The sequence below is a fragment of the Mesorhizobium sp. 01N446 genome (genome assembly GCF_056399285.1).
The window spans coordinates 220,887-330,255 of sequence record NZ_JBFTRA010000007.1 but is presented as its reverse complement, the minus strand read 5'-3'; the positions used below and the strand labels follow the sequence as shown (position 1 = coordinate 330,255).

112 protein-coding genes and 3 pseudogenes (2 of these 115 only partly in view) are annotated in these 109,369 nt (G+C 63.4%); 48 read left to right on the top strand and 67 right to left on the bottom strand.

Annotated features, from left to right (window positions below):
• Nucleotides 1-41: the 5' end (the start) of a S1C family serine protease gene (locus AC1DPX_RS25395; protein WP_477240055.1), read on the bottom strand. The gene continues 832 nt to the left of window position 1, outside the view; only the first 41 of its 873 coding nucleotides appear in the window; its start codon is at nucleotides 39-41; its stop codon lies off the left edge, out of view.
• 168 nt (nucleotides 42-209) lie between these two features.
• On the opposite strand from AC1DPX_RS25395, the gene AC1DPX_RS25390 reads away from it, so the two are divergent.
• On the top strand, nucleotides 210-1,160 hold the full coding sequence (locus AC1DPX_RS25390; RefSeq protein ID WP_477240054.1) for a S1C family serine protease: 951 nt from the start codon (nucleotides 210-212) through the stop codon (nucleotides 1,158-1,160).
• Between the two features lie 3 nt (nucleotides 1,161-1,163).
• On the opposite strand, the gene AC1DPX_RS25385 is transcribed toward AC1DPX_RS25390, so the two are convergent.
• Entirely contained in the window at nucleotides 1,164-1,589 is a 426-nt protein-coding gene (locus tag AC1DPX_RS25385; RefSeq protein WP_477240053.1) for a VOC family protein, read from the bottom strand.
• Between the two features lie 66 nt (nucleotides 1,590-1,655).
• Between AC1DPX_RS25385 and AC1DPX_RS25380 the strand changes: the two genes are divergently transcribed.
• The gene (locus AC1DPX_RS25380; RefSeq protein ID WP_477240052.1) at nucleotides 1,656-2,282 is read left to right on the top strand and encodes a TetR/AcrR family transcriptional regulator; all 627 of its coding nucleotides are present in this window, start codon (nucleotides 1,656-1,658) and stop codon (nucleotides 2,280-2,282) included.
• On the opposite strand, the gene AC1DPX_RS25375 is transcribed toward AC1DPX_RS25380, so the two are convergent.
• The gene (locus AC1DPX_RS25375; protein ID WP_477240051.1) at nucleotides 2,215-3,174 is read right to left on the bottom strand and encodes a LysR family transcriptional regulator; all 960 of its coding nucleotides are present in this window, start codon (nucleotides 3,172-3,174) and stop codon (nucleotides 2,215-2,217) included. The two genes, AC1DPX_RS25380 and AC1DPX_RS25375, sit on opposite strands and share 68 nt — an antisense overlap.
• A gap of 108 nt (nucleotides 3,175-3,282) precedes the next feature.
• Here AC1DPX_RS25375 and AC1DPX_RS25370 point away from each other — a divergent pair, with 108 nt between their 5' ends.
• Nucleotides 3,283-3,915, top strand: coding sequence for an FMN-dependent NADH-azoreductase (locus tag AC1DPX_RS25370; protein WP_477240050.1), 633 nt, complete (start codon nucleotides 3,283-3,285; stop codon nucleotides 3,913-3,915).
• Nucleotides 3,916-3,970: 55 nt separating this feature from the next.
• Here AC1DPX_RS25370 and AC1DPX_RS25365 read toward each other — a convergent pair whose 3' ends face one another.
• Together AC1DPX_RS25365 and AC1DPX_RS25360 are read right to left on the bottom strand one after the other, a co-directional pair.
• On the bottom strand, nucleotides 3,971-4,270 hold the full coding sequence (locus tag AC1DPX_RS25365) for an AzlD family protein (protein ID WP_477240049.1): 300 nt from the start codon (nucleotides 4,268-4,270) through the stop codon (nucleotides 3,971-3,973).
• The gene (locus AC1DPX_RS25360) at nucleotides 4,267-5,007 is read right to left on the bottom strand and encodes an AzlC family ABC transporter permease (RefSeq protein ID WP_202358407.1); all 741 of its coding nucleotides are present in this window, start codon (nucleotides 5,005-5,007) and stop codon (nucleotides 4,267-4,269) included. The genes AC1DPX_RS25365 and AC1DPX_RS25360 overlap by 4 nt, the downstream gene beginning before the upstream one ends.
• Before the next feature lie 172 nt (nucleotides 5,008-5,179).
• Between AC1DPX_RS25360 and AC1DPX_RS25355 the strand changes: the two genes are divergently transcribed.
• On the top strand, nucleotides 5,180-5,638 hold the full coding sequence (locus AC1DPX_RS25355) for an Lrp/AsnC family transcriptional regulator (RefSeq protein ID WP_202358406.1): 459 nt from the start codon (nucleotides 5,180-5,182) through the stop codon (nucleotides 5,636-5,638).
• 37 nt (nucleotides 5,639-5,675) lie between these two features.
• On the opposite strand, the gene AC1DPX_RS25350 is transcribed toward AC1DPX_RS25355, so the two are convergent.
• Nucleotides 5,676-6,512 carry a hypothetical protein gene (locus AC1DPX_RS25350; protein WP_477240048.1) on the bottom strand — a complete coding sequence of 279 codons (837 nt, stop codon included), beginning with the start codon at nucleotides 6,510-6,512 and terminating at the stop codon, nucleotides 5,676-5,678.
• A gap of 246 nt (nucleotides 6,513-6,758) precedes the next feature.
• Here AC1DPX_RS25350 and AC1DPX_RS25345 point away from each other — a divergent pair, with 246 nt between their 5' ends.
• Nucleotides 6,759-7,964, top strand: coding sequence for an MFS transporter (locus tag AC1DPX_RS25345; RefSeq protein WP_477240047.1), 1,206 nt, complete (start codon nucleotides 6,759-6,761; stop codon nucleotides 7,962-7,964).
• Between the two features lie 52 nt (nucleotides 7,965-8,016).
• On the opposite strand, the gene AC1DPX_RS25340 is transcribed toward AC1DPX_RS25345, so the two are convergent.
• Together AC1DPX_RS25340 and AC1DPX_RS25335 are read right to left on the bottom strand one after the other, a co-directional pair.
• Nucleotides 8,017-9,150, bottom strand: a complete 1,134-nt coding sequence (locus AC1DPX_RS25340) for an NAD(P)/FAD-dependent oxidoreductase (RefSeq protein ID WP_477240046.1) — start codon at nucleotides 9,148-9,150, stop codon at nucleotides 8,017-8,019.
• A 37-nt stretch (nucleotides 9,151-9,187) separates the two neighbouring features.
• The gene (locus AC1DPX_RS25335) at nucleotides 9,188-9,856 is read right to left on the bottom strand and encodes a peroxiredoxin (protein WP_477240045.1); all 669 of its coding nucleotides are present in this window, start codon (nucleotides 9,854-9,856) and stop codon (nucleotides 9,188-9,190) included.
• A gap of 135 nt (nucleotides 9,857-9,991) precedes the next feature.
• On the opposite strand from AC1DPX_RS25335, the gene AC1DPX_RS25330 reads away from it, so the two are divergent.
• Nucleotides 9,992-11,719 (top strand): AfsR/SARP family transcriptional regulator, encoded by a 1,728-nt coding sequence (locus tag AC1DPX_RS25330; RefSeq protein ID WP_477240044.1) that lies wholly within the window; start codon nucleotides 9,992-9,994, stop codon nucleotides 11,717-11,719.
• 39 nt (nucleotides 11,720-11,758) lie between these two features.
• Here the strand turns inward: AC1DPX_RS25330 and mocR are convergent, their stop codons facing one another.
• On the bottom strand, nucleotides 11,759-13,210 hold the full coding sequence (gene mocR / locus AC1DPX_RS25325; RefSeq protein ID WP_477240043.1) for a rhizopine catabolism transcriptional regulator MocR: 1,452 nt from the start codon (nucleotides 13,208-13,210) through the stop codon (nucleotides 11,759-11,761).
• A 118-nt stretch (nucleotides 13,211-13,328) separates the two neighbouring features.
• On the opposite strand from mocR, the gene AC1DPX_RS25320 reads away from it, so the two are divergent.
• The 6 genes from AC1DPX_RS25320 to AC1DPX_RS25295 all read left to right on the top strand — a co-directional run bounded on the left by AC1DPX_RS25320 (nucleotide 13,329) and on the right by AC1DPX_RS25295 (nucleotide 18,680).
• The gene (locus AC1DPX_RS25320; RefSeq protein WP_477240042.1) at nucleotides 13,329-14,426 is read left to right on the top strand and encodes a Gfo/Idh/MocA family protein; all 1,098 of its coding nucleotides are present in this window, start codon (nucleotides 13,329-13,331) and stop codon (nucleotides 14,424-14,426) included.
• Nucleotides 14,423-15,322: a myo-inosose-2 dehydratase gene (gene iolE, locus AC1DPX_RS25315; protein ID WP_477240041.1), complete on the top strand. Its 900-nt coding sequence runs from the start codon at nucleotides 14,423-14,425 to the stop codon at nucleotides 15,320-15,322. Before AC1DPX_RS25320 ends, iolE begins: the two co-directional genes overlap by 4 nt.
• A gap of 114 nt (nucleotides 15,323-15,436) precedes the next feature.
• Nucleotides 15,437-16,393 carry a rhizopine catabolism ABC transporter substrate-binding protein gene (locus AC1DPX_RS25310; protein ID WP_477240040.1) on the top strand — a complete coding sequence of 319 codons (957 nt, stop codon included), beginning with the start codon at nucleotides 15,437-15,439 and terminating at the stop codon, nucleotides 16,391-16,393.
• Between the two features lie 50 nt (nucleotides 16,394-16,443).
• Nucleotides 16,444-17,541 carry an ABC transporter permease gene (locus tag AC1DPX_RS25305; protein ID WP_477240039.1) on the top strand — a complete coding sequence of 366 codons (1,098 nt, stop codon included), beginning with the start codon at nucleotides 16,444-16,446 and terminating at the stop codon, nucleotides 17,539-17,541.
• Complete coding sequence (locus AC1DPX_RS25300) at nucleotides 17,541-18,335, top strand: ATP-binding cassette domain-containing protein (protein WP_477240038.1); 795 nt, start codon at nucleotides 17,541-17,543, stop codon at nucleotides 18,333-18,335. Before AC1DPX_RS25305 ends, AC1DPX_RS25300 begins: the two co-directional genes overlap by 1 nt.
• Nucleotides 18,336-18,449: 114 nt before the next feature.
• Entirely contained in the window at nucleotides 18,450-18,680 is a 231-nt protein-coding gene (locus AC1DPX_RS25295) for a hypothetical protein (RefSeq protein WP_202358394.1), read from the top strand.
• A gap of 110 nt (nucleotides 18,681-18,790) precedes the next feature.
• On the opposite strand, the gene AC1DPX_RS25290 is transcribed toward AC1DPX_RS25295, so the two are convergent.
• The 6 genes from AC1DPX_RS25290 to dgoD form a co-directional block, all read right to left on the bottom strand.
• Nucleotides 18,791-19,585, bottom strand: coding sequence for a FadR/GntR family transcriptional regulator (locus AC1DPX_RS25290; RefSeq protein ID WP_477240037.1), 795 nt, complete (start codon nucleotides 19,583-19,585; stop codon nucleotides 18,791-18,793).
• A 2-nt stretch (nucleotides 19,586-19,587) separates the two neighbouring features.
• Entirely contained in the window at nucleotides 19,588-20,589 is a 1,002-nt protein-coding gene (locus AC1DPX_RS25285; RefSeq protein ID WP_477240036.1) for an ABC transporter permease, read from the bottom strand.
• On the bottom strand, nucleotides 20,586-22,109 hold the full coding sequence (locus AC1DPX_RS25280) for a sugar ABC transporter ATP-binding protein (RefSeq protein ID WP_477240035.1): 1,524 nt from the start codon (nucleotides 22,107-22,109) through the stop codon (nucleotides 20,586-20,588). Before AC1DPX_RS25280 ends, AC1DPX_RS25285 begins: the two co-directional genes overlap by 4 nt.
• Before the next feature lie 103 nt (nucleotides 22,110-22,212).
• Entirely contained in the window at nucleotides 22,213-23,196 is a 984-nt protein-coding gene (locus AC1DPX_RS25275) for a substrate-binding domain-containing protein (protein ID WP_477240034.1), read from the bottom strand.
• A 22-nt stretch (nucleotides 23,197-23,218) separates the two neighbouring features.
• Nucleotides 23,219-23,995, bottom strand: coding sequence for an SDR family oxidoreductase (locus tag AC1DPX_RS25270; protein ID WP_477240033.1), 777 nt, complete (start codon nucleotides 23,993-23,995; stop codon nucleotides 23,219-23,221).
• Between the two features lie 5 nt (nucleotides 23,996-24,000).
• Nucleotides 24,001-25,173, bottom strand: a complete 1,173-nt coding sequence (gene dgoD, locus AC1DPX_RS25265) for a galactonate dehydratase (protein WP_477240032.1) — start codon at nucleotides 25,171-25,173, stop codon at nucleotides 24,001-24,003.
• A 329-nt stretch (nucleotides 25,174-25,502) separates the two neighbouring features.
• On the opposite strand from dgoD, the gene AC1DPX_RS25260 reads away from it, so the two are divergent.
• On the top strand, nucleotides 25,503-26,669 hold the full coding sequence (locus tag AC1DPX_RS25260; protein ID WP_477240031.1) for an extracellular catalytic domain type 1 short-chain-length polyhydroxyalkanoate depolymerase: 1,167 nt from the start codon (nucleotides 25,503-25,505) through the stop codon (nucleotides 26,667-26,669).
• A 56-nt stretch (nucleotides 26,670-26,725) separates the two neighbouring features.
• Here the strand turns inward: AC1DPX_RS25260 and AC1DPX_RS25255 are convergent, their stop codons facing one another.
• From AC1DPX_RS25255 to AC1DPX_RS25245, 3 genes are all read right to left on the bottom strand, one after another.
• Nucleotides 26,726-27,328, bottom strand: coding sequence for a general stress protein (locus AC1DPX_RS25255; RefSeq protein WP_202358386.1), 603 nt, complete (start codon nucleotides 27,326-27,328; stop codon nucleotides 26,726-26,728).
• Nucleotides 27,329-27,352: 24 nt separating this feature from the next.
• The gene (locus AC1DPX_RS25250) at nucleotides 27,353-28,102 is read right to left on the bottom strand and encodes a DUF4142 domain-containing protein (protein ID WP_477240030.1); all 750 of its coding nucleotides are present in this window, start codon (nucleotides 28,100-28,102) and stop codon (nucleotides 27,353-27,355) included.
• Between the two features lie 310 nt (nucleotides 28,103-28,412).
• Nucleotides 28,413-29,303 carry an NmrA/HSCARG family protein gene (locus AC1DPX_RS25245; protein ID WP_477240029.1) on the bottom strand — a complete coding sequence of 297 codons (891 nt, stop codon included), beginning with the start codon at nucleotides 29,301-29,303 and terminating at the stop codon, nucleotides 28,413-28,415.
• A gap of 103 nt (nucleotides 29,304-29,406) precedes the next feature.
• On the opposite strand from AC1DPX_RS25245, the gene AC1DPX_RS25240 reads away from it, so the two are divergent.
• Nucleotides 29,407-30,297 carry a LysR family transcriptional regulator gene (locus AC1DPX_RS25240; protein ID WP_477240028.1) on the top strand — a complete coding sequence of 297 codons (891 nt, stop codon included), beginning with the start codon at nucleotides 29,407-29,409 and terminating at the stop codon, nucleotides 30,295-30,297.
• A gap of 76 nt (nucleotides 30,298-30,373) precedes the next feature.
• Here the strand turns inward: AC1DPX_RS25240 and AC1DPX_RS25235 are convergent, their stop codons facing one another.
• Both AC1DPX_RS25235 and AC1DPX_RS25230 read right to left on the bottom strand, forming a co-directional pair.
• A complete protein-coding gene (locus tag AC1DPX_RS25235; protein WP_477240103.1) occupies nucleotides 30,374-30,913 on the bottom strand; it encodes a sigma-70 family RNA polymerase sigma factor in 540 nt (179 codons plus the stop codon).
• A 44-nt stretch (nucleotides 30,914-30,957) separates the two neighbouring features.
• Nucleotides 30,958-31,827 carry a hypothetical protein gene (locus AC1DPX_RS25230; protein WP_477240027.1) on the bottom strand — a complete coding sequence of 290 codons (870 nt, stop codon included), beginning with the start codon at nucleotides 31,825-31,827 and terminating at the stop codon, nucleotides 30,958-30,960.
• Nucleotides 31,828-32,085: 258 nt separating this feature from the next.
• Between AC1DPX_RS25230 and AC1DPX_RS25225 the strand changes: the two genes are divergently transcribed.
• A complete protein-coding gene (locus AC1DPX_RS25225; RefSeq protein ID WP_477240026.1) occupies nucleotides 32,086-32,637 on the top strand; it encodes a sigma-70 family RNA polymerase sigma factor in 552 nt (183 codons plus the stop codon).
• Nucleotides 32,634-33,254: a ChrR family anti-sigma-E factor gene (locus AC1DPX_RS25220; RefSeq protein WP_202358380.1), complete on the top strand. Its 621-nt coding sequence runs from the start codon at nucleotides 32,634-32,636 to the stop codon at nucleotides 33,252-33,254. The genes AC1DPX_RS25225 and AC1DPX_RS25220 overlap by 4 nt, the downstream gene beginning before the upstream one ends.
• Nucleotides 33,255-33,435: 181 nt before the next feature.
• On the opposite strand, the gene AC1DPX_RS25215 is transcribed toward AC1DPX_RS25220, so the two are convergent.
• Nucleotides 33,436-34,866, bottom strand: coding sequence for a cryptochrome/photolyase family protein (locus tag AC1DPX_RS25215; protein WP_477240025.1), 1,431 nt, complete (start codon nucleotides 34,864-34,866; stop codon nucleotides 33,436-33,438).
• Nucleotides 34,867-35,017: 151 nt separating this feature from the next.
• Nucleotides 35,018-37,456 (bottom strand): GcvT family protein, encoded by a 2,439-nt coding sequence (locus AC1DPX_RS25210; RefSeq protein ID WP_477240024.1) that lies wholly within the window; start codon nucleotides 37,454-37,456, stop codon nucleotides 35,018-35,020.
• A 555-nt stretch (nucleotides 37,457-38,011) separates the two neighbouring features.
• On the opposite strand from AC1DPX_RS25210, the gene AC1DPX_RS25205 reads away from it, so the two are divergent.
• The gene (locus tag AC1DPX_RS25205) at nucleotides 38,012-40,975 is read left to right on the top strand and encodes a patatin-like phospholipase family protein (protein ID WP_477240023.1); all 2,964 of its coding nucleotides are present in this window, start codon (nucleotides 38,012-38,014) and stop codon (nucleotides 40,973-40,975) included.
• Nucleotides 40,976-41,004: 29 nt separating this feature from the next.
• On the opposite strand, the pseudogene AC1DPX_RS25200 reads toward AC1DPX_RS25205, so the two are convergent.
• Together AC1DPX_RS25200 and AC1DPX_RS25195 are read right to left on the bottom strand one after the other, a co-directional pair.
• Nucleotides 41,005-41,121 (bottom strand): annotated as a pseudogene (locus AC1DPX_RS25200) (HlyU family transcriptional regulator); the annotation flags it as partial.
• Nucleotides 41,097-42,014 (bottom strand): LysR family transcriptional regulator, encoded by a 918-nt coding sequence (locus tag AC1DPX_RS25195; RefSeq protein WP_274609332.1) that lies wholly within the window; start codon nucleotides 42,012-42,014, stop codon nucleotides 41,097-41,099. The pseudogene AC1DPX_RS25200 and the gene AC1DPX_RS25195, both read right to left, overlap by 25 nt.
• Nucleotides 42,015-42,133: 119 nt before the next feature.
• On the opposite strand from AC1DPX_RS25195, the gene AC1DPX_RS25190 reads away from it, so the two are divergent.
• Together AC1DPX_RS25190 and AC1DPX_RS25185 are read left to right on the top strand one after the other, a co-directional pair.
• Nucleotides 42,134-43,297 carry a serine hydrolase domain-containing protein gene (locus AC1DPX_RS25190; protein WP_477240022.1) on the top strand — a complete coding sequence of 388 codons (1,164 nt, stop codon included), beginning with the start codon at nucleotides 42,134-42,136 and terminating at the stop codon, nucleotides 43,295-43,297.
• A 3-nt stretch (nucleotides 43,298-43,300) separates the two neighbouring features.
• Nucleotides 43,301-44,092 (top strand): SDR family NAD(P)-dependent oxidoreductase, encoded by a 792-nt coding sequence (locus AC1DPX_RS25185; protein WP_477240021.1) that lies wholly within the window; start codon nucleotides 43,301-43,303, stop codon nucleotides 44,090-44,092.
• 44 nt (nucleotides 44,093-44,136) lie between these two features.
• Here the strand turns inward: AC1DPX_RS25185 and AC1DPX_RS25180 are convergent, their stop codons facing one another.
• Complete coding sequence (locus AC1DPX_RS25180; RefSeq protein WP_202358373.1) at nucleotides 44,137-44,427, bottom strand: HlyU family transcriptional regulator; 291 nt, start codon at nucleotides 44,425-44,427, stop codon at nucleotides 44,137-44,139.
• 47 nt (nucleotides 44,428-44,474) lie between these two features.
• Nucleotides 44,475-45,116 carry a TetR/AcrR family transcriptional regulator gene (locus AC1DPX_RS25175; RefSeq protein ID WP_202358372.1) on the bottom strand — a complete coding sequence of 214 codons (642 nt, stop codon included), beginning with the start codon at nucleotides 45,114-45,116 and terminating at the stop codon, nucleotides 44,475-44,477.
• 173 nt (nucleotides 45,117-45,289) lie between these two features.
• On the opposite strand from AC1DPX_RS25175, the gene AC1DPX_RS25170 reads away from it, so the two are divergent.
• Nucleotides 45,290-45,967: a PspA/IM30 family protein gene (locus AC1DPX_RS25170; protein ID WP_202358371.1), complete on the top strand. Its 678-nt coding sequence runs from the start codon at nucleotides 45,290-45,292 to the stop codon at nucleotides 45,965-45,967.
• Between the two features lie 61 nt (nucleotides 45,968-46,028).
• Complete coding sequence (locus AC1DPX_RS25165) at nucleotides 46,029-46,289, top strand: YiaA/YiaB family inner membrane protein (RefSeq protein ID WP_019860476.1); 261 nt, start codon at nucleotides 46,029-46,031, stop codon at nucleotides 46,287-46,289.
• A 70-nt stretch (nucleotides 46,290-46,359) separates the two neighbouring features.
• On the opposite strand, the gene AC1DPX_RS25160 is transcribed toward AC1DPX_RS25165, so the two are convergent.
• The 5 genes from AC1DPX_RS25160 to AC1DPX_RS25140 all read right to left on the bottom strand — a co-directional run bounded on the left by AC1DPX_RS25160 (nucleotide 46,360) and on the right by AC1DPX_RS25140 (nucleotide 49,339).
• Nucleotides 46,360-47,034 carry a PadR family transcriptional regulator gene (locus AC1DPX_RS25160; protein WP_202358370.1) on the bottom strand — a complete coding sequence of 225 codons (675 nt, stop codon included), beginning with the start codon at nucleotides 47,032-47,034 and terminating at the stop codon, nucleotides 46,360-46,362.
• Between the two features lie 148 nt (nucleotides 47,035-47,182).
• A complete protein-coding gene (locus tag AC1DPX_RS25155; RefSeq protein WP_477240020.1) occupies nucleotides 47,183-47,575 on the bottom strand; it encodes a thiol-disulfide oxidoreductase DCC family protein in 393 nt (130 codons plus the stop codon).
• A 13-nt stretch (nucleotides 47,576-47,588) separates the two neighbouring features.
• Entirely contained in the window at nucleotides 47,589-48,647 is a 1,059-nt protein-coding gene (locus tag AC1DPX_RS25150) for a DMT family transporter (protein ID WP_202358368.1), read from the bottom strand.
• 26 nt (nucleotides 48,648-48,673) lie between these two features.
• Nucleotides 48,674-48,937, bottom strand: coding sequence for a putative hemolysin (locus tag AC1DPX_RS25145; protein ID WP_202358367.1), 264 nt, complete (start codon nucleotides 48,935-48,937; stop codon nucleotides 48,674-48,676).
• Nucleotides 48,938-49,045: 108 nt separating this feature from the next.
• Complete coding sequence (locus AC1DPX_RS25140; protein ID WP_202358366.1) at nucleotides 49,046-49,339, bottom strand: GYD domain-containing protein; 294 nt, start codon at nucleotides 49,337-49,339, stop codon at nucleotides 49,046-49,048.
• Nucleotides 49,340-49,577: 238 nt separating this feature from the next.
• On the opposite strand from AC1DPX_RS25140, the gene AC1DPX_RS25135 reads away from it, so the two are divergent.
• On the top strand, nucleotides 49,578-50,633 hold the full coding sequence (locus tag AC1DPX_RS25135) for a TauD/TfdA family dioxygenase (protein ID WP_477240019.1): 1,056 nt from the start codon (nucleotides 49,578-49,580) through the stop codon (nucleotides 50,631-50,633).
• Nucleotides 50,634-50,725: 92 nt separating this feature from the next.
• Here the strand turns inward: AC1DPX_RS25135 and rpoD are convergent, their stop codons facing one another.
• The 4 genes from rpoD to AC1DPX_RS25115 all read right to left on the bottom strand — a co-directional run bounded on the left by rpoD (nucleotide 50,726) and on the right by AC1DPX_RS25115 (nucleotide 55,757).
• Nucleotides 50,726-52,750, bottom strand: a complete 2,025-nt coding sequence (gene rpoD / locus AC1DPX_RS25130) for an RNA polymerase sigma factor RpoD (protein ID WP_019860483.1) — start codon at nucleotides 52,748-52,750, stop codon at nucleotides 50,726-50,728.
• 366 nt (nucleotides 52,751-53,116) lie between these two features.
• Nucleotides 53,117-55,054: a DNA primase gene (gene dnaG / locus AC1DPX_RS25125; RefSeq protein ID WP_477240018.1), complete on the bottom strand. Its 1,938-nt coding sequence runs from the start codon at nucleotides 55,052-55,054 to the stop codon at nucleotides 53,117-53,119.
• A 140-nt stretch (nucleotides 55,055-55,194) separates the two neighbouring features.
• Nucleotides 55,195-55,563 (bottom strand): RcnB family protein, encoded by a 369-nt coding sequence (locus AC1DPX_RS25120; RefSeq protein ID WP_477240017.1) that lies wholly within the window; start codon nucleotides 55,561-55,563, stop codon nucleotides 55,195-55,197.
• A complete protein-coding gene (locus AC1DPX_RS25115; protein WP_477240016.1) occupies nucleotides 55,560-55,757 on the bottom strand; it encodes a hypothetical protein in 198 nt (65 codons plus the stop codon). The genes AC1DPX_RS25120 and AC1DPX_RS25115 overlap by 4 nt, the downstream gene beginning before the upstream one ends.
• 193 nt (nucleotides 55,758-55,950) lie before the next feature.
• Between AC1DPX_RS25115 and AC1DPX_RS25110 the strand changes: the two genes are divergently transcribed.
• From AC1DPX_RS25110 to AC1DPX_RS25100, 3 genes are all read left to right on the top strand, one after another.
• Nucleotides 55,951-57,615, top strand: a complete 1,665-nt coding sequence (locus AC1DPX_RS25110; protein ID WP_202358361.1) for a Na/Pi cotransporter family protein — start codon at nucleotides 55,951-55,953, stop codon at nucleotides 57,613-57,615.
• Between the two features lie 130 nt (nucleotides 57,616-57,745).
• Entirely contained in the window at nucleotides 57,746-57,955 is a 210-nt protein-coding gene (locus AC1DPX_RS25105) for a DUF2061 domain-containing protein (RefSeq protein WP_202358360.1), read from the top strand.
• A gap of 148 nt (nucleotides 57,956-58,103) precedes the next feature.
• Complete coding sequence (locus AC1DPX_RS25100; protein WP_477240015.1) at nucleotides 58,104-59,288, top strand: MFS transporter; 1,185 nt, start codon at nucleotides 58,104-58,106, stop codon at nucleotides 59,286-59,288.
• Between the two features lie 14 nt (nucleotides 59,289-59,302).
• Here AC1DPX_RS25100 and AC1DPX_RS25095 read toward each other — a convergent pair whose 3' ends face one another.
• Nucleotides 59,303-61,540 carry a heavy metal translocating P-type ATPase gene (locus AC1DPX_RS25095; protein ID WP_477240014.1) on the bottom strand — a complete coding sequence of 746 codons (2,238 nt, stop codon included), beginning with the start codon at nucleotides 61,538-61,540 and terminating at the stop codon, nucleotides 59,303-59,305.
• 112 nt (nucleotides 61,541-61,652) lie between these two features.
• On the opposite strand from AC1DPX_RS25095, the gene AC1DPX_RS25090 reads away from it, so the two are divergent.
• On the top strand, nucleotides 61,653-62,069 hold the full coding sequence (locus tag AC1DPX_RS25090; RefSeq protein ID WP_143973511.1) for a MerR family transcriptional regulator: 417 nt from the start codon (nucleotides 61,653-61,655) through the stop codon (nucleotides 62,067-62,069).
• A gap of 3 nt (nucleotides 62,070-62,072) precedes the next feature.
• Nucleotides 62,073-63,104: a DmpA family aminopeptidase gene (locus AC1DPX_RS25085; RefSeq protein ID WP_477240013.1), complete on the top strand. Its 1,032-nt coding sequence runs from the start codon at nucleotides 62,073-62,075 to the stop codon at nucleotides 63,102-63,104.
• Between the two features lie 6 nt (nucleotides 63,105-63,110).
• Here AC1DPX_RS25085 and AC1DPX_RS25080 read toward each other — a convergent pair whose 3' ends face one another.
• From AC1DPX_RS25080 to AC1DPX_RS25065, 4 genes are all read right to left on the bottom strand, one after another.
• A complete protein-coding gene (locus AC1DPX_RS25080; RefSeq protein ID WP_477240012.1) occupies nucleotides 63,111-63,668 on the bottom strand; it encodes a GNAT family N-acetyltransferase in 558 nt (185 codons plus the stop codon).
• Nucleotides 63,669-63,699: 31 nt separating this feature from the next.
• Nucleotides 63,700-64,410: a DNA helicase gene (locus tag AC1DPX_RS25075; RefSeq protein ID WP_477240011.1), complete on the bottom strand. Its 711-nt coding sequence runs from the start codon at nucleotides 64,408-64,410 to the stop codon at nucleotides 63,700-63,702.
• Between the two features lie 263 nt (nucleotides 64,411-64,673).
• On the bottom strand, nucleotides 64,674-65,417 hold the full coding sequence (locus tag AC1DPX_RS25070) for an SDR family oxidoreductase (protein ID WP_477240010.1): 744 nt from the start codon (nucleotides 65,415-65,417) through the stop codon (nucleotides 64,674-64,676).
• 174 nt (nucleotides 65,418-65,591) lie between these two features.
• Complete coding sequence (locus AC1DPX_RS25065; RefSeq protein WP_477240009.1) at nucleotides 65,592-66,500, bottom strand: AraC family transcriptional regulator; 909 nt, start codon at nucleotides 66,498-66,500, stop codon at nucleotides 65,592-65,594.
• Nucleotides 66,501-66,776: 276 nt separating this feature from the next.
• Between AC1DPX_RS25065 and AC1DPX_RS25060 the strand changes: the two genes are divergently transcribed.
• Nucleotides 66,777-67,775, top strand: a complete 999-nt coding sequence (locus AC1DPX_RS25060) for a hypothetical protein (RefSeq protein ID WP_202358354.1) — start codon at nucleotides 66,777-66,779, stop codon at nucleotides 67,773-67,775.
• A 50-nt stretch (nucleotides 67,776-67,825) separates the two neighbouring features.
• On the opposite strand, the gene AC1DPX_RS25055 is transcribed toward AC1DPX_RS25060, so the two are convergent.
• A complete protein-coding gene (locus tag AC1DPX_RS25055) occupies nucleotides 67,826-68,617 on the bottom strand; it encodes an alpha/beta fold hydrolase (RefSeq protein WP_477240008.1) in 792 nt (263 codons plus the stop codon).
• A gap of 100 nt (nucleotides 68,618-68,717) precedes the next feature.
• On the opposite strand from AC1DPX_RS25055, the gene AC1DPX_RS25050 reads away from it, so the two are divergent.
• Nucleotides 68,718-69,644, top strand: coding sequence for a LysR family transcriptional regulator (locus AC1DPX_RS25050; RefSeq protein WP_202358352.1), 927 nt, complete (start codon nucleotides 68,718-68,720; stop codon nucleotides 69,642-69,644).
• A 111-nt stretch (nucleotides 69,645-69,755) separates the two neighbouring features.
• Entirely contained in the window at nucleotides 69,756-70,079 is a 324-nt protein-coding gene (locus tag AC1DPX_RS25045; protein ID WP_477240007.1) for a hypothetical protein, read from the top strand.
• Here AC1DPX_RS25045 and AC1DPX_RS25040 read toward each other — a convergent pair.
• The 4 genes from AC1DPX_RS25040 to AC1DPX_RS25025 all read right to left on the bottom strand — a co-directional run bounded on the left by AC1DPX_RS25040 (nucleotide 70,013) and on the right by AC1DPX_RS25025 (nucleotide 72,339).
• Nucleotides 70,013-70,720 (bottom strand): GIN domain-containing protein, encoded by a 708-nt coding sequence (locus AC1DPX_RS25040; RefSeq protein ID WP_477240006.1) that lies wholly within the window; start codon nucleotides 70,718-70,720, stop codon nucleotides 70,013-70,015. The genes AC1DPX_RS25045 and AC1DPX_RS25040 overlap by 67 nt on opposite strands.
• Nucleotides 70,721-70,768: 48 nt before the next feature.
• A complete protein-coding gene (locus tag AC1DPX_RS25035; protein WP_477240005.1) occupies nucleotides 70,769-71,335 on the bottom strand; it encodes a DUF1700 domain-containing protein in 567 nt (188 codons plus the stop codon).
• Complete coding sequence (locus AC1DPX_RS25030; RefSeq protein ID WP_123166970.1) at nucleotides 71,332-71,658, bottom strand: PadR family transcriptional regulator; 327 nt, start codon at nucleotides 71,656-71,658, stop codon at nucleotides 71,332-71,334. The genes AC1DPX_RS25035 and AC1DPX_RS25030 overlap by 4 nt, the downstream gene beginning before the upstream one ends.
• A 231-nt stretch (nucleotides 71,659-71,889) precedes the next feature.
• Entirely contained in the window at nucleotides 71,890-72,339 is a 450-nt protein-coding gene (locus AC1DPX_RS25025) for a GatB/YqeY domain-containing protein (protein WP_477240004.1), read from the bottom strand.
• Nucleotides 72,340-72,666: 327 nt separating this feature from the next.
• Between AC1DPX_RS25025 and carA the strand changes: the two genes are divergently transcribed.
• The 3 genes from carA to AC1DPX_RS25010 all read left to right on the top strand — a co-directional run bounded on the left by carA (nucleotide 72,667) and on the right by AC1DPX_RS25010 (nucleotide 74,598).
• On the top strand, nucleotides 72,667-73,884 hold the full coding sequence (carA, locus tag AC1DPX_RS25020) for a glutamine-hydrolyzing carbamoyl-phosphate synthase small subunit (RefSeq protein ID WP_202358348.1): 1,218 nt from the start codon (nucleotides 72,667-72,669) through the stop codon (nucleotides 73,882-73,884).
• 67 nt (nucleotides 73,885-73,951) lie between these two features.
• Nucleotides 73,952-74,203: a type II toxin-antitoxin system RelE family toxin gene (locus AC1DPX_RS25015; RefSeq protein ID WP_202358347.1), complete on the top strand. Its 252-nt coding sequence runs from the start codon at nucleotides 73,952-73,954 to the stop codon at nucleotides 74,201-74,203.
• Between the two features lie 11 nt (nucleotides 74,204-74,214).
• A complete protein-coding gene (locus AC1DPX_RS25010) occupies nucleotides 74,215-74,598 on the top strand; it encodes a helix-turn-helix domain-containing protein (RefSeq protein WP_202358346.1) in 384 nt (127 codons plus the stop codon).
• 7 nt (nucleotides 74,599-74,605) lie between these two features.
• Here AC1DPX_RS25010 and AC1DPX_RS25005 read toward each other — a convergent pair whose 3' ends face one another.
• The 3 genes from AC1DPX_RS25005 to ypfJ all read right to left on the bottom strand — a co-directional run bounded on the left by AC1DPX_RS25005 (nucleotide 74,606) and on the right by ypfJ (nucleotide 77,865).
• Nucleotides 74,606-75,526, bottom strand: coding sequence for an aldo/keto reductase (locus AC1DPX_RS25005; protein ID WP_477240003.1), 921 nt, complete (start codon nucleotides 75,524-75,526; stop codon nucleotides 74,606-74,608).
• Nucleotides 75,523-76,788 (bottom strand): TCR/Tet family MFS transporter, encoded by a 1,266-nt coding sequence (locus tag AC1DPX_RS25000; RefSeq protein WP_477240002.1) that lies wholly within the window; start codon nucleotides 76,786-76,788, stop codon nucleotides 75,523-75,525. Before AC1DPX_RS25000 ends, AC1DPX_RS25005 begins: the two co-directional genes overlap by 4 nt.
• A gap of 156 nt (nucleotides 76,789-76,944) precedes the next feature.
• A complete protein-coding gene (gene ypfJ / locus AC1DPX_RS24995; protein ID WP_477240001.1) occupies nucleotides 76,945-77,865 on the bottom strand; it encodes a KPN_02809 family neutral zinc metallopeptidase in 921 nt (306 codons plus the stop codon).
• Nucleotides 77,866-78,060: 195 nt separating this feature from the next.
• On the opposite strand from ypfJ, the gene AC1DPX_RS24990 reads away from it, so the two are divergent.
• Nucleotides 78,061-80,145: a hypothetical protein gene (locus tag AC1DPX_RS24990; protein ID WP_477240000.1), complete on the top strand. Its 2,085-nt coding sequence runs from the start codon at nucleotides 78,061-78,063 to the stop codon at nucleotides 80,143-80,145.
• A gap of 132 nt (nucleotides 80,146-80,277) precedes the next feature.
• Here the strand turns inward: AC1DPX_RS24990 and AC1DPX_RS24985 are convergent, their stop codons facing one another.
• A complete protein-coding gene (locus AC1DPX_RS24985; protein WP_096449109.1) occupies nucleotides 80,278-80,466 on the bottom strand; it encodes a hypothetical protein in 189 nt (62 codons plus the stop codon).
• 89 nt (nucleotides 80,467-80,555) lie between these two features.
• On the bottom strand, nucleotides 80,556-81,008 hold the full coding sequence (gene mntR / locus AC1DPX_RS24980) for a manganese-binding transcriptional regulator MntR (protein WP_477239999.1): 453 nt from the start codon (nucleotides 81,006-81,008) through the stop codon (nucleotides 80,556-80,558).
• Between the two features lie 232 nt (nucleotides 81,009-81,240).
• Between mntR and AC1DPX_RS24975 the strand changes: the two genes are divergently transcribed.
• The 3 genes from AC1DPX_RS24975 to AC1DPX_RS24965 all read left to right on the top strand — a co-directional run bounded on the left by AC1DPX_RS24975 (nucleotide 81,241) and on the right by AC1DPX_RS24965 (nucleotide 84,270).
• Complete coding sequence (locus AC1DPX_RS24975; RefSeq protein ID WP_477239998.1) at nucleotides 81,241-82,605, top strand: Nramp family divalent metal transporter; 1,365 nt, start codon at nucleotides 81,241-81,243, stop codon at nucleotides 82,603-82,605.
• Between the two features lie 54 nt (nucleotides 82,606-82,659).
• Entirely contained in the window at nucleotides 82,660-83,502 is an 843-nt protein-coding gene (locus AC1DPX_RS24970; RefSeq protein ID WP_477239997.1) for a protein-L-isoaspartate O-methyltransferase family protein, read from the top strand.
• 117 nt (nucleotides 83,503-83,619) lie between these two features.
• Entirely contained in the window at nucleotides 83,620-84,270 is a 651-nt protein-coding gene (locus AC1DPX_RS24965) for a dihydrofolate reductase family protein (RefSeq protein ID WP_477239996.1), read from the top strand.
• A gap of 67 nt (nucleotides 84,271-84,337) precedes the next feature.
• Here AC1DPX_RS24965 and AC1DPX_RS24960 read toward each other — a convergent pair whose 3' ends face one another.
• Complete coding sequence (locus AC1DPX_RS24960) at nucleotides 84,338-85,207, bottom strand: LysR substrate-binding domain-containing protein (protein ID WP_477239995.1); 870 nt, start codon at nucleotides 85,205-85,207, stop codon at nucleotides 84,338-84,340.
• A gap of 95 nt (nucleotides 85,208-85,302) precedes the next feature.
• Here AC1DPX_RS24960 and AC1DPX_RS24955 point away from each other — a divergent pair, with 95 nt between their 5' ends.
• Nucleotides 85,303-85,902, top strand: coding sequence for a LysE family translocator (locus AC1DPX_RS24955; protein WP_477239994.1), 600 nt, complete (start codon nucleotides 85,303-85,305; stop codon nucleotides 85,900-85,902).
• Nucleotides 85,903-86,169: 267 nt separating this feature from the next.
• On the opposite strand, the gene AC1DPX_RS24950 is transcribed toward AC1DPX_RS24955, so the two are convergent.
• Nucleotides 86,170-86,964 (bottom strand): SDR family NAD(P)-dependent oxidoreductase, encoded by a 795-nt coding sequence (locus AC1DPX_RS24950; RefSeq protein ID WP_477239993.1) that lies wholly within the window; start codon nucleotides 86,962-86,964, stop codon nucleotides 86,170-86,172.
• A gap of 206 nt (nucleotides 86,965-87,170) precedes the next feature.
• Between AC1DPX_RS24950 and AC1DPX_RS24945 the strand changes: the two genes are divergently transcribed.
• Nucleotides 87,171-87,626 carry a MarR family winged helix-turn-helix transcriptional regulator gene (locus AC1DPX_RS24945; protein ID WP_477239992.1) on the top strand — a complete coding sequence of 152 codons (456 nt, stop codon included), beginning with the start codon at nucleotides 87,171-87,173 and terminating at the stop codon, nucleotides 87,624-87,626.
• Between the two features lie 84 nt (nucleotides 87,627-87,710).
• Here the strand turns inward: AC1DPX_RS24945 and AC1DPX_RS24940 are convergent, their stop codons facing one another.
• Entirely contained in the window at nucleotides 87,711-88,889 is a 1,179-nt protein-coding gene (locus AC1DPX_RS24940) for an MFS transporter (RefSeq protein WP_477239991.1), read from the bottom strand.
• A gap of 206 nt (nucleotides 88,890-89,095) precedes the next feature.
• Between AC1DPX_RS24940 and AC1DPX_RS24935 the strand changes: the two genes are divergently transcribed.
• The gene (locus tag AC1DPX_RS24935) at nucleotides 89,096-89,452 is read left to right on the top strand and encodes an ArsR/SmtB family transcription factor (RefSeq protein ID WP_184874572.1); all 357 of its coding nucleotides are present in this window, start codon (nucleotides 89,096-89,098) and stop codon (nucleotides 89,450-89,452) included.
• Nucleotides 89,453-89,485: 33 nt separating this feature from the next.
• Here the strand turns inward: AC1DPX_RS24935 and AC1DPX_RS24930 are convergent, their stop codons facing one another.
• Nucleotides 89,486-89,956: a nucleoside deaminase gene (locus tag AC1DPX_RS24930; protein WP_477239990.1), complete on the bottom strand. Its 471-nt coding sequence runs from the start codon at nucleotides 89,954-89,956 to the stop codon at nucleotides 89,486-89,488.
• Between the two features lie 225 nt (nucleotides 89,957-90,181).
• Between AC1DPX_RS24930 and AC1DPX_RS24925 the strand changes: the two genes are divergently transcribed.
• The 3 genes from AC1DPX_RS24925 to carB all read left to right on the top strand — a co-directional run bounded on the left by AC1DPX_RS24925 (nucleotide 90,182) and on the right by carB (nucleotide 95,820).
• Complete coding sequence (locus AC1DPX_RS24925; protein WP_477239989.1) at nucleotides 90,182-90,940, top strand: metallophosphoesterase family protein; 759 nt, start codon at nucleotides 90,182-90,184, stop codon at nucleotides 90,938-90,940.
• A gap of 262 nt (nucleotides 90,941-91,202) precedes the next feature.
• Nucleotides 91,203-92,108 (top strand): SH3 domain-containing protein, encoded by a 906-nt coding sequence (locus AC1DPX_RS24920; protein WP_477240102.1) that lies wholly within the window; start codon nucleotides 91,203-91,205, stop codon nucleotides 92,106-92,108.
• A 208-nt stretch (nucleotides 92,109-92,316) separates the two neighbouring features.
• Nucleotides 92,317-95,820, top strand: coding sequence for a carbamoyl-phosphate synthase large subunit (carB, locus tag AC1DPX_RS24915; protein WP_477239988.1), 3,504 nt, complete (start codon nucleotides 92,317-92,319; stop codon nucleotides 95,818-95,820).
• Between the two features lie 7 nt (nucleotides 95,821-95,827).
• Here the strand turns inward: carB and AC1DPX_RS24910 are convergent, their stop codons facing one another.
• From AC1DPX_RS24910 to AC1DPX_RS24880, 7 genes and pseudogenes are all read right to left on the bottom strand, one after another.
• A complete protein-coding gene (locus AC1DPX_RS24910) occupies nucleotides 95,828-97,483 on the bottom strand; it encodes a hypothetical protein (RefSeq protein ID WP_477239987.1) in 1,656 nt (551 codons plus the stop codon).
• A 59-nt stretch (nucleotides 97,484-97,542) separates the two neighbouring features.
• Nucleotides 97,543-98,331 (bottom strand): hypothetical protein, encoded by a 789-nt coding sequence (locus AC1DPX_RS24905; RefSeq protein ID WP_477239986.1) that lies wholly within the window; start codon nucleotides 98,329-98,331, stop codon nucleotides 97,543-97,545.
• 164 nt (nucleotides 98,332-98,495) lie between these two features.
• A pseudogene (locus tag AC1DPX_RS24900) lies at nucleotides 98,496-98,887 on the bottom strand (RidA family protein).
• Nucleotides 98,888-98,923: 36 nt separating this feature from the next.
• Nucleotides 98,924-99,316 carry a RidA family protein gene (locus AC1DPX_RS24895; protein ID WP_477240101.1) on the bottom strand — a complete coding sequence of 131 codons (393 nt, stop codon included), beginning with the start codon at nucleotides 99,314-99,316 and terminating at the stop codon, nucleotides 98,924-98,926.
• 276 nt (nucleotides 99,317-99,592) lie between these two features.
• A pseudogene (locus tag AC1DPX_RS24890) lies at nucleotides 99,593-100,045 on the bottom strand (cupin domain-containing protein); the annotation flags it as partial.
• A 330-nt stretch (nucleotides 100,046-100,375) separates the two neighbouring features.
• Nucleotides 100,376-101,113 carry a DUF899 family protein gene (locus tag AC1DPX_RS24885; protein WP_477239985.1) on the bottom strand — a complete coding sequence of 246 codons (738 nt, stop codon included), beginning with the start codon at nucleotides 101,111-101,113 and terminating at the stop codon, nucleotides 100,376-100,378.
• A gap of 129 nt (nucleotides 101,114-101,242) precedes the next feature.
• Nucleotides 101,243-101,668, bottom strand: coding sequence for a lysozyme inhibitor LprI family protein (locus AC1DPX_RS24880; RefSeq protein ID WP_477239984.1), 426 nt, complete (start codon nucleotides 101,666-101,668; stop codon nucleotides 101,243-101,245).
• Nucleotides 101,669-101,827: 159 nt separating this feature from the next.
• Here AC1DPX_RS24880 and AC1DPX_RS24875 point away from each other — a divergent pair, with 159 nt between their 5' ends.
• Entirely contained in the window at nucleotides 101,828-102,166 is a 339-nt protein-coding gene (locus AC1DPX_RS24875; protein ID WP_477239983.1) for a hypothetical protein, read from the top strand.
• Nucleotides 102,167-102,187: 21 nt separating this feature from the next.
• Here AC1DPX_RS24875 and AC1DPX_RS24870 read toward each other — a convergent pair whose 3' ends face one another.
• The gene (locus AC1DPX_RS24870; protein WP_477239982.1) at nucleotides 102,188-102,676 is read right to left on the bottom strand and encodes a GNAT family N-acetyltransferase; all 489 of its coding nucleotides are present in this window, start codon (nucleotides 102,674-102,676) and stop codon (nucleotides 102,188-102,190) included.
• A 5-nt stretch (nucleotides 102,677-102,681) separates the two neighbouring features.
• Entirely contained in the window at nucleotides 102,682-103,653 is a 972-nt protein-coding gene (locus AC1DPX_RS24865; RefSeq protein ID WP_477239981.1) for a transglycosylase SLT domain-containing protein, read from the bottom strand.
• 181 nt (nucleotides 103,654-103,834) lie between these two features.
• Here AC1DPX_RS24865 and AC1DPX_RS24860 point away from each other — a divergent pair, with 181 nt between their 5' ends.
• Nucleotides 103,835-104,404 carry a methylated-DNA--[protein]-cysteine S-methyltransferase gene (locus tag AC1DPX_RS24860; RefSeq protein ID WP_477239980.1) on the top strand — a complete coding sequence of 190 codons (570 nt, stop codon included), beginning with the start codon at nucleotides 103,835-103,837 and terminating at the stop codon, nucleotides 104,402-104,404.
• A gap of 21 nt (nucleotides 104,405-104,425) precedes the next feature.
• Here AC1DPX_RS24860 and AC1DPX_RS24855 read toward each other — a convergent pair whose 3' ends face one another.
• The gene (locus AC1DPX_RS24855) at nucleotides 104,426-104,755 is read right to left on the bottom strand and encodes a hypothetical protein (protein WP_477239979.1); all 330 of its coding nucleotides are present in this window, start codon (nucleotides 104,753-104,755) and stop codon (nucleotides 104,426-104,428) included.
• A 273-nt stretch (nucleotides 104,756-105,028) separates the two neighbouring features.
• On the opposite strand from AC1DPX_RS24855, the gene AC1DPX_RS24850 reads away from it, so the two are divergent.
• Together AC1DPX_RS24850 and AC1DPX_RS24845 are read left to right on the top strand one after the other, a co-directional pair.
• Nucleotides 105,029-105,241 carry a cold-shock protein gene (locus AC1DPX_RS24850; protein WP_010910991.1) on the top strand — a complete coding sequence of 71 codons (213 nt, stop codon included), beginning with the start codon at nucleotides 105,029-105,031 and terminating at the stop codon, nucleotides 105,239-105,241.
• 249 nt (nucleotides 105,242-105,490) lie between these two features.
• A complete protein-coding gene (locus tag AC1DPX_RS24845; protein ID WP_477239978.1) occupies nucleotides 105,491-105,691 on the top strand; it encodes a hypothetical protein in 201 nt (66 codons plus the stop codon).
• Nucleotides 105,692-105,844: 153 nt separating this feature from the next.
• Here the strand turns inward: AC1DPX_RS24845 and AC1DPX_RS24840 are convergent, their stop codons facing one another.
• The 3 genes from AC1DPX_RS24840 to AC1DPX_RS24830 form a co-directional block, all read right to left on the bottom strand.
• Nucleotides 105,845-106,453, bottom strand: coding sequence for a glutathione S-transferase family protein (locus tag AC1DPX_RS24840; RefSeq protein WP_477239977.1), 609 nt, complete (start codon nucleotides 106,451-106,453; stop codon nucleotides 105,845-105,847).
• A 422-nt stretch (nucleotides 106,454-106,875) separates the two neighbouring features.
• A complete protein-coding gene (locus AC1DPX_RS24835; protein ID WP_477239976.1) occupies nucleotides 106,876-107,724 on the bottom strand; it encodes an EAL domain-containing protein in 849 nt (282 codons plus the stop codon).
• Nucleotides 107,721-108,611, bottom strand: a complete 891-nt coding sequence (locus AC1DPX_RS24830; protein ID WP_477239975.1) for an EAL domain-containing protein — start codon at nucleotides 108,609-108,611, stop codon at nucleotides 107,721-107,723. Before AC1DPX_RS24830 ends, AC1DPX_RS24835 begins: the two co-directional genes overlap by 4 nt.
• 219 nt (nucleotides 108,612-108,830) lie before the next feature.
• Here AC1DPX_RS24830 and AC1DPX_RS24825 point away from each other — a divergent pair, with 219 nt between their 5' ends.
• Nucleotides 108,831-109,369: the 5' portion of a pyridoxal phosphate-dependent aminotransferase gene (locus AC1DPX_RS24825; RefSeq protein ID WP_477240100.1), read on the top strand. Its footprint extends 664 nt past the window's final position; only the first 539 of its 1,203 coding nucleotides appear in the window; the start codon lies at nucleotides 108,831-108,833; its stop codon lies off the right edge, out of view.

Below are 109,369 nucleotides of genomic sequence, written 5' to 3'. Positions count from 1 at the left end.
GCAACGGCTTGCGAAAACGCATTCAGATTGAAATCACTCATGATGGTCTCCTGGGGTTCGTCATGTCCCAGATATCGCCCGACGGCGCCCCTGGAGGTACTCGCCTGACGGCTAGTTGGCGGTTTGACTGGCCATCTGGTCAGGTCGCGGCGGTTCCGGCCGCTCCGCACATATAGTGACGGATTAGCCTGAAAACACGGAGCCCAGCCATGGCCCTCGCCGCGCACAAATTCGAAACCGATGATACTCTGCTCGACGCCTATTCCATGACGGTGGCGGATGCGGTCGACCGCATCGGTCCGGCCGTCTGCCGCATCGAGCGTATTGGCGGCCAGGGCGGTCATGGTTCCGGCTTCGTCATTGCGCCGGACGGGCTGGTCGTCACCAATTTCCATGTCGTGGGCGACGCCAAAACGGTGCGCGTGTCGATGCCGGACGGCGCCTCAAGCGAAGGCCGCGTGCTCGGCCGCGATCCCGACACCGACATCGCCCTGGTGCGCGCCGACGGCAGTTTTGCCGACGTAGCGCCGCTCGGCGATTCCAAGCGGCTGCGGCGCGGCCAGATCGCTATCGCCATCGGCAATCCGCTCGGCTTCGAATGGACCGTCACCTCAGGCGTCGTCTCGGCGCTCGGCCGCTCGATGCGCGCTTCGACCGGCCGGCTGATCGACGACGTCATCCAGACCGACGCCGCGCTCAACCCAGGCAATTCCGGCGGGCCGCTGGTGTCGTCGGCCGGCGAGGTCATCGGCGTCAACACCGCGATGATCCACGGCGCGCAAGGCATTGCCTTCGCGGTCGCCTCCAACACCGCCAATTTCGTCATCTCGGAGATCATCCGCTTCGGCCGCGTGCGCCGCGCCTTCATCGGCATATCCGCTGATACCACCAACCTGCCGCGCCGCGCGGCACTCTTGTCGCAAGTGTCGACCAGCACCGCCGTGCGCTTGCGCAGCGTCGAAAAGAACGGCCCGGCGGCCAAGGCCGGCCTCAAGGAAGGCGACATCATCGCCGCCATCGACGGGCGTCCGGTGACCGGCGTCGACGACCTCGTGCGCATGCTCGACGCCGAGCGCATCGGCCGCGAGACGCTGTGCACGGTGGTGCGCCGCACCGGCGTCAGCCAGGTGACGGTGACGCCGGCGGCAAGGGCTGGCTGAGGCTCACACCCCCGCCGCGCCCTCCGCATACTGCGCCAAGAATTCCTCGCTCGGCGGGATCGGCTTGATGACATCGATCAGCACGCCGTTGGGATCCCTGGTGATGAAATGGCGCTGGCCGAAGGGCTCGTCGCGCAGCGTTCGCAGCACCGGCAGGCCGGCGGCAAGGATCCGCTCATAGACCGCGTCGGGATCGCGAACCTCGAAATTGATCAGCAGGCCTGACGTGCGCCCCCGCCCCTCCTCAGGGATCGTCTCATGGTCGCCCTGGACGATGCCGAGATTGACGCGTTTGCTGTCCACCGATTGCAGGTGCACATACCAGTCGCTTTCAAACAGCGGCTGGAAGTCGAAATGCTCGACATAGAAGGCCGCCGTGCCGGCGACGTCGCCGGTCATCAGCACCGGATAATAGCTTGATATCTTCATCTTTCTTTCTCCCTGGACATAACATACAGTCTGTATGTAAATCGAATTAACATACAGGCTGCATGTATGCAACAGGAATCAGCGCGCCGCTCCAACCGCGACCGCACCGAGGCGACACGCGCCGATTTGATCGCGGCGGCGCGAAAATTGTTCACCGAGAAATCCTATGCCGAGACCGGCACGCCGGAGATCGTCACCGCGGCCGGCGTGACGCGCGGCGCCCTCTACCACCATTTTGCCGACAAGCAGGCGCTGTTTGCCGCCGTGGTCGAACAGGAGGCGCAGGCGGTGGCGCAGGAGATCGACCGCGCTTCGCCGCCCTCGCTCGAAGCCCGCGATGCGCTGATCGCCGGCTCCGACGCCTATCTCGCCGCCATGCGCGCGCCCGGCCGCACGCGGCTGTTGCTGCTTGATGGCCCCGCCGTGCTTGGCCGCGCCGCCATGGATGCGATCGACAACCGCCACGGCAATCGGTCGCTGCGCGAGGGCCTGGTCGCGGCGATGCGGGCCAACACGATGACGAGATTGCCGGTGGATGCCCTGACGGCGCTGCTTGCCTCCGCCTTCGACCGCGCAGCACTCGCCATCGAGGCCGGCGCCTCGGCGCAGGATTACAGCGCCGTGCTCATGGCGCTGATTGACGGATTGTCTCCAGCTCCTCGTCAGGCACCTCGCCCGGTTCGAACTCGTTGAAGCAGCCGAGCCCGCTTTTGAACCGTTCGATCAGCCAGGCCGCCGCCGGCTTCGGGCTGCTGTCGTTGCGGTGCATGGCAAACAGCGGCGAGCGCGCCTCGCTGAAGGGTTCGAGGTCGAGTTCCACCAGCCGGCCGGTTGCCAGATCGTCAGCGATCAGCCAACGCGGCAGACCACCCCAGCCCAGCCCCTCGCGCATCAGAATATGCTTGGTGCGCATGTCCGTGAGGCGCCAGGTCCGGTAGGCAAAGACACCGAAGTCGCGTCCCTTGGTGCGTTCGGACTGGTCGGTGACGACAAGCTGGGTGTGTTCGCGCACATCCTCGAGCGCCAATGGCTTTGGCAGCAGCGCCAGCGGGTGGCTGGGCGCGGCAGCCAGCACGATCGACATGAAGCCGATGCGCACAAGGTGAACGTCGTGGACCTCGCCTAGCAGCCCGCCTATGCCGAGATCGGCCTGTCCGTTGACGACATGATCCGGGATCAGTCCAAGCGAGCCTATATGCAGGCGAAGCATCACGGTCGGAAACTGCGCCTCGAATGCCTTCAGCACCCGCACCAGCACGGCCGAAGGCAACGACGCATCGACCGACAGCGCCACTTCGGCCTCCAGCCCGTGATGGTGGCCATCGACACGCGAGCGCATGCGCTGTAGCACGCCAATCATGCGCCTTGCATCCTCCAGCATCGCCCGGCCGATCTCGGTGAGTTGCGGCTCGCGCGTGCCCTCGCGTTCGAACAGCTTCAGCCCAAGCTGCGCCTCGAGATTGGCGATGCCGTAGCTGATGACGGATTGCGCCCGGTTGAGCTTGCGGCCAGCGGCCGAGAAACTGCCGGTATCGGCGACGGCGACAAGGATCTGAAGCTGGTCGAGGGTCGGATTGGGCTGCATCACCGTATCTATTTTATAGATGGATCGTATAGAAAATATACCAGTTTATCTGATGGATCGATAGCCCCATATGTGGCGGGACAAATCATTCCACTGGAGAGACCCGCTATGTCCATTCTTCTCGTTACCTCGAGCCCGCGCGGCGCTGCCTCGCACTCAACCCGCATCGCTACCGAATTCGCCGAAAAGCTCGTTGCCGCCGATCCGTCGAACACGCTTGTCGTGCGCGACCTCGTCGCCAACCCGCTGCCGCATATCGATGCCGACTATTCGACCGGCATCTACACACCGGTTGAAGCGCGCACCCCGCGCCAGGCTGAAGTCGTCGGCGTCTCCGACGTCGTGCTCGACGAGTTGTTCGCCGCCGACACGGTGATCCTCGCCACCGGCTTCATCAACTTCAACATCTCCTCCACGCTGAAGTCCTGGGTCGACCACATCGCCCGCTCCGGCAGGAGCTTTGCCTATGGCGAGAACGGCCCCAAGGGCCTCGTCACCGGCAAGAAGGTCTACATCGTGCTTGCTTCGGGCGGCATCTATTCGGAAGGTGCGGCCGTGCAGTTCGATCACGCCGTCCCGTATCTGCGCGGCGTGCTCGGCTTCCTCGGCATGACCGATGTCGACGTCATCCGCATCGAAGGCGTCAGCATGGGCCCTGACGCGGTGACCGCCGCACTCGCCAAGGCGACCGCCAAGGTCGACGCCGTGGTGGCCAGCCAGCAGGTCGCTGCGGCCGCGTAAGGCTTTCCATCATCCGAACTTGAAAGGCAGGCGTTCGCGCCTGCCTTTTTTTCATTTAGCCCATGAAATGCCTGAGCAGGCCGGCCGAAGCGACGCCGATCAGCACGGTCGGCAGCATCGAAAGCCGTGTCGCGGCGATGAAGGTGATGGCCAGCGCCAGAAGGTCGGCTGGATTGCGCGACACGAAGGCCGGCGCGATGACCGAGATCAGCACGCAACCGGGTGCGGCCTCCATCACCGCCGTGGCACGCGCGCTGAGCACGCGGTTGCGCAGCACGACATAGCCGCCGATCCGCGTGAGATAGGTGACGCCGGCCATCAGCACGATGGTGAGAAGGGTTGCCATGTCGATCATGCCTCACCTGCCATCAGCCAGGCGGCAAGCAGCCCCGACATCGCGCCCGCCGCGACATACCAGGCGCCGGGAATGAAGAGATAGACAAGGGCCGCGACAACCAGGCTGACCAGCCAGGGCCGCGCCGCCGCCACGCCTTTCCACATGCCGCGCATCAGCACCAGAAAGACAGCCGGAAACGCCATGTCGAAACCATAGGTCTCGACATGGCCGAGCATCGGGCCAAGCAGCGCGCCCGCCGCAGTGAAGCCCACCCAGGCCAGATACATCGCCAGGGCCGCGCCCATATAGTAGCGCGGGCTGAAGGCAGGGGTGATGCCCGCCGCGGCACGCTGTTTGGCGTCGGCCAGGCCGAGCGCCCAGCTTTCGTCGCACAGGAAGAACAGGGCCGGAAACACCTTGCGCTGCGGCAAATGCCCCAGGAATGGCGCCAGGGCTGCCCCCATCAGGAAGTGACGGCTGTTGACCAGGAAGGTAATGGCGACGATGAGCGCGATGTGCGGCGGCGAGGTCCAAAGCTGGATCGCCGCGAATTCCGAGCCGCCGGCGAAATTCAATCCGGTCATCAGAGGCAGTTCGACAGCGCTGAGACCTTTCTGCGTCGCCTGCGCGCCCAGCACCAGCGCATAGGGAATGGTGCCGAGCAGGACGGGAAGGCACGAGATGACCCCGCGCCGGAACTCCGAACTCGATCCGCCGTCAATCGCCTCGGGCAATGTTGCTTCAGAAACGCTCATGATTTTCCATAGGCTGACCTCGCGGCCACCGCTTCCGGTTAGGCTTCCGATGGTGATGGTGTCGACGCAACCATATAAAGTTGGCCTCGCAATTTGGTTGCGAAGATTGTTGTCTTTGCCATTATTTTGGCATTCAATGCTGCCATTCACCAAAGATATGGAATTCACAGCCATGAAACTCGACGACATCGACAGGCGCATCCTGCGGGCGCTGCAGCGTGACGGCCGCATGGCCAACAATGATCTCGCCAACGAGGTCGGCCTGTCGCCCTCGCCTTGCCTGCGGCGCGTCAAGCTCTTGGAGGAGGCCGGCGTCATCGACCACTATGTCGCCGTGCTCAACCCGGCCAGCATCGGCAAGGGCCTCACCTTCTTCACCCGCATCTGGCTGAAAACGCAGGACGAGGACACGGTCCAGCACTTCGCCACCGAAGTGGCCAAGCTGCCGCAGGTCATGGAATGCTACCTGATGCTCGGCGACTGCGATGCCCTGGTGCGCGTGGTGGCGGCCGACCTCAACGACTATCGCCGCTTCCAGTCTGAGCATCTGAGCCGCATCAAGGGCGTCCAGAACGTCAAGACCGACGTGCCGAGCTGGACGATCAAATACACATCGGAACTGCCGATCTGAGGCCTGTCACAGGCGCCTTGGCGTCGGCCTTCCGCTTTCAGGGCGAACCATTCTCCCGCGAGATGCTCGGGTTAAGCTGGGCGACTGGACCAATCAATGGAGTAGCCCCGGCAAGGGGAGCGGCCCGTGTGCCGAGATAAATCGCAGAGGTGGTTGCCATGCTCGCCAGCGTCGCGAATCCATAGGCAAACGCCAGCCAGCGGTCGGACAGCGCCCAAGCCACGACGGTGAAAAAAGCCGCGAAAGAAAACGACCCGACGATAACGCCACGCAACAGATTGGCGGCTGCCGGCGCGCCCCGCTGATGATGCGTGAACATCGCCAGGACAAGGACGAACACGGGAAACGGCGCCACGAGCCCACTGAGCTGCGGCCCAAGGTACCTGGTCGACATGGTGATCAGGAAGACGAAGCCCGTCGAAACGATCATCCGGGCGGGAAGGTCCCATCTCGGCGCTATCCCGGCAAGCGCTTCCATGTTCACCGGTTTGGTGAGGAAGGACAGAAGCAACAACGTCACCAGAAGCAGCCCGATGGCCTGCGCGAATGTCCAGCTGGCGAGGTTCCATACAAAGGTAGCGAGAAAGAAGGCGCAGACCCCCGCGATCATGCTGACCCAGCAGTTGAAGCGCCTTGCCGCGCGGGCGTAGACGAAGCAGAAAATGCAGGTCGAAACCTGGCCCACCAGATTGCCCACCGCCGCGTGCCGGGCGAACGCCGCACCGTTTTCCAATGCGGTGAAGACCGACACAGGGCCGGTCACCAAGGGTATCCCCATCAGCAGCCCGCCCACCGCCGGCCCGAAACGCCGGCTGAGCAAGGTGAGACAGAGGATAAGGAGCGGCGTGCTGAGAAGCTTGAAGACCAGGATCATGAAACGGATGTCTTGGCCTTGTCCGGCCGCCTTGAAGAGGGATCGCCCCGTCGAATACCGTAGCAAGTCGACCGATGCCACACCGATCGTGACAAATGGCGGCGGAAAGCCGCGTGGCGCGGCCAGGAAAAGGACGCCAGTCCAGACTGGATAAAAAATGCAACCAGATTGTAGGATCGGCTTCGGTGCCGGCGTCCTTCGGACGCAAGCAGCGCCAAGCGCTGCCCTTTGGCATGGGAGATTTGCATGAACCTTTCCTATCGTTGGGTCATCGTCGCGGCAGGCGCGCTGATGTCCTGTGTCGCCATCGGCACGATGTTTTCGCTGGCGATCTTTCTCGAACCGATGGCGATCGACACGCAGTGGTCGCGCGCCGGCATTTCGAGCGCCATGACGCTCAATTTCCTGGTCATGGGCCTCGGCGGCTTCGCCTGGGGCGCCCTGTCCGACCGTTTCGGCGCCCGCATCGTCGTGGCGATCGGTGCCGTGCTGCTCGGCCTGGCGCTGGTGGTGGCAAGCCGCGCCGGCTCGCTGCTGACCTTCCAGATCAGCTATGGCGTGCTCGTCGGGCTTGCCGCCAGCGCCTTCTTCGCGCCGATGATCGCGCTGACGACGGCCTGGTTCGACACCAACCGCAGCCTTGCGGTTTCGCTGGTCTCGGCCGGGATGGGCGTCGCCCCGATGACGATCTCGCCTTTCGCCCGCTGGCTGATCTCGGCCTATGAATGGCGTACCGCCATGTTCGACATCGGCATCATGGCCTGGGTGCTGTTGCTGCCGGCGGTGCTTCTGGTGCGCCAGCCGCCAAAGCCCGCCGTGGCGGGCGGGGTTTCCGCGCCGGTCGCCGAGGGTGACGGCATGAGTGTGGCCCAGGCGCTGCGTTCGCCACAGTTCATCGTGCTGGGGCTGACCTTTTTCGCCTGCTGTGCTGCCCATTCCGGGCCGATCTTCCATATGGTCAGCTACGCCATGCTGTGCGGCGTCGCCCCCATGGCGGCGGTCACGATCTACAGCGTCGAGGGTCTCGCCGGCCTGGGCGGCAGGCTTCTCTACGGCGTGCTGGCCGACCGGCTCGGCGTCAAGCCGGTGCTGATCGCGGGCCTGGCGATCCAGGCGGTCGTCATTGCCGCCTATCTCTCGGTCAGCCAACTCGACCAGTTCTATGTGCTGGCCGTCATCTTCGGCGCCACCTATGGCGGCGTCATGCCGCTCTATGCGGTGCTGGCGCGCGAATATTTCGGCCAGCGCATCCTCGGCACCGTGTTCGGCGCCGCCACCATGCTGTCAAGTCTCGGCATGGCGCTCGGCCCGCTCGCCGGCGGCATGGTGTTCGATGCCTATGCCAGCTACCACTGGCTGTTCATCGGCTCGGCCCTAATCGGCCTGGGTGCCGCGGGCATAGCGATCGCCTTCCCGCCGCTGCCGCGACGGGAAGAATTGCAGGCGGCCTGAAGCCGATGGCGGGCGCTGGTGATAATCCCTCAGCGCCCGCCCTTCTCGAAGGTCAATGCCCGAACCAGCGGGCCTTGCGGCTAGAGCCGAAATTCACCTTGTCGACCCGCAAGGCCTCCGATGGTTCGTAGAAAGCACCGGTGGGTTTTGGGCCGGAGAAGAAATCCACATCCACCCTGGCGATCCGGTTGGCGCCGAACTCGATGTAGCAGGATCCCGCGCCCGGGTTCCTGGCCGTTTGCTCCTCATGGCGCAGCCTGGCGATCAGGTTCGCCGCAACGGTGCGTGCAGCGCCCTCGGCAAAGACGCCCGCCTTCGGCGCGCCCGTATTGGCCAGGTCCCCCAGCGCGTAGACGCCGGGAAAGCGGGTTTCGAGTGTGCGCGGATCGATGGTGACCCAGCCGCCCTCGGTGATGCCGGCTTCGACGACGACATCGGGCGCGCGGTTCCGGGGCACGCCCAGGAACAGATCGCAGGGCAGTTCGCCGCCATTGTCGAGCGTCACAACCTTGCGGCCCTCGTCCACGGAAACCACGCGGGTGCTGGGGATGAAGGTGATGCCGCGCTCGGCGAAGGCGGCCAGGAGCGCCCTCGACGTTTCGGGAGAAGGCGGCACCGGGCTCGACATCGGGTTCACATAGGTGATCTGGCAGTCGCCTCGCACACCCCTCTCGGTCAGGTAGTCATGCAGCATCAAGGCGCATTCGCTGGGCGCGGGCGGGCATTTGTATGGCGCGCCGCAGACACCGATCACGGCATGACCGCGGGTGAAACCGGGCAGCACCTTGGCCATGTGGGCGGCGCCCGGAACCGAGTAGAATTCATTGCGGCCGAGCGTGATGCCGGGTGTGGCCGAGACGTCATAGTCAGCGCCGAGAGCGATCACCAATATGTCCGCCTCGTGCACCCCTTTGTCCGTCGTCACGCGCCGCCGTTCCGGGTCGATGGCGGTGACGGTCTCGCGCTTCATCGTGACGCCGGCCTTGGCGTAGTCGGCGTAGGGCAGCCGCACAGCCGCTTCGGTCGCGCGGCCGAACATCACATCGAGCTTGGCAAAGCCGAACACGAAGGCATCCGACTTGTCGATCAGGGTGACAGCAATGCTGTCACCCAAAGCTTCGGACAAGGACGTGCTGAGTTCGAGCCCGCCGAAACCGGCGCCAAGGATAAGGATACGGGTTTTCATACTGTCACCTCTTGTTGCCGGATGCCTGGAAGAAGGCTCAGGCGTTGCCGTGCGGCTGCGGGACGATGCGGATATAGGGCTTGGGCTGCTTCCAGCCCTCGGGATAGAGCACCTTGGCCTCATCGTTCGAAACCGAGCCCGCGATGATCACGTCATCCCCCTGCCGCCAGTTCACCGGCGTGGCGACGCGATGCTTGGCGGTCAGTTGCATGGAGTCCACCACGCGCAGGATCTCGTCGAAGTTCCGCCCGGTGGTCATCGGATAGGCGATCATCAGCTTGATCTTCTTGTCGGGCCCGATGACGTAGACATGGCGCACCGTCTGGTTGTCGGCCGCCGTACGCCCCTCGGCGTTGTCGCCGGCCGTGGCGGGCAGCATGTCGTAGAGCTTGGCAATGGCCAGCATCGGGTCACCGATCATCGGGAAATTCGGCGCGTGTCCCTGGGTCTCGGCGATGTCGTCAGCCCATCCGGCATGACGCTCGACCGGGTCGACGGAGAGCCCGATGATCTTGACGCCGCGCTTGTCGAACTCGGGCTTCAGCTTGGCCATGTAGCCAAGCTCGGTCGTGCAGACGGGGGTAAAATCCTTGGGATGGGAAAACAGGATGCCCCATGAACTGCCCAGCCAGTCGTGGAAGCTGATTGGGCCATGGGTGGTTTCGGCGGTGAAGTCGGGGGCCATGTCGGCGATACGAAGAGACATTTGATCCTCCTGCGAGAGATGGTTGGAATTGACTACGGGTGCAGACTAGGCAACCTATGTTCCGCCAGCGTTCCCTGCCCCACAGGCGCTTGTGACGGCCGTTTTGGGCGGCAACGGCGGATCGCATGCTGAAGGATGCTTCGAGTGCGCGTTCAGGTTCAATTGCTCGGCGGGTTCAGTGTCGGTGTTGAAGGTCAAGTCATTCCGGCCGCGGCGTGGCGGCGGGACCGTGGCGCGGCACTGGTGAAGCTGCTGGCCGTCACCCGCTCGCATCGCATTCACCGCGAACAGGTGATGGAGGCCTTTTGGCCCGATCTCGATCCGGAGGCGGCCGGAGCGAACCTGCGCAAGGCCATCCACTTCGCCCGCCGTGCCTTGGGTGCGCATGACCTGATCGAGCAGACGGCCGATGTCATCGCCCTTGCCCCGGCGGCCGATCTTGAAATCGACGCTGACGCTTTCGAGGCCTCCGCCAAGCTTGCCTTGCGCGGCGAAGATGCCGCCGCCTGCGAAGCGGCCGCCGATCTCTACACGGGAGACCTGCTGCCGGACGATCCCTATGTCGACTGGTTCGAAACGCCCCGCCAGGCCCTGCGGCAGCGATATGCCGAGGTGCTGCGGGCCGGCAGGCTCTGGCAGCGCCTGATCGCGATGGACCCGGCCGACGAGCAGGCGCAATGCGCCCTGATGCAGTCAGCGCTCGACGCCGGCAACAGGGCCGAAGCAATCAGGCTGTTCAATCAGCTCAGCCAAAGCCTGCGCATCGATCTTGGCGTCGGCCCGGGCGCCGAAACCGTGAAGCTCTACGAAAAGGCGCTGGCCGTGCCCTCTATTGACCCTGTCGGCTTGAGCGACCGCATCCGCGCCTCGCTGGCCTGGGGCCTGCTGCACCTGCAAAGCGGCGACTTCGCCAGGGCCGGACAGGTTGGCCGCGAAACCCGCGAACTGGCGATGGGCGCTGGTTTGGCCCGCGAGGTTGGCGAGGCCAGCGCCCTGATCGGCCTGGTGGCCCACATGCAGGGCCAATGGCGCGAACTGTTCCGCGCGGAGTTTATCGAATGGGTCCGCTCCAAGCCAGCCTTCGTCTCCAACGTTTTTGACGGGCATCTGTGCCTGGCCGAATTCTGCCTTTGCAGTGCCAAGGGCCACCACGACATCGCCGCCTCGGCGCGTGAGCTGCTATCGGTCGCCGAGGGCGCCGGCTCGGTCGCCGGGCGCGGCCTTGCCTCCCTGGTGCTGGGGGAAGCTGCCTTGTTTTCGGGCCAGTTGGCCGAGGCCGAACGCATGTTGACGGAAGCCGAAAAATTCTATGCGCAGGTTGGCGCCATTGCCGGCCGCGTGCTGGCGCTCCAGCGCCTGACCGAACTCGCGCTTGCCCGCCGCCAGAAATGGCAGGCGGGACGGTTGATCCACCGCGCCACCACCCTTGCCCATTCTTCCTGGCTGGCGCCGCATTTGCTGATCAGCCTGAAAGGGCTCGAGGTGCGCGCCGCCACCACCCCCGAGAGGATCGCCGAGACCATTCGCGAAGGTGACCGCATGCTGTCATCGGGCTGCAATTGCCAGCCTTGCTCGATGACCTTCCGTACCGCGGCTGCCGTCGCACAGGCCGAGGCGGGCGAGATCGAGCAGGTCAACCGCCGGCTCGACGAGGCCGAGCGGGTCGCCGGCATGTGGAATGGCGGCCCCTGGGTGGCTGCCGTGTGGGAAGCGCGTGGCGTGCAGCGCCGGGCCGAGCGTAACGAAACCCGGGCCGTCGCGGCGTTCGAGGAAGCAGCCTCGCGCTTCGCCGCGCTCGGCAGGCCGATCGACGAGGTGCGCTGTCGGGCACGGATGGCAGATTCCGGGCTGGCAACAGCTTAAAAAACAAATAGCCCCAGCTTCTTACCTGGGTTTGTTCGCTTACGAAAAATGGCTTTGCAGCACGGTGCGGAACTTCTGCATCGTCTTTTCGGTCGTCTGCGCGTCGGCCGCCGCAAAGCCCATGACGAGGCCGTTCTGCTCCGTGCCGTGACGGTACTGGATCGACAGGGCCGAGACGTTGATGCCGTGCTGGAGCGCCGCCTCGGCAACCGCCCTGTCGCTGCATCCGTCGCGGAAGATGCCGACGACCTGAATGCCGGATTCGGTGGTGTGGAAATCCAGCCATTCTCCCAGATGCCTTTGCGCGCTTTCCAGGAAGAACTGCCGTCGCTCCGCGTAGAGCCGCCGCATGCGCCTGAGATGGCGGGTGAAATGCCCCTCATTCATGAAGTCCGCCAGCGCAGCCTGGGTCAGCAAGGGGGCGAACTGGCCGCTCACGCTCAGCGCCGAGACGATCGTATGATCGATCGCCTTGGGCGCCACCAGGAAGCCCAGCCGCATGGCCGGGAAAAGGATCTTGGCGAAGGTGCCGACATAGACCACGCGGTTCGAGGCGCCGATGCCTTGCAGCGCCGGAATGGGCTGCCCCTGAAAACGGTATTCGCCGTCATAGTCGTCCTCGATGATCCAGGCGCGCCAGCTCTCGGCCATGTGCAGGAGATTGAGCCGCTGCTCCATCGGCATGGTTATGCCGAGCGGGTGATGGCAGGAGGGCGTCACGAAGATCATGCGGGGCACGACATCAGGGGGATCGAGGTCCCAGCCGGCCTTGCTGACGCGCAGCGGCGCCAGCCTCGCGCCGGCCGAGACGAAGGCCGACCCAGCGCCATAATAGCCCGGCTCCTCCATCCATACCGTGTCGCCGTCATCGATCAGCAGCCGGGCCAGGAGATCGAACGCCGACTGCGCGCCGTTGGTCACGACGATCTGTTCGGCGGTGCACTTCACGCCGCGCGAGGCGGTGAGGTAGCGCGCAATCGCCTCGCAAAGCGGCGGATAGCCTTTGACGTGATAGGTGCCGAAAAGATCGATATGAGCGAATTTGGCGCGGCGGCTGAGCAGTTTCGACCAGGTATTGAACGGAAAATTGTCCGGGTCCGGCATGCCGGGATGGAAGGCAAGCATGCCCGGCCGGCCATGGTGATAGGGTTGCGCAAGCATGGTCTGTCCGCGCCGCGACAGTGGATTGGCGTCCTCGACTGACACATCTTCCGCCGCCACCGAGCGGGTCGGCAGGTCCATGACGACCGAGGGCCTGCGCGGCCTTATCGCCAGATAGCCCTCCAGCGCCAGCTGGTCGCAGGCGGCAATCACCGTGTTGCGCCCGACATTCAGGTCCCGCGCCATGACCCGTGTCGACGGCAGCGCATGGCCGCTCGGCAGCACGCGCCGTTCGATCAGGCCGCGCAGCTGGACATAGAGCTGCCGGTGCAGATTGGCGGGGCTGCCGCGATCGAGCGCGATGCCGTCGACGGGAAAGCTGGTCTTCATCTGGTTCCCAAAAATCAATGGAATCTGGTTCTAACAATGGAACCAAAGGCGGCCTACCCTCAAGAAAAAAGCGTTCGGGTTCAGATGGGGCTGGCCGATGCAGTGCATAAGGGTGGGAGTGATCGGGGCGGGCGGCGTCGCCCAGGTCGAGCACATTCCGAACCTGCTCAAGCTGCACCGGCAGTTCAAGATCGTCGGCGTTTACGATCCGTCGCGAAAAGTGCGCGCCTTCGTCGGCGAGGAATTCGGCCTCGAAACATTCTCCGATCTCGACACACTTCTCGCCATGCCGCTTGATGCCGTGGTCATCGCCTCGCCGGATGCGCTGCACCACGAACAAAGCCTCGCCGCCTTCGCCAGGGGCCTGCATGTCTTCTGCGAAAAGCCGCTTTGCTACGGCGCGCAGGACATCGACGAATTGATCGCCGCCAGGGATCGCGCCGGCAAGGTGCTCCAGGTCGGCTACATGAAGCGTTTCGACCCGAGCTACGAGGCGGCGCTGAACATGCTGCCGGGCACGGCGCGCACGCTTCGCTACGTTTCGGTCGAGGTCAACGATCCCGACGCCTGGCCCTTCGTCCGGCACGCCTCCACTTGCCGGGGTGATGACGTCGCGGCGGAATTGATTGCCTCGACCGAAGCCAGGCAGCGCGAGCAGGTCGACCGCGCGGTGCCGGGGCTCCACGATCCCGACGCCTTTCGCGGCTTCGTCGGCGCCTATTGTTCCTCGATCGTGCACGACGTGAACGCTGTCCATGGCTTGCTTGACGCGCTCGGCGTCGCCGATGGTGAAATCGTCGGCGCCTCGCTCTTCGCCAAAGGCGAAGGCGGCCAGGGCGCGGTGCGGCTCCTCGACGGCCAGGCGCTGTGGACCATGGCCCATGTCGCCGTTCCCAGGCTGCCCGATTATCGCGAGCGCATCACGCTCCATTTCGACGACGCCTCGCTCGAGCTGGAATTCCCGTCGCCCTATCTCAACCACCAGCCGACGCGGCTGACCATCCGCACCGGCGACGGCCACACGCTTTCAAGCCGCGACATCCGCTGCGGCTATGAAGAGGCATTCGTCGAGGAGCTGAAAGGTTTCTGGTCGGCGATCGTCGAAGGCGCAGCCGTGCGCAACACCGCCGAGCATGCCCACCGCGACATGACGCTGCTGGCCGGGCTGACCCGCCATCACCTTGCCCAGTCGAAACAATCAGGAGTTCACCCGTGACGGTTCGCATCGGCATCAATCCGATCACCTGGACCAATGATGACGTGCCGGAACTCGGCGGCGACACGCCGCTTGAAGTCTGCCTCAGCGAAACCAGGCAGGCCGGCTATGCCGGCACCGAACTTGGCGGCAAGTTTCCGCGCCGCTCGGCCGAACTGAAGCCGATAATGGACCGCTATGGCCTCGCGGTGATTTCCGGCTGGTATGACGGTCGCTGCGACGAGAACGACCTCGGCGCGGAAATGGATGCGATCACGCCGCATCTCCAGCTTCTGAAGGATATGGGCTCCACCCATGTCGTCTATGCCGACACCTCGCGCGGACGTCACAATGCCATCTGGAGACCGATCTCGCAGCGCCCTGCCCTGAGCGCGGAAGAATGGCCGGCCTATGGCCGCAAGCTGACTGCACTCGCTGAAAGAATGGCGGATTTCGGCGTGCGCATGGCCTTTCACCACCATATGGGAACCATCGTCGAGACCGATGCCGAGGTCGGCCTGTTGATGCGGCACACCGGCGAAGCGGTCGGCCTGCTCTACGACACCGGCCATTCGGTCTTCTCGGGCGGCGACCCGCTGACCCTGATCAAGGCGCAGGTCAAACGCGTCGTGCATGTGCACTGCAAGGACGCGCGCAAAACCGTGCTTGACCACGCGCGCGCCGAGGACAGGAGTTTCATGGGCGCGGTCATGGACGGGATCTTCACCGTGCCCGGCGACGGCTTCATCGACTACCCCGCCATTTTGCGCGTGCTGGCCGACAATGGCTACAGCGGCTGGCTGGTCGTCGAGGCCGAGCAGGATCCGAACAAGGCTAATCCGCTGACCTATGCGACGATGGGATTCCAGAACCTGTCACGCATGGCGAGGCAAGCCGGATTTACCGTCATGGAATGATCGAGGCCACAATTCGGCCTCCAGGGAACCAGTGCTGAGGAATGAAACTGGAATGAAGGGGCAACTGGACTGCCGACCGTAATTGCGGCGGCGGAAAACAAACAGGAGGTTGTTATGTTTTCGCTTGCGAAATTGATAAAGCCGGCGCTCGGTCTGATGGCCGGCTTCACGATGATGGCGGCGGCCACGAGCCTTGCGGCCGCCGACGAAACGCGCGTGGTGTTCGTCACCCACGGCCAGAGCGGCGACCCCTACTGGTCGGTCGTCAAGAACGGCATGGACGATGCCGCCAAGACGCTCGGCGTCAAGGCCGAATATCTGGCGCCGGAAACCTTCGACATGGCCAAGATGGGGCAGATGATCGACGCCATCGCCGCCTCGAAGCCCGACGGGATGGTGGTTTCGATCCCCGACGCGGCCGCCCTCTCGGCCCCGGTCAAGAACGCCATCGCCGCAGGCATCCCGGTGATCGTCATCGATTCCGGCGGCTCGAAGCTCACCCATGATCTTGGCGGCCTGCTGTTCATGGGGCAGGATGAATTCCAGGCGGGCGTCATGGCCGGCGAGCGCATCAAGGCGCTCGGCCTCACCAAGGCGGTCTGCGCCAACCATGAGGTCGGCAATTCCAGCCTCGACGACCGCTGTGCCGGCTTCGCCAAGGGTCTGGGCGTCGACGTTCCGGTGATGAACGGCGTCATCGACCCGACCGAAATGAAGAACCGCGTGATAGCCTACATGACCGCTCATGCCGATACTCAGTTCATCCTCGCCGTCGGCGCCAGCGGCGCCGAGCCGACGCTGGCCGCGCTTGATGAAATGGGCCTGTCGGGCAAGGTCAAGACCGGCACGTTCGATCTTTCGCCCACGATCCTGCAGGCCATCGTCGCCGGCAAGATGGAATGGGGCATCGACGCCCAGCAATATGCCATGGGCTACATCCCGGTCGCGATGTTCGACCTCTGGAAGAAGTACAAGATCATGCCGATCGCCGACTATCCGACCGGCCCCGGCTTCGTCACCAAGGACACCGCCGCCTCGGTTATCGAGCTGTCGAAACAAGGCAAGCGCTAGCACTGGCGGTCGGGGCCCGGCCCCGGCCGCACCATTTGTGGGGTCACGCCATGGTTTCAGAGATTCGCGACGAGCGGGTCCGGTCCGTCTCACGCCTGAGCCGTCTGTTGAGCAGGCCGGAACTTGGCGCGGCCGCCGGCACCGTTCTGGTCTTCGTGTTCTTTGCCATCACGGCGGGAAGCTCAGGACTGTTCAGTGCCAAGGGCATCGTCAACTTCCTCGAAGTCTCGGCCCAGCTTGGCATTCTCGCCGCACCCGTGGCCCTGCTGATGATCGCCGGCGAGTTCGATCTGTCGGTCGGCTCGATGATCGGCTTTGCCGGCATCCTCATCGCCATCCCCGCGGTGTTCTGGGGCTGGCCGATCTGGCTTTCACTGCTGTTCACCTTCGCCGTTTGCGGCGGCATCGGCGCGCTGAACGGGCTTGCCGTCGTCAGGACCGGCCTGCCCTCCTTCATCGTGACGCTCGGCAGCCTGTTCATGCTGCGCGGCCTCACCCTTGGCCTCACGCGCGGCATATCGGGGCGCACCCAAGTGTCGGGCGTGCACGAACTGGCGCAGAACGATCCGCTCAACAGCCTGTTCTCTGGCCAGGTGTTCCCCGGCCTGATCGCCCGGCTTGCCGACATCGGCCTGATCGGCAAGCGAGCGGATGGTCTGCCGTCGATCTCAGGCATTCCGGTGTCGATCGTCTGGTGGATCGTGCTGACACTGGCCTGCACATGGCTGTTGACGCGCAGCCGCTTCGGGAACTGGATTTTTGCCGCCGGCGGCGAAGCCAATGCCGCACGCAATCTCGGCGTGCCGGTGGCACGCACCAAGATCACGCTGTTCGTCATGACGGCGCTCGCCGCCGCCCTGTTCGCGGCGATCCAGGTGCTGGTCACCGGCTCGGCCGACACGCTGCGCGGCACGCAGAAGGAGTTCGAGGCCATCATCGCCGTCGTCATCGGCGGCACGCTGCTCACCGGCGGCTATGGCTCGGCCATCGGCGCCATGTTCGGCGCCCTGATCTTCGGCGTCGTGCAGATGGGCATCTTCTACACCGGCATCGACACCGACTGGTTCAAGCTGTTCATGGGCGCCATGATGGTCATCGCGGTGCTGTTCAACAGCTATGTGCGCAACCGCGCCATGAGGAGCCGGTGATGGCCGAGCCCTATGTCGAACTGAAGTCGGTCAGCAAATATTTCGGCTCGGTCGTGGCGCTGAAGGACGTGTCCTTCGATGTCTGCCCCGGCGAGGTGCATTGCCTGCTCGGCGACAATGGCGCCGGCAAATCGACGCTGATCAAGACGCTGTCGGGTGTCTACACGCCTGACGAAGGCGAAATCCGCGTCCAGGGCAAGCCGACACGGTTTGCCTCGCCCGCCGATACGCGCGACAGCGGCATCGCGACCGTCTACCAGGACCTGGCGCTGGTGCCGCTGATGAGCGTGGCGCGCAACTTCTTCCTCGGGCGCGAGCCGATGCGCAAGTTCGGGCCGATCAGCCAGTTCGACGCCGACTTCGCCAACCGCACCGCCTATGACGAGATGCAGGCGATGGGCATCCAGCTGCGCGACCCCGAACAGCCGGTAGGCACGCTGTCAGGCGGCGAACGCCAATGCCTGGCCATAGCGCGCGCCGTCTATTTCGGCGCCAAGGTGCTGATCCTCGACGAGCCGACATCGGCGCTGGGTGTCCACCAGGCATCCGTGGTGCTGAAGCTCATCGTCCAGTCCAAGGCGCGCGGCATCGGCGTCATCTTCATTTCCCACAACGTCCATCACGCCTACGTCGTCGGCGACCGCTTCACGCTGTTGAAGCGCGGCAGAAGCACCGGCACCTACGCCAAGGGCGAAATCACCCGCGACCAGTTGCTCAACCTGATGGCCGGCGGCAAGGAGCTGGTGGATCTGGAGCAGGAATTGGCCAAATCGGCGAGGAACGGCCCGGTCTAAGGCGCGAGGCTGATCGGATCCCTGTAGCTGACGAGCCTGGCGGGTGCGCATCGGTATCGGCGGAGCCGCGAATCTGTGCTAAGCCGCCGCCCAATCAACCAGAGGACGACAGCTGTGAGCGAACTGACCGTGGCCGAGGCGACCGAGAATATCTATGCATCGCTTCGAGCGGACAATGCCGAGATCGACGCCCATATCGCGGCGCTCAAGGCCGCGCTGACACGAGAGGGGATGAAAGAGGCGGTGTTCGATCCTGCCAAGTTGGCGCAGGGCAACCGCTCGGGCCGCAAGTTGATGCAGGCCTATTTTCGCCAGCGCGGCGTAAGCGTGAAGTTCTCGGATTAGGAGAACCACGCGCGGGCGATCTTCAAGCGCGCCCTTGGGAATCGGGACTGCGCCTTAAGGGATGCGCGCGGCCGAGCATAGTGCGCGACGGTCGTGCCAGCTGATCGCGGCTACGCCTTCCGAGGCGCCTGCTTTGGGATTTGTTGGTGATGGCCCTTGCGGGCGACGGCGAGAAGGTCGTTCGAGGCGATGCCGATCAGCGCTTTCATCTGGTCGTGAGCCTCGTCGGCCCTGCGCATGCGGATGGCCTCCAGCACATCGCCATGGGCGCTGAGCGTCTGCTGATAATTGGCGGTAGCCGATGTGGTCAGTCGGAACGAGAAGCTGAGCGCGGCCGCCAGCATGTTGCCGAGATTGGCGAAAACCGGATTGCGGCTGGCGCGCAGGATGGCGGTATGAAAGCGGACATCGGCATCGAGACAGGCCGCGAGGTCGTCCTGCGGCGCAATGCGCATGGCCTCATAGGCGGCTTCGATCACCGCGAGATCGCCCGAGGTCGCCATCCTGGCCGCAAGCTGGGCGGCGGCCGGCTCGATGACCAGCCGCGCCTCGATCAAGCCGCGGACGAAATCGAGATCGGGCTCGATATCGCGCATCCATTCGAGGACCTGCGCATCGAGCCTGTTCCATTCGCTTGACGCGCGCACACGCGTGCCGGCCCGCTTGCGCGCCTCGATCAGTCCCTTGGCCGAAAGCGTCAGCAGCGCATCGCGAAGCGCCGTGCGGCTGGCGCCGTAGATGACGCACAGTTCGGCCTCAGTCGGCAGCACAGCGTGCTGCGCGTAGGTGCCGGCGAGAATGCGCTGTCCAAGATCGCGTGCGATGCGATCCTTCAGGGACGACGTACTATCCCCGGCAGGAAGGTCCTGCTTGCCTTGATCGATTGCAGCGGTCGCCGCGTCCATCGTCATGTCCTGTTCAAGTGGTACTCGGCAATGACCACAGCAAGGATCAGCAGTGAGCCTTTTGCCAGCAATTGATAGAAGGTTGGCACGGACGTCAGTATCATTCCGTTGTTGAGCACGCCAATGATGGCGACACCGAGCAGCGCGCCGACAATCGTGCCCTTGCCGCCCTGCAAGGCACAGCCACCCAGAACGGCCGCGGTGATAGCCTCGAGTTCCAGGCCCTGGGACCCGGATACGGGCTGGCCGGAACCGGTACGGGCAGCCAGCAGGATCCCGGCCAATCCGGCGGCAACGCCACTCATGATGTAGATGCCGACGCGGTAGCGGTTGATGTTGATGCCGGAGAAGCGGGCGACAACCGGATTGCCGCCGAGCGCATAGATGTTGCGGCCGACAATCGAACGCGCCAGGAAGAGGTGGAATGCGATCGCGGTCAGCACCAGAATCCAGACCAGCAAGGGCAGGCCGAGGATGCGGCCGATGCCGATGAACCGGAACGTGTCGCTGAAGATGGCGATCGACTGGCCGTCCGACATGATGAAGGCGATGCCGCGAAAGATCGCCATGGTGCCGAGCGTGGCAATGACCGCGTTGACCCGCCCATAGGTGATGATGATGCCGTTGACGAGACCGGCAAGACCACCAAGCACCAGGCCGGCAACGATGCCGGCCGCCGGCGACCCGGTCGCCTGGATGGCCATTGCCGTCGAGACCGTGGTCAGGCCGACAGTGGCGCCGACGGCGATATCCAGACCGCCGGCGACGATGACCACGGTCTGGCTCATCGCCAGCACACCGAGAATTGTGACGCCAAGGCCGATGTTGAGCAGGTTCCGGCTGGAGAAGAACACATCGCCGCGCAGCGAACCGAAGATGACGACGAGAATGGCCAGCGCCACCAGAAGGCTGATGTTGTGAACGCCAAGGCGCTCCACAAGGCGCGTGGAAACGCCCCTGGCGTCGGTCTGCGCTTTCGATGCGCGAAGCTCGAGGCTGTTCATTGAATGTGGTCTCCGGGCGATGGTGCGGATTGCGGCATGGCGTGTTTGAGGATCGTCGCTTCGTCTATGTCGGGGCGGGCAAGTTCCGCCGTGATGCGGCCTCCCGCCATGACAAGAACCCTGTCGGCCAGACCGATCAGTTCCGGCATTTCCGAGGAAATCAGGATGATGCCGATGCCGCTTGCGGCGAGTTCATCGATCAGCCGATAGATTTCCGCCTTGGCGCCGATATCGATGCCGCGCGTCGGTTCGTCGAGGATGAGCAGCATCGGCTGCCGGGCAAGCCAGCGCGCCAGGACGACCTTCTGTTGATTGCCGCCCGACAGTTTCGAAACCTGCTCGTCGAGGTTGGGTGCCTTGATCGACATCTTGGCTGCCAGCGGCGAGACGATCTCCAGCGCCTTGCGCCGGTTGAAGAAGCCGAAGCTCGACGTCTTGTCGGGCACGCAAAGTGCTGCGTTGTCGAGAATGCTTCGAAACAGCAGCAGCGCCTCGTGCTTGCGGTCTTCGGGAGCAAAGCCGATGCCCGCGACGATTGCCGCATGCGGACTGTTGGGCAGAACGGGCACGCCATTCATGGCTATTGTGCCGGCGATGCGCCGGTCATAGCCGACAATCGCCTTTGCCAGTTCGGAGCGGCCCGCACCCATGAGCCCGGCGATGCCGAGCACTTCGCCGCGACGAACCCTGAGGCTGACATCGCTGACGCGGTCCGTGGTCAATCCCGTCACATCAAGCAATTGTTCGCCGGACCGCCAGGTCTCGCGGGTGAACAGATCGGCGATGTCGCGGCCGACCATCAGCTTGGCGATGGTCTGCTCGCTGGCGCCGGCGGCCGGCGAATCGTCGACCAGCCTGCCGTCGCGCAAAACGACAATGCGGTCGGCGAGGTCGATGACCTCGTTCAGCCGGTGCGAGATGTAGATGATCGACGTGCCCTTCTCGCGCAGCCGGCGGATGACGGAAAACAGGCGACGCGCTTCATCGTCGGTCAGTGACGAGGTCGGCTCATCGAAGGCGATCAGCCGGCCGCCGGCGCGGATGGCGCGCATGATCTCGATCATCTGGCGTTGCGCCGGGCCGAGCGTGCCGCAGAGTTGGCGTGGCCGCATGTCCTGCTGCATGCCGAAGGTCGCAAGCACCCGGTCGGTCTGCTCCTCCAGTCTGCGCCAGTCGAGCAGCACGCCTGCCAGGCGCGGCAATTCACCGACGAAGATGTTCTCGGCCACCGTCAGGTTCGGCACGATCTCCGGCTCCTGATGGATGACGCGAATTCCGGCCCGGTGGCTGTCGCGCGGTTCGCCGAAAACGATCGGCGTGGAACCGTGCCGCACGGTACCGGTGTCCGGGCCGAACACACCCTCGAGAATGCGCATCATCGTCGATTTGCCGGCCCCGTTCTCGCCAACCAGAGCGAGCACCTCGCCTGGCCGGAAAGCGATCGAGACGTTGTCGAGCGCCTGCACGACGCCGAAGCGTTTCGATATGCCGTCGAGCGAGAAGAAGTCCGATTGCGTCAAGGCTCACTCCCAAGGATCGATCCGTGTTCGGAGGCATGGCAGCCAGCGAACCTGCCGACTGGAAAGCGTCATGCGCCCTGGGGACGCATGATGCGGGTCCGGCTCAGTGGCAGAGCTTGGCCTTGTAGTCCGAGGCAAAATTGCCGGCGGTGATGTATTCCGGGTCGGTGAAGGACTGAACGGGCAGCTTCGTTCCGTCCTTGATCGAGGCCAGCAGGATCTTCACCGCCAGCGCGCCATGGTTTGCCGAATTGAGCCACATCGTACCACGGAATGCCGAGGGCTTTCCCGATCCGAAGGCTTCGCAGGCGCGGCTGCCATCAATGCCGATGCCCATGCCCTGGTCCGCGGCATAGCCGGCGTTTTCCAGCGCCCGCGCCGCACCCAGCACACCGTCATCGTTGCAGGAATAGAAGATCCAGTTGGTGACGCCGGGATTGGCCGTCAATGTGGTGGTCATGACGTCGATGGAGTTGACCATCGTGTTGTCATAGGGGACGCGGAGGATGTTTGCCGGCTTGAAATCGGGCACCGCCTTCAGGAACGCTTCCTCGGCACCCTTGTTGCGCTGCATGCAGGTGTCGGCCTTGCGGTCCTCGATCGAGGCGATACGCACCTCCTTGCCGGCCCAGCCGTCGGCCTTGTAGAGCTTGGCCAGTTCTTCGCCCACCCGCGCACCGATATTGTAGGCATTCATGCCGACATAGGGGACCTGGGTGCCGTCCTGGTAATAGATGTCGTCATCGACCGCCACCAGGGGGATTTTCGCCGCCTTGGCCTTCTCGGCGATGACCGGTCCCAGCGCCTTGTCGGGAACGACGATGGCGATGCCCTTGACGCCGTCGCCGACCATCGTGTCGAAGGTGGTAATGGTCAGATTGGAGTCGAACTGGACGTCTTGCGACACGAAGGTGGCGCCGGCCGCCTCGGCCGCTTTCTTGGCGCCGCCGACTTCGGCGACGAACCATGGGTGCTCGCCCATCTTGTTGATGTAGCCGATCTTGATGTCGTCGGCGCTTGCCGCGCCAGCCATCAGTCCGGCAGCCAGTATCGCCAATGTTGCCAGAGCCTTTGTCGTCGTTTTCATGTGGATCCTCCCTGCTTGGTTGTCAGTCGTGGTAGAGAACCGAGCGTCCGCCATCGATGGTGATCGTCTCGGCATTGATGAACGGCGCTTCGTCCGAAGCGAGGAAAACCGCCGTCATTGCAACTTCGTCCGGCCGGCCAATGCGCTTGGGCGGATGAAGGTCGTAGGCCCGCCGCTTCTCCTCGGCAGGGTCTGGAAACGTGTTCCAATAGGCTTGTGCGATCGGCGTCTCGATGTAGCCGGGGGCGATCGCGTTCACGCGGATGCCGCGCGCCGCATATTCGATGCCGAGCGAGCGGGTCAGGCCGACAAGCGCATGCTTGGCGACCGGATAGGGAAATGTGTGGGGAATGATCTTGAAGGCGTGGCAGCTGGCTATGTTGACGATTGACCCCGAACCCTTCGCCAGCATCGTCGGCAACACCGCCCTGGCGCAGAACCACGCCGCCTCAAGGTCCAGCCTGAGACAGCGGTCCCATTCCTCGTCCGGCATCAGCAAAGGTTCGTAAAAGACGTTGGCGCCGGCATTGTTGACGAGAACGTCGACGCCGCCATAGGCCGCGATCGTCTTCGCCACCATGTCGGACACTGCCGCCGTGTCGGTGACATCGGTTTCGACGAAAAGGGCATCGGCGTCCTTGGCGCGCAATTCGTCGGCGATCGCCTTGCCGGTTGCCGCGTTGCGCTCGGCAATCACGGTCTTTGCCCCCTGCATCGCAAAGGCCCGAGCGGTGGCGGCGCCGATGCCCTGGCCGGCGCCTGTGACGATTGCGATCTTTCCCTGAAGCCTGCCTGTCATGGCGCTCACCAATCGACCACGGTGCCGTCGGGCATGACGGCGTTGCGCGCATGCAGCACTTCCTGCTTGAAAGGGTGGCGCGCGATGACATCTTCATTCACGGTGACGCCAAGGCCCGGGAGGCCGGGCACGTCCCAGCGGCCGGGTTTGCGATCGATCGGCCAGGTGACGACATCGTCGTACCAGGCGACCGCGCCCGACATTTCCTCCTGGATGATGACGTTTGGCGTCGATATGCCGAAGTGAAGCGCCGCGACGCCGGCGATCGGGCCGAGCGGGTTGTGCGGCGCAAGGCCGATGCCGGCGGTTTCCGCCAGAGCCGCGATCTTCTTGGTCTCGAGCAGGCCGCCGGTGTGGCAGATATCGGGCTGGGCAATGTTGAACGCGCGCGCCCCGATCGATTGCGTGAACTCGCGGCGCCCGATCAGCCGCTCGCCGGACGCGATGGGGATCGCCGATCGCGCGGTGATATGCGCCAGGCCGGCGACATCTTCGGGCGGCACCGGCTCTTCGGCGAACATGATGCCGGCCGGTTCGATCGCCTTGAGATAGTCCATCGCCGCATTGACGGAGGCCGGGCGTCCGTGAAAGTCGACCATGATGTCGATATCGGGACCGACAGCCTCGCGCAGCGCGCCAACCATGTTGGCGACGGAATCGACCGCTTTCGCCGGCGAGACATAGTGGGTGTAGGGAATGCAGACGACCTTGACCGCGTCGTAGCCGGCCTGGGTGACGATGCGTCCGCGCTCGACGATCGTGTCCGCCGACCCGCTCTCATAGACCGCCTTCATGTCGCCAAGGCCGAGATGCGTATAGGTGCGCAGATAGTCGCGGACCTGGCCGCCGAGAAGCCGCCAGACCGGGACGCCCAGCGACTTGCCCAGAATGTCCCAGAGCGCGATTTCGATGCCGCTGACGGCCGACATGCCCTCGACGCCGAGACGCCAGAAACCATGGCGCGTCAGGATCTGGTAGCACTGCTCCACATTGCGCGGATCCTGTCCGATGAGCAGCGCCTCAAGATCCTGAAGCGCGCCGACGACCGCACGCGTCTTCCACTCCAGCGTCGCCTCACCCCAGCCGAACAGACCGGGCTCATCGGTTTCGACCCGAACGAAAACCCAGTTGCGCATTTCCGCATTGCAGACGAGCGCCTTGATGGCCGTAATTTTCATGGGTGCTCCCGGATGCGTCGTCTTTTTAAAAGCTATTATGTATGATTTATTATCAAACATATGAGCAAGTCAAGCGCCCATCGGGCTGCACCGGCTTCGCGTCGTGTTCCGTTGCCGGTGCCGGCGGCGAGCTGCCTTTGGATAGATCCGGAATGGTCAGGGTCCGCCATTGGCTTTTTCAGCAGCGAAAGAAGCCGGGGCGGCCTGGAACGGAGCATTCGCATCTCGTCTACCCCAGCGTAAGCTTGTTATTGTGCAGTGCAGCAACGATGTTGCTGTCTGTGCATTGTGCTCGGGCTTCCGCCATTCCGGCGGTCTAGGATCTCGATTTGCGGAACATCTCAGATACGATCGCGCGCCTTTCGGCCATGCGAGGCGGGACGGCATTCTACCCACAAGGCCACCTCGACAGGCTGTCCGATCTCGCCGAGTTCGGATCCAATCCCGGCGCCTTGCGGGCACGCTTCTACGTTCCTGAGAACTTGCCGCGCGGGGCCGCGCTGGTCGTTGTCCTGCACGGCTGCACGCAAACGGCCGCCTCCTATGATCACGGATCCGGCTGGTCGCGCCTGGCGGCGGAAGAAGGGTTCGCGGTGTTGTTCCCGGAGCAGCAGCGCGCCAACAATGCCAACCTCTGCTTCAACTGGTTCGTGCCCGAAGATGTCACCCGCGATCGCGGCGAGGCGCTCTCCATCCGCCAGATGATCGAGGCCATGGTGACGACGCATGGCCTCGACCGCCGGCGCATTTTCATCACCGGCCTTTCCGCCGGCGGTGCCATGGCGGCGGCAATGCTGGCGACTTATCCGGACGTGTTCGCCGGCGGCGCAATCCTTGCGGGACTTGCCTATGGCAGCGCATCGACGATCCCGGAAGCGTTCGATCGCATGCGTGGCCATGGCGGCCCGTCTAAGTCGGAACTCCAGCGGCGCCTGGCGCAGGCATCATCGCACAAGGGGAATTGGCCGAAGATTTCGATCTGGCAGGGCACGGCCGATCGCACGGTGGCGCCATCCAACGCGGACGCCCTTGTCGCCCAATGGCAAGGTGTTCACCGCGCCGGTGCGGGCCATGGTCGAACGGAGACTGTCGATGGGCAAACGCGGCAGGTCTGGTGCGACGTCGATGGCAATGAGGTGATCGAAAAATACACCATTGCCGGCATGGGCCATGGCACCCCCTTGAAGACGGCGGGTGAGGACGGCCTGGGCCACGCCGCTCCGTTCATGCTGGATGTCGGAATATCTTCGACGCGCAGGATAGCGGCCTTCTGGAATATCGCAGGCCGAGGTGCTCGAGGGGAGACCCAGCCTGCTGCTGGCTCGGCCCATCCTGCCGCAGGCACAGCTTTGGACACATACATTGCGCCTGAAAAATCGAGACCTGCGCGGGTCGAACCTGCCGGACAGCGGCGTCCACATGGCTCACGCGCTTCTTCTGCAGGCATTGGCAAGACTATTGAGGATGCGCTTCGTGCAGCCGGCTTGATGCGTTAGCCAAGGGCTGTTCGGCAAAATGGCCCCGCCGCCTTTCGGCAGCGAGGCCTTGTCGATTAGACCCGGTTTACATCCCGGGCGCCGTCGCGGCCGATTTCGTTCGAGCGGTAGTTCTCCGCTTTTGGATCGAAACCGGTCCAACCGTCGGCCTGGTATTCACCACGCCGCTCCTGCAGGTTGACAGATGTAGCCTGTCCCAGGATCCTTTCGGCCTCCGGCACCAGCTGCTCGTCGACCTTGGCTGTGACCAGGGTGCCGCCGCGGCGCACGCCCTCGGCGTAGACGTGGGCATCATTTTCCGGGACACCGGAATCGGTGAGCGCGCCGACGATGCCGCCGGCCGCGCCGCCAACCACCGCGCCGCCAACGGCACCGACGGCAGTTGCGGCCAGCCATCCGGCAGCCACCACCGGACCAACGCCCGGAATGGCCATCAGGCCAAGTCCGGCAAGCAGTCCCCCCGCTCCGCCGATTGCCGCTCCCAGTCCGGCGCCGCCGGCCGCGTCATCGGCGGCCTTGGAGCCGTCATTGTCGTGCTGATTGTCCGAATTGCTGGAAACGATGCTGATATCGTCATGCGCAACACCGCTGGCTTCCAATTCACCAACGGCATCGGAAGCGTCATCGTAATTGTCGAAAAGTCCGGTTACGGTCTTCATGATTTGATCTCCTGGATCTCAGTTTCAGTTGGTGCCGGCAACGACGTTGCCCTTGTAGTCGAGCGCTACGGTGGTGTTCTTGCCGTCCTTGTTGGCCTGGCCGCGCCAGATGCCCTGGTCGTCCTTGGTCAGCTTCGACACGTCGGCGAAGCCGGCATCCTGGATGCGGCCCTTCGCCTGATCCTCGGTAAAGCTGTTTGCACCGGGAAGCGGCGGGAGTTGTTCGGGCTTGTCACCGACCGTGACCTTGGGCGTCTGCGAAGTTGAGGACTGGGTGCCCGCGGTCGCCGCGATCTTTTCGATCATCTCCTGGTGCATCTTGAGCGTCGGCACCGTCTGCTGGGCGAACGTCTTCAGCTCGGCATTGTCGCCGTCCTTGGCGTAGCTTTCGAACAGCTTCACGGCATCGGCGTGCGCGTCGCGCTGCAGCTGGACGTAGGGGCCGTCGATCGGATCCTTGCCGTTCTGCAGGGCATCGACGTCACCCCTGTGCTTGGCGTCCAATTCCTTCGGAACAGTCAGCTTCTGCTCGCCGGCGATCGTCTCCAGCTTTGCATTGGCGGCACCGTGGTCCTCGATCATCTTGCGGGCAAAATCCTTGACGCTCTGATCCTGCGCCTTGCCTTCGGCAATCTTGCTGGAATCGACCTCGAACATGCCGCCTGCGGCGGCCTTGTTGACGAAGTCCTGAGCGCTGTCGGCGGCGAATGCGGGCAGGGCAAAAGCCATGGCTGTGGCTGTGGCCAGTGAGGCCAGGAATAGGCGGGTTTTCATTTAGGCAGATCCTTTTCATGCACACATGTGCTGGGGATCTAACCTGCGCCAGTCAGCTTTGTTCCGGAGGGTCGGAGATAATCCGGCGAGACCGGCCGCGAACCGTGTCGGCGGTGATTTCGAGCGGCGGCTGGTCAAAGACTATGCCTGCGAGGCAGCGGCGATCGCCAGAAGGTCAATGCCCCGCGCCGGCACTCGGCAACGCCCGCCACCGGAGAGCGGGTGCACCGGCTGCACCGCGCGATCTGGGATATTCGCTGGCGGTTTGAGGAATTGATCAAGGCATTGTGGAGCCAGCCGGCCTTACTCCTCAGCTCGCTGCCGCCTCTATCGCCTGCGAACCAGCGATTGCTGAGGCGAAGTTGCGGTATGGGCGCAGTGGGCGGCCCAGAAGCGCAGTCAGTCGCTCGACGTCGCCGTCCTCAGGCAGCATCCCGTCGGTGAAGAAGCGCTCGCCCATCAGGCGCATGTCGTAGGCCATCCAGGCGGGCAGGAACTGCTTCAGATTTTGCTCAAAGCCCTCTGCGTTATCGCCGCCGTAATGGATCGGGCGGGCGAGCACATCCGACCAGATGGCGGCGATATCCGTCCCAGTCAGTGTCTGCGGACCGACGAGGTTGATCCGGTCGAGCGGAAGCGGCTCTGCGGACTGTTCGCGGCGCAGCAGCTCCAGGGCGGCGATCTCGGCGATATCACGGGCGTCGATCATGGCGAGACCCTTGGCGCCGATCGGCATTGGGTAGGTGCCGTAGCCGGTGATGGCGTCTTCGATCATCAGATCGTTCTGCATGAAGTAGGCCGGGCGCAAGATCGTAGCCTTGAAGTCCATCTGCTCGATCATTCGCTCAACGCCGAACTTGCCCGCGAAATGCGGCACGTTCACATAGACGTCGGCGTGGATCACCGACAGATAGACGATGCGCTCGATGCCGGCCGACCGGGCGACGTTAAGCGCGATCAATGCCTGGGTGAATTCGTCCGGTACCACGGCGTTCAGGAGGAACAGGGTGGAAACGCCTGACATGGCTTTGCGCAGCGAATCGACATCGAGAAAGTCGCCTTGCACGACGGATACGCCCGCCGGGAAGCTGGCTTTCGACGGATCGCGGACGAGAGCACGGACATCGGCGCCGCGCTTGACGAGGTGTTCGACGACTTGGCGGCCAATATTGCCGGTGGCGCCGGTAACGAGAATGGTCATGAAATTTCTCCTGTTGGGTTGCTTGACACCTCCAATATGTGTGGCTCACTGAGAGCCTAATAGACGGAAATTCTAGACGCTCCGTCTCACTGGTGGAACACCCATGGATCTTCTTGCGCTCGCCGATTTCAATCTCGTTGCCCGCCATGGTGGCTTCGGCAAAGCGGCAAGGGCCACCGGCCGGCCCAAGGCAACGCTGTCCCGGCGCGTTGGAGAGTTGGAAAGCAGTCTTGATCTGCGCCTGTTTGAACGCGGTGCGCGCAACCTCAAGCTCACCGAAGAAGGACGGGCGCTGTTCGAGCGGACGGGAGCGTTGCTTGCCGAATTGGACGAGACGACTTCGGCGATTGCCTCGGGCGCCCAGAGACCCAAGGGGAGATTACGGATCAGCGCACCTTTACATTTTTCGCAGACCGCGATGGGAAGGATCGCCGCGGGCTTTGCCCTTAAGTACCCTGAGGTGAAGCTTGAAGTGACGACTGAGGACCGGCCTGTCGACATGATCGAGGAAGGCTACGATCTGGTAATCCGGGTCAATCCAGACCCCGACGAAAGCCTGGTGGGACGGGCATTTCTCCGCGACCGTCTGGTTGTTGTGGCGAGCCCCGACCTTCCTCGCACGACCGGTGAGCGTGCCGCTCCTGGCGTCGCGCGCGGGACAGGCGAACCGCAAACATGGCACGTGAAGACACAAGGCGGCCGGTCAACAATTACAATCGAGCCGGTCCTCGTTTTGTCGACGCTCATCATGGTCCGGGATGCCGTGCGCGCCGGCGTCGGCGCAGGACGTCTTCCCATTTCGTTGGTGAGCCACGACCTGGCTGACGGCACACTGGTGAATTGGGGGGATATTGACGGTCCCGAAATCTCTTTATGGACGCTCTACCCATCGCGGCGGCTGCTCAGCGCGCGCGTGTCGGCGTTCTTGGACTTTTTAAAACAGGCCTTCCCGAATGGCACGCCGGACGAACTGGCCGCCTATATTGGCAGGTGATGACCGAAGCGGCTTCCGGGCGCAGAGAATCCTAGGCAAAAAACAACGAAAGCTGGCGCTGGCTCCATTCTGAAAGTCATTGCTCAACGCTCGCCCGTAGTTGGATCAGGCTGCGCCGAAGCCAGGTTCGCATTGTGTTGAGCGGCACGTTGTGACGCTTGGCAAGCTCTGCGTAGGAAACGCCCTCCTGATACGCGCCCCTGACTGCTGCGGCCTTGTCCTTGCTCAGGCTGTCTATGCATCGGGCAAGACTGGCTCGCTGGTCGCTTTCAATCAGAAATTCCTCGGCCCAAGGCGTCGTGTCGGCTATATCGCCCGCGGCCGCCAGGTCGACAGCTGGAGGGCGGCGCGCTCTGATAAGATCGATGGAATGATTGCGTGCAATCGCCACAAGCCAGGAGATCGGGCTGAGTTGCGAGGCCGCATACCGGTCAGCCTTGGTCCATATCTTTACGTAGACTTCTTGCAACGCCTCCTCAGCTTCCCCTCTGTCGCCCAAAATACGCAGGCATACACCGAACAATTTCGCGCATGTATGCTTGTAAAGCAGATCGAACGCCGCCCGATCACGCATGCTTGTTCGCAAGATGAGCTTTGTTATGTCGTCTCGAGTCAGCATGACGCAGCCCTCTTCCCAAGCGGCTCCTGTCCTCCAGCCACTTACGCGCCTTCGACGAGATGGGAGGAGACGTCGCGACCAACCCGACGCTCCTGTTGAACGATATCGGCCTTGCGCGCCCGACTGCGTCCCCAGCAAGCATCGCTCGGAGGAAACGACGCTGGCAGCTGGCCTACCGACGAACGCCAGCGTTGATCGATTTTCTCCAGCGCGGCTTCATCGAAATCCGAGACGTGTTCCCAGTACCTCCCATGTTCGACAAAATAGCCGAGCTCAGCCTCGAGCGTGTCGGCGGTCTCGATGGAAATCGGATCGATAGCGCCCTCAAGCATCGCTCTGAGCGCCTTGATCCGAAGCGGGCTAAGGCGCTCGATAAACCGCAGGTTCACACGCGGTATGGCAAGGCGACTTTCAGGAAGATTTGAAAGGTTCAGGCAGACTGTTCCGTAACGCAGGGCTTTGGCGAACAGCCTTCCAGACTTCGCTTCCAAGTCCCTCAACGTCAAATCGTCGCGCAGCGGGTCAGCAGTTCCAAAGCCATAGAAATGCGTGGGCGCGTTGTTGGGATAAATCATATCGCAGCCCAGGAACCCTATGACATCAGGTCGGAGGGCCTTCAGAACCCAATAGCCAGCGGTGAAGGCCATTGTGCCGCCCGCATAGACAAAACCACCGAATGCGTTTTGGGCAGGGACAAAAGCATCCGATTTTACGATCGACGCGGCTCGGGAACGCTGGTCGCTCGGCAGGCGTTCATCAGGAAAATCATCGGGGTGAATCAAATAATCCCAGTCGGGCCGCACTCTCCAGGCATTGTTGATGACGACAATCGCGGAAAACGCCGTTCGAGGCCAATCCCTGCATCGAACCGCGTCCGGGCCGCTGCCGACGATCAAGACAATGTTTGGCATGTCAGGCCCCCTCCCTGTTTGCACCTTGGATCAGTGTGCGCCGACCGGCTGTGGACTGATGTTTGTTGCGATACGGCTGCCGGCGCGAAATGGATCACCCCTCGCGCTAAAAACTGATGGGCTGATCGGACAAAAGTGATCTGAAAGTCAGAAGTCGATCAAATCAGTGATCCAAAAGACCGCCTGATGCGTAATGGCCTACAGAAACCAGTAACGCTGCCTTGCCAGCCGGAGCAGGATAGAGCGTATAGCAGAGCGATGGTGGAATTCGATGCAGCCCGGCTAATCATGCGTGTCGCGGCAAGCCAGGATCGCGACGCGTTCGCGCAACTGTTCGAACATTATGCGCCGCGCATCAAGGCGATGATGATGCGGCGTGGGGCAAGTCGCGATCGTGCTGAAGATCTGGCGCAGGAAACATTGATCAGACTTTGGCGCAAGGCTGCACAATATGATCCCGAGCGAGCGGCTGCGTCGGCTTGGGTTTATGCGATTGCTCGCAACGTCAGCGTCGACGAGATGCGCCGCGAAGGCCGCGCCACTGCGTGGATCGAGGAAGATGGCATGCTGGAAGAGGAAGACAACGACGAGCCTGAGAGCCTGCTTCTCGTCGCCGAGCGCGAGGCTCAAGTCAGGTCGTCGATGGTAGCACTGCCCGATGAACAGTTGCGCGTCATTCGCCTCTCATTCTTCGATGGCCTTGCACATGGCGAGATCGCAAGTCTCCTCGGCATCCCGCTGGGCACCGTCAAGTCGCGGATCAGGCTTGCCCTGCAAAGGTTGAGAGACAGAGTTGGTGAGCTGAAATGACTGATGCCATTGCCCATCATCCGACTGAAGAGACCCTCGCGGCCTTTGCTTCCGGCACGCTCGATGAAGCCCGTGGGCTTATCGTTTCGATGCATCTTTCTTTGTGCGCTGCCTGCAGCCGCAAGGTGGGCGGGTACGAGGCGATCGGTGGCGAGCTTCTTGAACAGGCAACACCGGTGTCATTGGAGCCAGGTGCGCTGCGCAATGTGTTGCGCCTGATCGATAAGAACTCAGCGGCCCCTGACAAGATGCCCGAAGAACCGCTTGGCCGGTATCAGCTTGGGCCATGGCGTTGGGTCGGGCCGGGTGTTCGCCAACGTTCGGTGTCGGTGCCTGAAGTCTCGAACATCAAGGTGTTCATGCTGAAGGCAGCGCCAGGAACCAAGCTGCCCCACCATAAACATACCGGCTACGAATGGACATGCGTGCTCGAAGGCGCATTCGAACACCAGTTCGGCCGCTACGGCCCTGGCGACTTCGACGAGGCTGACGAGACGATGGAGCACAAGCCGACCGTATGTGACGGCGACCCTTGCATCTGTATCGTAGCACTCAAGGGTAATATCGTGCTTCAAAGCCGGCTTGGCCGCATCATACAGCCGCTGCTCAGGCTTTAGAGCAATTCCAGGAAAAGTGTGAGCGGTTTTCCGTCAGGAGTTGCGTCAGAACAAAGAGTTAGAGCGGTTCGCGTTTCCATGAAACGGTGAAACGCTTTAGGGAGCGCTACCCATTTCCCGCTCTGCTGGACTTGCCGCGACCTATTCCTCGCCTCGAATAATGGACGGTCCGCGACCGATCCTAATTGCTTCGTGTGTCGCGATAGGCGGCCAGCGCGCGCTCCCTGGCGTCTGAATGGTTCACAATCGGCGAAGGGTAATTCTCGCCGATGGTGATGCCGCACTCCTTCAGAACCGAAGCCGGAGCTTCCCATGGTCGGTGCACATAGCGGTCGGGCAGCTTTGCCAGTTCCGGCACATAGCGCCGGACGTAACCGCCATCCGCATCGAATTTCTCACCCTGAAGTATCGGATTGAAAATTCGGAAATAAGGCGCGGCGTCGGCGCCTGATCCGGCCACCCACTGCCAGCTCGCAGGGTTGTTGGCAGAGTCGGCATCCACCAATGTATCCCAGAACCATTCCTCGCCATCACGCCAGTCGATGAGAAGGTCCTTGATAAGGAACGACGCCGCGATCATGCGGACGCGATTGTGCATCCAGCCGGTCTGCCAGAGTTCACGCATTCCGGCGTCCACTATGGGATAGCCGGTCCGTCCGGACTGCCACGCCCTGAGAGCCGCCGGCGCGCTTCTCCATTCGAATGCATCGAATTCAGGGCGAAAATTTTCGATATGCAGCTTTGGCCGATTGAAAAGCAGATGATATGAGAACTCGCGCCAGGCGAGTTCCTTACGGAAGGTCTGTACGCCTTCACCGCGCCTGCGCCGCAAGGCCGCCATTATCTGGAACGGTGTGATTTCGCCGTGCGCGAGATGCGGTGACAACCCCGAGGTCCCTTGGACGCCGGGCACGTTCCGACTATCGGTATAATTGCCGAGCCGATCTTCGAGAAAAGTCGCCAACCTGTCTGACGCGCCTTGTTCACCGGGCTGCCAGCGTTCGGCAAGGCCGGACGACCAATCGGGGCTTTTGGGTAGAAGCTTGAACTCGTCGAGCTTGCTTGAGCGCAGCTCGCCCTGCCACGCGACAATCGAGGTCGGCGCGTCAAACGGATCTCGAAATTCGTCTTCCGCAAGCCGGTTGTAGAAGGGCGTGAACACTTTGTAGAAGTCGCCGGATCGCGTCATGAGCCGAGACGGCTCGTGCAGCAGGAAGCCGTCGAAACTTTCTGCCTGAAACCCCTCCGCGCGCAACTCGGACTTCAGCGCCGTGTCGGCGGTGATGCTCACGGGAGTATATCGCCGGTTCCAGAAGACGGCGTCAGCACCCGTAGTCCTTGCTGTCTCTGCGACGATTTCTTTCGTTGCCCCCTGCCGCAAGGCAAGCTGCACTCCCAGTAGCCCGAGCGAATTTCCCAGCGCTGAAAGCGAATGGTGAAGCCACCAGCGGCTGGCGGCGCCTGCGGGACGCGCATCCTGTTGCTCTTCGTCAAAAATGAACAGCGGCACGACGGGTTTGCCCGTGGCGCTCGCAGCCGCGAGCGCACCGTTATCCGAGACCCGCAGGTCGTTTCGGAAGAGGACGATGATTGGCGCCGAGGTAATGGTCATTGGGATCCGTTGCTACTGAGAACTCAAATCATATCCCAGCGATTGATTTTGCCCACAAGTTACACGAGAGCCCACGGCGCCCGATGGCGACAATGCCTGTTCGGAGAGGGCAGCAGCATCGGGAACAGCAACACCTGATATCAGATCCGCCTTACATCCGCGCCCTGGCCGAGTTGGGGTCATATGGCGAATCCGCGATGACTTCAGCGGTCTTCCATTCGCCCAGTATGGCGACGTCGAGCTTGGTGCCGGGCGTGCCGAGACCTTCGGGCAGCAGCGCCAGCGCCACATCATGCCCGAGCGTGTAGCCATAGCCGCCCGACGTGATGCGCCCGACCAGCTTGCCGTCGATGTACAGACCTTCGGAAGCGAGCGTGCTGGCGCCGTCGGTCTCTATTTTGAGCGTCACCGAGCGGCGCTGGTCATTCCTCGCTCTGTACTTCAGGACCGCGTCTCGGCCGATGAAATCGCCCTTGTCGAGGCGGATGAAGCGTTCGAGCCCGCTCTCCAGCGCGTTGAGCTCCGGATTCATGTCTCGATACATGGCGCGGTAGGATTTTTCGAGCCGCAGCGATTCCAGCGCGTGCAGCCCGACAAGCCGCATGCCGTGTTTCTCGCCTTCCCCGAGGATCGCGTCGAGCAATTGCCGCTGATAGGCCATGGGATGATAGAGTTCCCAGCCGAGCTCGCCTTCGTAGTTGACGCGCAGCAGCCGCACGTCGCTGGCAAGCGCCACGCTGCCGGTCTTAACACCGAACCAGGGAAAGGCGGCGTTCGACAGGTCGATCTCGGTCAGCGGTTGCAGCGCCTCGCGCGCCTTCGGCCCGACGACCGTGAAGCAGCCGCGTTCGCTGGTGACATTCCTCAGGCTGACGCTGCCGTCGGCCGGTAACAGCCTTGAGAGATCGTCGAAATTCCAGCGTTCGGCGCGCGGCGTCGAAATCAGATAGAAGCTGTCTTCGCCAAGCCGCGCCACCATATACTCTGCCTGCACGCCGCCGGCTGCGGTGAGGTGATGCGCCAGCACGGCGCGGCCGGTCGCCGGCAGTCGGTTGGCGAGGATCCTGTCGAGCCAGGCGGCCGCGCCCGGCCCCGACACCTCGAACTTGGTCATCGGCGTCATCTCGACCAGGCCGACGGCGTTGCGCACGGCCTGCACCTCCTCACCGACGAAGACGCCCTTGGCGGTCCAGCGCCAGCTGTACTGGTCCTTGGCCTCGACGCCCTTGGGCGCGAACCAGTTGGGCATCTCCCAGCCGTTGAGCACGCCCCAGACCGCTCCCAGTTCGGTCAACCGCGCATAGGATGGCGCTGTCTTCTGCGGCCGGGCGGCGGGCATGTCCTGTCCCGGATACTTCTGCTCCGCATGCGTGCCCCAGGCCTCGCGGACTTTCTCACGCGTCCAGGCCTTGTTGGCGTAGTCGCCGAAGCGGCGTGGGTCGAGATCGGAGGTGTCGAGGCTGTTGCCGCCTTCGACGATCCGCTCCGAGAGATAATAGCCGATCGTGCCGCCCCACAATATGCCGCCCGGCACGCCCTCGGCCAACCACACATTGGGCAGGCCCCAGGCCGGTCCCATCAGCGGAAGCTCGTCCGCCGTCATCTGAAAGGGACCGCGGACATTGGCCTTGATGCCGGCACGTCCCAGCGCCGGCACGAGCTGCGTCGCCTGCTCCCAGTTCCACGACACCGCCTCGAAATCCTCCTCCACGAGATCGGCGCCGAACCAGGCGGGCACACCGTCCTCTGCGAACAGTTTGAGGTGTTCGGTGCGCTCGTAGGGCCCGAACATGAAGCCGTCGCCTTCCTCGCGCAGATAGCCTTCAAAACCCTCGTCGCGCAGGATCGGCATTTCCGGCCGTCCAGCACGCTTGCGCTCGACGATCTCCGGCACCGGCTCGGTGATCCAGTACTGGTGCAGGATCGGGATGGCGGGGATGTCGAGGCCGAGCAGCGCGCCGGTCTGGCGCGCGTAATTGCCGGTGGCGCAGACCACGTGCTCGCAGATGATGTCGCCCTTGTTGGTCGCCACCCGCCATTCGCCGTTGGCGGTGCGCTGAAAGCCGGTGACCTCGGTGTTGAGATAGATCTTGGCGCCCAGATCCCGCGCGCCCTTGGCCATGGCATGGGTCACGTCGGCCGGCGCGATATGGCCGTCATCGGGATGATAGAGCGCGCCCAGCATGTGCTTGTTGTCGAGAAGCGGGCAGAGCGCCCTCGCCTCCGTCGGCGACAGCAAATGCGCCCGCATGCCCTGAACGTCGGCCACGCTCATATAGCTCTTGTATTCGTCGAGCCGGTCGCGGCTGTTGGCAATGCGCAACTGGCCGCATTTGTGCCAGCCGACCGGCTGCCCGGTCTCGGCCTCCAGCCCTTCATAGATCTCGATGGTCTTGTTGATCATCCGGCCGATATTGATGTTGCGGGCATAGGACGGGACGAGGCCGGCCGCATGCCAGGTCGAGCCGGCGGTCAGCTGGGTGCGTTCGAGCAGTGCCACGTCGGTCCAGCCACGCTTGGCCAGGCCGTACAGGATGCCCGCGCCGACACACCCGCCCCCGACAACCACCACCCGCGCAAATGTCTGCATCGACCCACCAAATCCCACGCATTTCCCAATGTGCCACCGAAGCTACAGATGGCGGAAGTCGGTGTAACGTCTTCAAAAATGAGGGATGACGATAAATTGGGCTTATGCAGCGCAGTCTACGGAACCATGAGGCTCGCAGAGCTCAGCGCAGCGTCGCCGGCATAGTCTTCGAGTTCTTCAGTGGCCGCGGGTTGCTTCGGTGGCCCAAAGAACCGATGACGGCCTGTTTTGAGACTTTCGCGCGTGAAAAGCGGGCTTTCGCCATGATGGCCCAGCCACCAGTGGCTGAATTTCGAATATCTTGTGAATACCCATACGGCCGGGTCGTAAAATCATCGCAAAGAGCTGATCCAAAATCTTATCGAAACTCCGAAGGTTCGAGTGATCACAGCTATTTATTATTCCCCGCTCAATTCATGATTTCACTACGACTTTCGCTGGAGCCGATTATTTGCAAACAATAATCGAAATACTGAATATTAATCCAGGCGTTGTCCATAACTATGTTTTATTATATAAGAAAGTAGGCATATGTAATAAGCGATGGGGGCGCTTGTGGCGGGAGTAACTGAACCACCAAAATCGGCATCAAGGTCAGGCTCCGTCAAGTTCGATCGCGTGCTCGCGGACGAGTATCGGGATATCCTTAAACGACGTCCCGGCGCGAAGCCGGACGATCTCTTCGGTGTCGCCTTGTCGGGTGGTGGAATCCGCTCGGCGTCATTTTCCCTCGGCGCATTGCAGGCCCTGCATCTCTACGGCCTGATTCCGAAGATCGACTACCTGTCGACCGTGTCGGGTGGCGGTTACATCGGGACAAGCCTGGTCGCGGCGTTGACCCGAAGCGCAAAACACCCCCATGGAAAGGTCCCCGAACCATCCGCCGAGGAGCTCGAGTTCCCCTTTGCCGATGATGAAGAGAACGGCAGCGACTCCAGGGAAGTCAAGCATCTACGGGACAACAGCAAGTTCCTGGCGCCCAACGGCCTGAAAGATATCGGCCTGTCGCTTGCAATCATGTTGCGTGGCCTGATGGTGAACTTCCTGCTGCTGCTCACAGCGATGTTGCCCTTGGCCACTTTGCTTATCCTGGCCAACCCGACCACGGAGCATCTCAAGCACAGTCTGATTTCGGACCTGCTGCCTTTCCTCGCTTGCCCGAGCGACCAATGGTTCTGGTGCTACAGCTTGAACAAGTATGGCGGCTGGCAATGGCTGTATCCCTACATCAGCAATCCATGGATCATGAGCAAGGTCTTTGCCGGAGCCCTTGGGTGTTGGCTCATAGGCTGGGCGTTGTCGCGCTCGATCGTCGACTTTGTCGGCGGCGCCAAGGCACGAGACCTCGTCGAACCTTCATCTCGGGGTGCTGCGATGGGCAGATGGTTGCTCGTGCTGCTCTGCGTGTCGGTGTTCGTCGAACTGCAGCCTTATGTGATCAATTTCGCGATCTGGCTCCAGACGGCCTCGGATGTCGGCTTCACGCTGAAGGCGCTGGCTACCAGCGCCGCTGCCTTGATCGCTTCGACGGCGGCCTTCCGCGGCATCCTGGTCGGCTGGATCGAACGGGCGCTTAACTCCCAAAAGACAAGCGTGTGGCTTCAAGGGCTGCTGGCGCAATCCGCCTTCTATGCCGTGGGCCTGGCGCTGCCACTGCTGCTCTACGGCCTGTTCATCATGCTTGTCGCCTGGGGAATAAAAGTTCAGCCGCCATTGGGCTCTGAGCCATCCCTGCTTGTCGGGCTGCTCGCCCATCTTGCCCAACTATTCCCGGTTTTGCAGAACGTCATGGCTTCATTGGGCATCTCCTTCGAACCACCGGGCCGGGTCATTGTGGGGTATGCGCTTGGTCCGCGCTGGTTGACCGGCGACAACTATTTCTGGTGGTTCATCCTTGGCACAGCCGGGCTGATGGTCAGCTCGTGGTTCGTCACCTATAGGCCGGGCAAAGCCGGCACAGATCTGACCTGGAGGGAACGACTTACTTTCCTTGCGGACCGGTTGCGCTCTCCCCCAATAATGCCCAGCATCGCTTTTTATATCGTGGCCGCACTGTTTATTGCCGCCCTGGCAGCGGCAGCGGTTCGTCAGTCGAACGCCAACGATCAATGGTCGGTGCTGTTCAACTATGTGGGGCTGACGCTTTCGGTCTGGCTTGCCGCACTGTTCTTTACGGAAAATTCAAACGGCCTGCATCGCCTCTATCGAGACCGGCTCCAGGCGGCTTTTGACTTGAACAACACCAAGCAGAAAGCCATGAAATTGCATGAGATCAGCAGGATGGCGCCTTACTTACTGGTGAACGGAACTCTTAACGTCAAACGGTCGAAGCGGGGCACTCCAAAGGCCGCCGAGTTTGACCCTGCAAAGCGAGGCAGGGACGCCGAGTTTTTTGTATTCTCGAAGAATTATGTCGGCAGCGATGCGACCGGCTATGCGCCTTCAAAACGCTTGGCGGAGTGCGAAAATCAGCTGGATCTGGCGACGGCGGCAGCGATATCTGGTGCTGCCGTATCATCGAGCATGGGTCGTATAAATATCGGACTGCTCGGCCCGACCTTGGCAATGTTGAACCTGCGAATGGGATTTTGGCTCGCCAATCCGCAGAAGCTGCTCTACTGGGAGCATTTTCGCAGAGGCATCGACGTCTATAGCCAACAGGTTGCCGCGGAGAAAGCCGAACGGAAGGCCAAGACCATTGTGCCAGAAACAGCCGCGAAGAAGACCGAGCAGCGTGGCTGGGAAGAATATATGCGCCTCTATTTGTTCCAGGAGGCCTTCGGAATCTTGAGGTCGGACAGTTCGCGCATCTACATCACCGATGGCGGGCATCTGGACAATCTCGGCCTCTATCAATTGCTGAAGCGCAAATGCAAACTGATCATCGTCATCGATGGCGAAGCGGATCCGGGGATGAACTTCGGCGCGTTCTGCGATGTGCAGCGGTTTATCCGGATCGATCAAGGAACCCGCATCGAACTGGATTGGCAGCCGATCCGCGAAACCGTCATCCAACGGCAGGCGGACAGACAGAAGAGACAGCCACTCGAAAACCTGGCTCATTTGCGCCATTTCGCAATCGGACGCATAGCCTATGCCGGCAAGGCGGGTCAGGAGGAAGAGGGGCTGCTGCTCTATATCAAGGCTGCGGTGACCGGCGATGAGCCCGATTATGTGCTCGACTATGAGCGCCGCAATCCGTTGTTTCCGCACGAATCGACGGGCCATCAATTCTTTTCCGAGGAGCAGATGGAGTCGTATCGGGCTCTCGGGTTCCATTCCGTGAAGCGCGCCTTCGACGGCCTCGACATCAAGGACAAAAGCGAAGCCTACAAGATGCAACAAGAGCGTGTCGGCGAGTTCCGGCACGACCTGGCGGTAAAGAACTACATCGACGACTGGCGGAAAAACGCCCGAAGCGAATCGGTTGAACGCAAGAAATCCGCAGCCAAGAACGGTGCCCAACAGGTTGGCAAGAGCAAGGCGCGGGCATCATTTCCGGTGGAACAGTCCGACTAGGCAGCCCATGTCGTCCTCGCCACCACGCCGCGGACGAATTTGTGCTCCTTGACTAGGCCGTCGACGTCCTTGGAGACGATGCCGCAGGCCTGGCCATCGCTCTTGCAAGGCATGGCGCTGATCAGGAAACCCTTGTGCTCGACCCTGCACCACCCGTTTTGAACCAGTCGATGAATGCCCGCAGTTTCGCCGGCTGGAGATCACGCGACGGGAAATAGATGTGAAACTGTTGCGGTTCCGGCTCAAAGGCGTCCAGCACGCTGACCAATTCGCCTGATTCTATGGCCGCCTCCTCGGTAACCCGGAAGCGCTGGGCCAATCCCAGTCCGGCCCGCGAAGCCAGCGAGAAATGTCCGTTGTCGTCCAGGATCAGGGCTGCCGGCGGATCCAGTTGGATTGTCTCTTCGCCCCGACGCAGCGTGAGCGGCTCCAGCCGGCCGCTCCCGGGAAAGCGGTAGCGGATGACTGCGTGCCGCGACAGGTCTTCGGGCGTTTGCGGCTCACCGGCCCGAGCCAGATAATCCTTGCTGGCGAGCATGGACCGACGCAGCGGCGGCCCCAGCGGGACGGAGATCATGTCCAGTTCCAGCGTGCCTCTGAAGCGTATGCCCGCATCGAAGCCGCCGCTGACGATGTCGGTCAGGCGGTCGTCCGTCGACAACTCCAGCCGGATTGCCGGATAGCGCCGGACGAACCCGACCAGCGCAGGCAGGATGCAGATCTCGGCTGCAAGCCTCGACAGTGTAATCCTCAGATGTCCGGATGGCTCGCCATCCACCTCCCTGGCCGTTTCGATGGCTCCGGCGAGAAGACCGATCGGTCCTTCGATCGTTTCCAGCAACTGGCGCCCACGCTCCGTAAGCCTGACGTTGCGGCTTGTCCGATCGAACAGACGTATTCCCAGGCGAAGTTCAAGCTGTCGGATCGACTGGGAAACCGCCGAAACCGAGATGCCGAGCCGACCGGAAGCCGCCGTGAACCCGCCGACCCGTGCCACCATGCGGAAGACAGGCAGTCCGGCCAGGATACTGCTTTCCATCGTTAAGTTTCCCTTCATGATGCTTGCAGCAATGTGCCTGTTTTTATTCAGGGTTGTCGAGCCTATTTCTCCGTCCGATACCGAAACGGAGATGAACGATGTCACCAGAAACAAGCTTGATGTCCGCGACACGGGGCATCGCTGCGCCCATCCAGCCCTTTGGCGGAATGACTGGCGCCCTCGATGAAGCCATCGACGGCGCACTATCCGACGCACGCATCGTCGGCTGTGTGCTGCTGGTTTCGGACCACGGCCAGATCGTATTCGAGCGTGCCGCCGGCTTGGCCGATCGTGAAGCCGGCAGGCCGATGAGAGCCGACACGCCGTTCCGCTACTCTTCCGTCACCAAGCCCTTCACAACCATGGCCGCGCTAAAGCTGATCGAGGCCGGGGCACTCTCGACCGAGGATCCAGTGGAAAAATGGCTGCCCGACTTCACCCCCAGAACTTCAGAGGGAACGCCCGGGCGGATAAAGGTGGCGCAGCTGATGTCGCACACCGCGGGGCTCGACTATCGCTTCCAGCAGGACAGGAACGGCGCCTACGCACGGGCCGGCGTCTCCGATGGGCTCGATGACGCGGATATCTCGCTGGCCGAGAATCTCGGCCGCATCGCCTCGGTCCCGCTCAATTGCAAGCCCGGCTCGGCGTGGCGCTACTCAGTCGCCACCGACGTTCTGGGCGGCATCGTCGAAGCCGTCACGGGGAAAACGCTGCCACGGGCAATGGCCGATCTGGTCACGGCTCCACTCAGCCTGACCGCGTCGTTCCATGCCAGGCCCGACGAACTCGCGACGCCCTACCATGACGGCGAGACGGCACCGATACGCATGACTGACGTGACGGAGGTATCGCTGCCCGAATATCTGGGCTCGGCGGTGCGGTTCGATCCGTCACGAATTGGGCGCGGCAGTGCCTTCCCGTCCGGCGGCGCGGGCATGGCGGGAACGGCGCACGACGTGTTGCGGCTGCTCGAGGCATTTCGCGAGGGAGATTTCCTGCCCGCGCCACGCAGGCAGGACGCCAGCCGGATCCGGGTCGGTGTCGAAGCCGAGGCGCAAGGGCCAGGATGGGGCTTTTCCTGGACGGGCGCGGTGCTTGTCGATCCAGCCGCCGCGAGTTCGACGCTCTCCCCTGGCACCGTATCGTGGGGCGGGGTGTACGGGCATTGGTGGTGCATCGACCATCAGCGCGGCCGCGTCGCCGTGCTGCTTACCAACACCGCCTACGAAGGAATGCTCGGGCTTTTGCCCCAGGCAATCGCCAAGGCACTCGGCAGGTGAGACATGACGGCAATCATTGATCTTTCCGACAAGGTTGCGCTCGTCGTCGGCGCCAGCAAGGGCATTGGCGCAGGGACCGCAAAGGCGTTCGCCCGCGCCGGAGCCACGGTCGTGCTCGCGGCGCGGAACCAATCGGCAATCGACGAGGTTGCGCGGCAAATCCAGGAACCAGGAGGCCGGGCTCTTGCCGTCCAGGCCGACGTCACCGATCCAGGCAGCATGGAAACCCTTGTCTCGAGGACGATTGCCGCATTCGGTCGCCTGGATGCAGCGTTCAACAACGCGACCGATGGGCCGAGACCCGCGCCGCTGGCTCAGATCGATCCGGAAGCGTTCGACAGAGGCATCCGCACCAACATTCACGGCACGTTCTACGGCATGAAGTTCCAGATCGCGGCCATGCTGGAAAACGGCGGCGGGACCATCGTCAACATGGCTTCGACGGCCGGGGTCGAGGGGGTCTCGGGGCTTTCCGCCTATGTGGCGGGCAAGGCCGGCATCATTGGATTGAGCCGTGTAGCAGCCCTCGATTTTGCGGACAGGAACATCCGCGTGAATGTCATCGCGCCAGGCCCCATCCTGACCCACCATTTGGAGGCAGCCGGACAGGAAGCGCAGCGCATGGCCGCAGTGGCCGTCCCGATGGGCCGGCTGGGAACTGTCACGGATGTCGCCGACGCCGTACTATGGCTTTCATCGCCATCGTCCGGGTTCATGACCGGAGCGGTCCTGCCCCTGGACGGGGGACAGCTTTCTGGCCGTGTCATCAAATCGAACTTCAGGCGCGACACCTGACGCCGCGCCCATCAGTCTTGCGGTCCTGGATGACGCCGCCTACCCTACCCGAAAATCCGCTCGCCCTGTTCGTCCACGAGCTGGATGCCCTTCTTGATCGAGATGTCGACGGCGTCGTCGAGGCCGGCGAAGCGGTCGGCGCGGATGAATTTGTGTTCCTTCACCACGCCGTCGATCTCCTTGGAGACGATGCCACAGGTCTGGTACTGGCCATCGTTCTTGTAGGGCGTGGCGCTGATCAGGAAACCCTTGTGCTCGACCTGCTTGGCCGGTGCCGCACTTTTGGGCTCGGCCGCTTCACCGCCGCCACCGAAAAGACGTTTCAGAAAAGACATGGCTCAAATCTCCTTGCTCGTCCTGCAAACCGCGATCTGTTCGCGATTCACGACGTTTTCGTCCCAGCATGCGCGAATGTGCCGCCGCGTTCCAGTCCCCTGATGAAGACGGCGACCAGGAGCTCGATCTGCTGGTCGATCTCGTCGGCCTGCCGGCGCACGGACCTGGCCGCATAACCGCTGGTGACGATGCCATGCACGCTTGACCACAATGTGCGCGCCGCGATCCTGCGCGTGTCGTCGTCAAGGTCGAAGTCGCCACCGGCAAGCACACGGGCAATGATCTCGAACAGCTGGTCGAGCCGCGCCTCATAGGCGTCCGGTTCAGACAATGTGGGACGGCTCCTGTTGAAGGCAAGCAGTGCCGGCCAGCTGCCCGGATGCGCCTCGACGAAGCGCACATAGGCGCCGGCCAGCGCCAGCAGGCGCTGGCGCACATCGGTGATGCCGCGCTGGGAAAGATCGGCCATCGCTGCCGCCCCTGCCGCGCCCAGCCGGTCGAGCAGCCGCATGTTGACGGCGCGATGCACCCCGTCGAGATCGGAAAAAAGATTGTAGACCGAGCCGACCGAGATGCCCGCCTGCTCGGCGATGGTCCTGGCCTTCAGATTGTCCATGCCGCCCTCGTTGAGCAGCACCTCGGCGATCGCCAGCACCCGCTCGCCTGTTTCTTCCCTGTCCAGTGCCATGCTTGTCCTTATGGATGCCCGTGCCTTCGGCCCGGGCTGTTCGAAACTTCCCTTCATTTACCATAGCCGGGATTTCGTGAACAGCGTTCAAAAGACTCTTGAACAACGTTCATTTCCTGCTATGTTGACTTCGTGAACATTGTTCACCGAAACAGTTCGAAGGGAGAAGAACCATGCTTAGCCTGATCAGAACACTGCTCGACGGCGCCAGCGCACGGGCCGAGGACGGCCTCAAGGATCGCTTCGCCATCGACCTTCTGGCGCAGCGCATCCGCGACGCCGAGGCCGGTCTTGCCGCCGCCAAGCAGACGCTCGCTTCACTGATTGTCCGCCAGCGCGCCGAGCAGGCCGGCCTCGACCAGCTCGAACGCCGTCACGCGGATCTCGAAAGCCGCACGCTGAGCGCTCTGGCCGCCGGCAACGACGGATTGGCCGAAAGCGGTGCTGCGGCCATCGCCGAACTGGAGAATGAGCGCGAAGTCCGCCGCAGCACGGTGCAAAGCCTCGGCGAAAAGACCTTGCGGATGCGCGTTTCGGTGGAGCGGGCGCATCGCCGCATCATCGACCTCAACCAGGGCATGATCTCGGCCCGCGCCATCGATGCCGAGCGCAAGGCGCAGTCACGCCTTGTCAGGTCGATCGGCCATTCGGCGAGCCTCAACGACGCCGAGGAACTGCTCGCCCGCATCAAGGGCGCCAGCGACCCGTTCGAGGAGGCCGGCATCCTCGACGAGATCGACGGCGAACTGCGTCACGACGCCATCCGCGACCGCCTTGCGGATGCCGGTCACGGCCCCGCGGCCAAGGTGCGCGCCAAGGATGTGCTCGCGCGCCTGAAGACCATCAACTGAAAACCAGACTTTGCAGACCTGACTTCCATCCAATCCATCATCAAACCAACGGAGAACTCCAATGAACGCCAATCAGACCTACATCATGTTCAACACCGCCTCGGTCGGCGCCGCCTACTTCATGCTCGGCCTGTCGCTGTGGCTGGCGCCGGTCGACCTGTCGACCAAGGGCTACTGGGCCATGGGCATCCTGCTCTTGACCGGCAGCCTGGTGAACCTGGTCAAGTACCGCACCGACGAACGCCTGTCGGCCGAGATGACCGCCAAGATCGAAAAGGCCCGCAACGAAAAGCTGATCAGCGAGTATGTCGGCAAGGAATGACGCCGGCCTGCCCTGACGCAAAAAAGCCCGGGTCGCCCCGGGCTTTTTTCATGCGTCTATCGCGCCTGGATCAGCGGTGCGACAGCGCTTCCAGCGCGTCCGCCGCAGCTTCGAGGATGGCGATCGCCTCGGCCTGCTTGTCGGCCGGGGCATCGACGATCTCGCCGAGCGCCGCGCGCAGGCGGTGACGGATGGCGCGGAATTCGTCACGCGTTTCCGAACGCTCGCCACGGCCGCCGCGACCACCACGCCGGTCCTCGCCATCGTCGTTCCAGCCGAACCAGTCGCGCGCCTTGGCCATCTTGCGGCCGAAGCGTTCGAGATGGTCGAGCACGCCGTCGATCATCTCGCGGTTGTCAGCAAGATGCGCCTGCCCCGCCTCGGTGATGGAAAACACCTTCTTGTTGCCGTCGGCGGCGGAAGCGGCATAGCCGGCCTCTTCCAGGAAGGTCAGCGTCGGGTAGACCACGCCCGGGCTCGGGCTGTAGATGCCGCTGGTACGCTCTTCCAGCGCCTTGATGATGTCGTAGCCGTGGCGCGGGGCCTCGGCCAGCAGCGACAGCGTGATCAGCTTGAGGTCGCCGTCGGCCAGCATGCGGCCGGCGCGGAACATGTCGCCCGGGCCGCCGCGTCCGCCGCCGCGTCCGCCATGGCCGAACGGGCCAAAGCCTCCGCCGCCCCTGCCGCCGAATTTGCCGGCCATGTGCATGAACATGCGTTCGCCGAAATGACCATGCTTGTGCATTGATTTCTCCTTGAGTTCTATCTTACGATATATCTTAATTAGGCGCGACCTCTCGCAGAGTCAAGATATATCTTACGATGTATCGGAATGTTGCGCCAGCCGGATCGACCTGCTGGTCCGGGACGTTCCGTTCAACGGGATGAATTCGCTACCAGCGGCCCTTGCGGCGGTTCCAGGCGTAGAGCAGATCGGCGAAGCGATCATAGGCAAGGCGTGTCAGCGGGAAGGCAACCGGATTGCCGAACAGCGTGGCCAGCCAGCCCTCGCCGGGTGTCGCCCGCCATATGGCAATCGCGACATCGGCGCCGACCAGCAGCCGGCCGGCCGCGTCGGTGGCGTGCAGCCGGCGGCGTATATCCTCCAGCGAGGCGCCAAAACGGCCAAGTGCCGCCGGCTCCAGATTGATGTCGCGAAATTCGATCCGCCCGGCCTTGATCGCTTCGATCAGCCGCCGCTTCTGCCGGCTGATGCCGGCATCGCAGACCGGGCAACGCGTGTTGTACCAGACGGTCAGTTCAGGCTTGGGTGTTTGCTTGAGCATGTTCCTGGCATGCTCAGCCGTGGCTATGCCGATGATGCAGGTCCGGATAATGCGGATGCCGGTGGCGCATCGGCGCATGCCGGTGCCAGTGCGAATGCGGCTCGCTCACCGGCCCGTCATGATCGTGCTGGTGGTGCTCGTCATGCACATGGCTGTGCTCATGTTCCAGCGCCTCATGGTCGTGTTCATGGTCATGGCGTTCCGACAGATGCAGCCACAGGCCGACGCCCATCAGCAGTCCCGCGACCGCCAGTTTGAGGGTGACGGCATCGCCCAGCATGACGATGGCCAGCAGCGCGCCGATGAACGGAGCCAGCGAATAATAGGCGCCTGTCCGCGCGGTGCCGAGATGGCGCAGCGCCAGGATGAACATCACCAGGCTGACGCCGATGCCGAGGAAGCCGACCGCGGCCGTGGCCGCGACAATGGGCGTCGCGGGAAACGACGCCCCGGCAGCAAGCGCCAATCCGACATTGGCCGCACCCGCCACCAGGCCTTTCAGCATGGCGATCACCACGGGGTCGGTGGCCGAAATCCTGCGCGTGAAATTGTTGTCCAGCCCCCAGGCCAGGCAAGCCCCGGCCACCAGCAAGGCGCCCGGGTTGAAAGCAACGCCGCCGCCATCCCACGACAACAGGACCGCGCCCGCCAGGATGGCGAAGGCGCCAAAAAGCAGCCGCCGGTCGACATTCTCGCGGTAGACGAGCCAGGCGATCGCCATTGTCGCCAGCCCTTCCAGGTTGAGCAGCAGCGCCGAACTGGATGCCGTGTTGAGGGTGAGGCCGAACATCAACAACACCGGCGCGAGGATGCCCCCCATGCCGATCGCCAGCGCCAGCCAGGGGATATCCCGGGCGGCCAGTTGCGCTTCGCCGGCCGCCGCCTGCTTGCCGCGAAGCAGGCGATACAAAGCAAGGCCGACGCCCGCGCCGAGATAAAGCAATCCGGCCAGCATGAAGGGGTTCACGGCATCGAGCAGCAGCTTGGAAAGCGGCGGCGTCGCGCCGAACAGAGCGGCCGAGCCAAGGGCGAGCGGCACGCCCGGCCAAAGATGCGAATGTGTTTCGGACATCATCTCACCCTATGACAGCGCGCACGTCATTTGCCGCGCATGGCCGCCTTTGGCCCGACGCATTTGTTGTCGCGAAACAGCGCCCACTCCTCGCACAGGCGCCCCTTGGGCAGCCGGCAGAATCCGTATTCATTGCCGGCCTGGTCTTTGCGGATCACCGTGCGCCCGCCGACCTCGCCGCAATGGACGGATGCCGGATTGGCCAAGCCGACCGGGTTTTGCGCGGCGGCGGCGAACGGCATCGACAATATCAACGCAAGGCTGGCAGCCAGTATCGAGACTTTCTTCATCGCGATCACCCCTGCCCGCAGTCTATCATGGCGACGCGTCCTGTCCTGCGGCAAAGCGCCGTCAGGCCGGCACCTGGCCGCTGCCTTCAAGAAGCCCAGTCGCTTGCTTCATCCAAGCGAGGAGATGATCTCGCGGTAGGCGAATTCCGGGAAAGCTTTCAGCGTCCGTGACTTGAGGTTTCCGTTCGCGGCCAGCATCAGCGCGAAACGCGCCAGCACCGCATCATCGGGCGCTTCGACCACCGCCACCATGTCGTATTCGCCCATGGTCAGGTAAAACGCCTTGAACGATCCTCCCATCTCGCCCAGCTGCTTCCTGGCGGCGTCGAGGCGCTTGGGCGAATCGCGCACGTTCTTCGCGCCCTGCTCGGTCCAGTTCATCAGCATGATGTAGGTCGTCATGGTACGCCTCCTTCCGGAGCCACGGAGCACGGCGGCTTCGCCGGGGCGGGCATCCGGGTTGTCGCCCAGAAAATGCATCCGACGCGAAATTATCCTCCCACGGCGAACGTCCCGCAAGCGCTACCGCGCCAGTGCCCCATAGGCGTCGGCAGGGAAAGCCGGTTTAAAAATCTGCCTGGTTGCGGCAATCTCCGTCGCGGCCATCAGCCTGGGCCGATCCGGCCTGCAGGAGAAATTCATGCACGAGACAAAAGACCTGCCGCCGGACCGGATCGAAATCCCCGCCGCATGGACCGGCGCGGACATGGCGAAACATCCCGAACAATGGCTGGTCGAGCTGGATCCGCAGGACGTCATCGAGCTTGAATCGGCGGCAACCGGCTTTCTCGCCCGCTCGCGCGATATTGGCGGCCTGGCCAAGGCCGATTTCCCCTTGCCTCGGCTCGCCGGCCATCTTGCCGCCCTGCGCGAAAAACTGATCGCAGGCATAGGATTCGAGGTGCTGCGCGGCCTGCCGGTCGAAAAATATTCCGCTGAAATGGCGGCAACGATTTTTTGTGGGATTGGCGCGCATCTGGGAAGCGCGCGCTCCCAGAATGCCCAGGGCCATATTCTCGGCCATGTCCGCGACATCGGCGCGGACGCCAAGAGCCCCACGACACGCATCTACCAGACGGCGGAGCGCCAGACGTTTCACACAGACTCGGCCGATGTCGTCGGCCTGCTCTGCCTGCGGGATGCCATGCAAGGCGGCGAATCCCTGTTGGTCAGCACGGTGACGATCTACAACGAGATGCGCAAAAGCCGGCCCGATCTCGTCCGGCTGCTGTTTGATCCGATCGCCACCGACCGGCGCGGTGAGGTCCCGGAGGGCCAAAAACCCTATTTCGAAATCCCGGTGCTCAACTGGCATGCGGGGCTGCTCACCGGCATCTACCAGCGCCAGTACATCGACAGCGCCCAGCGCTTCCCGGATGCCATGCGGCTGAGTGCTGCCCATGTCGAAGCACTGGATCTCTTCGACAGCCTCGCCAACGATCCCAAGCTGAACCTGTCGATGCGGCTTAGGCCGGGCGACATGCAGTTCGTCTACAATCACTCGCTGCTGCACGACCGCATGGGGTTTCGCGATTGGCCCGAACCCGACAGGCGGCGCCATATGCTGCGCCTGTGGCTGTCAATTCCCGGCGACCGCCCGCTGCCAGAATGCTTCAGGCAGCGTTATGGCTCTATCGAGATCGGCGATCGCGGCGGCATCATCGTCAAGGGGACACGGCTGAACGTGCCGCTGTAGGGCAATTCCCGGAAAATCCGACACGGCTTCCGCCGAGCTTGATACGAAAAAGGGCGCCAGTCGGCGCCCTCAATTCTTCGCGACAGAAAAACTCAGCTGTCGAGGAAGCTGCGCAGCTTGCGCGACCGGCTCGGGTGCTTGAGCTTGCGCAGTGCCTTGGCTTCGATCTGGCGGATACGCTCGCGTGTGACCGAGAACTGCTGGCCGACTTCTTCCAGCGTGTGGTCGGTGTTCATGCCGATGCCAAAGCGCATGCGCAGCACGCGCTCCTCGCGCGGCGTCAGCGAGGCCAGAACCCGCGTGGTGGTCTCGCGCAGATTGGCCTGGATCGCCGCGTCGATCGGCAGGATCGCCATCTTGTCCTCGATGAAATCGCCCAGATGCGAATCCTCCTCGTCGCCGACAGGCGTTTCGAGCGAGATCGGCTCCTTGGCGATCTTCAGCACCTTGCGCACTTTTTCGAGCGGCATGGCGAGCTTTTCGGCCAGTTCCTCCGGCGTCGGCTCGCGGCCGATTTCGTGCAGCATCTGGCGCGAGGTGCGCACGATCTTGTTGATCGTCTCGATCATATGCACAGGAATGCGGATGGTGCGCGCCTGGTCGGCGATCGAACGCGTGATCGCCTGCCGGATCCACCAAGTCGCGTAGGTCGAGAACTTGTAGCCGCGGCGGTATTCGAACTTATCGACCGCCTTCATCAGGCCGATATTGCCTTCCTGGATCAGGTCGAGGAACTGCAGGCCGCGATTGGTGTATTTCTTGGCGATGGAGATGACGAGACGCAGATTGGCCTCGACCATTTCCTTCTTGGCGATCGCGGCTTCGCGCTCGCCCTTCTGCACCTGGTTGACGATCTTGCGGAATTCCAGGATCGAGATCGCCGTTTCGGTGGCCAGGTGCTGAATCTCGGCGCGCAGGTCCTTGATCGCATCCTTCTCGTTCTTGGTGAATTCCTTCCAGCCGCGCGACGTCAGATTGCCGATCGCACGCGTCCAGTTGGGATCAAGCTCGGAACCCTGATATTCCTTCAGGAACTCCTCGCGGCGCACGCCATAGCTTTCGGCCAGCCGCAACAGCTTGCCCTCGTTCTGCACCAGGCGCTTGTTGATGTCGTAAAGCTGCTCGACCAGCGCCTCGATGCGCGCCGTGTTGAGCGACAGCGACTTCACCGCCTTGATCAGCTGGTCCTTCAGCTCCTTCAGCCGGCGGTCCTGGCTGGGCGACAGCGTGCCGGCGGCGGCGAGACGGTTCTCGACCTGCTGGTCCTGCAGCTTGCGCAGCTTCTTGTAGGTGTCGGCGATGACGTCGAGCGTCTCCATCACCTGCGGACGCAGTTCCGCTTCCATCGCCGCCAGCGACAGGCTCGCCTCGTCCTCGTCTTCTTCGTCGTCGTCGCCGATGCCGCGCGTATCGGCGCCGACATTGGTGATGTCGTCTTCATCGTCGCGTCCGCGGCGCGGCTTTTCCTCGGCCTTGGGCGCTTCCTCGATGCGCTCGACCACCGGCGCCTGCTTGGCTTCGGGGCCGGCATAGGTGGCTTCGAGGTCGATGATCTCGCGCAGCAGGATCTTGGATTCGTTGAGCTCGTCGCGCCAGATGATGATGGCCTGGAAGGTCAGCGGGCTTTCGCACAGGCCCGCGATCATCGTCTCGCGGCCGGCCTCGATGCGTTTGGCAATGGCGATTTCGCCTTCGCGCGACAGAAGCTCGACCGAGCCCATCTCGCGCAGATACATGCGCACCGGATCGTCGGTGCGGTCGGTCGGCTCTTTCTTTGTGGTGGTGGCGGCGACCGCCGTGCCGGTCTGCTCGGCCAGCTCGTTGGCGTCTTCCTCGGCATCGGCCGCGGTGTCGCCGGCCTCGGCCTCTTCGCCCTGCTCGTCATCCTCGACGACATTGATGCCCATGTCGGACAGCATCGCCATCGTGTCCTCGATCTGCTCGGAGGTCACTTCCTCGGAAGGCAGCACCGAATTCAGCTCGTCCATCGTGACATAGCCGCGCTTCTTGGCGGCCTTGATCATCTTCTTGACAGCATCATCGGAAAGGTCGAGCAGAGGGCCATCGGTGGCGCCTTCGCGTTCGGTCTCGACCTCTTCCTTTTCCTTAGTCGCCATAATTTTTATCTTCTCCTAGCGGCCGGGCATCGGGGCCGCGTAAGCTGTCGGACCAGTCAAATCGGATAGGCTCGTTTTGAAACGCGCTTCACCGGGCCACTAACTTCATTGATCGTTAAGTCCAGATTAACCCTGATATCTGTGGCAGGCGGCCTGCCTGTCCAGTGACCAGTACCTCACATCGCTCATTTCCCGTCGGCGCGGGTGCGGGTTAACGTTTCGAATCGTCCTGATTCCGCCATTCTGTCTGAAGGTCAAGCGCCTCTGGCATGATTCGCATGAAAAAAGCGAATCAATTACCCGACTTAGCGCGCCTTGCTCCCCTGGGAAGCCCGGCCACGCTCTCATTCCTGTACTCAGCTGCACTTAGGCTCGCCCAGCCCTGCCCGACGAAACGCCGAATCCTTCGATCAGCGCTTCCGTCGCCTGTACATCCTGAAATTGCGCCTGAATTTCGATCAGATGGCGGAAGTTTTCGTCCGAGGGATCCGCTTCGAGCGCCGCTTCCGCCTGTTTCAGCTCCTTATGTAAGGTGCGCGCGCTGCGCTGCAAGTGCAGCGCCTGGTTCAGAGCGTCGCGGGCGTCGTCGAGTGCCGCCGTCTCCAGCGCCGGCCATTGTCGCGCCCGCCGGATCAGGCCGACGGCGCGCTCCCAGATCTCGGCGCAGCCGGCGCGCTCGATCGTCGCCACCACGGCATGGCGGTCATTGGCCATGTCATGCGCCATCGCGTCGAGAATGGCGGCATGCAGCCGCTGCAACTCGGAATTGGCGAGGTCGAGAAATTCGACATGGGCGAAATTCTCGTCGATCAGCGCCGGATGGTTGACCAGCGCCACGATGATCGTCGCCTCGCGCACCGACATGCCTTCGCTGCCGCGTTTGACCAGAGCCGATTGGCCGAGGCTTTCGGTGATCGCCATGCGACCACCACCAGGCTTGGCGAATTGTCCACCGGGTGCGGCTGCCTTGCCCTGCTGCCCCGGTTTCCAGTCCTGGCGTCCCTGCCGCGTATCGCGCTGCGAGCCGAAGAAGCTCTTTTCCCGCTCGCGCATTTCCTGCTGGTAGTGATAGCGCGTGCTCTCGTCGCGGATGCGGCTGGTCAACTCCCGCAGCGTCTTTCCCAGTTCCGCCCGCCGTTCCGGCGTGTCGAAGACACCGCCAGCAGTCTCGCGCATCCACAACAGGTCGACCAGCGGCCGCGCATCGGCAAGCACCGCGCGGAAAGCGTCCGGGCCCTCGGCTTTGACCAGGTCGTCGGGATCCTTGCCTTCCGGCAGCAGCGCGAAGCGCGCCGAGCGGCCGGCCTGCACCGAGGGTAATGCCAGGTCCGCGGCCCGCCACGCCGCCTTCAGACCGGCCTTGTCGCCGTCGAAACACAGCATCGGCTCCGGCGCCATGCGCCACAGCAATTCGAGCTGGTTTTCGGTGAGCGCGGTGCCGAGCGGCGCCACGACATTCTCGAAGCCGGCCTGCGCCAGCGCGATGACATCCATATAGCCTTCGACGGCGATGACCGTGCCGCCCTTGGCCAAAGCCTTGCGCGCGCGGGCGAAATTGTAGAGCACATTGCCCTTGTGGAAGAGTTCCGTGTCGGGCGAGTTCATGTATTTGGCCAGCGCATCGGGCGCCAGCGCCCGACCGCCGAAGGCGATGATCTTGCCGCGCGAATCCGGGATCGGAAACATGATGCGGTCGCGGAACCAGTCATAGGAGACAGGGATATCGTCGCCATGACGCACCAGCCCGCAAGCCTCGATGTCGGCCTTCGGCACGCCTTTCGCGGCAAGATGCTCCTTCAGCGCGTTGCGGCTGTCGGGCGCAAAGCCCAGCCGGAACGAATGCTGCGTCGCCGGCGTCAGCCCACGATCCCTGAGATAGGCGCGGGCTTTCGCCCCTTCCGGACCCTGTAGCCGCTCCTGGAAAAAGGCGGTCGCCATCTCCATGACGTCGGTCAGGCTGGCGCGTTCCTGCTCGCGCCGTTCTTCCCGTTCGTCGCGAACCGGCATCGGCACGCCGGCCATGTCGGCGATCTTTTCGACCGCCTCGGGAAAACTCAATCCTTCAAGTTCGGTGAGGAACTTGAAATGGTCGCCCGAGACCGAGCAGCCGAAACAGTGGTAGCGTCCCTTCTTGTCCTCGCAATGGAACGACGGGCTCTTCTCGCCATGGAACGGGCAACAGGCCCAATAGTCGCCTCGCGACGTATTGGTCTTCTTGCGATCCCACGCGACGCGCTGGCCGATGACCTGTGAAATCGGCACGCGGTCGCGGATCTCGTCGAGAAAGGCGGGCGGAAAGCGCATTGAGGGAACTCGTTTCCCCACCATATAATCATCCCAGCGAAATCCGACGACCCCCAATACAGGCCATACCCGGTTTCCACAGGGCAAAAAAGAAAGGCGGCCTTTCGGACCGCCCTCCTTCTTAGGCCAGCGCTGTAAGCTTAGTGCGCCGCGATCGCGCCGAAGATGATGCCGGACAAGACGCTGACCAGCACATAGTCATTGCCGACGCGGATCCATTCCTGGCCGCGGCCGGGACGATGCAGGCCGTAGCGGCCGTAGTCGCGGATCGGCTGGTGCTGCCTCCAGCCGGAATATTTCTGGCCATTGCGCCAGTGGTTCCGCTTCACGACGACCTTCTTCTTGAAGACGCGCTTCCTCACATCCTTGTGATGTCCGGGTTTCTGCCAGTCGACTTTGGTGTAATTCGACTGCGGCGCGACCGGCGCGTTCATCGGCGCGGCCTGGCCGGTGAGTGAGGTGGCGGCCAGCATCGAGACCGCGAGGACAGAAAGAACTATGCGCTTCATGAGAAATCTCCTTGGTTGTCGATGCCCGAGGAATAGCGGCTGGCGGATGAACTGAAACTGAACACCAGCATTACAATTGTGTAATGAAATCTTCTGCTTAGTGCCGATATTTGAACATCATCACAAAGACAAGTGTCGACCACCTGGCAAAAGCGGCCTTTCTCCAGACGGCCAAAGCCCGGCTCTTCAACCATTTGCGTACCCGTTCATTTCCCGACACGGCCTGTCGCGCCGCGACGGCCTCTTGAAATCGACAAAATTTTATTACCCGGCTAAAATATTCGGACTATTATCCACGGTTGCCATGACCATGATTCGAACCCTTGCCTTTCCTCCTGTTCGCCGCGCCGTCCGCACCGCGAGCCCTATCCGCATGCAGGCGCCGAAATGAGCGGTTCCGTCGTCCTTCTGCATCTGGCCGGCGCCGTCGCGCTGATGCTGTTTGCCACCCGCATGGTCAAGACCGGCGTCGAGCGCGCCTATGGCGACGTGCTGCGCCACAGGCTGCGGGCCACCATGCGCAATCCGATCATGGCGGTGCTGGCCGGCACCGGCCTCGCCATCGCCCTGCAGAGCTCGACCGCCGTAACGCTCTTGGTCGGCTCCTTCGCCGGTTCCGGCATCGTCTCGGGCGCCGCCGGCCAATTGGCCGTGCGCGGCGCCGAGATCGGCTCGGCGCTGGTGGTCAAGCTCTTGACCTTCGATCTCACGCTGCTGGTGCCGCTCTGCCTGATCACCGGCACGGTGATGTTCATGGCCACCGAGCGGCGCGACTGGCGCCAGACCGGCCGCATCCTGGTCGGCATCGGCCTCTTGATCCTGTCGCTCGAGATGATCGGCCAGGCATCCGAGCCATTGCGCAACAGCCAGCTGATGCCGGTCATCATCAATTACTTCTCCAGCGATTCCATCACCGCCTATCTCCTGGCGGCGCTGATCACCTGGCTGTTCCAGTCGAGCATCGCCGCGGTGCTTTTGATGGCGACGCTGGCCGGCCGCGGCCTGATCAGCCCTGAACTCGGCGTCGTCCTCATCCTCGGCGTCAATCTTGGCTCTTCCATCATCGCGCCGATGCTGACCCGCTCGGCCGGACCCGCCGTGCGCGTCGTGCCGATCGGCAATCTCTTGATGCGCGGGCTGGGCTCGCTGGTCATGCTGATCCTGTTCATGATCGTTCGGCCGCATGTCGGCTTCCTCGGCGCGACGGCCGCTGACCAGATCGTCAACGCCCATATCCTGTTCAACGTCATCATCCTGCTCGCCGGCCTGCCGCTGGCCGGCTTCGTCTACCGCGCGTCGGAGAAGATCGTGGCACTCGGCACCAAACCAGAGCCTGCCGCTTCCCTCGACGTCATCGAGCTGTCAGCCCTCAACGAAAGCGCGCTGGACGTGCCGAGCCAAGCTCTGGCCAATGCCACGCGCGAGGTGGTACGGGTCTGCGAGACGGTCGAGATCATGCTGAAGCGCATCATCGAGCTCTATGAGAGCGCCGACGCCGACAAGATCAAGGCGCTCGCCGCCCTCGACGACCGCGTCGACCGCAAGCATGCGGCGATCAAACTCTATCTCGCCAAGGTCACCAAGAACCCGCTGACCGAAGACGAGGCGCTGCGCTGCCAGGAACTGATCGGCGCCTGCGTCAAGCTCGAGCAGGTCGGCGACATCATCGTGCGCAACATGCTGGCGCATGTGAAGAAGAAGGTCGATCGCGGGCTGGAGTTCACCGACGAGGGCTGGAGCGAATTGTGCGCCTTCCACAGTTCGGTGCTGGCCAATGCACGGCTGGCCTTCAACGTGCTGGTCTCGCGCGACCCCGAGACCGCCCGCCAGCTGGTGCTGGAGAAGGACCGGTTGCGCGACCGCGAGAAGGAAACCAGCGCCAGCCATTTCCTGCGGCTGCGCGAAGGCACCGCAAAAAGCGTCGAGACCAGTTCTATCCATCTCGACACCATCCGCGACCTGAAGCAGATCAATTCGCTGCTGGCTTCGATGGCCTACCCGGTGCTGGAAGAGCGCGGCCTGTTGACCGGGTCGAGGCTCAAGGCGAGCTAGCGAGAAGGGATTTGCCGGGGCGACGTCAACTTGGGAACAAGCTTGCGTCATTCCCGCTCGAACGGCAAAATTAGTCTTTGTCCCCTTGCCACCCGTCGGCTAAGCATCTGATGCCACCGGGAGGAAATCGATGGATACCCATTCGCGCAGTTTCGCCAAGGCGCTTTCCTGGCGCATGACCGGCACCATCGACACGATGATCATCTCGCTCGTGATAACCGGAAGCATCAAGCTGGCGGCGGCCATCGGCGTGACGGAAGTCTTCACCAAGTCGCTGCTCTATTATTTTCATGAGCGGGCGTGGCTGAAGATCCCCTACGGGCGCAGGACCCCGGTCTAGCGGTTTGTCGCCGCAGGGCATGCCTTTTCCGGAACTAGGCGCCGGCGGCATGGGGAGCAGTCAAGAAAAGCTAAAGTGGCGGCAAAAATTTCTGGATTGCTCCTGGCGTCCATCCATGGTTTGAGGCCCTTCCACCCAAGGCTTTCCCATGTCGCTTCCGCTCATTGCCCTGTTCATTGCCGCTTTTGCTTTCGGCACCACCGAATTCGTCATTGCCGGCGTGCTGCCGCAAGTGGCGGAAGGGCTTGGCGTCTCGGTCCCTTCCGCCGGCTATCTCGTGTCGGGCTACGCCTGCGGCATAGCCATTGGCGGCCCGCTGCTGGCGCTCGCCACCAAGACCTTGCCGCGCAAGACCTTGCTGCTCGGCTTGGCCGTCGCCTTCACCATCGGCCAGGCGGCCTGCGCGCTGGCGCCTGACTTTACCTCCATGCTGCTGCTGCGCGTTGCCGTTGCGGTCGCGCACGGCGCCTATTTCGGCGTCGCCATGGTGGTCGCCGTCGGCCTGGTTCCCGAGGACAAACGCGGCATGGCGGTGGCGGTGATCCTGTCCGGCCTCACCGTCTCCAACGTCATCGGCGTGCCGGCGGGCACCGCCATCGGCAACATCTGGGGCTGGCGTGCCACCTTCTGGGTCATGTGCGCGCTTGGCGTGGCGGCGACTTGCGCCATGGCGGCCCTTCTGCCGCGCACCGCCGGATATCAGGCCAAGCCCGCCGGCCTGGCGCGTGAGGTCCGCGTCCTGGCGCGCCAGCAGGTCTGGACCTCGCTGATCCTGATGCTCATGCTGATGCTCGGCCAATTCTGCCTGTTCACCTACATCACGCCGACCTTGCTTGAGGTCACCGGGCTCGACGAAGGCCTGGTGCCCTGGGTGCTGCTGCTCAACGGCGTCGGCGCCACGTTGGGCGTCTTCCTCGGTGGCAAGCTGTCCGACTGGAAGCTGATGCCCTCGCTGATCACCATGCTGGCCCTGCAGGCAGTGACTCTGGCAATCATCTATGCCGTCAGCCCCTATCCCCTGCCTATGATTGTCGCGATCATCATCTGGGGCGGCCTCAACTTCGCCATCGGCACGCCGATCCAGACCCGCATCCTGGCCTGGACGGCGGACGCCTCCAACCTCGCCTCCTCGCTGATCCCGTCCGGCTTCAATGTCGGCATCGCGCTTGCCGCGTCATTGGGCGCCGCCATGCTCAATGCCGGCTACGGCTATCGAAGCCTGCCCGTGGTGGGCGCTTTCGCCATGCTGGTCGCGGTGGTGGTCGCGGTTGTCTCCCAGGTTTGGGAAGGGCGCAGCAACGCTACCCCGCCACTGACGGCCCCGGCCGAATAGGCCACGACAAGCCCTCATCCGCGCCAGCGCAGCAGGCGCATGGCGTTGGCTGTGACCAGCACGGTGGCGCCGGTATCGGCCAGGATCGCCGGCCACAGGCCGGTGATGCCCAAAACGGTGGTGACCAGGAACACCGCCTTCAGCCCCAGCGCCACGGTGATGTTCTGGCCGATATTGGCCATCACCGCCCGCGACAGCCGCACCATGCGCGCGACATCCATGACGCGGCCATGCAGGATCGCGGCGTCCGCCGTCTCCAGCGCCACGTCGGTGCCACCGCCCATGGCGATTCCGATGTCGGCGGCGGCGAGCGCCGGCGCGTCGTTGATGCCATCGCCGACCTTGGCGACCGTCAGCCCTTCGCGCTGCAATTTGCCGATCATCCGCTGCTTGTCCTGCGGCAGCAATTCCGCCCTCGCCTCGATGCCGAGCGAAGCGGCGATAGCTTCAGCCGTGCGGCGATTGTCGCCGGTCAGCATCACCGCGCGGATGCCTTCGGCCTTGAGCGCCGCGATGCCGGCCGCCGCATCCGGCCGCGGCTCGTCACGCATGGCGATCAGCCCGGCCACCACGCCATCGGCGACCAGCACCGACACGGTCTTGCCCTCGCCGTTCAGGCTGTCGATGGCCAGGCGCTGCGCTGGCGTCATGTCGGCGCGTTCGCCCGCCGCCTGGCCGGAACCGAGGAAGGCAGCCACGCCGCCGACGCTGCCCTCGACGCCCTTGCCGGAGATCGCCTTCGCTGCCAGCGCCGGCGGCACCGGCGCCTTATCGGCCCTGGCCCGATCCAGGATCGCCACAGCCAGCGGATGGCTGGAGCCTTGTTCGAGCGCCGCCGCCAAGGCCAGCACACTGCGCTCATCGCGGCCATAGGCGACGATGTCGGTGACGACAGGCTTACCCGCGGTCAGCGTGCCGGTCTTGTCGAAGGCGACAGCCGTGATCCGGCGAAAGCCTTCCAACACGGCACCGCCCTTCATCAACAGGCCACGCCGTGCGCCGGTCGCCAGACCAGCGGCGATCGCGGCGGGCGTCGAGATGACCAGCGCGCAGGGGCAGCCGATCAAAAGGATCGCCAGGCCCTTGTAGATCCATTCGTTCCAGTCGCCGCCGGCGACGAGCGGCGGCAGCACGGCCACCAGCGCGCCGACCGCCAGCACGCCCGGCGTGTAGTAGCGCGAGAAGCGATCGATGAAGCGCTCGGTCGGCGCCTTGGCCTCCTGCGCCTCCTCGACCAGCCGCACGACGCGGGCGATGGTGTTGTCGGAAGCGGCCGCCGTGACGCGCACTTTCAGCACGCCATCCCTGTTGATCGTGCCGACGAAGACGGGTTCCGCGACACCCTTGCGCTTCGGCGTGCTTTCGCCGGTCACCGGTGCCTCGTCAATGTCGCTCGAGCCTTCCACAATCTCACCATCGGCCGGGATGCGGTCGCCTGGCCGCACCACGATGATGTCGCCGACGGCAAGCTGTTCGGCGGGAACTTCAAGCGTGCCGCCGCCCCGCTCGACCAGCGCCGTCTTCGGCACCAGGTCGGCCAGGCCCTGGATGCTGGCCCGCGCACGCCCGGCGGCGACACCTTCCAGAAGCTCGCCGATCAGGAACAGCACCACCACGGCGGCCGCTTCTTCGGTCGCGCCGATCATCACCGCGCCAACAGCGGCGATGGTCATCAGCATCTCGATCGAGAACGGCGTGCCGGCCAGCGCCGCCATCAGCGCACGCCGCGCGATCGGCACGAGACCGACCAGCAACGCGGCCAGGAAGACCCAGCGTTCCGCCACAGGGAACAGATGGCCGATGCCGTAGGCGACAACAAGCGCCGCCGCACAAGCCAGCGTCAGCGCCGCGCGACGGGTGCGCCACCACGCCTGCCCCGGCTCGGCGTGGCTGTGGAGATGCGATGACCCTGCGGCCTCTTTGACGCCGCCATCGTGATGGTCTGCATGGTCGTGACCCTCGTGATCGTGGCCGTCATGGTCATGATCGGCATGGTCATGCGCCTCGGCCGCCGGCCCACCGGTCCCGGCCTCCGCCTTGACGATGCCATAACCCAGCCGCGCCACATGCCGCAGCACCTTGTCGTCATTGAGCGGACCGCCATGGCTGACCGTCATGCTGGCGCCGGTCACTGAGACCGACACGTCGGCGACACCGTCGAGGCGCCGCACCGCCGTATCGATCTTGGCCGCGCAGGAGGCGCAATCCATGCCGCCGATCTTGAACCGCGTCTGCTTCAGAGGAGAAGTCATGCCATCACCTGTCTGCTTTCCACCCCGCGCGACGCGCCGCCGCACGGGTCTTGAACCTTGATGCCAGGCACTGTAATTGCTCTAGTCACTAGAGCTTCAAGAGGGAAAATGCATGTTTTCGATCGGTGATCTCTCCCGCCGCACCGGGGTCAAGGTGCCGACCATCCGCTACTACGAGCAGATGGGCCTGGTCGCGGCACCCGAGCGCTCGGAAGGCAACCAGCGCCGCTACTCCCGGCAGGAGCTGGAACGGCTGGCCTTCATCCGCCACGCCCGCGACCTTGGCTTTGCCGTCGAGGACATCCGCGCGCTGATCGATCTCAGCGGCCATCCCGAGCAGCCCTGCGGCCATGCCGACAAGATCGCGCAGGAGCAGCTGATTTCGGTGCGCGAAAAGATCGCCCAGCTGAAACGGCTGGAAACCGAACTGGAGCGCATCGCCTCCTGCTGCGACGGCAAGACGGTCGGCGACTGCTACGTCATCCGAGCGCTGTCCGACCACGCACTGTGCGCCGACGAGCACGTCTGACGCATGTCCAGAACTGTCAGCGATTTCGGCCTGATCTGCGGCATCTTGCCGGCGGGCGCGCGCAATGCGATCACCGATGTGCCCGGTGTACGCGTCGGCCACTGCACGCTGCGCGACGGCGACACCAACACCGGCGTGACCGCGATCCTGCCGCATGGCGGAAATCTGTTCCGCAAGAAGGTGACGGCGGCAAGCCATGTCATCAACGGCTTCGGCAAGACCACCGGTCTGACGCAGGTGCAGGAACTCGGCACCATCGAAACGCCTGTTCTCCTGACCAACACGCTCGCGGTCGGCACCTGCGCCACGGCGCTGATCCGCGACGCCATCCGCCAGAATCCGGATATCGGCCGCACCACCGGAACCGTCAATCCGGTGGTCGGCGAATGCAATGACGGTCCGCTGAACGACATCCAGGCCCTGGCGATATCAGAGGAACACGCCTTTGCCGCGCTGGCGGACGCGCATGGGGGCGAGGTCGAACAAGGCAATGTCGGCGCCGGAACGGGAATGACCTGCTTCGGCTTCAAAGGCGGCATCGGCTCGGCATCCAGAAGAATCGCACTCGGCGGCGGCCATCACTTCGGCGTTCTCGTTCTGTCGAATTTCGGCAGGCCTGGCGACCTCGTTCTGCCAGATGGGCGCCGGCCGGACCCAGGACAGCCGGCCGGGGACGAGCGCGGCTCGGTCATGATCGTGCTGGCAACCGATGTGCCGCTCGAACACCGCCAGCTTGAGAGGGTGGCGCGCCGCGCCGGAGCCGGCATCGCCAGGCTCGGCTCCTTCTGGGGCCATGGCAGCGGTGACATCGCCATCGCCTTCAGCACCGGCAACCTGGTCGACCACGATGAAAGCCGCAATCTGGTGCCCCTGCTCGCGCTCAACGAAGCGCGCATCGACATGCTTTTTCGCGCGGCGGCGGAAGCGACGCACGAGGCGGTGTTGAACTCGATGCTATCCGCCGAGGCCTTCACCGGCAGGGCCGGCAAGCATCGCGCATCGCTGGCCGACTGGCTGCGCAAGCAGGAACGATGAGGCGGTCTACAGCTCGATCCGGAACCGCAAGCTCTCCACCCCGCCATAGGCGGCGTCCTCGAAGAAGCGCCCGACCAGCCTGCCGCCATTGGCCAGGATCACCTTGTGCGAGGCCGGATTGCCCGGCTTGGCGGTGATCTCGACGTGGGGCAGGCCAACCGCCCTCGCCTCGTCGAGCATCAGCCGCAGGGCTTGCGTGGCGTAGCCGCGCCGCCGCTTCCACGGCACCACCGCATAGCCGATGTGGCCAAGCACATGCGAAGGCAGGTCCGCCGTGCCCTTCTGCCAGCGAAAGCCGATCGAGCCGGACGCCTCGCCATCCCAGATCCAGCGGCGGAAGCCCGGCAGGCGCGGCACCTGTGTGCCGTCGGGCAAGGTGATCGGGCCGCCCTTGGCCTCGGGGTCGTCGAGGCCGGCCAGGAAGGCCACCGGATCCTGCTCTATCGCCGCCAGTTGCTCGCGCGTCGCCTCCAGGAGCCGCACATTGTCCGGCGACCAGCCGCGCTCGAGCGCCGCCTTGTAGGACGGCAGATGTTCAAGCGCGGGTTTGACGATCTCGACCATGATCCATGCATAGCCATGGCCGGGAAAACGCTCAAGCCGCCTGGAAGCGGATCTCGCCCTCGTTCAGGAAACAGGTCTTGTCGAACAGCGACAGATCGAGCGGGTTGGGCAACCTGATGTCGCTGATATCGGGAACCGGCTTTGTCGAGGGATCGTAGGATCGGTCGATCTGCGAGATGAAGACCAGGATCACGCCGCTGTCGCGCGCGAAAGCCTTCAGCGTGCGCACTTGCTCCATCAGGCTCGGATTTTCCCGCCTCTGATCGAGCAATTGCAGATAGTCGATGACCGCCAGCGTGCCGCGCGGCGCCGATCGCAAGATCCTGACGATATAGTCGGCGCTGATGGCATCGGAAGTGTCGAACTCGAACAGCCCGTTGAATCGGGCCGGCTCGACCCCGATGGCGCGAAACCGGTCCAGCACATCGCGTTGCGTATATTCCAGCGTGAAGAACACGCTGCGATGGCCTGACTTCATCGCTTCGACCGCCAGTTCGAGGCTCATCAGCGTCTTGCCGTGGCCTGGCCGCGCCCCGACCAGGACCAGATCGCCCGGCGCCAGTCGCGCGAACAACTTGCCCGCGGGCGCCGTCTCGGCGGCCTTGGCCGCCAGCAGGCTCCAGCTGGCAAAACCTTGCTGCGCTGCAATACGGTCAAGCGCCTGGTGGAGCGGGATTTTTGCCTCGCGCGACAACAGCCTAGCTTGACGTTTCAGATGATAGACGGGCGCAGGTAACCTCATAGCAAAACCTCCTGGTGCGAGCAGTTTTCGCAACCCCTCCTTATGCCTGATGCTCGAACAGTCGGTTCGGTGATGAGAGTGCCCGGCATGAACGAATGCTTTCCCGACGGAGGGAGGAGGCGTGGGCCACGCCAGAATCAGATCATAGCCCAATCCCGGCGGATCGAAAATCGCGGGTGCGCGGATGGCCGACGCAAACTGGCTCAGCCCCCCGAAACAGCAGGCCGAGGCCGACAAAGCATCCGAGGCGCGACTGGGAGACTTCAGCCAGCTTTTGCCAACGCGACCGCGTCCGGGCCAGCCGGAAAGCGGAGTTGGCCTGAAGTGTCGTGGACCGCGGCCCAGACAGCTTCGGCGACGTCGCTTTCCCTGGTGGTCAGCGCGGGCTGGGCGAAGGCCTCGAAGATCGGTGCAGCGAAATCGGCGTAGGCTTCCGGGATCATGTCTTCGATGCGCACTGCAGTGTTTTGTGTGAACCGCGTCGTTGGCGCGTATCCGGGCTCGACCAGCTTGGCACGGATCCCGAAATAGCCGAGCTCGTGCGCGAGCGATGCGGTGAAACCCTCGATGGCCTGCTTGCTGGCGGTGTAGGCCGCCGCCAGGGGCATCGGCGCCAGGGTGGCGCTGGAGGTGACGTTGATGATCGCCCCGGACCGACGCTCGCGCATCTGCGGGATCACGGCCTGCGCCATCGCCATTACGCCAAAGCTGTTGGTGTCGAAGACCTTGCGGATGTGCGACATCGTTGTCGCTTCAAAGGCGCCGACCACGCCGATGCCTGCATTGTTCACCAGAACATCGATCTGACCGGCGGCTTTGACCACCGCCGCGATGCTGGCCTCGCTGGTGACGTCCAGGGGCAGTATCCGCAGGCGCTCCGAGCGCGGCAGTATGTCCTGTCGCGGCGTCCGCATGGTGGCGATGACATTCCACCCGTTGGCGAGGAAATGGCGGGCCGTCTCCAGGCCATAGCCAGAAGAACAGCCAGTGATGAGGATCGTTTGCATGGTAAGCTCCGTTGATTTCGATAAACCCTCCGTAGGCTTGCCAACGCAGACGATCTATAATTGATAGTCCTAGTTTTATTTCCAACTGTCCAAAAAAATCGCTTAGGCCGAGCGAGAGCAGGTCGGAGCTGTCAACGGAAGCGTTTGAAGAGGCCTCGCCGCGAGGGACGAGCCTCAGCCGGTTACGCCGCCACCATTGCCGCGGGCGAACCTTCCCGGTGAGCAGCCAAGCCGCTTCCTGAAGGCCGTGCTGAAGGCGCTGGCGGACTCGTAGCCGATCTCATCAGCTATTTTGTCCAAGGTTTTCGAGCCGCGGATGAGAGCATCCTTGGCCAGCGCCATGCGCCAGCGAGCCAGATACTCGATCGGGCCGCAACCCAGCACGGCCACAAAGCGAGCCGCGAACGCCGACCGCGAGAGCCCGGCAACCTTGGCGAGTTCCGCGACCGTCCAGCCCGCCCGGACATCCTCGTGCATCGAGCGCAGCACGCGCGCGAGCACCGGGTCCCGCATCCCGCTGAGCAGGCCAGCCGCGCCGTGGGCGATGCCATGCCATCGCAGCGCTTCCACGAGCAGAACCTCGAGCAATCTCTGCAAAACCATTTCCTTGCCCGGATCTTCGTTCTCGCACTCTTCCATGATGAGCTCGATAACCTTGCCAAGCCTGCCGGAACGCCCCTGCGATCCCGGCACGTGGATGACGCTCGGAAGGAGCGCGACCAGGAGCGGGGCGTTGACCGGCTCGATCCGGAACGTACCGCCGAGCGCGACAAAGTCGGGCTCTCCATCTGGGTCGCCGTGCCGGATGGCAATGTCCATCGGCGCCCTGAGCTCACAGTCGATGCCCGGATGGCTGCTGAGGGAGAATGGCGGTGTGGAAGGCAAGAGGAGGAAGTCGCCTTTCTCGAACTTGACTGGATCCTTGCCCTCGAACGCGATCCAGCACGTCCCCTCCACGATTATGGTGAAGCCGGGTGCATCATAGGCGGCGTAACGCACGCCCCATCGACCGCGTCCCCTGATGGGCTTGGAGATCGCCGTGCTGGGTTGCAAAAGGAAGATGACGTCGCTGAGGGGATCCATTTTCAGACGGTCGATAAATATTTTGCAGGAATCGATTATAGAGCGTCCTTGTTCCCTATCCAAGCTTGTTGCACGGACGCGGCGAGGGGATTCAGGAAAGCTGGCCCGACATACTTCTCCGCTGGACTGATCGCAAAACGCCCCCGCCGCGACACGTTAAGCAACGCGACACGTTAAACAAGATGTGTCTCGCCGATCGGCGCACGGCCTTTTATGATCGGTTGCGGATATAACACCGCCAAAGATTCGCATGGCTTCGGCAGGAGAATTGAACCGGTGCGGTTGAGATTTGTCCCTCTGGGTATTGTCGTCACGTTCAGCCTTCTTGTCATCGCCATTGCGTTGACGGCGACGGTCCGGTCCTTCGCCGCCCCCTCGGCCATCCCGGCCTGGCTGCAGGCGCATGTCGGCGACAGTGACGGCCAGATCTCTCAGGTGGTGCTGGAGCGGGCGCGCGCGCTCTACCTGAAAAAAGTGGCGCAGGGCGCGGTCACGAACCCCTGTTACTTCGCCATGGATGCGACACGTCCCGGCGATCTCGGCAACGGCGTGCTCGGGCGCCGTTACTACGTCGTGTGCGAGGCCAGCCAGTCGTTTCGCGCCATCTCGTCGGGTCATGGCGGCGGAAGGAATCTCAAAGGCACGGTCGATTTTTCGAACGGCAGGCGGTGCTCCAAGAACTTCGGCAATGCCATGGATTCGGAACTGACCGCCGGCGGCGCCTATATGACCAGCGAGGCGAAAACCTCCTTCAAGGGCTTTTATCGCACCGGCGCAAAACAGGACGTGGCTTTCCAGCGCACCTTCATCCAGTTCGACGGCGAAGGCGAGGCCGCCAATGCCAGGCAGCGGGTGATCGGCGGCCATGCGGCGCAAGTGCTGCGCGGCATGTGCATGCGCAAGAGCCCCAACAGCTCCTATGCCGACCATGACGGCCTGGTGCCGTTCGGCAAGCTTGTGGACTATGCCGGCGGCCGCAGCAATGGCTGCACCAGTTGGTCACCGGCGGATGCCCAGCAGATCATCGCGATGGTCAAGGGCAACCCGACGACGCTCTACATCTATCCGGAATCGCGCGACATCGCCGCCGTCGCGCAAGCGGCGAAAGGTCATTCGCCCTCCGGTGAAGCGCCCTATTGGAACGCATCCTGCCTGAAGGAAATCGGCGCACCGAAATTCTGGCCGCGCAAAACCCTCGAGCCGATCATCGCCCAATACAAGCAGGACCACCCTGCACCGCCGCCGCAGCCCGTGCCGATGTGCAAGGGGCCGTGAGGTCTGCTCTACGTCGCGAGACAGCAGACCACACGGGAACAGACTCGCGGTCAGCGCAGGAAATCGAGCACCGCCTCCATGAACTCCGCCGGATACTCCACATTCGACAGGTGGACTGCCGGCAGCAGAACCAGCTTCGAGCCGGGCACGGCCGCCGCGATCAGTTCGCTGTGGCTGGCCGCCGTCACCGTGTCGTGCTCGCCGGCGATCACCAGCGTCGGCCGGTTGATCAGCGCGATAGTGCGCCGAAGGTCGGCATCGCGCACCGCCGCGAACAGACCGGCCAGACCTAACCGATCGATCGTCAACAGCATCGTGCGAAATTCAGCAATGACCGGTCCGTTGGCCGCCACCATGGTCGCGGGGAACCAATTGTTGAGGAACATTTCGGCGGTTTCCGACATATCCGGCGCCTGCCGCACATCAGCAATCCGCTCGTCGAAATAGCTTGCCGGCCCGAGATGGGATGAGGTGTTGCTCAGCACCAGCCGGTCGGTCCGCTCGGGCGCGTGGATGCCGAGCCATTGCCCGACGAAGCCACCGAGCGACAACCCCAGGAAATGCACGCGGCCGAGGCCGAGCGCATCGAGCAACTCGATCACGTCACGGCCAAGCCGGTCGAGCGAATAGGCGCCGACTGGTGCGCTTGACCCGCCATGGCCGCGAAAATCGTAGCGCAGGACGCGGAAATGCCTGGACAGTTCGCCGACCTGCCCGTCCCACATACGCAGCGTGGTGCCGATGGAGTTCGACAGCACCAGCACCGGCTTTGCGGCATCGCCGTCGAAGCGGTAGGCGATGCGCGTGCCGTCGCCGACAGTCACGAAATTCAGCTCACTCATGATGAAATTCCTTCTGGAAGGTTGAATGAGGCGGAACGTAGCCGCGACGAGCCTTTGCTGATATTACAAAGATAGGACAAACTCTGTAATCAGAGCTGACATGGCTGAATTCACCTTGCATGACCTGCAGTGCTTCGATGCGGTGATCCGCACCGGCGGCTTTCAGCCTGCGGCCACCCTGCTGCATCGCTCGCACCCGGCCGTGTTCGCCGCGGTCGCCAAGCTCGAACGGCAGATCGACCTCGTTCTGCTGGATCGCAGCGGCTATCGCGTGCGTGCGACCGAGGCAGGACTGTCGTTCCACCGCCGGGCGCAGTCGCTGCTGCGCGAACTGGAGGGCCTGCGGGTGCACGCCGCCCAGCTCTCGATGGGCGAGGAAAGCGAAATCCATGTCGTGATCGGCGATCTCTGCCCGCGGCCGCAAGTGCTGGGCATGCTCGGACGGTTCTTCGCCCAATGCCCGGGCACGCGCCTGCATCTGCATTTCGAAGCCGTCGGCGGTCCGTGGGAGCGGCTTTTCGATGACGAGGCCGACCTGATCCTGCACTGGATCGACAAGGGCGACGCGCGGGTGGAATGGATCGATCTGTGCAAGGTGCCATTCATTCCCGTGGTGGCGCCTGGCTTTCTGCCCGAGCGTGTCAAAGAACCGATCACACCCGATCAGATGCAGGCACTCACCCAATGCGTCATGCGCGACAGCGCCCGCCATTCGCCACAACAAAACTATTCGCTGATCGAAGGCGCGCCGCAATGCCTCGTGCCCGACCAGGGCATGAAGAAGGAGATCATCCTGCAGGGCCTTGGCTGGGGCCACCTGCCCCGCTTCCTGATCGAGGACGAACTATATGAGGGACGCCTGCGCTCCATCGCCGGCAGCCACATGCCCGGCCGCACAGACGAACTGGTGGTGGCGCGCCGCCGCGACCGGCCGCACGGGCCAGTCGCCAACCGGTTATGGGATCATGTCCAGCAGGAAGCGCCGGCCTTGCGCCGTGCATTGGAGCCCCGGAAACCTGGCTCGTAGGTCACCGACCATCCCTGCAACCACCGCCCGATCGCCCGTCCTTCCAGCGCCTGGACCTGCTCGTGCTCGGCCAGCCAAGGTGCCATCCGCAGGGATGACGACGCCAATTTCATGGCGCTGGTGCTGCTCGGCATATACGACCAGGCGATGCTCTCGACGCTCTCGGTAGGCTCCTCCAGCGCCGACGAGATCAGGCACATCATCCGCATTGTCGTCGAAGGGATAGGTGAGCGCGCTCTGGACCGGACCGACAAGCCCTCTAACTCTTTGTCTTTGCCGCAATTCCAGACGGAAAACCGCTCACACTTTTCCTGGAATTGCTCTAAAGCCTGTCGCAATCCAGCCTTTGGACGATTGCAGGCCGCCGGCTACGGCACCTGCGTGATGCTGCCGCTGCCTCTGACCTGCGACCGCCGCATGGTCGGGTGCCCATAGAGATCGACGTCACCGCTGCCGGTAATCGAGACATCCGCATCCGACTGTGCGGTAATCTCCGCGTCGCCGCTGCCGCGGATCTCGACCTGCGCGGATTGGGCGATCAGGTCTTTGAGCCGCCCCGAACCCGAACCGGAGATTTCCAGATCGACCGTTTGGGTGGTTCCGGTGGCGACCACGCTGCCGCTGCCGCGAATGCTCAGCCGCAGCTCGGGCTGCTTGACCTGCGACAGGGCCAGCTCGCCACTGCCGACCAGTCTCCAGTCCGAAATCGACGGCCCCGACACGGTGACGTCGAACCGGGGCGAAAACCAGCCCGTCTCGCAATCCAGGCTGAGCTGGCTGCCCTCCATGCGCAGATGATCGATGAGCGTGGAATCGCCGCTGACGACAGCTTCGGCCTTGTCACCCGGCTGGTAGCGGACCGAGGCCGGCAAAGCGATKGTGAAGCTGCCATTGGCGCTGAACGGCAGCGTAACTTCCTTTCTGACGGACGTGATCGCGCCGCAGGTCAATTGGCCGGCGATCCACGAGCCTCCCGCGTTGACCCAATCCGGCCCTGCAAGTCCGATGCCCACGGCCAAAAACAGGGCAGCGCCAACCAACCCGGCTGTCGCGACGAATGCCAGTTTTCCAGTCATGATCCGTTTCCTTCAACGTGATGACAAATTGCAAGCGCTTGGCAGCGCTCAAACGGAGCTGCGGTCGGCTTGCGCGATGCGGGAATGCAGTCGGGCGTAGCGCCCGACAACCCGGACGCCCGCGCCCATGGCCAGCAACAACAAGGCGCCGCCGCCAAGGAAGCCGCTCACCAACCCTGCGCCGATGAAGAGACGACCCAGCGCGAGCGAGAAGGCAGTGCCGGGTTCGAACAGCAGCGTGCTGAGAATGATCTTGATGCCGAGCACGCCGATGGCGACGAGCGTGATGCCAAGCCCGAGCGCAAGCACGACCGCGGTGATGAGCAGCGGCAGCAGGAAGACGATGTCGACGAAGGCAAGGCCGGCCAGGGCGATCGTCGCCGCCAGCATGTTCGACACGCTCCAATGCGCTTCGAAACGGCGCAGGCCCGCCTCGGCACGCAACTCGCGGGCGATCCTGGTTGGATCACCCAGGGCCGCCGCRACCTCCGCTTCGCCGCGGCCCGAGGCATCGGCGAAATGGGCGGCATAGTCGCCAACGATATCCTCGATCTCCCGCGGCGGCAGGCCGGCAAGTCCCTGTCTCAGCGTGCGCAAGAAGGCGTCTCTGGTCATGGCAAATCCTCGAGAAGTTTGTCGACGGCCCCGGCGAAGGATCGCCAGTCGCGGCGGTGAGCTTCGAAAGCCTGCTGGCCGAGCGGCGTGAGCCGGTAATATTTGCGCGGCGGCCCGCTGCTCGACTCGACGAGGCGGGTGGCGACCAGCCCGTCATTCTGCATCCGGCGCATCAGGGGATAGATCGTGCCCTCCCCCATGTTCACCGCGGCGACCAGCGTGCTGGCGATTTCATAGCCATAGCTCTCACCCCGCGAAAGCACGGCCAGGACGCACAGATCAAGCGCGCCTTTTCGCAACTGGACGAGGATGGAGTCGGTCATGGCAGGCCTCGAATTCCAGACCTGTATATAGCACGCTACCTGTTTATGCAAGGTAGTGCGTGAACGCCCATTGGATCCTGCTACCCCTGCATAGGGCCGCGAGATCCAAAGTCACGATTTGGACAGTCCATGTCGCGCCACCAGCACGGCCGGACAGCGCAGATTTCGGCCTGCTGACCCTTACCGGGCCAGGTTACCGCCATTGATGAAAAGGGGCTGCGCCGGCGACGCCTACTGCAGCAGGCCCTTGACGATACCGCTTGCCTTGCCGAAATCCATCTGGCCCGCATATTTCTGTTTCAGCGCGGCGATCACCTTGCCCATGTCCTTCTGGCTGGCCGCGCCGGTCTCGGCAATCGCTTCGCGCGCTGCCGCGGCGATCGCCGCATCGTCGAGTTGCGTCGGCAGGAAGCCGCGGATGATCTCCATCTCGCCGCGCTCCTGCGCCGCCAGTTCCGGGCGCTTGCCGTCGTCGAACGCCTTGGCCGATTCCTCGCGCTGTTTCACCATCTTGGCCAGGATCTGCAGGATCTCCTCGTCGCTGGCAGGGTCCTTGCCCGAGCCGCGATTGGCGATATCCCGGTCGTGGATGGCGGCCTGGATCAGCCGCAATGTCGGCAGCCGGTGCTTGTCCTGCGCCTTCATCGCGCTTTTCAGGGATTCGGCGATTTTTGCGCGCATCGTGCTTGTCTCCTTCGAACGGCGCGGACCATAACCTTGCCGTGAGCACAAGGCAAATCTCGGATGAGCCGGCAAGCCACTGATATTGTTGGGCGAAATAAATCGATGCCGGTCCCTGGCTGTATCATTGACCGTTCTGGCACCTTCCCCTATGTACTCGGCCTTGCATAAGACAATAAGTTCATGCTGCCCAAGGTGCCTAGCGGCTTTGGGGCAACAGCATGAACAAGACAGAAAATTTGCGCGCAGGCTCGAGAAATCGCTGCCGCGCCGTTTGCTGCGCGGATGGTCAGCCATCGAAGCGCGCAGCCTGATAGGAGTGCCGCCATGGCCGAGATGACGCCCGCGCTGACCCCACCTTGGGCCACCGAAAAGCCGACCGCCCTGCTGGTGCTGGCCGACGGCACCGTCATCGAGGGTCGTGGCCTCGGCGCCACCGGCTCCGCCGTCGCAGAAGTCTGCTTCAACACCGCGCTCACCGGCTACCAGGAGATCCTCACCGACCCGTCCTATGCCGGCCAGATCGTCACCTTCACCTTTCCGCATATCGGCAATATCGGCACCAATGGCGAGGACATCGAGGACTTGAACCCGGCGGCCCGCGCCGGCGCTGTCGGCGCCGTGTTCAAGGCCGATGTCACCAACCCGTCCAACTATCGCGCCGCCGGCCATCTCGACGAGTGGCTGAAGAAGCGCGGCATCGTCGCGCTCTCGGGCATCGACACCCGTGCGCTGACCGCGCTGATCCGCGAAAAGGGCATGCCCAACGCCGTCATCGCGCATGCGCCCGACGGTGTCTTCGACCTCGACGATCTGAAGCAGCGCGCCGCCGCCTGGTCCGGCCTGATCGGGCTCGACCTCGCCAAGGAAGTCACCTCGGGCCAGTCCTCGGTCTGGCGCGAGACGCCCTGGGTGTGGAACGAAGGCTTTGGCGAACAGGCCGAGCCGTCGCTGCATGTCGTGGCCATCGACTACGGCGTCAAGCGCAACATCTTGCGCCTGCTTGCCGGCCTCGGCGCCAAGGTCACCGTCGTTCCGGCCAGCACCGGTTCGGAAGAGATCCTCGCCATGCAGCCCGATGGCATCTTCCTCTCCAACGGCCCCGGCGACCCGGAAGCCACCGGCGACTATGCCGTGCCGGTCATCCAGGACCTGCTGAAGACCGACATTCCGGTGTTCGGCATCTGCCTCGGCCACCAGATGCTGGCGCTGGCGCTCGGCGGCAGGACCGCCAAGATGCACCAGGGCCATCACGGCGCCAACCATCCGGTCAAGGACCACACGACAGGCAAGGTCGAGATCGTCTCGATGAACCACGGCTTTGCCGTCGACGCCGACTCGCTGCCCGAGGGCGTCGAGGAAACCCATGTCTCGCTGTTCGACGGCTCGAACTGCGGCATCGCACTCACTGGCCGTCCGGTGTTCTCGGTCCAGCACCACCCAGAGGCCTCCCCGGGCCCGCAGGATTCGCACTATCTGTTCCGCCGCTTCGTCAACCTGATCCGCGAAAAACGCGGCGAGGAATTGCTGGCAGAACGGGCTTGAACAGCAAGATCGGCGATCTGCGATAATATCGTTTAACACCAAGCGATAAAAATGCGATATTGTGATCGTGAAGACGATCATCCTTTCGGTATCGGCGGCTCGCGATCTTGACAACCTGCCGGCTGATATCCGCGAGCAGATCTCCGAAGGTTTGATCGCTTACGCAATCAGCGGCCGTGGGGATGTAAAGCGTCTTTCCGGCAGAAACGGTTACAGGCTGCGGATCGGCCGCTACCGCGCCATATTCGATGAAGATCGCACCACCATCCTTGCGATCTACATCGGCAAGCGTGAGACGACGACTTACAGTCGGCCATAGGACAGAGCATCATGAACGCCCCGCAAATCATCAAGACCTCAACCGGCGAAGAACTGGTCGTCATCCCGAAGGCTGATTACGAGGCATTGCTGCATGCCGCCGAAGAAGCCCTCGAAGACGCTGCGGATGTAGCGATCTACGACGAACGGAAGGCCGAGTTGAAAACGGAAAAGAAACTGCCCGCCGACGTGACCATGGATATTTTGCGGGGCTCCAGCCGGCTCAAGGCGCTGCGCAACTGGCGCAAGCTGACACAGGCCGAATTGGCAAGGGCGATTGGTGTCAGCCAGGGTTTCCTGTCGGACCTTGAATCCAATCGCCGCAAGCCATCTGCGCAAACCAGCGCGATGCTGGCGAAGGCGTTGGATGTCCCCAGCGAGTGGATCGAATCCTAACCCTGACCTAAGCCACCGGCCGCCCCTCGCTCGCCTCCAGGATCGCGAACCATTGCTGCCGGTCGAGGCTGATCTCCAGCGCCTTGACCATGGCGGCCAGCCGTTCCGGCTTCATCGACCCCAGCACCGGCACCAGCCGGGCCGGATGGCGCAGCAGCCAGGCAATGGCAACGGCCGCGAGATCGCCTGCGCCGATTTCGGCGGCCACCGCCGCGAGTGCAGCCCGCACCCGTGCTTCCCGGCTTTCCTTGCCGGTGAACAGCGAGCCGCCACCGAGCGGTGACCAGATCATCGGCGCGTAGGCCAGGCGCTGCGCGTGGTCCAGACTGCCGTCAGTCAGCGCGGACGTCTTCAGCACTGACATCTCGATCTGGTTGGTGGCGAGCGCGAAGGGCAGCCGCGAGGCCAGGAGATCAAATTGCGACGGCGTGAAATTGGAAACGCCGACCGCCCTCACCTTGCCCGCCTTGACCAGTCCGGCCAGTGCCGCCGCCGTCTCGTCGGCATCCATCAACGGATCCGGCCGGTGCAGCAGCAACAGGTCGAGATAATCGGTGCCGAGATTGCCGAGCGAACGGTCGACCGACGCGCTTATGTGGGCGGCGCTGGTGTCATAGTGCTTCAGCCGGTTCTGCGGCCGGTTGGCCGAGGCCAGCATGATGTCGCATTTCGAGATCAGCTCGATCTCCTCGCGCTTGCCTCGCCAGCGCGACAGCCCGGCGCCGAAGGCCGCCTCCACCTCGTAATTCCCATAGATGTCGGCATGGTCGAAACTGGTCAGGCCGAGGTCGACGGCGGTGCCAATCAGCCGCGCGACCTGATCGGCATCGGGGCGGACGCCGCCGTCTAGCAGGCGCCAGGCGCCGAAGACCAGTCGCGACAGCGACACCCCGTCCCTGGTCAGCGCAATGCGGCTGTCATGACTCATGCCTGCGCCCCATCTTCCGCGACGCTCGTTGTGGCGTTTGTGGCCGTCGCCGGTCTCGCCACCTTGGTGACGAAGACGATGAGCGCCAGCAGCAGGAAACACGCACCGACCAGATAGGGCGCGCCGCCGAAGGTTACTGGCGCGTTTGGCCCGGTGAACCAGGAAAAGATCGCCGTGTAGAGCAGCGGCGTGATGATCGAGGTGATCGAGAAGATCGAGGTCATCGCGCCCTGCAATTCGCCTTGTGCGGAAGGCGGCACCTTGGCGGCGGCGAGGCTTCTCAGCGGCGGGTCGGCCAGCGCTTCCAGGCAGCCGACGACGATCACCGCATAGATCATCCATCCCTGCGAGGCGAAGGCATAGCCGAAGGCGCTGACCGCCGTGAAGGTCAGGCCGATGACCGCCGTCTTCCATTCGCCGAGCCTGGGGATCACGCGCGGCAGCACGGTAGCCATGACGATCGCGCCGCACAGGCCGAAGGCGCCCAGCGAAAAACCGATCTGCTGCTGGCTCCAGCCATAGCGGTAGTTGGAAACGAACGACCAGACCGCCGGATACATCATATGGCCGAGCGTCATCAGGAAGAAGACCAGCCCAATCCAGCCAATGCCCTGATACTGACGCATCTGCAGGAGCGTGCCGACCGGGTTGGCGCGTTTCCACTCGAAGCGGCGGCGATGCTTTTCATCGAGTGTTTCAGGCAGGAAGACCATCGCGATCAGAAAATTCACGAAGGCGAGCCCGGCGGCGAAATAGAACGGCACGCGCGGTCCGAACGTGCCGAGCAATCCGCCCAGCACCGGCCCGATGACGAAGCCGACGCCGAAGGCGATGCCGAGCAGRCCGAAATTCTTCGCCCGGTTCTCGTCGTTCGAGATGTCGGCGATGAAGGCCGATGTCGTCGAATAGCTGGCGCCGGAAATGCCGGCCAGAACGCGGCCGATGAACAGCATCGGATAGGACCATGCGACCGCGCAGATCAGATTGTCGATCGAGAAAGTCAGCACCGAGGCGAGCAGGATCGGCCGCCGCCCGAAGCGGTCGCTCAACCCGCCCATGATCGGCGCGAAGAAAAATTGCATGGCTGCATAGACGAAGAACAGCCAACCGCCTTCGATCGCCGCGGCGCTGATGCTGACACCGGACAATTCCTGCAAATAGGCCGGCAGCACTGGCATGATGATGCCGAAGCCTATGATATCGAGCAGCAGCGTGGTGAAAACCAGCGCAAGGCCCCGCCGGGCGGTTTTGGGGTCGATCATGATGGGTCAAGCTCCTCCGTCCGCGCTGAGGCGCAAGCGGACGCACCTTATAGGCGAGCCCGCGAAAAGGAACAATGCGAGAACAGGCAGGAATGCTTGATCCTGACACTCCCTGACGGCGTCTTCGCCATCAGGGCATTGCGCTAAGACGAGCGCTTAAAGCGGGCCGCTCAGCGTGTTGCAGTCCGAAAGCTTGCCGCTCTTGTAGCCGCGCGCCAGCCAGGTCTGCCGCTGCTGTGAAGTGCCGTGGTTGAAGCTTTCYGGCACGACATAGCCCTGCGTCTTCTTCTGCAGCGTGTCGTCGCCGATCTGCTTGGCGGCGTTCAGCGCGCTTTCGATGTCGCCCTGTTCCAATATGCCCTTCTGCGCGGTGTAGTGCGCCCACACGCCGGCGAAACAGTCGGCCTGCAGCTCGATGCGCACCGACATCTGGTTGGCCTCGGCCTCGCCCATGCCTTGCCGCATCTGGTTGAACTTGGACATGATGCCGGTGAGGTTCTGCACGTGATGGCCGACCTCATGCGCGATGACATAGGCCCGCGCGAACTCACCCGAGGCGCCGAACTGCTGGTCGAGCTGCTGGAAGAATGTCATGTCGAGATAGACCTTGTGATCGCCCGGACAATAGAACGGTCCGGCCGCCGCCGAGGCAAAGCCGCAAGCCGAACGGACCTGGCCGGAAAACAGCACCAGCTTGGGATCCTCATAGGTCAGGCCTTGCGACTTGAAGATGCCGGTCCAGGTGTCTTCGGTCTCTGCCAGCACGGTCGCGACGAACTGCTTCATCTCGTCATTGGCGGGTGCCGTGCCACTGTCCTGGCCGCCGCCGCTGTCGGTGATCTGGCCGCCGCCGCCCGGCAGCAGGCCGCCATCGCCACCGCCCAGGATCGCCGAGGGATCGAAGCCGAAGTACCATCCGGCGATCACCACCAGGATGACGAGGAGGATGCTGCCGCCACCACCGGTCCGGCCGCCGATAGGGATCTGGAAGCCGCCACCGCCACCAATCCCGCCGCCGCCGCTGTCGCTGCGGTCGTCCTCGATATTGTCACTCTGACGACGGCCTCTCCAGAGCATGGCAACTCCTCGCGCTGCAAACTTTCCCGTTGCTCCGGCAAGCCGGCCCAATCCAACAAACAATTAGCCCAATGGTTGCGTCAAGTCACAGCATTTTTCGGCGGCCAAGGCGGTGCCGGCATGGCGGCTCCACCACTCTGGCAGCAGCCAGGGAACGCCTGTAGCATTGCCGCAAACAGAGGGGGTATGCGGGACTTGAAGACAATCGGTGAATACCTCTCGCTGCTTGCGGCGCTGCTTTGCCTTGGCCTTGGGTCGGCAGGCGCGGTGACGCTCGATTCCAGCGTTGCCGTCACCGACCCGGCAACCTTGCAGGCGCTGGAGCGCGGCGGCCTGTCGATCAGCCGCCTGCTCGGACCGGCACTCGGCCTCACCCGCGACGTCGACAATCACGGCCTGTTTTCCGTGCCGGCGCTGGCCACGGTGCGCGACACGGTCAAGCAGGAGATATCGGACGAGCCGAAGGCCAGCCCAGACCCCTACGTCGCCGCCATGGCCAGGTCGAACGACACCAGCCAGAAATTCAATCCCAAATATATCGACGACGACGGCTCGACGCTCGACCTTACCGGCGTCGTCAACCGCATGGATCGCGGCTATCTCGGCCACACCGAATGCGGCGAGATCAGGCTGATCTACCGCTTCCACTATTCGGTCGCCGAAAAGCCGGCCAAGGGCAAGCCAATCGGGGGGAAGACTGGGCAGCGCATCTCGTCACGCCTGCCGCTGACCATGAGCCTGGTGTTCAACGCCAAGCCCGTGCGGGCGCGGGCGCGTGCCTCAAAAGATCTGCCTGCTACCACCGACGTGTCCTGCGCCGACGTCGCCCAGCGCTGGCTTGCCGCCGGCCAGAAAGACCTGCCGCCCGAACAGTTGGCCGCCTGGCTGCGTTCCGACGAAGGGCCGCTCGCCGGCGCCATGCTCAATTCCTCGCAGATCATGCGGCTCGAACTCAACATGCAGGTGCTCAGGCTCTCGGCCTCGACGCGGCGCGATTTCGGTGGCCATGCCGAATACCTTCTGAAAATCTTCAAATGGAATCCGGCGACCTCGAGCTTCTATGAATCGAGGATGGAGAACCAGATTGACCGGGCAACGGTGCTGGCCGACGTCAAGTCCTTCGCCAAATGGCTGCTCACCGACCGCAACATCTACGATCTCGACCATGGCCGGCTGGTCATCGACGAGAAGTTCCTGGCCAAGAGCGCCGTCTCTGTAGCACCCGGCGGCCTGAGCCGCTCGCAGAACAACATCGCCTATGGGCTGATCGACGACGGCGATATCGACAAGGCGTTGAAGGATTACGTCGCCAGGGGCAATACGCTCGCCACCATCAAGTCGGTGGCCGGCTTCAATTTGCGGCTGAACGAGATGAGCTGCACCGGCTGCCATCAGACACACGGCATCGCCGGCTTCCACTACACCGGCGCCGACCCGGCCAGCGAACCGCGCCGCAACGCCGTCTTCGTGCCGGGCTCGGCGGTGTTCTTCGCCGACCTGCCGCGCCGCCGCGCCATCGTCGAGCAGTTCGCCGCCGGCGGCCATCCGGATTTCACCAGAGGTTTCGCCGCCCGCCCGGACCAGAAATACGCCGAGGCGCTGAACGGCACCGACCTCTACAATGGCTGGGGCTCGATCTGCTATCGCGGCGAGGACGCAAGCTTCAAGGACTGGACCTGCGGCTCTGGCCTGCGCTGCGCCGGCGTCCACGAAAGCGCCATCCATCCTGGCTTCGGCACCTGCGTCAGCGAGAAGGGCACCGCGGTCGGCGACCCCGTCGAGTTCGGCGAGATCAAGATGTCGACATGGGGCAACGACCAGTATTGCCGCCTGTCGCCTGCCACCGCCAAGGCTTGCGCCATCGACCCCGCGCGTGACAAGAAGCCGGTGGTCAAGATCGCCGGCTATGGCGCGGCGCGCCAGCGCTACGACAACCCCGAGCAGAAGACCGGCGGCTTTCCCGGCGGCATGCTGCGCAAGGCGACCTGCGACAAGCTTCCCGAGGAGGCTACATGCGGCCGCCTGGCCAAGACCGGCTTCAACGACTGCGTCGCATCCGGCAAGGACCACAAATTCTGCACTAGGGAATTCACCAAGACCGCCGGCCTGCGCGCATGCGACAAGGCGCATCCCTGCCGCGAGGACTATATCTGCACCGCGGGATACGATGATTTACCCCAGGCTAAGCCTGGTGAGGGCACCTGCATCCCGCCCTATTTCATCTTCCAGTTCCGCGTCGACGGCCACCCCAAGAGCTGGGTGCAGGATGTCAGGGAGTGAGAGAGCGGTTTGCCGCAGGCAAATTGAAAGGTCCGGTAGACCTTTCAAAGGGCTCGAACACCCGGGACGCATAGCAGAGGCAACCGGTCGCTGAACAGACAGCTTCCGCCTGCCGGCGACGTCGGCGCGGCCTCAGCTTTTCTGCTTGGCGCCGGCGCTCTTGCCGTCGGAGCTTTTCGAACGCTCCTCGAAACGCGCGGCGCCCTTTTCCAGCGGGCGGCCGGTCTCGGCCTCGGTCTTGCGCTCGTCCTTCGCCGCCGCCTGCTTCAATCCCTTGGCGGCCTGCTTGCCTTTCGCGGTCGGTGCCTGTTCGACGCCCATTGCTTCCTCCTTTGGCGCGACATCGCGCCATGGAGCAACGTGCGTAAGGTGCCGCGGTTCCGGCGAAATCTCTGAGAACGGCTGAATGCTCAGCGCGGCGGCGTCATCGCCTTGCGAAAGGCTTCCAGAGTCTCGGCGCTGACATGGTGCTCGATGCCCTCGGCATCGATGCGCGCGGTCTCGGCGCTGACGCCGAGCGAGCGCAGGAAGGCTTCCACCGTCTGATGGCGGATGCGGCTTTCCTCCGCCACCTTGCGGCCGGCCTCGGTCAGGAACACACCGCGATAGGGTTTTCTCGAGACCAGCCCGTCGGCGCAGAGCCTGGTCAGCATCTTGGCCACTGTCGGCTGCGCGACGCCGAGCCGTGCGGCGATGTCGACCTGGCGCGCCTCGTTGCCGTCCTCGATCAGATCGGCGATCAGCTCGACATAGTCCTCGACCAGCGCGCTGCGGCGCGCCTGGCGCTGCTGCCGGAACCCTTCCGAATGGACATCGGCGTCGGGCAATGGCTCACGCGGAACCGGTCTGTTCTTCAGCGCCAATGCGCGCTCCTCCTCGGGAGTTAGGCCGTCGGCGCTTTTATAGCACGGGCTCTGATTCTTCAGGCCGTTTATTTGCATTCCCCCACAGGCGCAACCGGCGTTTCGGATCGCCGCTACGCAAATCTGGCCGAGCGCCGACAAAAAGCACAAACAATGAAATATAGCCTATTGCATAATGTTGAGCCATGGCATAGGTTGCGGATATCCTCCCGGAAGTCTCGGAAAGCCTTTCATGTCAGACGCAGAAGCCACAGCCACTCGATCCTCATGGCGGTTCGCCGGACGGGACGAGGACGACCAGCCGAGCCTGAGCGAGGTCAATTCCACCATCGCCGTGCCGAGCTCGGGCGTCTGGTTCCGTCGGCTGTTCGCCTTCATGGGTCCGGGCTACATGGTTTCGGTCGGCTATATGGACCCCGGCAACTGGGCCACCGACCTCGCCGGTGGCGCCCAGTTCGGCTACACGCTTTTGTTCATCATCATGCTCTCCAACCTGATGGCGATCCTTTTGCAGGCGCTGGCCGCCCGGCTTGGCATCGCCACGGGCCGCGACCTCGCGCAGGCCTGCCGCGCCTACTATCCCCGCCCCGTCAATTTCGTGCTGTGGGTCGCCTGCGAACTCGCCATCATCGCCTGTGACCTCGCCGAAGTCATCGGCACGGCGATCGCGTTGCAGCTTCTGTTCGGCATTCCGCTGATCGGCGGCGCCATGCTCACCGCACTCGACGCCTTCCTCGTGCTGCTGTTGATGAACAAGGGCTTCCGCTATCTCGAAGCCTTCGTCATTGCGCTTTTGATCATCATCTTCGGCTGCTTTGCCATCCAGATCTTCGTCGCCGCCCCGCCGGCCGGCACGATCCTGCACGCCATGTTCGTGCCGTCGTCCGAGATCGTCACCAACCCGGCAATGCTCTACATCGCCATCGGCATCATCGGCGCCACGGTCATGCCGCACAATCTCTACCTGCATTCCTCGATCGTGCAGACCCGCGCCTATGAGCGCACCGAAAACGGCAAGCGCGACGCGATCAAATGGGCAACGACGGACTCCACCATCGCCCTGATGCTGGCGCTGTTCGTCAACGCCGCCATCCTGATCGTCTCGGCGGTCGCCTTCCACAACACCGGCCATCAGGATGTCGCAGAAATCGGCCAAGCCTTCGAACTCCTGTCGCCGCTGCTGGGCCTAAGCATTGCCTCGATCCTGTTCGCCGTGGCGCTGCTGGCGTCGGGCCTCAACTCGACAGTGACGGCGACGCTTGCCGGCCAGATCGTCATGGAAGGCTTCCTGCGGCTGCGCATCCCCAACTGGGCACGGCGGCTTTTGACGCGCGGCCTCGCCATCATCCCGGTTGTGATCGTCACAGCGCTCTATGGCGAGAAGGGCACCGGCCAGCTGCTGGTGTTCAGCCAGGTCATCCTGTCGATGCAGCTGCCCTTCGCGGTGGTGCCGCTGGTGCAGTTCGTGTCCGACAAGAAGAAGATGGGCAACCTCGCCATTCCGCGCGGTGTCGCGGCCCTTGCCTGGGTGGTCGCGGCGATCATCCTCGTGCTCAATTTCAAGCTGCTCTACGACACGCTGTTCGGGGTTGGCTGAGTCCGGCGCGAAGCCGGAGACAAACCGCAAAATCGCGCTATCTTTCCCGGTGTCATGAGCAACATTGAAGACATCAGGAAATTCTACGCCCGGCTGATGGCGGCCAATGCCGCCTCATCGGATCCACGCCTGGAGGAGGTGTTCGCCGAGGTTCCGCGCGAGGCCTTTCTCGGGGCCGGACCGTGGACGATCATCGCCGGCAGCGGCAAGGTCACCACGCCGAGCGCCGACCCCGCGCATATCTACCAGAACGTGCTGGTGGCGCTCGACGCCGACAAGGGCATCAACAATGGCGAGCCGTTCCTGCACGCCATGTGGATCGGAAGGCTGGCGCCGAAACCCGGCGAGGCCGTCACGCATATCGGCGCCGGCACCGGCTATTACTCCGCGGTGCTGGCCAGGCTGGTTTCACCCGGCGGCAGCGTGACTGCCTTCGAGCTCGACGCCAGGCTGGCCGAGTTGGCGCGCAAAAATCTCGAAGGCTACCGCAATGCGACCGTCATCCATGGCGACGCGGTGACCACGCCCCTGCCGCCATCCGACATCATCTATGTCAACGCCGGCGTCGTCGCGCCGCCGGCCGGATGGCTGAAGGCGCTGCGCCCCGGCGGCCGCATGATCTTCCCCTGGCGCCCGTCCGAACGCGTGCCGCTGGCGGTAATGGTGATCCGCACCGAAAAGGGCTTTGCCTGCGATCCCTTCATGCGCTCCTGGTTCATCCCTTGTTTCGGTGCCTCGATTGCGGATCTTGCGGCAAAAATCCCGACACGCGAGCAAGCCATGCGCAGCCGCTCGATCTGGCTGACGAACGACAAGGCGCCGGACCGCACCGCCACGGCCATCTTCGGCGATGTCTGGTTCTCGACGAAGGACGTCCGCGCCAAACCCGGCCACTGACGCGTCGATGCGAGGATTTGGCCAGAATTTCTCAGACCCTGTCGGGATGGGTGCGAGCCAGCCGTCCTTGGGCCATGATCCGGCCGCGACGGCGTGGATGGAACAAGGGAGAGTAGAATGAGAAAGATCATCGCCGCCACTTTCGTCAGCCTCGACGGCGTCATGCAGGCCCCCGGCGGACCCGACGAGGATCCGGTCGGCGGCTTCAAGTTCGGCGGCTGGACCTTCCATTACTTTGACGAGGTGGGCGGCGCGGCGATGGAGGAACTCTTCGCCAAGCCCTTCGCCCTGCTGCTCGGCCGCAGAACCTACGATATCTTCACCGCGTACTGGCCGTATCAGAAAGATCCGATCGCCGATGCCTTCAACCCCGCGACCAAATATGTGGCGACGCATCGGCCTGACACACTCACCTGGCAGAACACGCAATGGCTCGGGGAGGATATCGTCGCGGCGCTGCGCCGCCTCAAGCAGGAAGATGGACCCGACCTGCTCATCCAGGGATCGGGAGACCTGATCCAGACATTGCTCGCAAACGGGCTGATCGACGAGATCCGGCTGATGATCTTCCCGCTGTTGCTGGGCAAGGGCAAGCGCCTGTTCGGCGAACACGCGATGCCKGCCGCCTTCAGGCTTGTGACGTCGCAGACGTCCAGCACCGGCGTCATCATCGCGAGCTACGAACGATCAGGCGAAATCGAGGTTGGCTCGTTCGTCACGGGCGAGCCGTCCGACGCCGAACTCGAGCGGCGCAGGAACTGGAAGTAAGATCATCGATACGTGGCGCCAAGCTGGAGCACCCCTTATCCGAGGGGTGCTCAGCGGAGCGAGGCGTTCAAGCCGCCACCGGCCGTCGCGCCAGCCCGTCGCGTATATGCCGCGCGAACTCCTGCGCCGCCGGCACGACGCCATGCCGCGGCAGGTGCAGATTGATGGCGAAATTCGGCAGCGGCGGCAGGCCGACATCGAACGGCAGGATATCGAGATCGGCCGGCACGGTGGAGGCCAGCCAGGTGGTGACGGCAAGGTCGGAGCGCACCGTCGCGGTCGTCGCATCGATGTTGCCGTTCTCGAACACGGTGCGCCATTCCAGCCCATGCTCGTTGAGTGCCGACAGCACCACCGTGCGGAAAGCACAGGTGTCGGCGACGATCGACACCGGCAGCGGCCGCTTGGCACGGGCGACGCCGCCTCTGGCGCCGACCCAGACCAGCCGGTCGATGACCAGGCATTCGCCTGATGTCGGACCCACCCGCTCCTCGATCACAGCAAGGTCGATGGTCCCGGCCGCCAGTGCCGAGGCCAGTTCCGGCGATGACGCGCAGACCAGCGAGATTTCGACCTGCGGATAGGTCTCGGCATAAGCCTTCAGCACCGGCGCCAGCAGCGTGCCGACGAGATCATAGGGCACGCCGAGCCGCACCTGGCCAGCAACCGCGCTGCCCGCCATCTCGGCCCAGATCTCGTCATTGAGGCTGAGCAGGCGTTTGGCCTTGTCGAACAGCCGCTCGCCGGACCGCGTCAGGCGCAGGCCGCGCCGGTGACGCTCGAACAGGCTGCAGCCGAGCACCTCCTCCAGCCTTTTGACCTGCTGGCTGACGGCACCTTGCGTCAGATGCAGCGCATTGGCCGCTGCCGTCATGCTGGCCTTGTCGGCGACGGTGACGAAGGTGCGCATCAGCGCCGTATCGAGGTTGCGGATCATCTCTGCATTATAAATGCTAATGCCTGATATCGCAAACATTGCATTTACTGATACAAGCACAGGCCTACCATGGAGCTTCCGACAAAGGACGTCCCATGCTTCAGCCAATCCTGCCGCTCATCCTGTTTGCCTTCGTGGCCACCGCCACGCCGGGCATCGCCACGACCTTGTCGACCGCCTCGGGCGCGCAGTTCGGCTTTCGCCGTTCGGTGCCGCTGATGATCGGCAGCGCCGCCGGCCTTGCTACGGTGACGGGGGCCGCGGCCGCCGGGCTCGCCGGCCTGCTGCTTGCAGTGCCGTCGCTGCAGCTGGCGATGAAGGTGGTCGGCTCGCTCTATCTCCTGTGGCTGGCGCTCAAGATCGGCCGCGCCGGCCCGCCCAATCTCGACGTGACCATGGCCAGGCCGAACAGTTTTCTTGGCGGCGCCGGTATCCAATGGATGAACCCCAAGGGTTGGGCGATGGGGCTGGGCGCGGCGGCCTCTTTTGCCGCACTGGCCGACGGGCCGGGACAGCTCGCCTTGCTGCTCGGCTCGACCTTCGGCCTCGCCGCCGCCATCTCCCTATCTGTGTGGTGCCTGGCCGGCATGGTGCTGGCCCGGCTGCTCAAGACCGAATGGCAATGGCGCGCGCTCAACATCGTGCTGGCGCTGGTGCTGGCCGCGTCGATCATTCCGATGTGGCGATCGGCTTAGAGGCTCGTACCCGGTTCCTCGCCCCCGCCAGAGAGGCGAGAGGACCCCAAGCCCTGCCAGGTCAGCGCCAGTACCCCCACCCGGACCTGCGGTCCGACCTCCCCACAAGGAGGAGGTAGGGAGCGCGGCTTTTTGCGGCGTTTCCATAAGAGCACTGTCGCCTGGGCGGACAAAGCGCTTCCTCACCCTCCCCCTTGTGGGGAGGGTCGACCCGCATAGCGGGTCGGGGTGGGGGTGCTGGTTCGCAAGCGAACCAGCCCTTGGCCCTCAAGCCGCGTAACGCGCTGCCGGCTTGTTGGCGTGCAGGCTGCCGTAGAAGGCCTGGCGGGCGCCGAGGAACGTGTCCAGCTTGCCGGCATCGGCAAGCGCGGGCACGGTGACGGCTTCGCCCCTGGCAAGGCCGACAAGCGCGGCATCGACCATATCGTCGGCGGTCATGACGATCTCCTTCGGGAGCTGGTCAATATCGCTGCCGGCCAATTCCCAGAAATCGGTCCGGGTCGCGCCCGGCAGCACCACCTGCACCTTCACATTGGTGCCCGCGACCTCGCGCTGCAGGGCCTCGGTAAAGTTGACGACATAGGCCTTGGTGCCGCTGTAGATACCGCCGAACGAAGTCTCATAGGCAAGCACCGAGGCGATGTTGACAATGGCGCCGCGGTTGCGCGCCAGAAGACCCGGCAGCACAGCGCGGGTCAGGCGGGTCAAGGCGATGACATTGACCTTGATCATGCGTTCGGCCGCGTCGGCGTCGGCCGTTGCCACCACCTGCTGGCCGCCGAGGCCGGCATTGTTGACCAGAAGCGTCACGCTCTCGTCGGCCGATATCAGCCGCTCGACGCGGCGCACATCGTCGTCATCCGACAGATCAGCTGTGATGAAGCTGACCTTGCGATCGTAGGCATAGCGCAGCTTCTCGGCCAGTTCCTCTAGCCGGTCGGCGCGGCGCGCCACCAGAACGAGGTCATAGCCCTGCCCCGCCAGCCGGTCCGCATAGACCGCGCCGATGCCCGACGACGCTCCGGTGACGACCGCGGTGCCCTTGTTTTCCTGTCCAGTCATTGTCCTGTTCCTTCTGTCTCTGTTTCGACCTGGCCGCCGACGCCGCGGGCATCCGCCTCGGCTCGCCGGCACGCCGCCTAATTGATTTAGTGGCATATACCACTTTCAACGAAGTAGGCATATGCCACTATCTTGTCAATGAGCACATCCAGGATTATTTGTCAGGCAGCAGCCGGACATCGTGTCCGCTCCGCTAAGGATCCATCATGTCGAAAGACACCCTGCCCGGCCTGACAGCCTGCAACTACGCCATGCTGCGGCGCGCGACGCGCAAGCTCGGCCAGTTCTATGACGATGTGCAGGCGCCGTCGGGCCTCAAGGCCACGCAGCAAGGCCTGCTCTACCAGATCCACATCGGCGACGAACCCGCCATGGGCGCCATCGCCGCTGCCCTGGTCATGGACCTGTCGGCGCTCGGCCATACGCTGAAGCCGCTGATCCGTGATGGCTATGTCGAGACCTTCGCCGATCCGGACGACCGCCGCATCAAGCGGGTGCGGCTGACCGCGCAGGGCCTGGTCAAACTCGATGAGGCGATGAAGCTGTGGCAGGTCGCCCAGCAGCGCTTCGAGGATGTGGTGGGCAAGGAGAAGGCGGAACGCCTGCGCGCGGTGCTGGATGACATCGCTGCGCTGGATTTCGACCTGCCGCCGGCTGCCTGAGCAATTCCAGGAAAAGTGTGAAACGGTTTTCCGTCCGGAATTGCGTCAAAATGAATTGCCAGCCGGCGACGGCTTTCGAAGAGACTATTCAGCCGGCATCGCCACTGGCCGTGCCGCCCAGCGGCCGGCCAGCACGATGCCCAGCCCGACGATCGGGAAGGCCGCGGCGACCAGGCCGAGATCGGCCGGCGCGCCGTAGCGCAGCACGCCACCGCCGACCACCGCGCCCAGCGCCACGCCGAGATAGAGCGCCGAACCGTTGAGCGACAGCACGATCGGGGCGGCATCGGGCGCCAGCTTGATGATGCGGCTGGCCTGCGCCGGCGGGAACGCCCAGCCGACGATGCCCCACGGCACCATCATCGCCATCAGCGCCGGACCGGCAATGTGCTGCGGCAGGAAGGCCGGCACGACCGACAGCATCACCAGCATGGCGGCGCTCAGCGTCAACGACCAGCCGACGGTGCGGGTGGCGCCGAACCGGTCGGCCGCCTGGCCGCCGGCAATATTGCCGATGACAGCTCCGACGCCGAAGGCGAGCAGCATGCCGGGCAGTGCGATCTGGCTGAGCCCTGCGCCCTCGATGGCGAGCGGCGCGACATAGGCAAAGACGGTGAAGGCGCCGGTCAGCGCCAGCAATGTCGTCACCAGGATCGGCATCACGCCGGGACGCATGGCCGCTGCAAGCCGGCGCTTCAGTGGCAGCCTGGTGCCGACGATGCCGCGCGGCAGCCGGTACCACAGGATGGCGCCGGCGAGCGCGCCGAGCCCGGCAATGGCATAGAAGGTGCCGCGCCAGCCGGCGATCGTCGCCACCAGCGCGCCAAGCGGCGCACCGACGGCGACCGCCACCGTGGTGCCGCCCACGACCACGGCAATGGCGCGTGCCCGGTGGTGGTCATCGACCAGCGCCACCGCCGTTCCTTGCGCGGTCGCGGCGAACAGGCCCGACGACAGCGCCATGATGATGCGCGCGATCAAAAGCACTTCGAAGGAGGAGCTCAAGGCGGCGGCGATGTTGCCGATGACGAAGAACACCAGCGTCCACAGGATGACGCGGCGCCGGTCCCATTCGCCGGTCAGCGTCGCCAGGATCGGCGTGCCGATCGCATAGGCCAGCGCGAAGGCAGTGATCAGTGATCCGGCGAGCGGAATGGAAATGCCGGCATCCCTGGCGATGTCGGGCAGAAGGCTGGAAATGACGAAGCCTTCGGTCGAGATCGCAAACGATCCGAGCGCAAGCCAGAAGATCCGCTTATCCATGACAGATGTCCTTAGTTCAAAAGTTATTGAACAATTGGACATAACAGAGCATGATGTCAATGAAGCCAGGGCAAAATAGCTGAACCATGCTGACAGCCCTGTGTCAGGACGGTCGTTCGTCGCGGATCGAAATGGGAGAGGCAGGTGTGCGGGCAGGCGAGGACGGATGCGTTGAAATCGGCCCGGACTGCGCTTAGGTTCCAGCCATGACGCTACCTCATCCCAATACGGACCAGATCAGCCTGCCCATCGTGCTCGGCGTGCTCGGCGACCCGACGCGGCTGGCCATCGTGCGCTACCTCGCCAGCAAGGAAGGCGTGGCGCTGAACTGCAGCCAGTTCCTCGATCTCGGCTCCAAGACCAATCTCAGCTACCACCTGGCCAAGCTGCGCGAGGCCGGGGTCACCCGCGCCGAAGTGGTCGGCACCAACCGCATGATCACGCTGCGCCGCGCCGACCTCGACGCCCGCTTCCCCGGCCTGCTCGACAGCGTCATTGCCGCGGCTGGCGACGATCCGGCGCTGCCGGCGGTCGGCGGCCACGATCTCGAGATGCCGGCCTAGGTCCGCAGGTTCCGAGCTGAAGCTCTGTTGCCGCTAGCGCTGCCAAAACCCGATGTGCGGGGCGAGGAGCTCCTCCTCCATCTCGGGAAAGGGGCCGTGGACCTCGACCGGCTTCTGCCCGGAGGCAAGGACCGTGCGCGACGAGAGGTTCATCGTCGGATTCTCGGCGTGGTCGCCGGTCAGCGCGAGAAGCTTGGTCTCCTCGAAGCCGTAGACCAGCCGGCCGATATTCGCCCAGTAGAGCGTTCCGGTGCACATCGCACAGGGCTCGCCGGTCGAGACCAGCGTGCAGGACCACAGGAATTCCGCCGGATAGGCGTCCGCCGCGCGCCGGCTGAGTTCGGTTTCGGCGTGGCGCACGGTGTTGATGTTGCCTTGCCGCATCAGGATTCGATCGTCGGGGCCGACGAGCACACAGCCGAAAGGATGGTGCCCATGCGCGGCAGTCTCGCGCGCTACGTCATTGGCGGCGCGGAGGTGGGCGAAAATCTGATCGCGGGTCATCGCCTGGTGCCTTTCGAGGCTGTCTAAGCGGATATTTCCCATATGAACTTCGGGATGGCGTGGACGCTAGCAGATGGTGGGCTTCCGCGATAGCCAAGGCTAGCTGCATGGCGCTCCCGGCGTTCCCAATGTCCCGAACGATCTCAAGGGGTTGATCATGAAGGCGGGGGCTTGATAACGAAGCGGACCGGAGCCCCGATGGGCTGCACCAAGGGAGCCCACCGTATGCGCATCGCCGTCCTCGCCGACATCCATGGCAACGTCCTTGCACTCGATGCCGTGCTGGAGGATCTGGCGCGGCGCGGCGGCGCTGATCTCACCGTCAATCTCGGCGACAGCGTTTCCGGCCCGCTCTGGCCGCGCGAGACGTTCGAGCGCCTGGAAGCGCTGAACCTGCCGACGGTGCGCGGCAATCACGACCGCCGCGTCGCCGTCGATCCGGCAGACGAGATCATGTGGGCGTCAGACGTCTATGCGCAGGAGCGGTTGACGCAGGCGCAGCGCGAAGTGCTTTTCGCGCAGCCGTTGACGCTGGAGATCGCGCCCGGCATCGTCGTCTTCCACGCCCGCCCCGACCATGACGAGAAATACCTGCTCGACGCGGTTGTCGATGGCCAGCTGGTGCGCGCGCCGCTGGCGGCGATCCGGCGGCGGCTGAAGGCGCTCGATCCGGCCTGCCGCATTGCGCTGTGCGGCCACAGCCACCGCCCGGAACTGGTCCGCATTCCCGACGGTCCGGTGATCTTCAATCCGGGCAGCATCGGCTGTCCCGCCTATGATGATTCCACCCCGCCGGCGCATGTGTCCGAACAGGGTTCGCCGCATGCGCGCTACGGCATCGTCACCTTGGGCGGCGAAGGCCGGCCCGACCGTTTCGAGACGATCGCCGTCGACTACGACCACGACGCGGCGGCGCGACAGGCCGAACAAGCGGGACGGCCGGAATGGGCCCACGCGCTCAGAACCGGGTTCATGCCGGACTGAGCGAAGCTCATGTCCAGGCTGAACGCTCTTGCGTTCCTGCCGGGCCAAAACCTGTTTCTTGCCACCTCGCGGTGCGCCTCACATTCGGCCTGAAACAGGCGTGAATATCTCGCTTGTAGACACGGCAGCGCACCGTCGCTTATAAAACCGGCTTCGCGTGCGGCAGCGTTTTCGGGTTCTGGCGGTGCCTTTGGGAATGCAATTGATTGCCGACAGCCAAGTGAGGCGCCGAATTTCGCTCCGGACAAAGCTCTTGGCGCTGATGGCCGCACCGTCGCTGCTGACGGCGTTCGTTGCCATTGTCCCGGCCCATGCCGAAGAGACGCCCTTCATCTCCATCGTCACCGGCCTCGCGCCCGACGACCTGCTCAATGTCCGCGCCAAACCGTCGGCGATCGGCAAGACCGAGGCGCGTCTGGCCGCCGGCGCCAACGTCAGGAACCTCGGCTGCAACGACATTGACGGACACCCCTGGTGCAAGATCGAGTCTGACAACCCCAAAGCCACCGGTTGGGCTCCCGCGCGCTATCTCGTTCCCGTCAATCCGGCGACGGTGTCCCTCGACCAGGCGGATGCGGGCGCGGCCGCCGATGCAGCGACGCCCACGGCTGGCGGCACTGCCTCCGCAATGCCTCCCGCCGAGAGCACTGCGACGGCCGCCGAGGCATCGAGCCTCCAGCCCGATCTGACGGCGCGGCTCGGCGGCGCGGCCCATGCCGCCACATCAGCAGCCCCGATGAAATCCGCCGCCGAAATCGCCATGCTGGATGCCTACGGCCTGGCGCTCGCGGCGAACGAAACCCCGTCGACCGGCGAAATCCCCGCCCTCGACACGCAGACAGTGGCCGAACTGCCGCCGCAGCCGACCTCCCTTGCCTCGGGCGGTGCCGTCGAGATTCCCTGCGCCCGCTATGTCGGCCAGCCGATGACGAGCTGCGCCGCAAGCATCGTGCACAAGGGCGCCGACAAGGCCGACATCACCGTGACCTGGCCCGACGGCGGCACGCGCCTCATCTCCTTCGACGCCGGCGTGCCGGCCGGCTCGGACGCCAAGGGCGATTTCCGCTTCACCCGCGAGGGCAGCCTCAGCATGATCCGCATCGGCGTCTCCGAACGCTTCGAGATTACGGACAAGACGGCGTTCGGGGACAAGGAGGCAGGGCAGTAAGGCAGTACGGCAATAGGGCAATATGTTTTAAGGGCGCTCAAGCCTCCCCCTACTGCCCTACTGCCCTATCCCTCATTTTCGGGGTTACATCTGCCAAAACTCTTCCCTATAAGGCCCACCTAGCCTGATACCAGAATCGCGAGCACAACCGGCCGGGTCTTCCCGTCCCGGTTTTTTGTGCAAGCCGCCCGCCGAACGGACCTATGACATGCCAAGACGCACTGACATCAAGTCGATCCTGATCATCGGGGCCGGCCCCATCGTCATTGGCCAGGCCTGCGAGTTCGACTATTCCGGAACCCAGGCCTGCAAGGCGCTGAAGGAGGAAGGTTTCCGCGTCATCCTGGTCAATTCCAACCCGGCCACCATCATGACCGACCCGGAACTGGCCGACGCCACCTATATCGAGCCGATCACCCCGGAAGTGGTCGCCAAGATCATCGCCAAGGAGCGGCCCGACGCGCTGCTGCCGACCATGGGCGGCCAGACCGCGCTCAACACCGCTTTGTCGCTGCGCCGCATGGGCGTGCTCGAGCGCTACAATGTCGAGATGATCGGCGCCGACGCCACGGCCATCGACAAGGCAGAGGACCGCGCGCTGTTCCGCGAGGCGATGAGCAAGATCGGCCTGGAAACGCCGAAGTCGATGCTGGCCAACGCCACCGACGTCAAGAACGCCGACCGCAAGACACACGAGGCCGAGCGCGCCGCACTCAAGGCCGAGAAGCCGGAGAACCTCGACGCCGAACTCGATGCGCTGGAAACCCGCTGGAACCTCGGCGAAGGCGACCGCAAGCAGCGCTACATCAGCCATGGCATGGCGATCGCCGCCCAGGCGCTCGACCATGTCGGCCTGCCGGCCATCATCCGCCCGTCCTTCACCATGGGCGGCACCGGCGGCGGCATCGCCTACAACAGGGCCGAATTCTACGACATCGTCCAGTCCGGCCTCGACGCCTCGCCGACCACCGAAGTGCTGATCGAGGAAAGCGTGCTCGGCTGGAAGGAGTATGAGATGGAGGTCGTCCGCGACAAGGCGGACAATTGCATCATCGTCTGCTCGATCGAGAACATCGACCCGATGGGCGTCCACACCGGCGATAGCATCACCGTCGCCCCGGCGCTGACACTCACCGACAAAGAATACCAGATGATGCGCAACGCCTCGATCGCGGTGCTGCGCGAGATCGGCGTCGAGACCGGCGGCTCCAACGTGCAGTTCGCCGTCAACCCGGCCGATGGCCGCCTCGTCGTCATCGAAATGAACCCGCGCGTCTCGCGCTCTTCCGCGCTTGCCTCGAAGGCCACCGGCTTCCCGATCGCCAAGATCGCGGCGAAACTTGCCGTCGGCTACACGCTGGACGAGCTGGAGAACGACATCACCGGCGGCGCGACGCCCGCCTCCTTCGAGCCGTCGATCGACTACGTCGTCACCAAGATCCCGCGTTTTGCCTTCGAGAAATTCCCCGGCGCCGAGCCGGTGCTGACGACAGCCATGAAGTCGGTCGGCGAAGTCATGGCCATCGGCCGCACCTTCCAGGAATCGCTGCAGAAGGCCTTGCGTGGCCTCGAAACCGGCCTCACCGGCCTCGACGAGATCGAGATTCCCGGCCTCGGCCATGGGGCGGCGGTTGCCAACCACGCCGACGACCGCAACGCCATCCGCGCAGCGCTCGGCACGCCGACGCCCGACCGGCTGCGCATGGTGGCGCAAGCGATCCGCATGGGCACCTCGCTGGAAGACGTGCACGCAATGTGCAAGATCGACCCGTGGTTCCTCGAGCAGATCGCAGGCATCCTGGCCATGGAAGCCCGCATCCGCGAGCACGGCATCCCTCAGGACGCCGTCAATCTGCGCATGCTGAAGGCCATGGGCTTCTCCGACGCCCGCCTGGCGTCGCTGACCAAAACCGACGCCGAAGTGATCGCGAAAATCCGCGACAAGCTCGACGTTCATCCCGTCTACAAGCGCATCGACACATGTGCGGCCGAATTCGCCTCGCCCACCGCCTACATGTACTCGACCTATGAAGTGCCGTTTGCCGGCGCGCTCGCCAACGAGGCGCAGGTCTCGTCGCGCAAGAAGGTGGTCATCCTCGGCGGCGGGCCGAACCGCATCGGCCAGGGCATCGAGTTCGACTATTGCTGCTGCCATGCGGCGTTTGCGCTGCGCGACGCCGGCTATGAAGCGATCATGATCAACTGCAACCCGGAAACGGTGTCGACCGACTACGACACGTCGGACCGGCTCTATTTCGATCCGCTGACGGCGGAGGACGTGCTGGAGATCCTGCGCGCCGAAAAGGCCTCGGGCGAGCTGGTCGGCGTCATCGTCCAGTTCGGCGGCCAGACGCCGCTGAAGCTGGCCGACGCGCTGGAGAAGGCCGGCATCCCGATCCTCGGCACCTCGCCCGACATGATCGATCTCGCCGAAGACCGCGACCGCTTCCAGAAGCTCCTGCACAAGCTCAACCTCAGCCAGCCGAAGAACGGCATCGCCTATTCTGTCGAGCAGGCCCGCCTCGTCGCCGGCGAGCTCGGTTTCCCGTTGGTGGTGCGCCCGTCCTACGTGCTGGGTGGCCGCGCCATGCAGATCATCCATGATGAGAGCATGCTGCAATCCTACCTGCTCGACACCGTGCCCGGCCTGGTGCCGGAGGACATCAAGCAGAAATACCCCAACGACAAGACCGGCCAGATCAACACGCTGCTGGGCAAGAACCCACTGCTGTTCGACACCTATCTCTCCGGCGCCATCGAAGTCGATGTCGACTGCCTCTGCGACGGCAAGGCGACCTTCGTCTCCGGCATTCTGGAGCACATCGAAGAGGCCGGCATCCATTCGGGCGACTCGGCCTGCTCGCTCCCCGTTCACTCGCTGCCCTCGGAACTGGTCGACGAACTGGAGCGCCAGACGGCGGCCCTTGCCCGCGCGCTCAATGTCGGCGGCCTGATGAACGTGCAGTACGCGATCAAGGACGGCACGGTCTACGTGCTGGAGGTCAACCCGCGCGCATCGCGCACCGTGCCCTTCGTCGCCAAGACCATCGGCCGGCCCATCGCGAAAATCGCCGCCCGCATCATGGCGGGCGAGACGCTGGAAGACGCCTTCTCCCACTACGGCGCGATGCCCGACCCCCGAAATCCCGGCCACATCGCGGTCAAGGAAGCCGTCTTCCCCTTCGCCCGCTTCCCCGGCGTCGACATCTTGCTCGGCCCGGAAATGCGCTCGACCGGCGAGGTCATGGGCCTCGACCGCGATTTCGCGCTGGCCTTCGCCAAGAGCCAGCTCGGCGCCGGCGTCGACCTGCCGCGCTCCGGCACGCTGTTCGTCTCGGTGCGCGACGAGGACAAGAAGGGCATCCTGCCGGCGGTGAAGCGCCTGGCCGGCCTCGGCTTCAAGGTGCTGGCGACGTCTGGCACCCAGCGCTTCCTCGCCGAAAACGGCGTGGTGGCCGAAAAGATCAATAAGGTGCTGGAAGGCCGCCCCCACATCGAAGACGCCATCCGCAACCGCCAGGTGCAGATCGTCTTCAACACCACGGATGGCCAGAAGGCAGTGTCGGACTCGAAGTCACTGCGGCGAGCGACGCTGATGCAGAAGGTGCCGTATTACACGACGCTGTCGGGCGCTGCGGCTGTGGCCGAGGCAATCGCGGCGCTGAAGGCGGGGAGCCTGGAGGTCAGGCCGCTGCAGGAGTATTTTGCGTGAGCAGCGCTCAACTTGCTCTTGTATTTAAATGAGATGGAAGTGATCCAACAACGACCTGCTGTGTATCGTCGTCCCAAAAATAGTAGATACGCAAGCACCTTGCAGGGTCCCTCGTATTTCCTCCATTTTTTAGATGCATATCCAACAACCTCTTTCTATTGTTTGCACCCCATTGAATCTCAAAAGTGCCTCCCTGTTCTTTGAGAAGGTGCTCCGCCCCACTCGACTCATTGTGCACTCCCAGACTTGCAAGGGTATCAGCGTTTTTCTGGAGCAAATCGTTGCCGCCCTCCGTTTTCATTTTCCAAAATTCCGTCGCAAGGTACTCAAGGCAACGATAAACAAGTTTAATATCGAGAAACGCTGCGTCCTTTGCGTCTCGCTGCGCCCTTGGTGTAATTTTCAATCTGCCCGAGAAGTATTCGTCCGCCCAATCGTCGATACTTTCCAGATCTTTCGGATAGGTGATCTGTGTCGTTGGTAAGTCCGACATTATCTTTTTCTCCAGTCCAACCAACCTTCCTCTTAGGAATAGATTCGTGGACTCCAGATCACTGGCTCGAGCGTCCGACTCGCTTCGCTTTTTTTCCTCCTCCGTGACCATAGATTCCAAGGCCTCAATTTCGCGCTGCTTTTCTTTTAACTCTTGGTCTGCAAGAGCTAGAAGGGCTGGATAGTCTTGATCGTGAAGAGCAACCTCGCGCTGTTGCTGAAGTTCAATCTGTTTAGCCTTCGTAAAGAGCGGAAGATCGACGGTGTCATCGATTGAGGTTGCTGAATTACGAGTTGCCATCCATATCAGCGTATTTGCGAAAGCGTCTGGACCTTTCCCTTGCCAATCAGCAATTTGCGAAGCCAGCGCCAAAGGATGCCGATACGGATCATCATCAACCGACACTGCGGGAAGATAAGTTCGGACGGCGCGGCGAAAAACCGATAGCCTCTTGCCAATCACATCGGAGAGACGAAAGGCCTGCGGCCCTGAAATTACCACCACGTGAGCAGTTCCCAGACTCCTCTGAGCTAGGTTGTACGCGTTAACCGCGGCCGTTCTTGGATCGGATTCTGCTTCGTCCAAAGAAATTGCAAACACCGGATTACGGCGATTACGATCAAATAGAAGGCCGACAAAATAATCTAGCTTTTGATTATCATCTACAATTAGGGGATCAATCGTAAGCTTCCTACCATTTCTGAAAAGCCCAGGATAATCTGCCAATTGACGGACAATACCTGGAATAGATGGCATATAATTTGGTTCAGTCTCATTTGTTGCAACGACCAGTCGGGCTCCAAAACTGGCGGCATCAGCTTGCCTGGCAATAGATAACTCAGTTGTCCAAGTTCGACCTGGGACATTTTTGTCGGGATCGTCGCAGCGAACTGCCCAATATTCCCCATTGGGAATCTCGATCTGAACGCCCGCCGTAAATCGACCCGGCGTCATATGTTCGAACGTTTTGCCCTCCCAAGCTTCAGCTGGCAGTGTCCCCACGCGGAGCTGCAACCAGTTTAGGACGCGCTGTCGCGACTCCTCAAAAGACTGTTTCTTGTCCGCCCCTCCAAGCTTTGCTGTGACAGAAACTACGTGCTTGATGAGTGGGCTGCTAACCCGTGGGCGGTCTCGTAGTGGCTTTAGCTGTTCAGACAACGACAATGACATAACCACTCCACAAGTGAGATAGGATTTAATTTAACGCAGCCAAACTGCCGAAATCGAAGTTAACTCGCGACCTCGGCGACCGTTACTTTCGCTGTTTTGGCTTTAGCCCTCTCCAGCCTATTCAGCGCCTTTCGCATTCTGGCGACCGCCTCCTTCGCCTTGTCGCCTTCGATCGTATCCCGCTTGATTACTTCGTTCTCAATCAACTGAGATAGGTTCTCGTTGCCGACCTTGATGTCGGGAAACAGCTTCCGGATTTCGCGACGCACCACCGAAATTACAGCTTCGGACCGGATGATCGCCGAAACCGTAAACTTGTTGAACAACTGGGCCTGCTGATGAAAGGCATCCATCGCGTCGGTCGTCAGCCCTTCCTTGGCGTATAGGAAAAGGCACTGCAGATGATCCTCATTTTTGGGGTTCATATCGGCAAGTACGATGCGACAAACCTCCTCGTGGCTGATCTGGTTTGCCACATAGATACGGACCAGCCGCCATTCGACCGCATTGGTCAGGATCACCCAATGAATGCCTTGATGAGCTCCATAATCGATAACTTGCCTCAGGTGATTATCGGCCAGGCTGCTGCCAGCTGATTTCACTTCGACAAGCAATCGCAGTTTCCCTGCGATCTTGATCGCGAGATCACAATACGTCGCTTTGACCTGATGTTCCGATGTGAGTTCATCATATTTATCGTAGCCAAAAACATCTGCCAGGATATCCTTGACCAACGTAACCGTGTCAGCCTCGGCGACATCGGATTTTTGCTGAGCCAGCGTGATCCGCTGATACTTCTTTAGATTTAGCGCAACGCGCTCGACGAATTTCTTCGGTAATTTTGTCAATGACTCGCCCTCCCTATCCCCAGAGAGAGTTGAGAGCGACTTTACTTGAAAGACAAGCAAAAACTTATGTTAGGGCCCACCGGCCCTTCGCAGGCTCAGGGTGTTCGAAGCTCGAAAAGCCAAGCAATTGGCTTTTCGTCCGCTACGCGGACCGCTTCTCACCCTCACGCCACCGCCACGCACTCGATCTCGATATCGAACTCCATCGGCCAGGACGCCACGGCACAAATGTCCGCGCTGGCGGGTTGGTCGAAAAATACCGCGCATAAACCCGGTTAATCGCATTGTAGAAGCCGGCATTGACGGCGTAGATGCGCACCATCACCACATTGTCCAGCGAGGTGCCGGCCGCTTCCAGGCAATGTTTCAGCGCCTTGAGCGACGCCTCGGTCTGCGCCTCGATGTCGCCCTTGACCAGTCTGCCGGTCGCTAGATCGAGCGGCGGCATGCCGGAGACGAAGACCAGCCCGGCGGCCTTGGTGACCAGCGACAGCGGCACGCCGAGCGCGCGCACCGCCGCCGACAGCACCGGCACTTCGACGATTTCCTTGCTCATGACGATCTCCCTGTGGTTGCGGCGAGAGAAGGAAACTCACGCCACCGCCACGCATTCGATCTCGATATCAAACTCCATCGGCCATGACGCCACCGGCACGAAGCTGCGCGCCGGCGGGTTGGTGGAGAAATACTTGGCATAGACCCGGTTGATCGCGTTGTAGAAGCCGGAGTTGACGGCGTAGATGCGCACCATCACCACATTGTCCAGCGAGGTGCCGGCCGCTTCCAGGCAATGTTTCAGCGCCTTCAGCGATGCCTCGGTCTGCACCTCGATGTCGCCGCGCACCATCTCGCCGGTCACCATGTCCACCGGCGGCGTCGCCGAGATGAACACGAAGCCATTGGCCTTCACCGCCGTCGAACAGGGCAGCCCGAGCGAGCGCACCTTGTCCGACATGACGGGCACTTCAATGACTTGTTTCTTCATGGTGATGCTCCCTGGGTCGGCAAAGTTGGCGCCAAGCCCCCTCACCCAGCCTCCGCTTCGCTCGGCTTCCGGGCGAGCCGCTTGTCTCGCCCGTCCTTCGGACCCCCGAGGGGAGAGGAGCCTGTCAGCGCTGACGCCCTGCTCTTCTCCCCTCGGGGAGAAGGTGGACGCGAAGCGGCCGGATGAGGGGGCCTGCGCCACCTTTGATCGTGAGGAGCTTATCCTGCCGCCCGGCGAACACCAGCGCCGAAGCATGGTCCAGCGCTCACCCTGCCCCGGATAAGGCGTGCCGTCCTTGTGCAAAAACCGCCCATCCGAACTCGGGCTCATCATGTCGATGTCGGAGCACATGATGACATCGTCCGGATTGCGCGAGCCGACTTCGAGATAGCGCGCAGTGGCCGATGACCGGTTGATCATGTGATGGCCGTTGCCGCTGTTCTTGGCGAAGGCAGCACTATCGCCCGCCTTGAGCAGCGTCTCGCCGCCATCCTCGACCAGCGTCAACTCGCCTTCCAGCACATAGACGAGCTCGTCCTCATGGCTGTGCCAGTGGCGCTGGCTCGACCAGCCGCCGGGCGGCAGGGTCATCAGATTGACGCCGAAATCGCTGAGCCCGCCGGCGTCACCGAGGCGCCGGCGCGTGCGGTCCGCGCAAGGCGCGTCGAAAGGCCCGGGATAGCCGGAGCCCTTGCGGACGGGCACGGCGGCGAGGTCGATCCTGGGCATGGGGTGTTTCCTTGATTTGGTGGGCGCAGTTTAGATGACAAGCGCCTGGCGCAAAGGGGCGCCCTTCAACGGATGACGGCTCTTATTTTTGAGATGATCTATTGTCGACGCCAGCGCCGCCCCTCACCTGCCTGCCGGCATCCTCTCCCCGTATAGTGACGGGGAGAGGGACGCTGTCATTGATGGCTTCGCCAATCGCCAACGTCAGGATGGCGCCGGCGTCGCGGCCAACTCCCTTCTCCCCGTCACTATACGGGGAGAAGGTGCCGGCAGGCGGATGAGGGGCAGCGCCGGCGTCGATCAGTCAAACTCAAAACCTCGCCCCACCCTCTAATGGCAACACCCATACTGCAGTTGCTCCCTCCAATCCGGCCGGCCCTCCGGCGTGAAATCCATCAGGTTCCACAGGATCTCGCAGGTGCCGATGGCGCGCGGGTCCTGGCCGGGGTCGCTCGGCGCGAAGCCAAGCTCCGACGACCAGAAATGCCTGATGCCGTCGCCATCGCGGTGGAACACCGACAGCAGCGGCATCTGCGCGCCGTCGGCCGTCTCGGCATTGTAGTCGCGCTTGAAGCTGTTGGCGGCCGACGACACCAGCCGCATGTTCTTCCAGCCACGATCGCGGCCAAGCGTGACCAGATTTTCCAACGCGGTCTTGGCCACCACGGCGAAGTTGAAGCCGGCCGCTTCGAGATGGCCGACGGCGCCGTCCCACTGGTCGAGCAGCGCCGCGCAGGACGGGCATGGCTGGTCCGGTCGGGCGAGCCTGGCCGTGCCGCCACTCGCCGCCACATCGCGCATCTCCTGCGGATGGCGCGGGAACATCATCTGGTACAGGATCAGCGAATCCTTGCCCGGCGCGAACAGTTCCGACAGTTTCGTCTTCGCCGGCCTGCCGTCGGCGCCGAGCGCGTCGAAGACATAGTCCTGGCGGATCAGCCCGCCCGGCGGCAGCGCGCGCCGCGCCTCGGCCACGGCTTCCATGGCGCGGCGCAGCTCGATTTCCTTCTTCAGGAGCTTTTCGCGGGCGGTGCGATATCTGGCGGATTCGTTGGGAAAGGTGATCATGGTCGGCTCCCTTAAGTCGTCGCGCCGGCGTCCCGGCGCGGTTGCTCTGCGACCCAAGGACGTTTGGCGGCAACCGGTCCCGACATTTTTGCGGACGAAGGATCCGCTTCCCGCGAGAGCGGAAAAAACCTAAGGCGCCGCCGGCACCGGGCAGTCCAGCACGCCTTCCTCGCAATGGAGATAGCCCTGCAGATCCTTCAGCCTGAGGGTGGTGAGCCCCGCCTGGCAATTGGCGACGACCATCGGACGCACGCTGCCGGCGGTTTCGGGCGGGCCGCCCTGGAAGTTGCATTCGGCGTCTCGGAAGGCGACCCAGGCGCGCTGCGCGTCGACCAGCAGTTTTTTCGACCCCGCATTGTCCTTCAGCCTGTCCGTGATCTGCTTGTAGGCGTCGTTGAGTTTCTTGTCGGCCGCGTCGAAATCCTTGCCGGCGCATGCGTCGAGTGTGGCCTGATCCGACGCGTTGGCGCAGTCGTCGGCTGCATGTGCCACGCCAACAAGGAGCGGCGCGGCAAGAATCAGGGTGGCAAGGCTGGAGAGCAGAAGCCGCATCATGTTTCGTCCTGTTTCAGTCGAGACGAAGCTTAACCGCGGAGCCGCCTCGGGCAAGATGCGACGTCCCGCCTTGGTGGATAGTTTCTTTCGCGCCGCGGAACCCGACCGCCTTTCCCGCATCGCTCCCGTCGGCTAGGGCTAGCTGATTGGGGAGACAAAATGCACGAAGCCGACGAGATCGACCTGCGCTGCCTGCAAGTGGTGGCCGACAATGCCGCCAAGGGCCTGCGGCTGCGCGCACAATTCGGCCGTGGCGGCACCGAGATCGGCGTCGCGCGGGCGACTGAACTGATGAACCGCGAAAAACTCGCACCGTCCACCATCCGCCGCATGGTCAGCTACTTCGCCCGCCACGAGGTCGACAAGCGCGGCAAGAATTACGGCAATGAGGACAACCCGTCGGCCGGCACCATCGCCTGGCTGCTGTGGGGCGGTGACGAAGGCCGCGCCTGGGCGCTGGAGATCAAAAAGAAGATCGGCAACGCACCCGACATCTGACGCCGGCCGCGCGGTCCCACGTCAGCTATACCAATCGACCTCGAACATGCCGAGCCGTTCGTAGAGCCTGACGGCGGCGGCGTTTTCGACCGTGTTGGTCTTGAGGTCGACATGGGCCGCACCGCGATCGCGAAAGGCGGCGAAGGCTTGCCACATCAGCGCTTCGCCGATGCCCTTGCCGCGCGCCTCGGGATGAACGGCGAGATCCTTGACGAAGGCTGACGTCCAGCACAGCGCCGCCGCCGCCAGCCGGCCCTTGGCGTCGATGACAAGGAAACACAGCGCCGGGTCGAATTCGGGATCGTCGAGGAGGCGCATACACCAGTCTGCGAACGGCCCGTCGGCCCCGTCATCGAACACTTCGCTCAACAGCGCATGCAAGGCATGCAGGTCTGGGGGCTCTGTGCAGCGCATGGCAAAACCATCAGGCCAGTGCGGTGCAACCAGTGTCTCGTCGAGAAGCTTGCGCAGCCGGATGTCGTTTGGGGCCGGCGGGCGTGGTTCAGGCATCGCGCTCAGGCGTCGGGTTGCGGACGCCGCTTGCGGTCGACACCGAGGCCGGTCGCCTCGAGCAGGCCCTTGCGCTTGGCATCGAAATAGTAGCCGGTCTGGTAAAGCCAGTCGGCCTTCTTGGCGTTGCCGCCCGCCACCAGCCAGGCGCCACGCAGATATTTGACCGCGTATTTCAAATTGGTTTCGGCGTCGAACAGGCCCTTGGCCGGCCCGTCATAGCCCATGCCGCGCGCCGTCGCGTGCTTGATCTGCATCAGCCCCCAATGGCCATTGTTGTAGGCCTTGGGATTGAAGGTGCTTTCGCGGTTGACGACATGGCGCACCAGATCGACCGGCACCTGGTAGAGGGCGGCGTATTTGACGATAAGCCGGTCGACGTCGCCGCGCACGCCCGTGTGCTCTTCCTGCACCGGAGCAACCGGCGCCGACGGGAACTGCACCAGGGAAGCCGGATTCTGCGGCACGACATAGGCGACCTGCTGCACCCCCGGCAGTTTCTGGCCGCTGCCGGCGACCGCCGGCACAATGAGGCCGGCTGTCGTATAGGTCTCGGCGGACTTGATCACGGGCTGAGCTGCCTTCACCGGCTGGCCTGCCTTGGAGGGCGGCGGCGCCTGCCAGGCACTGGGGCTGGCGATCATGATGGCGGGCACGGCCGGAGCCTTCGGCGTCGCGCCGGCAAAGGCCGCGGTCGCGGCGGCCGGCTGGCTGGCCGGCGCGGCGGCTGCCTCACCTTCCGAAATGACGGCGCCAGGTGCGAGTTCGGCGGTCTGGACGGGAGCGATGCCCGAGGATTGCGGCAGCACCGAAACCGTCTCCGGCAGCGGGATGGTGAAGCCGGCATCGCTGCCGGCAACGGTCGCGGTTTCGGTCAGGGACGGCGCGGGCTTCATCTGCGAGGTCGAGGTGCAGCCGCTCATGCCGGCTGCCGCCACGATCACGCCGATCGCGATAAGGGTTTGTTTTGCTGGCAAGCCGCGTTCGGGTCCGGTTCGTCGGGGTGTTAAGAAATCCCTTACACCAGCGATTCCAGGGTAGCAATCGGGGCCATCTGGTGGTTTTCGGGTGGCGAGACGCGGGCGGTGATGCCATATTGTTCCTGATATGTACCGGCGGGAATCCCGGATTCCGCCGCTTTGCGGAAAGGAGCGCATCATGGAAACGACACCGTCGATCACAGCCGGCCACGCAGTGTTAGAAACAGTGATCGGATTCATGGGCATTGCCTGGAGCGAAAAGGGCCTGATCCGGCTCTGCCTGCCCGAACGCAGCCGTGAAGCGGTGGAGCGGCGGCTGATGCGCCATGCCGGCGTTTCCGCCTCCACGGCGCAGCCTCCATGGGTGGTCGAACTCATCGCCTCGATCAAGGTTTACGCCGCTGGAGAGGACGTCGATTTCTCCAATGTTCCGGTCGATCTCGACGGCGTCGACGATTTCCGCCTGGCCATCTACGACGCGGCACGCAAACTGAGCTACGGCGAGACAACCACCTATGGCGAACTCGCCAAGCGTGCCGGCCATGCCGGCCTGCCGCGCGAAACCGGAGCCGCCCTTGGCGCCAACCCCGTGCCGCTGGTCATCCCCTGCCACCGCATCCTGGCGGCCGGCGGCAAGATCGGCGGCTTCTCGGCGCCCGGCGGCTCCGTCACCAAGGAGAAGATGCTGGCCATGGAAGGCGTGCGTGTCGGCCCGCCGCCACCGGCGCAGGTGTCCTTCGGCTTCTGAACCGCCGGCGCGGGCACTGCCCTAATTGTTGTGGAAAAACCGCCGGCGGAAATGCCGATCATTGTCCGGCCGTTTGCAGTTATAGACCGGGCACGACCTGGAGTCGGCGCTCGGCACATAGGCGCGCGTCCTCACCTCGCCCATGGTGCAGAATTGCTGGCTCTGCACATAGCGGTCATAGAGCGGCAGTCCCGGCACCCGCTTCGACTGGTAGCGCAGGATGACCGCGCCCTGGCGCGCGATGGTCGACTGCACCTTGCCGCAGCTCATATGCGTCGGGTCATAGCGCGAGATCGCCTGCGCCTCGGCGGCCACCAGCGTCAGACAGGCGGCAAGCACTATGGTTTTCATGGTCTCCTCCCCTGATCCGCCGCCCACGGACGGCGCGATCTGCCGCAACGGTTCCACCAGATTGGGGCGGCCGTTGGGCAGTTCCCAATCACGGCTTTCTCACGCAGTCTTGTTTTTGGAACGAAAGCAGACTATATCAGCCCCATTGATATTTCGGCCGATCGATCCGGGCCTCGCGATCTTCGCGTTTGCTGACGTCTATCTCCAAAATCTCGATGCACACCGGCTGGACTTCGGTCCGGTCAAACCAAAGCAAATGCAAGGACTATTTTTATGGCAACTGGAACGGTCAAGTGGTTCAACGCCACCAAGGGCTTCGGCTTCATCCAGCCTGACGCGGGCGGCGCGGACGTTTTCGTCCACATCTCCGCTGTCGAGCGCGCTGGACTGTCGACCCTGGTCGAAGGCCAGAAGATCAACTTCGAGATCGAGCAGGACCGCCGCACTGGCAAGTCGTCCGCTGGATCTCTGAGCAAGGCAGCCTGATTTTGCGAATGGCGCGCGCCGGGCGAGAGCTCGGGGCGCGCGGCAAGTCACGGATGTACTGACGGTCGCGCGAGAAGCGGGCCCGGAGCGGAAAGACCCGAAACGCTGGATCAGCAGATAGCTGCCAGCCCGGACCGGACGCTCCCAATCAGGCTACCAAGCATGGGAAGGCGGGATTTATCCCGCCTTTTTGTTTGTCTGGGGTTGAGCCATTTCGCCTCGCAACGCCGATCATGTTATTTTCAATACATGACCAAGCTCGAACAGATCGAGAGATCCATCGCAGCTCTGAGCACCAAAGAACTAAAGGCCTTTGCCAAATGGTTCGAGGCGTTCCAGGCTGACGTATGGGACAAGCAGATTGAGGCCGATGCAAAGGCAGGTCGACTGGACGGGTTTGCCGAAAAGGCGTTGGCCGAGGTTCGAGCCGGAAACTGTCGATGTCTCTAGCCGCGGCGCCGAGACCTTTTCAAGAATTCGCTCTGGCGAGTCAGAAAGCGTGGTTTTCGAGAACCGGAGCGGAGCGTACATGTAAGTACGTGAGCACCGGAAGCGCAGAAAATCGCGCTAGGTGGCCGCCAGAGTAGAATTATTGAGAAGGTCTCAACCCACCCACCCGATCGGCACATGCCCCGGATCCGCCTCGACGCGGCCAAGCCAGGCCAGGACAGCCGGATAGGCGTCGAGCTGGAAGCCGCCTTGCTCGGCCGTATGCGTGTAGGCATAGAGCGCGATGTCGGCGATGCTGAAGGCGGCGCCGGCGAAGAAGGCGTTGTTCTCAAGATATCTGTTCATGACGCCGAGCGCCTTGTGGCCGCGCTCCAGCGTCACCGCCAGCCGCTCGGGCGTCGCATCCCCGGCGCGCTCGGGAAAGGTCAGCAGCGCCTTGCGCACGGCGATATAGGGCTCGTGGCTGTATTGCTCGAAGAACAGCCATTGATAGGCAAGCCCGCGCTCATACTTGTCCGCCGGCAGGAAGCGCGTGCCTTCGGCGAGATAGAGCAGGATGGCGTTGGACTCGGCCAGCCGGCGACCGTCATCGAGTTCCAGCAGCGGCACCATGGCGTTCGGGTTCTTGGCGACGAAATCGGCTTTGCGCGTGTCGCCGGTATGCGAACTCACCTCGACCGTGGTGAAGGCGAGGCCAAGCTTGGCCATCAGCAGGCGCGGCTTGTAGCAGTTGCCGCTGTCGATCATGCTGTAGAGTATCATGGACGGTCCCCGGAGTGCTGCCTCGACCAGGCGATTATCGCAGCCGCGGCGGCGCCAACCAATGATTTGTTTTGGCGAGACTATCAGCGGCGCTGATAGGAGCGTCCTTCTCCCCGTAAACGGCTACGCTATGCACACATCTTCTATGATTGGCATGACTGATCAGCCCGAGGCTTGATTGCCACGTGGTTCCCCCAATCCGTCGCTGCTTCGCAGCGCCACCTTTCCCCCCTTCGGAGGGAAAGGAAGGAGCCTCGTTGGAAAAGCGTTGGCGGCAATAGGCTCGCGCCCTTCCTCTACCCCGTCGATSGGGGGAGWGGTGTCGAGCGAAGCTCGACGGAGTGGGGGTCGACCAGCGCAGCATAAGACAATACATGCGCCAAGGACGCTGCGGCACCGCTTTCGCCAACCGCCGAAGCTGCTTACCCGAACAGCGGCACGACATTGTTCTCCCTGCCCAGCAACGCATCAACGGACAGCGGCTCTTCGTCGAAGATGGTGCCGGCCAGCGCCGGCCGGGCGAGAAGGTAACCTTGCAGCAGGTCGACGCCGCCGTCGAGCGCGACGCGCAGGTGGACGGGCTGCTCGATGCCTTCGACCAGCACCCTGGCGCCGCGGTCGTGCAGGCTGGAAACCAGCGGGCGGAAGAAGCGTTCGGCGGCGGCGTGGCGGCAGAACTCGGCGAACCATCCGCCATCGATCTTGACGATGTCGGGCTGCAGCAGGCTCACCCGCTCCTCGGTCGAATGGCCGGTGCCGAAATCGTCGATGGCGATGCGGATGCCGTCGCGCCGCATTTCGCGCACCAACCGGGCGAGAAGCACGTCGTCCGCCGCCTGTTCGGTGATTTCGCAGACCAGCATGCCGGGGGCGAGCCCGAGGTCGCCGAGGTGCCGGCTCATCAGCCGGATTTCGGCCAGCGCCCGCCCCGAATGGTCGTTGACCATCGGATTGTAGTTGAAGAACAGATCGAGCCCGTCGACGCCGATATTGTGAAAATTCCTTAAGTGCAGCATCCGGCACATGGTCTCGACAAACAGCCGGTCCGCCGCGGCGACGCTCTCGAAGAACGCCCGTGCCGACCCTGCCCTGCCGGCGCGATGCGGCTCGATCAGGCCCTCGACCGCCACAGCGTGCAGCGAACGCCCAAGCGGCGCGAAGATCGGCTGGTAGGCGCTGCGCAGGCGGAACTCGCCATGGATGCCGTATTCGATGCCGATCTCGTCGGCGAAGATCGCGTCGCCGACACTGCGCCGCCGCTCGAACCTCATGGCGCGACCCTGCGCCCGAAGGCTTTTGCCGGTCGTGCCGTACGCGGAGCGACGGCGGGGGCGGTGGCATCACTGGCGGCGGCACCCGGGCCCGGCGTTTTCCCGAAAGCACGGAAACTCGTCGGCGCCAGTTCCGGCCGCGCCAGCACGAAACCCTGGACCATCGAGGCGCCGGACTTTTCGGCAAGCTCCAGTTGCCACCCTTCCTCGATGCCTTCGAACACCGTGCGGATGCCCTGGTCCTCGAAGCTTTTCACCATCGTCGTCAACAGCGCGAAACCGACGCCGGACTCCATCAGCTGCGTGATCCAGGCGGCGTCGAACTTGACGATGTCGGGCCGCAGCTCCTTGATGCGGTTGATGTCGGAATCGTCGGCGCCATAGTCGTCGACGGCGATGCGGAAACCGTTGGCCCTGAGCGCAGCGACGAAGCCGTGCAGGGTTTCCTGCGACGCCGATCGCTGCTCGGTCACCTCGCAAACGACGCGGCCCGGATCGATGCCGGCCTCGTGCAGCACCAGCCGCATTTCGCGCAAGGCATTGTCGGCGATCGACCGCTCGGTGAACACCGACGGGTCGAAATTGACGAAGATCGACGCCTCCAGCGGCAGGCAGGCGCCAGCATTGAGCAGATGCAATGTCCTCGTCAGCGCTTCGACATGCAGGCGGTCGGCGGCCGGACAGGTCGAGAAGAAGGCCATCGGCGGTTGCGGCTCGCCATCGCGAAACGGCCGGATCAGCCCTTCGAAGGCGGCAACCGACAGTTTGCCCTCCTTGAAGGCGAAGATCGGCTGGAAGGCGCTTTGCAGCGTGTAGATACCCCAGACACCTGACGAGGTGCCGTCATCATGGCGGATGATATGGGCAAGCCCGATGCTGCGTGACAAAGGTTCCTCGCTCCGCGAAATGGCGGAATGGATTGCGATCCTGCCACTCAAGCCCTTACCGCCCGTTAATGAATTTTCTGTTGCAGCCGCAAGCTGCAATCACGGCTCCTTGAGGCCTGGATCAGCGGACAATGCTTGCACTGTGCGAAATCATGCGACATGAGAAGCGCCGCGGCCGCTCCTGGCCGCGCCGATCTTCTCAAGGAGAGATATCTGGTCATGGCCTTTCTTGCCGACACCCTTTCCCGCGTAAAGCCTTCCGCCACCATCGCGGTGACGCAGAAAGCGCGCGAGCTGAAAAATGCCGGCCGTGACATTATCGGCCTCGGCGCCGGCGAACCGGATTTCGACACACCCGACAACATCAAGAACGCGGCGATCGAGGCGATCCGCCGTGGCGAAACCAAGTATCCGCCGGTGTCGGGCATCGTGCCGCTGCGCGAGGCGATCGCGAAGAAATTCAAGCGCGAGAACAATCTCGACTACAAGCCTGAGCAGACCATTGTCGGCACCGGCGGCAAGCAGATCCTGTTCAACGCCTTCATGGCGACGCTGAACCCCGGCGACGAGGTCATCATCCCCCGCCCCTACTGGGTCAGCTATCCCGAAATGGTGGCGATCTGCGGCGGCACGTCGGTGTTCGCCGACACCTCGATCGAGAACGGCTTCAAACTGACGGCCGAAGTGCTGGAAAAGGCGATCACACCGAACACCAAATGGCTGCTGATGAATTCGCCGTCGAACCCGTCGGGCGCGGC

Excerpts from the sequence above, each read along its gene's own strand:
- AC1DPX_RS25390 (WP_477240054.1), top strand. The coding sequence starts at position 210 with ATGGCCCTCGCCGCGCACAAATTCGAAACCGATGATACTCTGCTCGAC.
- AC1DPX_RS25385 (WP_477240053.1), bottom strand. The coding sequence starts at position 1,589 with ATGAAGATATCAAGCTATTATCCGGTGCTGATGACCGGCGACGTCGCC.
- AC1DPX_RS25380 (WP_477240052.1), top strand. The coding sequence starts at position 1,656 with ATGCAACAGGAATCAGCGCGCCGCTCCAACCGCGACCGCACCGAGGCG.
- AC1DPX_RS25375 (WP_477240051.1), bottom strand. The coding sequence starts at position 3,174 with ATGCAGCCCAATCCGACCCTCGACCAGCTTCAGATCCTTGTCGCCGTC.
- AC1DPX_RS25370 (WP_477240050.1), top strand. The coding sequence starts at position 3,283 with ATGTCCATTCTTCTCGTTACCTCGAGCCCGCGCGGCGCTGCCTCGCAC.
- AC1DPX_RS25365 (WP_477240049.1), bottom strand. The coding sequence starts at position 4,270 with ATGATCGACATGGCAACCCTTCTCACCATCGTGCTGATGGCCGGCGTC.
- AC1DPX_RS25360 (WP_202358407.1), bottom strand. The coding sequence starts at position 5,007 with ATGAGCGTTTCTGAAGCAACATTGCCCGAGGCGATTGACGGCGGATCG.
- AC1DPX_RS25355 (WP_202358406.1), top strand. The coding sequence starts at position 5,180 with ATGAAACTCGACGACATCGACAGGCGCATCCTGCGGGCGCTGCAGCGT.
- AC1DPX_RS25350 (WP_477240048.1), bottom strand. The coding sequence starts at position 6,512 with ATGATCCTGGTCTTCAAGCTTCTCAGCACGCCGCTCCTTATCCTCTGT.
- AC1DPX_RS25345 (WP_477240047.1), top strand. The coding sequence starts at position 6,759 with ATGAACCTTTCCTATCGTTGGGTCATCGTCGCGGCAGGCGCGCTGATG.
- AC1DPX_RS25340 (WP_477240046.1), bottom strand. The coding sequence starts at position 9,150 with ATGAAAACCCGTATCCTTATCCTTGGCGCCGGTTTCGGCGGGCTCGAA.
- AC1DPX_RS25335 (WP_477240045.1), bottom strand. The coding sequence starts at position 9,856 with ATGTCTCTTCGTATCGCCGACATGGCCCCCGACTTCACCGCCGAAACC.
- AC1DPX_RS25330 (WP_477240044.1), top strand. The coding sequence starts at position 9,992 with ATGCTTCGAGTGCGCGTTCAGGTTCAATTGCTCGGCGGGTTCAGTGTC.
- mocR (WP_477240043.1), bottom strand. The coding sequence starts at position 13,210 with ATGAAGACCAGCTTTCCCGTCGACGGCATCGCGCTCGATCGCGGCAGC.
- AC1DPX_RS25310 (WP_477240040.1), top strand. The coding sequence starts at position 15,437 with ATGTTTTCGCTTGCGAAATTGATAAAGCCGGCGCTCGGTCTGATGGCC.
- AC1DPX_RS25305 (WP_477240039.1), top strand. The coding sequence starts at position 16,444 with ATGGTTTCAGAGATTCGCGACGAGCGGGTCCGGTCCGTCTCACGCCTG.
- AC1DPX_RS25300 (WP_477240038.1), top strand. The coding sequence starts at position 17,541 with ATGGCCGAGCCCTATGTCGAACTGAAGTCGGTCAGCAAATATTTCGGC.
- AC1DPX_RS25290 (WP_477240037.1), bottom strand. The coding sequence starts at position 19,585 with ATGGACGCGGCGACCGCTGCAATCGATCAAGGCAAGCAGGACCTTCCT.
- AC1DPX_RS25285 (WP_477240036.1), bottom strand. The coding sequence starts at position 20,589 with ATGAACAGCCTCGAGCTTCGCGCATCGAAAGCGCAGACCGACGCCAGG.
- AC1DPX_RS25275 (WP_477240034.1), bottom strand. The coding sequence starts at position 23,196 with ATGAAAACGACGACAAAGGCTCTGGCAACATTGGCGATACTGGCTGCC.
- AC1DPX_RS25270 (WP_477240033.1), bottom strand. The coding sequence starts at position 23,995 with ATGACAGGCAGGCTTCAGGGAAAGATCGCAATCGTCACAGGCGCCGGC.
- dgoD (WP_477240032.1), bottom strand. The coding sequence starts at position 25,173 with ATGAAAATTACGGCCATCAAGGCGCTCGTCTGCAATGCGGAAATGCGC.
- AC1DPX_RS25255 (WP_202358386.1), bottom strand. The coding sequence starts at position 27,328 with ATGAAGACCGTAACCGGACTTTTCGACAATTACGATGACGCTTCCGAT.
- AC1DPX_RS25250 (WP_477240030.1), bottom strand. The coding sequence starts at position 28,102 with ATGAAAACCCGCCTATTCCTGGCCTCACTGGCCACAGCCACAGCCATG.
- AC1DPX_RS25245 (WP_477240029.1), bottom strand. The coding sequence starts at position 29,303 with ATGACCATTCTCGTTACCGGCGCCACCGGCAATATTGGCCGCCAAGTC.
- AC1DPX_RS25240 (WP_477240028.1), top strand. The coding sequence starts at position 29,407 with ATGGATCTTCTTGCGCTCGCCGATTTCAATCTCGTTGCCCGCCATGGT.
- AC1DPX_RS25230 (WP_477240027.1), bottom strand. The coding sequence starts at position 31,827 with ATGCCAAACATTGTCTTGATCGTCGGCAGCGGCCCGGACGCGGTTCGA.
- AC1DPX_RS25225 (WP_477240026.1), top strand. The coding sequence starts at position 32,086 with ATGGTGGAATTCGATGCAGCCCGGCTAATCATGCGTGTCGCGGCAAGC.
- AC1DPX_RS25220 (WP_202358380.1), top strand. The coding sequence starts at position 32,634 with ATGACTGATGCCATTGCCCATCATCCGACTGAAGAGACCCTCGCGGCC.
- AC1DPX_RS25215 (WP_477240025.1), bottom strand. The coding sequence starts at position 34,866 with ATGACCATTACCTCGGCGCCAATCATCGTCCTCTTCCGAAACGACCTG.
- AC1DPX_RS25210 (WP_477240024.1), bottom strand. The coding sequence starts at position 37,456 with ATGCAGACATTTGCGCGGGTGGTGGTTGTCGGGGGCGGGTGTGTCGGC.
- AC1DPX_RS25195 (WP_274609332.1), bottom strand. The coding sequence starts at position 42,014 with ATGGAAAGCAGTATCCTGGCCGGACTGCCTGTCTTCCGCATGGTGGCA.
- AC1DPX_RS25190 (WP_477240022.1), top strand. The coding sequence starts at position 42,134 with ATGTCCGCGACACGGGGCATCGCTGCGCCCATCCAGCCCTTTGGCGGA.
- AC1DPX_RS25185 (WP_477240021.1), top strand. The coding sequence starts at position 43,301 with ATGACGGCAATCATTGATCTTTCCGACAAGGTTGCGCTCGTCGTCGGC.
- AC1DPX_RS25180 (WP_202358373.1), bottom strand. The coding sequence starts at position 44,427 with ATGTCTTTTCTGAAACGTCTTTTCGGTGGCGGCGGTGAAGCGGCCGAG.
- AC1DPX_RS25175 (WP_202358372.1), bottom strand. The coding sequence starts at position 45,116 with ATGGCACTGGACAGGGAAGAAACAGGCGAGCGGGTGCTGGCGATCGCC.
- AC1DPX_RS25170 (WP_202358371.1), top strand. The coding sequence starts at position 45,290 with ATGCTTAGCCTGATCAGAACACTGCTCGACGGCGCCAGCGCACGGGCC.
- AC1DPX_RS25165 (WP_019860476.1), top strand. The coding sequence starts at position 46,029 with ATGAACGCCAATCAGACCTACATCATGTTCAACACCGCCTCGGTCGGC.
- AC1DPX_RS25160 (WP_202358370.1), bottom strand. The coding sequence starts at position 47,034 with ATGCACAAGCATGGTCATTTCGGCGAACGCATGTTCATGCACATGGCC.
- AC1DPX_RS25155 (WP_477240020.1), bottom strand. The coding sequence starts at position 47,575 with ATGCTCAAGCAAACACCCAAGCCTGAACTGACCGTCTGGTACAACACG.
- AC1DPX_RS25150 (WP_202358368.1), bottom strand. The coding sequence starts at position 48,647 with ATGTCCGAAACACATTCGCATCTTTGGCCGGGCGTGCCGCTCGCCCTT.
- AC1DPX_RS25145 (WP_202358367.1), bottom strand. The coding sequence starts at position 48,937 with ATGAAGAAAGTCTCGATACTGGCTGCCAGCCTTGCGTTGATATTGTCG.
- AC1DPX_RS25140 (WP_202358366.1), bottom strand. The coding sequence starts at position 49,339 with ATGACGACCTACATCATGCTGATGAACTGGACCGAGCAGGGCGCGAAG.
- AC1DPX_RS25135 (WP_477240019.1), top strand. The coding sequence starts at position 49,578 with ATGCACGAGACAAAAGACCTGCCGCCGGACCGGATCGAAATCCCCGCC.
- rpoD (WP_019860483.1), bottom strand. The coding sequence starts at position 52,750 with ATGGCGACTAAGGAAAAGGAAGAGGTCGAGACCGAACGCGAAGGCGCC.
- dnaG (WP_477240018.1), bottom strand. The coding sequence starts at position 55,054 with ATGCGCTTTCCGCCCGCCTTTCTCGACGAGATCCGCGACCGCGTGCCG.
- AC1DPX_RS25120 (WP_477240017.1), bottom strand. The coding sequence starts at position 55,563 with ATGAAGCGCATAGTTCTTTCTGTCCTCGCGGTCTCGATGCTGGCCGCC.
- AC1DPX_RS25115 (WP_477240016.1), bottom strand. The coding sequence starts at position 55,757 with ATGGTTGAAGAGCCGGGCTTTGGCCGTCTGGAGAAAGGCCGCTTTTGC.
- AC1DPX_RS25110 (WP_202358361.1), top strand. The coding sequence starts at position 55,951 with ATGAGCGGTTCCGTCGTCCTTCTGCATCTGGCCGGCGCCGTCGCGCTG.
- AC1DPX_RS25105 (WP_202358360.1), top strand. The coding sequence starts at position 57,746 with ATGGATACCCATTCGCGCAGTTTCGCCAAGGCGCTTTCCTGGCGCATG.
- AC1DPX_RS25100 (WP_477240015.1), top strand. The coding sequence starts at position 58,104 with ATGTCGCTTCCGCTCATTGCCCTGTTCATTGCCGCTTTTGCTTTCGGC.
- AC1DPX_RS25095 (WP_477240014.1), bottom strand. The coding sequence starts at position 61,540 with ATGACTTCTCCTCTGAAGCAGACGCGGTTCAAGATCGGCGGCATGGAT.
- AC1DPX_RS25090 (WP_143973511.1), top strand. The coding sequence starts at position 61,653 with ATGTTTTCGATCGGTGATCTCTCCCGCCGCACCGGGGTCAAGGTGCCG.
- AC1DPX_RS25085 (WP_477240013.1), top strand. The coding sequence starts at position 62,073 with ATGTCCAGAACTGTCAGCGATTTCGGCCTGATCTGCGGCATCTTGCCG.
- AC1DPX_RS25080 (WP_477240012.1), bottom strand. The coding sequence starts at position 63,668 with ATGGTCGAGATCGTCAAACCCGCGCTTGAACATCTGCCGTCCTACAAG.
- AC1DPX_RS25075 (WP_477240011.1), bottom strand. The coding sequence starts at position 64,410 with ATGAGGTTACCTGCGCCCGTCTATCATCTGAAACGTCAAGCTAGGCTG.
- AC1DPX_RS25070 (WP_477240010.1), bottom strand. The coding sequence starts at position 65,417 with ATGCAAACGATCCTCATCACTGGCTGTTCTTCTGGCTATGGCCTGGAG.
- AC1DPX_RS25065 (WP_477240009.1), bottom strand. The coding sequence starts at position 66,500 with ATGGATCCCCTCAGCGACGTCATCTTCCTTTTGCAACCCAGCACGGCG.
- AC1DPX_RS25055 (WP_477240008.1), bottom strand. The coding sequence starts at position 68,617 with ATGAGTGAGCTGAATTTCGTGACTGTCGGCGACGGCACGCGCATCGCC.
- AC1DPX_RS25050 (WP_202358352.1), top strand. The coding sequence starts at position 68,718 with ATGGCTGAATTCACCTTGCATGACCTGCAGTGCTTCGATGCGGTGATC.
- AC1DPX_RS25045 (WP_477240007.1), top strand. The coding sequence starts at position 69,756 with ATGGCGCTGGTGCTGCTCGGCATATACGACCAGGCGATGCTCTCGACG.
- AC1DPX_RS25030 (WP_123166970.1), bottom strand. The coding sequence starts at position 71,658 with ATGACCGACTCCATCCTCGTCCAGTTGCGAAAAGGCGCGCTTGATCTG.
- AC1DPX_RS25025 (WP_477240004.1), bottom strand. The coding sequence starts at position 72,339 with ATGCGCGCAAAAATCGCCGAATCCCTGAAAAGCGCGATGAAGGCGCAG.
- carA (WP_202358348.1), top strand. The coding sequence starts at position 72,667 with ATGGCCGAGATGACGCCCGCGCTGACCCCACCTTGGGCCACCGAAAAG.
- AC1DPX_RS25010 (WP_202358346.1), top strand. The coding sequence starts at position 74,215 with ATGAACGCCCCGCAAATCATCAAGACCTCAACCGGCGAAGAACTGGTC.
- AC1DPX_RS25005 (WP_477240003.1), bottom strand. The coding sequence starts at position 75,526 with ATGAGTCATGACAGCCGCATTGCGCTGACCAGGGACGGGGTGTCGCTG.
- AC1DPX_RS24985 (WP_096449109.1), bottom strand. The coding sequence starts at position 80,466 with ATGGGCGTCGAACAGGCACCGACCGCGAAAGGCAAGCAGGCCGCCAAG.
- AC1DPX_RS24975 (WP_477239998.1), top strand. The coding sequence starts at position 81,241 with ATGTCAGACGCAGAAGCCACAGCCACTCGATCCTCATGGCGGTTCGCC.
- AC1DPX_RS24970 (WP_477239997.1), top strand. The coding sequence starts at position 82,660 with ATGAGCAACATTGAAGACATCAGGAAATTCTACGCCCGGCTGATGGCG.
- AC1DPX_RS24960 (WP_477239995.1), bottom strand. The coding sequence starts at position 85,207 with ATGATCCGCAACCTCGATACGGCGCTGATGCGCACCTTCGTCACCGTC.
- AC1DPX_RS24955 (WP_477239994.1), top strand. The coding sequence starts at position 85,303 with ATGCTTCAGCCAATCCTGCCGCTCATCCTGTTTGCCTTCGTGGCCACC.
- AC1DPX_RS24950 (WP_477239993.1), bottom strand. The coding sequence starts at position 86,964 with ATGACTGGACAGGAAAACAAGGGCACCGCGGTCGTCACCGGAGCGTCG.
- AC1DPX_RS24945 (WP_477239992.1), top strand. The coding sequence starts at position 87,171 with ATGTCGAAAGACACCCTGCCCGGCCTGACAGCCTGCAACTACGCCATG.
- AC1DPX_RS24940 (WP_477239991.1), bottom strand. The coding sequence starts at position 88,889 with ATGGATAAGCGGATCTTCTGGCTTGCGCTCGGATCGTTTGCGATCTCG.
- AC1DPX_RS24935 (WP_184874572.1), top strand. The coding sequence starts at position 89,096 with ATGACGCTACCTCATCCCAATACGGACCAGATCAGCCTGCCCATCGTG.
- AC1DPX_RS24930 (WP_477239990.1), bottom strand. The coding sequence starts at position 89,956 with ATGACCCGCGATCAGATTTTCGCCCACCTCCGCGCCGCCAATGACGTA.
- AC1DPX_RS24925 (WP_477239989.1), top strand. The coding sequence starts at position 90,182 with ATGCGCATCGCCGTCCTCGCCGACATCCATGGCAACGTCCTTGCACTC.
- AC1DPX_RS24920 (WP_477240102.1), top strand. The coding sequence starts at position 91,203 with ATGGCCGCACCGTCGCTGCTGACGGCGTTCGTTGCCATTGTCCCGGCC.
- carB (WP_477239988.1), top strand. The coding sequence starts at position 92,317 with ATGCCAAGACGCACTGACATCAAGTCGATCCTGATCATCGGGGCCGGC.
- AC1DPX_RS24910 (WP_477239987.1), bottom strand. The coding sequence starts at position 97,483 with ATGTCATTGTCGTTGTCTGAACAGCTAAAGCCACTACGAGACCGCCCA.
- AC1DPX_RS24895 (WP_477240101.1), bottom strand. The coding sequence starts at position 99,316 with ATGAAGAAACAAGTCATTGAAGTGCCCGTCATGTCGGACAAGGTGCGC.
- AC1DPX_RS24885 (WP_477239985.1), bottom strand. The coding sequence starts at position 101,113 with ATGATCACCTTTCCCAACGAATCCGCCAGATATCGCACCGCCCGCGAA.
- AC1DPX_RS24880 (WP_477239984.1), bottom strand. The coding sequence starts at position 101,668 with ATGATGCGGCTTCTGCTCTCCAGCCTTGCCACCCTGATTCTTGCCGCG.
- AC1DPX_RS24875 (WP_477239983.1), top strand. The coding sequence starts at position 101,828 with ATGCACGAAGCCGACGAGATCGACCTGCGCTGCCTGCAAGTGGTGGCC.
- AC1DPX_RS24870 (WP_477239982.1), bottom strand. The coding sequence starts at position 102,676 with ATGCCTGAACCACGCCCGCCGGCCCCAAACGACATCCGGCTGCGCAAG.
- AC1DPX_RS24860 (WP_477239980.1), top strand. The coding sequence starts at position 103,835 with ATGGAAACGACACCGTCGATCACAGCCGGCCACGCAGTGTTAGAAACA.
- AC1DPX_RS24855 (WP_477239979.1), bottom strand. The coding sequence starts at position 104,755 with ATGAAAACCATAGTGCTTGCCGCCTGTCTGACGCTGGTGGCCGCCGAG.
- AC1DPX_RS24850 (WP_010910991.1), top strand. The coding sequence starts at position 105,029 with ATGGCAACTGGAACGGTCAAGTGGTTCAACGCCACCAAGGGCTTCGGC.
- AC1DPX_RS24845 (WP_477239978.1), top strand. The coding sequence starts at position 105,491 with ATGACCAAGCTCGAACAGATCGAGAGATCCATCGCAGCTCTGAGCACC.
- AC1DPX_RS24840 (WP_477239977.1), bottom strand. The coding sequence starts at position 106,453 with ATGATACTCTACAGCATGATCGACAGCGGCAACTGCTACAAGCCGCGC.
- AC1DPX_RS24835 (WP_477239976.1), bottom strand. The coding sequence starts at position 107,724 with ATGAGGTTCGAGCGGCGGCGCAGTGTCGGCGACGCGATCTTCGCCGAC.